Here is a 107,324-nt window from a genome sequence, read left to right as displayed (position 1 = left end):
TCCCCCGACAGGCGTACGAGCGATGGACACTAACGCATGTCCCGGTCAACCCGCGACCCGCCCCGACCCAGCCCTGCCGTAGAGTTCGCGCAGTTTCGCAGTGGGGGCGGCACGGCTGGGGCAGTGCCGAAGTGAAGTCGAGTTCGAGGGGGATTCGTGGCGATCGGCGTCAATTCGGAAGAGCGCACCGACCTGTGCAGGGTGACGATTCTCGCCGATCACGTACAGGTCGATCTGGCGTTGCCTGCGAGCGCGCCATTGGCGCTGCTGATTCCCGAGGTCGTGTCCGTCCTCGACGCGCACGGCGACCCGTCCACCGTGCGGAGTCGTACAGCGGGACCGACCGAGTGGACGCTCGGCAGACTCGGCAGGTCCGCGCTCGATCCGACGGGGTCGCTTTCCGACCACCGCGTCCGGGACGGTGAGTTGCTCCTGCTGCAGACGGCCGACCGCTCGGCTCCCGCCCCGCTGTTCGACGACCTGATGCACAACGTCGCGGCCGTCGAAGCCGACACGTTCCGTCGCTGGACACCCGCTTCCGCGCGGATCGCGGGATCGGCGACGGCGGTCGCCCTGACGCTCGTCGGGGCACTGGCGGTGCTGCTCGCGAGGCGCCAGGACTCCGGGCCCACCGGCATGATCGCCGCCCTCGTGGTCGCGGTACTGCTGGTCGCCGCGGGCACCGTCGTCGCCCGGGTCTATCACGACCGGGGTTCGGCGTTGACGCTGTGGGCCGCCGCTCTCGCCCCGGCGTTCGCGGCCGGCGCATTGGTCGTTCCCGGCGAACCGGGCGCGTCTGCACTACTGCTCGGCACCGTCACCTGCGGTGCGTTCGCGGTGCTCGCGGCCCGCATGAGTGGCGTCGGTATCGGTGTCGCAGTTGCGGTCTCGACGACGGCGGTCGTGGCCGCGGGCGCAGCAGGAATCTCCGTGCTGACGGACCTGCCGGACCAGGCGATCGGCGCGATCGTGACCGCGACGGCGCTGGTGCTGCTCGCGTGTGCACCGCGGATCGCGATGCTGCTCGCCAAGCTGCCGCTGCCACCGGTTCCGTCTCCGGGCTCACCCCTGGACAGCGAGGAGGCAGCCGAGGAGGGCGACTCGCCGCTGCCGTCGTTCGCCGGTCTCGAGGAGAAGGCCAGGCGAGCCCGCGGCCACCTGACAGGACTGGTGTGTTCCGCGGCAGTCACCACCGCCGCAGGAGCGCTGATCGCGGCCGATGCCTTCTGCGCGGTCGACTGGCCCGGGTTCGCTCTCGCCGCGGTCGCGGCCCTGGTGTTGACGTTCCGCGGCCGGACGTACGCCAGCCTGTCGCAGGCGGCACCGCTCATCGGATCCGGTTCGCTGATCCTCATTCTCCTCCTGGGCAGCGCCGCGGTCACCGAACCAGGTTGGGCGCCTGTCATTCTCGTACTCGCGACCCTTGGAGTCGGAGTGGCGCTCGCGCTCGGTGTCGTTGCTCCGCGCCACGAGTTCTCGCCGGTCCAGCGGCGCGCCTCCGAATTGATCGACTACGCCGCGATCGCTGCCGTGCTACCCCTGACCTGCTGGGTCGCGGGACTGTTCGCGGCAATGCGTGGACTGTGATGGAAGCCGGGCGGATCGCACGCGTTCTGGCGACCGGCATCCTGGCGGCCACGCTGACGACGGCGTTCCCGGCCACCGCCGTCGCCGTCGCGCCGCCCACGATCGATCCGGGCGCACTTCCCCCCGCGAACATTCCCCCACCGCCCACCGAACTTCGCGACCCGTGTAACCAGACGTCGGAAGTGGCCGATCCGCGGCCGACTCCGGCACCGCAGCGGGCACTCGACCTGGATGCCGTCTGGCCCCTGTCCACCGGCGCCGGCCAGCTCGTTGCCGTGATCGACACCGGCGTCGAACCGCACCCGCGCCTGCCCGGCCTCGAAGCCGGCGCCGACTTCGTCTCCGCCGGTGACGGCACGTCCGACTGCGACGCACACGGCACGCTCGTCGCAGGGATCATCGCCGCTCGCCGATCCGAGTCCAGCGGGTTCGCGGGCGTTGCACCCGACGCCCGGATCCTGACGATCCGGCAGTCCAGCGCCGTCTTTCGCCGGGTCGGCGCCAACCGCGACCCCGACGAACAGAACGCACGCGGCGTCGGCACCCTGACGACACTGGCATCCGCCGTCCGCTTCGCCGCCGATCGAGGTGCGCGCGTCATCAACATCTCCGAAGTCGCATGCGTGTCGCCGTCCGCAGGCGATCACCGTGCGCTCGGCGCCGCGATCGACTACGCGGCTCGCGTCAAGGACGCGGTGATCGTCGCCGCCGCAGGGAATCTCGGAGAACTCTGCAAGGAACCGAATCCGCCGCTCGACCCGGCGCGGCCGCAGTCGAACCCGTGGGACGACGTGGTCACCGTCGCGACCCCCGCGTGGTACGACGACCAGGTGCTCACGGTCGGGTCGGTCGATCTCGACGGAGCACCGAGCGCCTTCACCGTCCCGGGACCGTGGGTGGACGTGGCCGCACCCGGCGTCGCCGTGACCTCCCTGGATCCGCGACGCCTGCACGACGCCGGGCTGACCGACTCCGTCAACGGCGGCAGGATCGAGGGGACCAGTTTCGCGGCGCCCTACGTGTCGGGGACCGCCGCGCTGATCCGGGCACGTCACCCGGAACTGTCCGCGGCGCAGGTGATCGCAAGGATCGAGGAGACCGCCCATGCACCTGCCGGCGGATGGGATCCGTTCGTCGGGCACGGTGTCGTCGACCCACTCGCTGCGGTCACCGCGACCGGACCCGCGGTGCCGACCGAGCCGCAGTCGGTGGCGCTGCCGGTACCCGAGCAGGCCCCGCCGCCGGACAATCGACCCCGGGCGGTGGCCCTGGTCGGGGCGGCAGTGGTGGCCGCACTGCTGATGATCGGCCTGCTCGCCTCGGTTCCACTGCGGCACAGCCGTACGAGTACTCAGCGGCACAGCCGTACAGGAACTCAGCGGCACAGCGGTGCAAGCACTCAGCGACCCAGTCGTACAAGTACTCAGGGGGCGGGGACGTCCATCGGCTGATCGTCGGGGGCCACACCGTCGTGTGCGAGGAGTGCATCTTCCCGTCCGAGGCGCGGCCCCGGCGCCAGCAGTCCGAGGATCGGCCACGGCGCCGGGATCGACTCCTCTGGGAAGCCGAGCAACGTTGCGCTGTCTCGATTCTCGATGCCGTAGCGCACGCCGGTGTCGGCGACGAAGAAGAGTGCACCCTGGCGTTCGCTGGACGGAGTGATTCCGGTCGAGTGGACGAGGGCACCGCTTCCCGGGCCGGCGTAGAACTGATCGGCCATGCTCCCCGGACCGTCACTCTGCGCGAGTGTCACCGGCTTCGCCCCGGCAGGCAGGGGAAGGGTGTTTCCCGCGACGACGGCAATGGTCGCCCGAATGCCTCCGTCGCCTGGTACGGGCCGCCACATCAGGCAGCCGACCGGCTCGCTGTGGGCGTCGACGATTCGCGGCGGGGTCTCGGGGAACGTCCCGACCGGCAGCGCAGACGACTGCGGCGGACGGGCCACTACATCCGGCGCCACGGCGTCCATCTCCGTGACACCGTGCGAATCCGCGAACCTGATCAGGTCTGCGGTCGCCCGCCCGACACGCTGCAGGCCGTCGGAGAGGACCACGTAGTAGCGGGTCTCCTTCGCGTCCTGGACCTGCACCACCGACCCGATCGGCTTGCCGTCCATCGGATACGCCGGTTCCTGGCCCGCGTCCCGGATCGCAGGCGGAACCAGTGCCGGTGCCTCGGGGATCGCCGAGAGGAGGCCCTCGCTCATCGGCCGGGGCACGATTCCTTCCAGGTCGAATGCGAGGGATACCGCGTGGTCGCCGAGGTCGACGCGACTGCGGGTTCCGTTGTGCACCAGCCACGTTCCGTCCAGGCTCTGAACGAGGAGTGCCTCACCGGAGTCGAGCTCGTCGGCGCCGTCCCCGAGTCGGGGGCCACCGACGACGATCGTCGTGCTCACGGCACGGGCGCCGCCGGGCGCGATCGAATCGCACAGGGTCCACGCGCCCGGGTCCTGGTGCGGCAGTGCCGACGGGGCGCCGGGGATGCCGAGCAGGGCACCGCGCGGACGGGTGCCCAACTCGGATTCCTTCACGATCACGGGCCGGTCGGCACTTCCCACGATCAGCCGAGCCGATGCGAGATTGAGTACGGGGTGCAGGGTTTCGTCGACGACGACGAACATCGCGCCGGACTCCTTGCCCACCACGATTCGGGCACTGCCGATGCTGTCCTGCGGCCGAATCAGCGCCAACGCGCCACATCCCGCCACCACCAGCAGCGACAGCAGCGCACCGACGGCGAGCGCACGCGACTGGCTGCGCATGGGATCGTGCAGCATACGCACGTCCCGGCGTACCAGTGCGTGTTCCATCCGGCGCACCAGGAAGCGATATCCACTCACCTGCCACCGTGTCGTCGGCTGTGCTGCCATGTTGCCTCCCCCGCTTGGCCCGCACTACGGGGGCACAGAGTACAGTCCGCGGAATCCGGGCCGTGGGGGCGTCCGGGTCTACCAGGGGGACGAATGTGACGCGTTGGCGCAGCCACCTTGTTCCCGCGATACCTGCACTGATCACAGCGCAATTCGTTGCGCTCGCGGTCGCGGTGATCGCGACCTGCGCCGGGATGATCTGGTGGCAGGCCCTCCTCGCCGCCTCCGTCCCGGCCGTCGTGTGCCTGATACCCGTGCGCCGCCGATCGGTGCTGGACTGGATGGTGACCGCCGCCCGGTATCGCACCGGACGCGCCGCCGAGCCCGTCATCACCGACTCCGCTTCGGCCGACGGCACCGTGACCGGCATGGTGTGGGACCGCGGGACCGTCAGTTCGGTGATCGAGGTACTTCCACCACAGGGCGGAGTGACACGGCTGGGCCGCGACGAGATCGTCGACGACCATCCGCTTCCTCTGTCGGCTCTCGCGGAATCTCTTACTCAGCACGACATCTCACTGGCAGGCATCGACGTCGTCGCGCACGGACGCCGGGTCGACCGTCGTTCACCGTCCGCTCGTGTCTACAGCGAACTCGTCGGGCCCCTGCCCGCGATCGCAACCCGTTCCGTCTGGCTGGTGGTGCGATTCGACGCAGCGGAGCAGGCCCGATCGGTCGCGCTGCGCGGCGGAGGCGCCGAAGGCGCCACGCGTGCGCTGTCGGTGGCGACCCAGCGCATCACCCGCACGCTGTCGCATCTCGGCACCGCGACCCGCGTCCTGTCCGCGACCGAAATCCGTTCTGCCCGAAACCTGATCACCGCCGGCGTCGACCCGTGGTCGGCGCCCCGCGCGTGGGGGCACCTCACCCTGCCGGAGGGCGTGAACACGGGATACTCACTCGACCCACGCCTGCTGACGTCCGGTGTCCTCACCGATGTCTGGGCCGTCCGAACCGAGGCGACCACGGTCACCGTCCGCATCCGTCCCGGCGGGGCCGCGGCGGCTCGGCTCGCAGCGTCGTGTCGCTTCACCGCGACGGCACTTCCCGAACGTCCGCCGATTTCCGGTGTTGCGCCCACGACCGGGCGGGACGCCTCCGCACTGGCCTCCCACCAACCGGGGTGCGCTTCCGCCCTCGACTCGCTCACGACGTTCGCGGACGTCGAGGTCTCGGACCTGGAATCGGTGACGCTCTCGCGTGGCGGCTGCGGCCAGCTCGTCGGATCCGACGCCGACGGTCGCGGCGTGACGGTTCGCATCGTCGGACCCGACATCGGTCGGGTGGACCTGATCGGCGAACCGTACCTGGCTCAGCAGGTGCTGCTCCGGGCACTCGCCACCGGCGCCCGGATCGCCGTGCACAGCAACCGCCCGCAGGTATGGCGCGACTTCGTCGGATCGGTCGGCGACGCCGCGCGCCTGTCCCTCGTCGGTGCGGGCGATGCGCCCGGCGGGACGACCGCCCAGGTCTTCGACGGCACCCCGCCGTCCCCGATCCCGGCGGGCGTCACCGCAGTCCACGTCGGCGACACACCCATGCCCGGGAGTGCGACCGTCGCGCTGCTGCAGCCCGGTGGCCACGGCAACCGGATCGTGCTGTGGGCGGCGGGTTCCCGCCACGACCTCACGATGGTGAGCACCTCGGCCGAGTCGGCGTTCCTGGGCCGGCCACGCACGGCTCCGGTACCCGTTCCCGCCGTGTGACCGTCAGTCCCGAGCAGAGCTCGAGTACTACCCCGGGTAGGGACGGGTCGCGCGCGCACCACGCACCGCGTCCGCCCACCACGACAGCTGATCGAGCAGTCTGCCGTGACCGTCGATCGCCGCACCGTCGTCGGTCTCACCTGCCGCGTCGAAGCGCTTACGCGCCTGGTGGAAGCTGACGGTCTGCCGCACGGACACCATGTGAACCTCCGCAACAACCTGTCTGAGCTGCTCGGTGGCGCGGAGACCGCCAGACAGTCCGCCGTAGGACACGAATCCGACCGGCTTGCCACGCCACTCCTCTTTCGCGGTGTCGACGGCGTTCTTCAGCGCCGCGGGGTAGCCGTGGTTGTACTCGGGAGTCACGAACACGAACGCGTCCGCAGCGTCGACCCTGGCCCGAAAGCGTTGCACCTGTGGACTGTCGGTGTGATCGGCGGGGAGGTCGGCGTCCGCCAGGTCGAGGACAGATATCTCGAACCGCGTGTCCTGCCGTGCCCGCCGAACGAACCAGTCGGCCACGACCGGACCGAACCGGACCGCACGCACACTTCCGACGACGACCTCGAGGCGAATCCGATCTGCGGGCACGCGCCCCATCATGCCGCAGCAGGCGACACGACCAGTGGTCCCGCTCTCACGTCGCCAGCCCGGTGGTCACGAGCGCGGCGAGTTCGCGGTAGGCCTCGGCGTCTCCCAGGCCCGTCGCCTCGGTCACCTGCCTGCGCTGGATCCGCACCATCGTCGACGTGGTGACGTCGGCGACGAAGGCGGCGTGCACATCCCGGAACTCTCCGGCGTCGACGCCCTCGGTGATGAGTTCCCGGACGCGCGCCGCTGCGATCGCTGTGTTCCGCTCGTACACCGGTCGTGCGGAGTCGCTGGCCGCGAGGTCCGTCATGAACTGCAGCGACGCCGGACGCAACTGCTCCCCGACCGCCTCGAGGTACGACTGGATCCGCGCATGCGACCCCGCCGCTTCGACCACGGCCTGCTCGACCCGCTCCGTGGCAGCCCGGAAGAAGTGCACGGTGGCCGCCCGGACGAGTTGCTCCTTGCTGGCCGCGAGTGAGTAGAGCGTCGACTTCGAGCACCGCAGCCGCCCGGCGATCTCGTCGAGGGTGAGGTGCGCGAAACCCTCGGCCAGCAGGAGGTCGACGAGCTGGTCGAGGAGTTGGGCGCGCCGCGCGGCGCCACGAACCTGGGTTGCCATACCAAAAACTGTACTGGAGTATCCTTGCCAGTACCGAGTAACCGCGAAGGAGACCCCCGTGCCCGTCGAACGCCTGCTCCCGACCCAGGAAGCGCACGACCTGATCGAGTTGACCCGCGACGTCGCCGACAAGGTGCTCGCACCTCGGGCTGCCGAGTGCGAGAAGACCGAGACCTTCCCCGAAGGCGTGTTCCCCGCACTCGGCGCCGCCGGACTGCTCAGCCTGCCCTACCCCGAGGAGTTCGGCGGCGGGAACCAGCCGTACGAGGTGTACCTGCAGGTACTCGAGGAGCTCGGAGCACGGTGGGCCGCAGTCGCCGTCGCGACGAGCGTCCACAGTTTGTCCTGCTTCGCGATGGCAACACACGGCACCGACGAGCAGAAGGCCAAGTGGCTTCCGGACATGCTGGGAGGCAACATGATCGGCGCCTACAGCCTCTCCGAAGCCCAGGCCGGATCCGATGCCGCGGCATTGTCCTGCAAGGCAACCGAGACCGAGGGCGGCTACCGGATCACCGGATCGAAGGCCTGGATCACCAACGGTGGACGCGCCGACTTCTACACCCTCTTCGCACGAACCGGCGAGAGTGGTTCGCGGGGCGTCTCGTGCTTCTTCGTCGACTCCGAGACCGAGGGGCTGTCCTTCGGGAAGCCCGAGGAGAAGATGGGCCTGCGCGCCGTGCCGACCACCTCCGCGCACTACGACAACGCCTTCGTCCCCACCGAGCGCATGATCGGAAAGCCGGGACAGGGTCTGCCGATCGCCTTCAGCGCCCTCGACTCCGGCCGCCTCGGTATCGCTGCCGTCGCCGTCGGCCTGGCCCAGGGCGCCCTCGACGACGCCGTCGCCTACGCCAAGGAACGCAAGGCGTTCGGCAAGCGGATCATCGACCACCAGGGCCTGGGTTTCGTCCTCGCCGACATGGCCGCGGCCGTCGACTCGGCGCGCGCCACCTACCTCGATGCCGCCCGACGCCGCGACGCCGGCCTCGACTACTCCCGGCACGCCTCGGTCGCGAAGCTCGTCGCCACAGATGCCGCGATGAAGGTGACGACCGACGCGGTCCAGGTTTTCGGCGGGTACGGCTACACACAGGACTTCCCGGTCGAGCGCTACATGCGCGAAGCGAAGATCACGCAGATCTTCGAGGGCACCAACCAGATTCAGCGACTCGTGATCGCGCGGTCACTGGCAGGCTGATCCCGGAATTCTCGATGTGTCCGGTCTCACATTGCGCGAAGCGTTATAAAACTGTCACATAGAGGCACACTCAGGAACACGCAGGCCCAGTCGGGAGGTCGCGATGAAAACGAGTCACGCCATGTCGAGACACATCGGTCCCAGATACACCAGCGGGATCAGTGGCGCCCACTATCGCTCGCTGATCCACAATCTCGACCTACCGGTGATTCTGCACACCGACGAAGATCAGGTCGTCGACGTCAATCGCGCCTTCGCCGATTTCCTCGGCTACACGCTCCCGGAGGCCCGACTACTCGGGCCCCGGGAGTTCGTGCATCCCCATCTGCTCGACGACTACCACCGCGCCCAGGCACAACTCGCCGGCGGCGAGAAGCTCGATCTGGCAGCCGACTACGACCTCGTCCGCAAGAACGGCGACGTGGTCCGCGTACGTGTCAAGAAATCCGTCGCGCGGCACAACGCGGAAACCGTCCTCATGACGGTGATCACGGGCACCGGGCACTGACCCGGAAACCGGTCCACGACCGACTCAGCAGCAGCCACCCGGCAGCGACCGCACCACGCGAGTAGCGGCGTTGCGCGATGCCAGATCCTCGTCCGCGGGATAGTCGACGCGAACCAGACTCAGCCCGTGCGCAGGCGCAACCAGTACCGAACTCGACCGCTCCCGCTCCTGTAGCAGCGCGGCAGTCCAGTCGACCGTGCGTCGCCCCTCCCCGACCGCCAGGATCGCTCCGACGAGGCTGCGCACCATCGACCAGCAGAATGCGTCCGCACTGACGAACGCGGTGAGGATGTCGCCGTCGCCCGGCGTGGAGCCCGCGGACCGCTCGTCGGAACGCATCCAGTCGAAGCGCTGCAGGTCGCGGACCGTCGTCGCGCCCTCCCGTCGACGACAGAACGCGGCGAAATCGTGCAGGCCGAGCAGAGAATGCGACGCCGCGCGCATCGCATCCAGATCCAGCTGCTTCGGGACCGACACCGTGTCACGGGCCCGCAGCGGCTCCGCCCCGTACCTCGCCGTCGTGATCCGATACTCGTAGTGCCGCCGGATCGCCGAGAACCGGGCGTCGAACTCGGCCGGCACCTCGGTGACCGCCTTCACTCGCACGTCCGGCGGCAGGAACCGGGCGAGCCTGCGCACCAGACGGGTCGGCTCCTCGAGCGTCTCGGACAGATCCATGTGGGCGACCTGGCCGCTCGCGTGCACCCCGGCGTCGGTGCGACCGGCGACGGTCAACTGCACCGGCTGTCGCAGGATCGTCGAGATCGCCTCTTCGAGTACACCGCACACCGTGCGCAGTCCCGGTTGGCGGGCCCATCCGGAGAAGTCGGTCCCGTCGTAGGTGATGTCCAGTCGAAAGCGAACGAACCCGCCCTCCCTGACGGGAGCGACGGGTTCGTTCGCAGGTTCTGACGCGTTCAGCGTTAGTCCTTCTTGGCCTCGGCAGCGTCTGCAGCGGTGGCGGTCTCGTTCTCGACGGCCTCCACGACAGCGTCAGCGTTCTCGACCTCGGCCTCGGTGGCCTCGGCCTCGACGGCCTCCACCACGTTCTCCTCGGCCGGAGCGGCCTTCGATGCCTTCACGCGACGTGCGCGATCGGCCTCGGAGGTGACCGTCTGCTCCTTGACGAGCTCGATGATCGCCATCGGAGCGTTGTCACCCTTGCGGGGGACGGTCTTCGTGATGCGGGTGTAGCCGCCGTCACGCTCCGCGTAGAACGGACCGATCTCCGCGAACAGGGTGTGCACGACATCCTTGTTGCGGATGACCTTGAGAACCTCGCGACGGTCGGAAAGGGTGCCACCCTTTGCCTTGGTCACGAGCTTCTCGGCGTACGGACGCAGGGCCTTGGCCTTGGCCTCCGTGGTGGTGATGCGACCGTGCTCGAAGAGCGCGGTGGCCAGGTTGGCGAAGATCGCCTTCTGGTGCGAAGCCGACCCGCCGAAGCGGGCACCCTTCTTGGGCTTGGGCATGATGAATCTCCTAGTAAGGACCCAGTGAGCTGGTTACAGCTGCTCGGTCTCGGCGTAGTCCTGGTCGTTGCCATCGCCCTCGTTGAAGGCACCGGCGTCGGTGTCGCTCCAGGTCCCGGTGGCGGCGTCGTAGCCGGCAACCGTGGACGGATCGAACGACGCCGGGCTGTCCTTGAGGGACAGGCCGAGCGAGTGCAGCTTGACCTTGACCTCGTCGATGGACTTCTGACCGAAGTTGCGGATGTCGAGCAGATCGGACTCGGTGCGACCAACCAGCTCGCCGACGGTGTGCACACCCTCGCGCTTGAGGCAGTTGTAGGACCGGACCGTCAGGTCCAGGTCCTCGATCGGCAGACCGAAGGAAGCGATGTGATCGGCCTCGGCGGGCGAGGGTCCGATCTCGATGCCTTCTGCTTCGACGTTCAGCTCACGGGCCAGGCCGAAGAGCTCAACCAGGGTCTTGCCCGCCGAGGCGAGCGCGTCCCGCGCGGTGATGGAGTTCTTGGTCTCCACGTCGAGGATCAGCTTGTCGAAGTCGGTGCGCTGCTCGACACGGGTCGCCTCCACCTTGTAGGTGACCTTGAGGACCGGCGAGTAGATCGAGTCGACCGGAATACGGCCGATCTCGGCTCCGGACGCCTTGTTCTGGACGGCGGGGACGTAGCCGCGACCGCGCTCGACGACGAGCTCGATCTCCAGCTTGCCCTTGTCGTTCAGGGTGGCGATGTGCAGATCCGGGTTGTTCACCGTGACGCCGGCCGGAGGCACGATGTCGCCTGCAGTCACGGCACCGGGGCCCTGCTTGCGGACGTACATGGTGACCGGCTCGTCCTCTTCGGAGCTCACGACGAGGCCCTTGAGGTTCAGGATGATGTCGGTGACATCTTCCTTCACGCCGGGGACGGTGGTGAACTCGTGCAGGACGCCGTCGATGCGGATGCTGGTGACAGCAGCGCCGGGGATCGACGACAGCAGGGTGCGGCGAAGCGAGTTGCCGAGGGTGTACCCGAAGCCGGGCTCAAGGGGCTCGATGGTGAACTTCGAGCGGTTGTCAGCGATGACCTCTTCGGTCAGTGTGGGTCGCTGCGAAATGAGCATGTGGTTTTCCTCCTGTGCGGACGTCCGCTATTTGACGCCCAGTTGGATGGCGCCTCCGGCGCTCGTGCGCGGCCTGCGAGTCTGACGACACGCAAACCGCGCACGAGCCGAGAAGGCTTTACTTCGAGTACAGCTCGACGATCAGCTGCTCCTGCAGCGGGACGTCGATCTGCGCGCGCTCGGGCTCCTGGTGGACCAGGACACGAAGGCGGCCGGGGACGACCTGCAGCCACCCGGGAACCGGGCGATCGCCGACCGTCTCACGCGCAACCTGGAACGGCAGCGTGCTCAGCGACTTCTCCTTGACATCGATGATGTCGTACTGGGAGACGCGGTAGCTCGGGATGTCGACCTTCTTGTTGTTCACGAGAAGGTGACCGTGGGTCACGAGCTGACGAGCCTGACGACGGGTACGGGCCAGGCCGGCGCGGTACACGACGTTGTCGAGGCGGGTCTCGAGGATGCGGAGCAGGTTCTCGCCGGTCTTACCCGGGCGACGCACCGCTTCCTTGTAGTAGCGGACGAACTGCTTCTCCATGACGCCGTAGGTGAAGCGAGCCTTCTGCTTCTCCTGCAGCTGGAGCAGGTACTCGCTCTCCTTGATCCGCGCGCGGCCGTGCTGGCCCGGCGGGTAAGGACGACGCTCGAACGCCTGGTCGCCTCCAACGAGGTCGACGCGCAGACGACGCGACTTGCGGGTGATGGGTCCGGTATAACGTGCCATTTTCTAAACCTTCCTTCCCGCTAGACCCGACGCCGCTTGGGCGGCCGGCAGCCGTTGTGCGGCTGAGGAGTGACATCGGAGATGGTGCCGACCTCGAGGCCTGCAGCCTGCAGCGAACGGATCGCCGTCTCACGTCCGGAGCCGGGGCCCTTGACGAAGACGTCGACCTTCTTCACGCCGTGCTCCTGCGCCTTGCGGGCAGCGTTCTCGGCAGCTAGCTGCGCGGCGAACGGGGTGGACTTACGCGAGCCCTTGAAGCCCACGTGGCCCGAGGACGCCCACGAGATGACGTTGCCGGCCGGGTCCGTGATGGACACGATCGTGTTGTTGAAGGTGCTCTTGATGTGAGCGGCACCGTGCGGGACATTCTTCTTGTCCCTGCGACGCGCCTTCTGGGTCTTCTTCGGACCGGTGCTACGTGACTTCGGAGGCATTACTTCTTCTTCCCTGCGACGGTGCGCTTCGGGCCCTTACGGGTGCGCGCGTTGGTCTTGGTGCGCTGTCCACGCACGGGCAGACCACGACGGTGGCGCAGGCCCTGGTAGCAGCCGATCTCGATCTTGCGCCGGATGTCGGCCTGCACCTCGCGGCGCAGGTCACCCTCGACCTTGAGTTCCGAACGCTCGATGTACTCGCGCAGCGTGCTCAGGTCGTCGTCGCTCAGGTCCTTGCTGCGCAGGTCCGGGCTGACGCCGGTTGCGGAGAGGATTTCCTTCGAGCGGGTACGGCCAACGCCGTAGATGTAGGTCAGTGCGATCTCCATCCGCTTTTCGCGGGGAAGATCGACACCCATGAGTCGTGCCATGTGGCATTCCTTTTCGGTGTGCGGAGGTCTGCTCCCAGTCCGTCCCCTGTGCCATCGCAGCGTGTCGGTCACCCGACACGTGCAATACGTCTTTCAACTAACTCAGTGGGGCCCCGGCCTCCGTGCCGGGGGTGCACCGGTGTCTGCCCGTCGACCAGAAGGTCGGGTGGGCCGTGGACACCGGCTGGTGCTGGAAGGTCATCTGTGCTTGTTGCCAAGCAGATCCTCGAGAGGAGTGATCAGCCCTGACGCTGCTTGTGGCGCAGGTTCTCGCAGATCACCATGACCCGCCCGTTACGGCGGATCACCTTGCACTTCTCGCAGATCTTCTTGACGCTCGGCTGAACCTTCACGTCTGTCTAATCTCCTGATGTGTCGCCCACCGGTCGGTGGACATACTTTTCCCAGACCAGGAGTGGCCCGGGAAGTTTCTACTTGTACCGGTAGACGATGCGACCGCGCGACAGATCGTAGGGCGAGAGCTCTACGACGACCCGGTCCTCAGGCAGGATGCGGATGTAGTGCTGCCGCATCTTGCCGCTGATGTGTGCGAGGACCTTGTGGCCGTTTTCCAGCTCAATGCGAAACATTGCATTGGGCAGCGGCTCGACAACTCGTCCCTCGACCTCGATGGCCCCGTCTTTCTTAGCCATATCCTCCGCGATCCGTTGGTGGGCATCGTTCTCCGTTACGGTGGTGCAGACGCGATCGAGAACCGCCCGTGCACTGAGTCGAATTGCTCCCGAGAACGACGCGGGAAGCGGGACCGAAACAGCAGACGACCGGCACGCAGGACGCACCATTGGTCCATGCTACCGGAGTTCCTCCACCAGGCCAAACGCGGCGTGTCTCCTCCTCCGACACGAAGGGACGTGGGCCGTGCGCGCGGTCGTGCAGCGAGTGACCGAAGCCGCAGTGGAGGTGGACGGCCGGGTCGTCGCCCGCATCTCCCCCGCCACGCAGGGGCTGCTGATCCTCCTCGGCGTCGGTCACGAGGACGACGCCGCGCGCGCCGCCACCCTGGCCGCGAAGATCTGGCGAATGCGCATCCTCGACGGCGAACGCTCCGCCTCCGACATCGGGGCGCCGGTCCTGGTGGTCAGCCAGTTCACCCTGCTCGGCGACGCCCGCAAGAGCAGGCGTCCGTCCTGGTCCGCCGCCGCGCCGCGCCCGGTTGCCGAACCCCTGGTCGACGCGTTCGCCGATGCACTGCGCGACCTCGGCGCCGAGGTCGCGACCGGCCACTTCGGGGCACACATGCGAGTGTCGTCGGTCAACGACGGGCCGATCACCGTACTGATGGAGATGTGATCTCGAGACCACGTAGCGTCCCGGAACACGAGAACGGCCCCCGCACACAGCGGGGGCCGTTCTCGTCGAGTTCTCGAGTTACTCGGGGCGTACCGTCAGGATCCTCGGGCCGTCCTCCGTGACCGCGACCGTGTGCTCCCAGTGCGCAGCACGCGAGCCGTCGATGGTCACCACCGTCCAGTCGTCGGCGAGGATCTTCGTCTCCGTCGTGCCGAGCGTCAGCATCGGCTCGATCGCGAGCACCGACCCGACCACCAGCTGCGGGCCCTTGCCGGGTGCACCCTCGTTCGCGAGGAACGGATCCATGTGCATCTCACGGCCGATGCCGTGGCCGCCGTACCCGTCGACGATGCCGTACCCGCGGCCGTGCGCCTGCTCGGCAGCGAGCGTGCCCTGCTCGATCGCATACGAGACATCGGTGAGCCGGTTGCCCGGCAGCATCGCCGCGATTCCCGCGTCCATCGACAAGCGGGTGGCCTCGCTGAGATCCCGGTCCGCCGCGGAGATCTCCCCCACCCCGAACGTCCACGCCGAGTCGCCGTGCCAACCGTCGAGAATGGCGCCGCAGTCGATGGAGACGAGGTCGCCCTCGGCGAGCACGTCGCCTGCCGACGGAATCCCGTGCACGACACGATCGTTCACGGACGAGCAGATCGACCCCGGGAATCCGTGGTAGCCGAGGAACGACGGCACCGCACCGGCATCCCGGATGGTCTGCTCGGCGATCCGATCCAGATCGAGAGTGCTGACACCGGGCTTCGCCGCGGCCCGAACGGCCACCAGGGTCGCGCCGACGATCGCGCCGGCCGCTGCCATCGCGTCGAGCTCACCGGCGGTGCGGAACGGAACGACCTTCTTGCGACGAAACCCCATGACAGCCTTCTTACTTACCGAGCGCGGCCAGCGCGCGGGCGTTGACATCGTCGATCTCGCCGACGGCGTCGACGGTGACGATGCTGCCCTTGTAGTGATCGAGGAGCGGTGCGGTCTCCTCGCGGTACACCCGCATCCGGTTACGGATGACGTCCTCGGTGTCGTCCGCGCGGCCACGGGAGAGCATGCGCTCGACCACGACCTCGTCGTCCACGTCGAACGCGAGGACGCCGTCGAGCTTGGCGCCGAGCCCGGCCAGGATGCCCTCGAGCGCCTGGGCCTGGTCGACCGTGCGGGGGAATCCGTCGAGGAGGAACCCGTTCGCGGCGTCCGGCTCGGCGACACGGGCCTTCACCATGTTGTTCGTGATCTCGCTGGGGACGAGGTCGCCGGCGTCGAGGTACTTCTTGGCCTCGAGTCCGAGCGCGGTCTGCTGCCCGATGTTCGCGCGGAACAGGTCGCCCGTCGAGATGTGCGGGATGCCGAGCTTCTCGGACAGAATCGCGGCCTGGGTGCCCTTGCCGGCACCGGGAGGACCAAGGAGGACGAGTCTCACTTGAGGAACCCTTCGTAGTTGCGCTGCATGAGTTGACTCTCGATCTGCTTGACGGTGTCGAGGCCGACGCTGACGAGGATCAGCACCGCCGCACCGCCGAAGATGCTGCTTCCCGCACTCCCCTGCGCCAGGAAGAAGTTGGGCAGCACGGCGATCAAACCGAGATAGATGGCGCCCGGCAGCGTGATGCGGCTGAGCACGTACTGGAGGTAGTCCGCGGTGGGACGACCCGGGCGGATGCCCGGGATGAAGCCACCGAACTTCTTCATCTCGTCGGCGCGCTCCTCCGGATTGAAGGTGATCGCGACGTAGAAGTAGGTGAAGAAGACGATGAGCAGGAAGTAGATCAGGATGTAGACCGGGTTCGACGGGTTCACCAGGTACTCGTTGATGAACCGCTGCCACCAGCTGGGATCCGTCGCCGAGGCGGCACCGGTGAGCTGCGCGATCAGGTTCGGGAGGTACAGCAGCGACGACGCGAAGATGACCGGGATGACGCCTGCCTGGTTCACCTTCAGCGGCAGGTAGGTCGACGATCCGCCGTACATCTTCCGGCCGACCATCCGCTTGGCGTACTGCACCGGGATCCGACGCTGACCCTGCTCGACGAACACCACACCCGCGATCAGCGCCAGTGCGGCCACACAGACGGCCGCGAAGATCAGGCCGCCGCGGGAGTCGAGGATCGCCCCGCCCTCGGCCGGGAGCCGCGACGCGATGCCCGAGAAGATCAGCAGCGACATGCCGTTACCGACGCCGCGCTCGGTGATCAACTCGCCCATCCACATGACGAGGGCGGCGCCCGCGGTCATCACCAGGACGATGGTCACCATCGCGAAGACCGAGTCGTCGGCCAGGATCGGTTCCGAACATCCCTGGAGCAGCTGACCGCGAGCAGCGAGGGCCACGATGCCCGTCGACTGCAGGACCGCGAGGGCGATCGACAGGTAGCGGGTGTACTGCGTCATCTTCGCCTGGCCGGCCTGGCCCTCCTTGCGGAGTTCCTCGAACCGCGGGATGACGACGGTCAGCAGCTGCACGATGATGCTCGCCGTGATGTACGGCATGATGCCGATCGCGAACACCGACAGCTGCAGCAGTGCACCACCGGAGAACAGGTTGATCAGCGAGTAGATACCCGCCTGATCGCTACCCGAGATCTGGTCGATACAGGCCTTGACGTTGCCGTAGTCGACACCCGGAGACGGCAGCGTCGCACCGAACCGGTACAACGCGATCAATCCGAGTGCGATGAGGATCTTCCGCCTCAGGTCTGGAGTCCTGAAGGCCGAGACGAAGGCGGAAAGCAAGAATCCTCCTGGGCACGACGATGATGGGGGGCGGGCTGGGGCATTGGGCCGAAGAGCCCGATGGTCACGTTGAACTCTGAAACTCTATCAGTGGCCCCCCGGGCGGCCGCCCGGCAATCCCACAATTGCGGTCACGGACTGGGACGACCGACGGAAACGGCCGCAGCACTGCCCTTTCGAGCGGTACTGCGGCCGTCACGGTCCAGCTATCGAGCGATCACAGCTCGGTGGTGGTCCCACCGGCAGCGGCGATCTTCTCCTTGGCGGAGCCGGTGAACTTGTTCGCGGTCACCTGAACGGCAACCGTGAGTTCTCCGTCACCGAGGATCTTCACGAGCTGGTTCTTGCGAACCAGGCCCTTGGCGACGAGTTCCTCGATGCCGATCTGACCGCCCTCGGGGAAAACCCGAGCGAGATCAGCGACATTGACGACCTGGAACTCGACGCGGTTCGGGTTCGTGAAGCCCTTGAGCTTGGGCAGCCGCATGTGCAGCGGCATCTGCCCGCCCTCGAAGGCGACCGGCACGTTCTTACGTGCCTTGGTGCCCTTGGTACCGCGACCAGCGGTCTTACCCTTGGAACCTTCACCACGGCCGACGCGGGTCTTGTCGGTCTTGGCGCCCGGCGCAGGCCGGAGGTGGTGCAGCTTGATGGTCATGGTTAGACCTCCTCAACTGTGACGAGGTGGCGCACCACGTTGATCAGACCGCGGTTCTGCGCGTTGTCCTCACGGACAACGGTCTGACGGATGCCCTTGAGACCCAGCGTGCGCAGCGAGTCCTTCTGGTTCTGCTTGGTCCCGATGGTGCTCTTGACCTGGGTGACCTTCAGATCGGCCATTACTTCACGCTCCCAGCCTGTGCGCGTGCACGGAGCATGCCTGCCGGGGCGACGTCCTCGATCGGCAGACCGCGACGAGCGGCCACCTCCTCGGGACGCTGGAGGCCCTTGAGCGCGGCAACGGTCGCGTGCACGACGTTGATCGCATTGTCGCTACCGAGCGACTTGGCAAGGATGTCGTGAACGCCCGCGCACTCGAGCACGGCACGCACCGCGCCACCGGCGATGACACCGGTACCCGGGCTTGCCGGACGGAGCATGACGACGCCTGCGGCTGCCTCACCCTGAACCGGGTGGGTGATGGTGCTGCCGATGAGAGGCACGCGGAAGAAGCCCTTGCGAGCCTCCTCGACACCCTTCTGGATGGCCGCAGGAACTTCCTTGGCCTTGCCGTAGCCGACGCCAACGAGTCCGTTGCCGTCGCCCACGATCACGAGGGCGGTGAAGCTGAAGCGACGACCACCCTTCACGACCTTGGACACGCGGTTGATCGCGACCACACGCTCGATGTGGTTCGACTTCTCCGCTGCGTTGTCCCGACGGTTGTCGCGACGGTCGCGACCGCCCCGACCCTCGTTCGCAGGTCCGTTCTGTCCGGCGGGTCCGCTGCCGCCGTCACGCCTCTGACGTCCCGGCATCAGACTGTCCTTCCGTTAGAAATCTTCGTCATCAGAACTTCAACCCGCTTTCGCGAGCGGCATCCGCCAGAGCGGCGATGCGACCGTGGTAGCCGTGGCCACCGTGATCGAAGACCACGGCCTCCACACCGGCTGCCTTGGCGCGCTCGGCGATCAGCTGACCGACCTTCGCGCTCAGGGTCTTCTTGTCGCCCTCCGCGGCACGCAGATCCGCCTCGGTGGTCGACGCCGCAGCCAGGGTGTGGCCTGCGAGGTCGTCCACGAGCTGGACGTGGATGTGCCGAGACGAGCGGTTCACGACGAGGCGAGGACGCTCGGGGGTGCCGGAGATCTTCTTGCGCAGACGGAAGTGACGACGCGTCTTCGAGAGACGACGCGTGGTGGACACGTCCTTGCCGAGCGGAATCCGCTTGGCCTTCTGGTTTGCAGTCTGGCTCATATCACTTACCCGTCTTTCCGACCTTGCGGCGGACCTGTTCGCCTTCGTAGCGAATGCCCTTGCCCTTGTACGGGTCGGACTTGCGCAGGCGGCGGATGTTGGCCGCAATCTGGCCGACCTTCTGCTTGTCGATGCCAGAGACCGAGAACTTCGTCGGCGACTCGACTGCGAACGAGATGCCCTCGGGCGCCTCGATCGGAACCGGGTGGCTGTAGCCGAGCGAGAACTCGAGGTCCTGACCCTTGAGCGCGACGCGGTAACCGACGCCGTGAATCTCCATCTTGGTGGTGTAACCCTGGGTCACACCGGTGATGAGGTTCGCGACGAGGGTACGAGACAGACCGTGCAGCGCACGGCTGCGACGCTCGTCGTCGGGACGGGTGACCAGCAGGGCACCGTCCTCACCCTTGGCAACGGCGATCGGCTCGGCGAGCGTCAGCGACAACTGACCCTTGGGGCCCTTCACCGCGACGTCCTGGCCGTCGATGGTCACCTCGACACCCGAAGGCACGGTGACCGGAATCTTTCCAATACGCGACATGGTGGTCCTCCCTTACCAGACGTAGGCGAGGACTTCGCCGCCCACGCCCTGCTTGGCCGCCTGACGATCCGTGAGCAGGCCGGAAGACGTGGAGATGATCGCCACGCCGAGGCCGCCGAGAACCTTGGGCAGGTTGGTGGACTTCGCGTACACCCGGAGACCGGGCTTGGAGACACGACGGACGCCGGCGAGGCTGCGCTCACGGCTGGGTCCGTACTTGAGGTCGACGATGAGGGTCTTGCCCACCTCGGCATCCTCGGTGCGGAAATCGGAGATGTAGCCCTCGCGCTTGAGGATCTCGGCGATGTTCGCCTTGATCTTCGAGTGCGGCAGCTTCACCTCGTCGTGGTACGCCGAGTTGGCGTTGCGCAGACGCGTCAAGAAGTCTGCGATGGGATCGGTCATGGTCATGGTTCGACCTCGACACCTTTCTCGCTGCGGTTCCCATGCAACACCGGCTGACCGGTCGTGGGCCTACAACAATTCGGCTGGTCCGGGCGACAGTCGCCGACCGGAATGAGTTCGTGCACTCGGCAACGCAGGCACGCAGAGCACCGACGTTGCACAGGCAACCCCACTAGTGTAGGGAAATCCGCTACGCAGGACAAATCGTCCGGATCACATCCGAGACGAACATCACCCCACGACAGCGACAGGGCGCGCACTCCGAGTGGAGTGCGCGCCCTGTCGTGTCAGCGTCGGTGTGTCACCAAGAGCTCTTGTGAACACCCGGAAGCTCGCCCGCGTGCGCCATTTCGCGCAGGCAGACGCGGCACAGACCGAACTTGCGGTAGACCGCGTGCGGCCGGCCGCACTTCTGGCAGCGGGTGTACGCGCGAACCGCGAACTTGGGCTTCTTGTTGGCCTTGTTGACCAGTGCCTTCTTCGCCATGCTCAGTTCTCCTTGAACGGGAAGCCGAGGTGCTTGAGCAGGGCACGGCCTTCGTCGTTGTTGGTGGCGGTGGTCACGACGGTGATGTCCATACCGCGCGGGCGGTCGATCTTGTCGACGTCGATCTCGTGGAACATCGACTGCTCGTTCAGACCGAAGGTGTAGTTGCCGTTGCCGTCGAACTGCTTGCCGGACAGGCCACGGAAGTCCCTGATTCGCGGAAGGGCGATCGACACGAGACGGTCGAGGAACTCCCACATGCGGTCGCCACGCAGCGTGACGCGGGCACCGATCGGCATGCCTTCACGGAGCTTGAACTGCGCGATGGACTTGCGGGCCTTGCGGATCTCCGGCTTCTGACCGGTGATCAGCTCGAGGTCCGCGACCGCACCGTTGATCAGCTTCGCGTCGCGGGCGGCGTCACCGACACCCATGTTGACGACGACCTTGACCACGCCGGGGATCTGCATGACGTTGTCGTACTTGAACTCTGCGTTCAGCGCGTCCTTGATCTCGGCGCGGTAGCGCAGCTTCAGGCGCGGCTGGATCTTGTTCTCAGTGCTCGTCATCTCAGATGTCCTTCCCGTTCTTACGGGAGATCCGAACGCGCTTGCCGTTCTCGTCGGTGCGGTAGCCCACGCGGGTGGGGTTGCCGTCCGAGTCGATGACCGCGACGTTCGACACGTGAATCGGGGCTTCCTGCGTCACGATGCCGCCCGAGGAGGCGCCACGCTGGTTCGCGGAAACCGCGGTGTGCTTCTTGATCCGGTTCACACCTTCGACGAGGACCTTCTCGGTCGCCGGGTAGGCCTGAATGACCTTGCCCTTGGCGCCCTTGTCCTTGCCTGCGATGACCAGAACGGTGTCACCCTTGTGCACCTTCATCACAGCACCTCCGGGGCGAGCGAAACGATCTTCATGAACTTCTTGTCGCGCAGCTCGCGGCCGACGGGTCCGAAGATGCGGGTGCCACGGGGATCGTGGTCCGGCTTGATGAGGACGGCGGCGTTCTCGTCGAACTTGATGTACGAGCCGTCCGGACGGCGGCGCTCCTTGGTGGTGCGCACGACGACGGCCTTGACGACCTCGCCCTTCTTGATGTTTCCACCCGGGATGGCGTCCTTGACGGTGGCGACGATGATGTCACCGATCCCGGCGTAGCGACGAGACGAACCACCGAGAACGCGGATGCAGAGAATCTCCTTGGCACCCGTGTTGTCGGCGACACGCAGTCGCGACTCCTGCTGAATCACTGATGTCTCCTAGACCTGGATTTTCGTACGTAGCGGATACCGACCCGATACGCGCGGTCTGCCGCCGGCCTGCCGAATGCGGACATGCTTCAGGCACAGGCAACCGCTCTAGTGTAGGGAAGTCACCGAAGGAAACCAAATCGTCCCTGGTGAACGCCCTCCAACGGCGAACGGCCCGCCCCACGTGCTCGGGACGGGCCGTTCGTCGAATCTCGTACTCGGGTCGAAAGGCCTACTTGGCCTTTTCGAGCACCTCGACCAGACGCCAGCGCTTGGTCGCCGACAGCGGTCGGGTCTCCATCAGCTGGACGCGGTCGCCGATGCCGGCGACGCCGTTCTCGTCGTGCGCCTTCACCTTGCTCGTACGGCGGATGATCTTGCCGTACAGCGGGTGCTTCACACGGTCCTCGAGCTCGACGACGATCGTCTTCTCCATCTTGTCGGAGACGACGTAGCCGATGCGGACCTTTCGGGTCCCACGCTCTTCGGTCACTGCGGTGTCCTTCTCACTCATGCCGCGTCACCCGCATCCGGGCCGGCGGCGAGGCCGAGCTCACGCTCGCGCATAACGGTGTAGACGCGCGCGATCTCGTGACGGACGGTGCGCAGCCGACGGTTGTTGTCCAGCTGACCGGTAGCCATCTGGAAGCGAAGGTTGAACAGCTCTTCCTTCGACTCGCGGAGCTTGGTGACCAGCTCCTCCTCGGTGAGCTCGCGGAGTTCGGTGGCGGGGGTTCCAGTAGCCATCAGAACTGCTCCTCCCTCGTGACGATCCGGCACTTGCAGGGGAGCTTGTGCATCGCGCGGCGCAGGGCCTCACGAGCGATCTCCTCGTTGGGGTAGCTCATCTCGAACATGACCCGACCGGGCTTGATGTTCGCGACCCACCACTCCGGCGAACCCTTACCGGAACCCATGCGGGTCTCGGCAGGCTTCTTGGTGAGCGGGCGATCCGGGAAGATGTTGATCCAGATCTTGCCGCCACGCTTGATGTGGCGCGTCATGGCGATACGAGCGGACTCGATCTGACGGTTGGTGATGTAGGCCGGCTCGAGAGCCTGGATGCCGTAGTCACCGAACGTGACCTGGGTGCCACCCTTGGCCGCACCCGAACGGCTCGGGTGGTGCTGCTTGCGGTGCTTGACCCGACGTGGGATCAACATGCGTCAGCCCTCCTGATTCGATTCGGTCGAGGCGGGAGCCTCGGCGGTGGCGGCGCGACCGGCCTCGGTGCTGGTCGCGGTGGTGCCCGAGGCACCGGAACGACGCGGGCGGCTCGGACGCTCACGGCGCGGGCGATCGGCCGGAGCCGCAGCAGCGGTCAGCTCACGCTTGCCGCCGACGATGTCGCCCTTGTAGATCCAGACCTTCACGCCGATACGGCCGAAGGTGGTCTTCGCCTCGTACAGGCCGTAGTCGATGTCCGCACGCAGCGTGTGCAGCGGAACCCGACCCTCGCGGTAGAACTCCGAGCGGGACATCTCGGCGCCGCCGAGACGACCGGAGCACTGCACCCGGATGCCCTTCACGTTCGGCTGACGCATGGCCGACTGGATGGCCTTGCGCATGGCGCGACGGAAAGCGACGCGGTTGCTGAGCTGCTCGGCCACACCCTGTGCGACGAGCTGAGCCTCGGCCTCGGCGTTCTTGACCTCGAGGATGTTCAGCTGGACCTGCTTGCCGGTCAGCTTCTCGAGCTCGGCGCGGATGCGATCGGCCTCGGCGCCGCGGCGACCGATGACGATGCCCGGACGCGCGGTGTGGATGTCGACGCGAACCCGGTCACGGGTGCGCTCGATCTCGACCTTCGCGATACCGGCCCGCTCCATGCCCGTGGCGAGGAGCTTACGGATCGCGACGTCTTCCTTGACGTACTCCGCGTACTGCTTGTCTGCGTACCAGCGGGACTTCCAGTCGGTGGTGATACCCAGGCGGAAGCCGTGCGGGTTGATCTTCTGGCCCACTACTGAGCACTTCCCTTCCGGCGATTGCGGTTCGAGGTGCCGGCCTTGGGCAGGCTCTCCACGATGACCGTGATGTGGCTGGTGCGCTTGCGGATGCGGAACGCACGGCCCTGGGCACGCGGCTGGAAACGCTTGAGGGTGGCACCCTCGTCCACGTACGCGGTGGCGACGACCAGCGTGCTGGGGTCGAGGCCGAGGTTGTTCTCGGCGTTGGCCGCTGCGCTGGCAACGACCTTCGCAACCGGCTCGCTGGCTGCCTGCGGCGCGAACTTCAGGATGTTCAGGGCGTCCTCGACGGAACGTCCACGAACCAGGTCCACGACACGACGCGCCTTCATGGGCGTCACGCGCACGTGGCGCGCAACCGCCTTGGCGGTGGGGTTCTGAGTTTCAGTGCTCATCGACGCTTGCTCTTCCGGTCGTCCTTGATGTGACCCTTGAACGTGCGGGTCGGTGCGAACTCGCCGAGCTTGTGACCGACCATCGAATCGGACACGAACACCGGCACGTGCTTGCGGCCGTCGTGGACGGCGAACGTGTGACCGATGAAGTCCGGGATGATGGTCGAACGACGGGACCAGGTCTTGATGACCTGCTTGGTGCCCTTTTCGTTCTGCACGTCCACCTTCGCGAGGAGGTGGTCGTCGACGAACGGACCCTTCTTAAGACTGCGGGGCATTCTTCACTCCCTCCTAGCGCTTCTTGCCGGTACGCCGGCGGCGGACGATGAGCTTGTCGCTCGGCTTGTTGGGCTTGCGGGTACGGCCTTCCGGCTTGCCCCACGGGCTGACCGGGTGGCGACCACCGGAGGTCTTGCCCTCGCCACCACCGTGCGGGTGGTCGACCGGGTTCATCACGACACCACGGACGGTCGGGCGCTTGCCCTTCCAGCGCATACGGCCGGCCTTGCCCCAGTTGATGTTCGACTGCTCGGCGTTGCCGACCTCGCCGACCGACGCGCGGCAACGCACGTCGACGCGACGGATCTCACCCGACGGCATACGCAGGGTCGCGTACGGACCCTCCTTGCCGAGGAGCTGGATGCTGGCGCCTGCGGAGCGAGCCATCTTGGCGCCGCCGCCCGGGCGGAGTTCCACCGCGTGGATGGTGGTACCCGTCGGGATGTTGCGCAGCGGCAGGTTGTTGCCGGGCTTGATGTCGGCGCCGACGCCGGACTCGACCCGTGCACCCTGCTTGAGGTCCTTCGGCGCAATGATGTAGCGCTTCTCACCGTCGGCGTAGTGCAGCAGCGCGATGTTCGCGGTGCGGTTGGGGTCGTACTCGATGTGCGCGACCTTGGCCGGCACGCCGTCCTTGTCGTTGCGACGGAAATCGATCAGTCGGTAGGCGCGCTTGTGTCCGCCACCCTTGTGCCGGGTGGTGATGCGACCGTGTGCGTTACGACCACCACGCCCGTGCAGCGGGCGGATGAGCGACTTCTCGGGCGTCGACCGAGTGATCTCGGCGAAGTCCGAGACGCTCGAGCCGCGACGGCCCGGGGTAGTCGGCTTGTACTTACGGATTGCCATGAGTCTTCTCGTCCTCTATATCTCGTCAAGTCCCGCCCGCTTACGCGACCGGGCCTCCGAAGATCTCGATGGGCTTGCTGTCGGCCGAGATCGTCACGAGCGCGCGCTTGGTGTCCTTGCGCTTGCCGTAGCCGAACCGGGTCCGCTTGCGCTTGCCCTGACGGTTGGCGGTGTTGACGCTGGTCACAGTCACGCCGAAGACCTTCTCGACGGCAATCTTGATCTGCGTCTTGTTCGAGTCCGGGTGCACCAGGAAGGTGTAGGTGCCTTCCTCGATCAGTCCGTAGGACTTCTCGGAGATGACCGGGGCGAGCAGGATGTCGCGGGGATCGGCGATGGTGCTCACTTGCTCTCCTCCTTCTGCGCAGCCTCGGCCGGGCCGTGGATGAACGCGTTGAGCGCCTCGACGCTGAACACGACATCGTCGCTGTTGAGCACGTCGTAGGTGTTCAGCTGGTCGGGTGCGATGGGATGCACGCCTTCCAGGTTCTGCACGCTCTTCCATGCCGCGATGTCCTCGCGACCGACGACGAGCAGAAGCTTCTTGCGGTCCGAGATCTCACCGAGGAACTTCTTCGCGTTCTTGGTGGACGGGGTCTGCCCGGCAACCAGTTCGGTGATCACGTGGATGCGCTCGTTGCGCGCCCGGTCGGAGAGGGCACCACGGAGAGCGGCGGCCTTCATCTTCTTCGGGGTGCGCTGGCTGTAGTCACGCGGCTTCGGGCCGTGGACGGTGCCACCGCCGGCGAACTGCGGCGCGCGGGTCGAGCCCTGACGAGCCCGGCCGGTGCCCTTCTGGCGGTACGGCTTCTTGCCACCGCCGCGGACCTCGCCGCGGGTCTTGGTGGAGTGCGTGCCCTGACGTGCCGCGGCCAGCTGAGCAACGACGACCTGGTGCATCAGCGCGATGTTGGCCTGTGCGTCGAAGATCTCGGCGGGCAGCGCGACGGTGCCGTTGGTGCCGCCGTCAGCGTTGCGAACGTCGAGGGTGAGCTTGGTTGCGGTCTCGGTCATGCGGACGCACCACCCTTCACTGCGGTCTTGACGATCACGAGGCCGCCCTTGCGGCCGGGGATCGCACCCTTGATCAGAAGCAGACCGGCCTCGGCGTCCACCTTGTGGACGGTGAGGTTCTGCGTGGTCACACGGTCGTTACCCATGCGGCCCGACATGCGCATGCCCTTGAACACGCGGCCGGGGGTGGCGCAGCCACCGATCGAGCCGGGACGACGGTGCACAGCCTGCGCACCGTGCGATGCACCCTGGCCTGCGAAGCCGTGGCGCTTCATGGTGCCCGCGAAGCCCTTGCCCTTGGAGGTGCCGGTGACGTCGACGTAGGCGCCGTCCTCGAACACAGTCGCGGTGAGCTCCTGGCCGACCTCGTACTCGCCGGCGTCGGCGACGCGCAGCTCGACGATGTGGCGACGGGGGGTCACACCGGCCTTGGCGAACTGGCCGGAGGTCGGCTTGTTCACCTTGCGGGGGTCGATCGCGCCGTACGCGAGCTGAACGGCGCTGTAGCCGTCGCGCTCCTCGGTGCGGATCTGGGTGACGACGTTCGGTCCGGCCTTGACGACGGTGACCGGAACGACCCGGTTGTTCTCGTCGAAGACCTGGGTCATTCCGAGCTTGGTGCCCAGGATTCCCGTGATCTTGTTCTCAGTCATTGTTGTTGTCTCCGCCGCGCTCACTGGATGTTGACATCGACGCTCGCCGGCAGGTCGATGCGCATGAGCGCGTCGACCGTCTTGGGCGTCGGGTCGAGGATGTCAATGAGCCGCTTGTGGGTACGCATCTCGAAGTGCTCGCGCGAGTCCTTGTACTTGTGCGGCGAGCGGATGACGCAGTACACGTTCTTTTCGGTCGGCAACGGCACCGGTCCGACCACGCGGGCCCCGGTACGGGTCACCGTCTCGACGATCTTGCGCGCGGACGCGTCGATCGCCTCATGGTCGTAGGCCTTGAGCCTGATGCGGATCTTCTGTCCCGCCACGCTTGTGTCCTCTTCCTTGCCCGATGTGATTAGGCCTTGCGTTCCCCTCGGGGAACACTTGTCTGCTGTGGTCCCACTCGGAGACCACCCTGTGCACAGTTCCACCCACTACCGGGCGAAGAAGAACGTTGGCGATCGGCGCCAAAGGCCGAAGGACCTGGTCCGATGCCGATCGGGAAATCCGATCCGCTGCCGCTGTTCATCTGTCATGGAACTGTCCCCGGTCCACGCGGTCGGGCGTGTCGCCCTCCCGCTCATTCCCCGATTCGTGTTCACACACGAATCGGCCAGCGGAATGTGTACCGAGCCCGCGCTCCGGATGGAGCGCGAATGGATACTGCATTTCCTACCTGTCGACACTGTCGTAACTTGTCGACGCTGTCCTACTTGGCCGGACCGGGCTACTGCTCCCTCCGAGTGGGAATCCCCATCTCGGTGGGACGACGCCTGATCGTCGACCTCTTCAGCCGGACGTAGGCCGCACGCGTGCGTGTCCCCGGTCCAGGCAACCCGACCAGTATGCCGGAGTTCTGCGTGGACTTCAAATCCGAACGGGTCACACCTCGGCAGGGATCTTACTTTCGAGTAAGGTCTGGCCATGTCGACCGTTACCCCGACCTATCGCGCCTGGCAGCGCCTCCCGCACAACGCCCTGGGCTCCGCACTGTTCTCTCTCGGCATGTGCGTACGTGTCCCCTACTTCGCCACCGTCCTCCCCCGCGTGACCGAACTCGAGCCCGGTCGTTGCGAGATCCGCGCACCAAAATGGTGGGGCGTGCACAACCACATCGGCACGTTCCACGCGATCGCGGCGTGCAACCTCGCCGAAGCTGCGATGGGCATGCTCGCCGAGGCCACGGTCCCTCCCACCCATCGCTGGATCCCGAAGGCGATGCACACGCGGTACCTGACGAAGGCGACCACCGGGCTGCGCGCCGTCGCGGAACTGCCCGAGATTCCCGACTTCGCGGCGATCACCGAGGGCACCGACCTCGTCGTCCCCGTCGCGATCCGCGACAAGGCCGGCACCGAGGTGGTGCACGCGGACATCACGATCTGGGTCACCCCGACATAGCTGGCGAACTCGCCCACCGTCACCCCTACAACACCCGACGCACACGACGAATGACGCAACCATCGTCACCTTCACAGCAGGCCGTCGATGGCAGTACGGCCCACCGAACCAACTCGGTTGGGCACGCCCGCCCCACCGACCTAGGCTTCGACGGACTTCGGCCGAATGCGCGAAGCCCACCAGAAGCGCCGCGGTGCGGGTCGTCAGTGAGTCCCGCACCGCGGCCCGGACAGACGATCGAGTGCACTGGCGACCATGGACGCTTCGCTGTAGACCCGGATCAGGACAGATGACGTGGGAACGACAAGCGGGGCAGTGATCGCCTCTGCAGATTTGCGTGAGGACGTCGTTCGTTCGGAGTACTGATGTGACCTCCGCCCTCAACCCGGGCAGTGACCCTCTTCACAGAAGTGTGGTTCGGGTCACAGGCCCCTCACGCCGAGGACCATCCCCTCGAGGGCAACTGCACGGGTCGCGTTCGTGCAACGCCAGGGGTAAAGCGGGCACCTCACCGTCGATACCCCAAGCGCCAGCGCCACAAATCACCCGTGGGGTCGTCGACGCTGCCCGCTGATCGTCGGCCGAGGTCCGGCCCCGCACAATTGCCCGGACCGCTTCCGACGACGTCCGTGCATGACATACTCGCTGGCATGCCTACGCCCCACTCTGCCGTCCTGGTCGAGGGAATCCGCAAGTCCTTCGGCGACGTGCATGCGCTCAGGGGGGTCACCTTCGAGGTGCCACGCGGCACCGTCCTCGGAATCCTCGGACCCAACGGCGCCGGTAAGACAACGACGGTCAACGTGCTGTCCACCCTGCTGCGCCCGGACTCCGGGCGGGCGATGATCGCCGGGCACGACGTTGTCACCCAGGCGCCCGCCGTCCGCCGGTCGATCATGATGACCGGCCAGTACGCGGCATTGGACGAGTCGTTGACGGCCCGAGAGAATCTCGTGCTGTTCGGGCGCCTGATGGGCCTCAACCGGGAATCGGCGAAAACCCGTGCCGAAGAACTCCTCCGCCAGTTCGATCTCGAGTACGCGGCGGAGCGCAAAGTCGCGGGCTACTCCGGCGGTATGCGCCGCCGCGTCGACATCGCCTGCGGACTCGTCACCCGACCCGAAGTCGTGTTCCTGGACGAACCGACCACAGGCCTCGACCCGCGTAGTCGCCAGGGCGTGTGGTCGCTGGTCTCCACCCTGAAGGACCAGGGCATCACGGTACTGCTCACCACCCAGTACCTGGAAGAAGCCGACGTCCTCAGCGACAACATCGTCGTCATCGACAAGGGCACCGTCATCGCCGAGGGCACCGCCGACCAACTCAAGGAACGCACCGGCGGCAGCTACTGCGAGGTGGTTCCGCTGCGCCTTGCCGATCTGCAGCGCGTCCACGCCGTCCTCACCAGCCTCGTCCCGCCGGCTTACGTCACCGCCACTGGACACGACCGGCTGTCGATCCCGGCCCAGTACGGCGCGCAGACACTCGCTGAGGTGCTGCGCCGACTCGACATCTCCCGGATTCCGCTCGCCGACATCGCGCTGCGCCGGCCGTCACTCGACGATGTCTTCCTCGCACTGACGGGCCAACCGGCCGAAGAGGAGAGCGAAGCGTCATGACCGCCGTAGCTGCGCGCGCAGCACAGTCCGACGGCACGCCGCCCGAACCACGGTCGAAGGTCGTGGCCCGGGTCGGCCGTCACCGCCGACCCGAACTGTCGCCGGTCGGGCAGTGGCTCGCCCTCACCGGGCGCAACATCCGCGGTATGTGGACCAACGGTCAACTGTTCATCGCGGTCCTCGCACCCGCGATCTTCACCATCGGCTTCTACCTTCCGCTGCGCCTCGTGATGAGGTTCCAGGGCATCGACTACGCCCAGTACGTGATGGCGATCATCGTGCTACAGGCAATGGCATTCACCGCCATCTCCGCGGCGGGCAAGGCGGCCCTCGAAGCCGTCAACGGCATGGAGGCCAGATTCAAGACGATGCCGATCTTTGCGGGTGTGCCGCTCGCGTCCCGAATGTCGGCCTCCTTCGTGCACTGCACGATCTCGCTGATCGCCGCGCTGATATACGGACACATCATCGGCTTCCGCTTCGTCGGCGGCGTCACCAACGCCGCGGCGTTCATCGCGATGTCCCTCGCGTTCGCCATGACTCTCTCACTGGGTGGCGATCTGATCGGCACGCTGAGCAAGAGCCCGGTGATCACCAGCCAGGCACTGACGATCCCGCAGCTGATCCTGGGCATGTTCTCCGCGGGCTTCATCCCGGTCGAACAGTTCCCCTCGTGGTCCCAGGCGTTCGTGCGCAACCAGCCGGTATCCCAATTCGCTATCGCGATGCGAGCCATCGCGGACGGCACCGCCACGATGGAGCTGATGACACCTGCGATCCTGTGGAGTATCGGACTGTTCGTGGTGATCGCACCACTGACCGTGTGGGCGAACGTGAGGCGCAAATAATGACCGCAGCTCCGACCCACGAACGCCGGGAAGAGTCGCCGATTACCGAAATCACCTTCCACGAGACCACCGAGGCTTATCCCGAGGACTCACGGCAGGCGCTCTTCTCGCACAGCCTTCTGCAGACCCAGCGGCTACTGACCCGCTGGGTCCGCGACCCGTTCACGATGCTGCAGGCGATCGGCTACCCGGCCCTGATGCTGATCATGTTCAACGCGGTGCTGGGCATCTCGGTCACCAAGGCCACCGGCATCAACGCCGTCTACGGCTACGCACCGATGATCGCGCTCGTTGGCTCCATGTTCGGCTCCATCGCCAGCGGCATGGAGTTGAAAGAGGAGTGGCGCAAGGGCCTCCTCTCCCGCTTCTGGATCCTCCCCATCCACCGAGCGTCCGGGTTGATCAGCAGGCTGCTCTCCGAAGCGGTCCGGATCCTGCTCACCACGGTGCTGATCCTGATCGTCGGCGTCATGCTCGGATTCCGCTTCAACCAGGGCCCGCTCGCCGGGGTCGCTCTGATCCTCGTGCCGCTGTTGATGGGTATCGGCTTCGCGACGATGGTGACGGCACTGTCGGTGAGCGCCACGAAAGCTCCGCTCGTCGAGCTCCTCTCGCTCATCTGCTCCCTGCTGATGTTCTTCAACTCCGGCTTCGTCCCCACCGGTGCCTATCCCACCTGGCTGCAGGGTTTCGTCGAGAACCAGCCGATGTCCACGGCCATCGACGCCATGAAGGGTCTGAGCCTCGGTGGACCGGTCGCCGAGCCACTGATCAAGACGACCCTGTGGTCACTCGGCATGATCGTGGTGTTCGCCTGGCCCGCGATTCGCGGCTACCGCAAGGCTGCCGGCACCCCGATCTGATCCGGTCGCTCCCGTGGCATGTCGACCACGGGAGCCGACCACCGCGACGCAGCACCCGGAACAGCCCGGTACTCAGAACGACCGCAGTACCGACGAAGGCCCCCACCGCCAAATAGCGGTGGGGGCCTTCGTCTCGGTCTGGGTCAGTTCCCCTCGTGCAGGATCCCGTCGAGTACCGGACCGATCTGGGCCAGCGCCGTCGGCGTCGTCATTCCGTTGTGGTCGGAGTCGACATCGTGGGTAACGATCGACCCGACGGCGTCGGACCACTGCGCCGCACCGTCGAGGTGACCGTGATCGCCGCGACGGGCCGCGAAGAAGTCCACCCGTCCGTCGTACCGCTGCGGTCGGTACGCCTCGACGAGGTCACCGGTGCGACCGGCGCTCGCGAGGATCCGCTCGAGGTCCTCCGCCGACAACGTCGCCGGGAAGCCCGGCACCGCCCGCATCAGATCGAGCAGACGCTCAGGGGTCAACGACGTCAGGTCCGGACCGAGGTCGATGCCGAACCCGAGTCCCGCGACGACCTCACCCATGTTCTCGGAGGCCGCGACGGACCCGACCTCGACCAGGTCGCGGAAGCTGTCGAGCATGACCACGGACTCGACCCGCTCCCCCGCCGCCTGCAGCTGCACGGCCATCGCGTGCGCCACGACACCGCCGAACGACCAGCCCAGCAGGTGGTAGGGCCCGTCCGGCTGGACGTCGCGGATCTGCTCGACGTACAGGGTCGCAATCTCCTCGATTGTGTCCGGCAGCTCGCCGCCGGACAGCGCGGGCGACTGGATGCCGTACACCGGGCGGTCCGAGGACAGGTGCTGCACGAGTCCACCGTACGACCAGGACAGGCCGACGAAGGGATGCACGCAGAACAGCGGCGGCTGCGAACCGGCGCTGCGCAGCGGCAGCATCATCTGCAGCGCGGCCTCTCCTTCGACGACACCGCTGCGGGCGGCGTCGACGCGGGCCGCGATCCGGCGGGGTGTCGGATCGGTGAACATCCACTGCAGCGGCACCCGCACACCGATCCGGTCACCAACCATCGCGACCAGTCGGGTCGCGAGGAGCGAGTGGCCGCCGAGGTCGAAGAAGCCGTCGTCGACGCCGATACCCTCGGCACCCAGGACCTCCGCGAACGCCTCGACCACGATGTGCTCGCTGGGTGTGACGGGCGCGACGTACGGCGCCCGTTCCGCGAACTGCGGCTCGGGCAGCGCCCGCCGGTCGATCTTGCCCGCGCCGGTCAGCGGGATCTCGCTGATCGGAACGATCGCCGCCGGGACCATGTACGCCGGGAGCGTCTCGCCGACGAACGCGGCGAGGACCGCCGGATCGACGAGCGCGCCGTCGACCGGTAGCACGTACGCGGCGAGCGCGGTGGCGCCGCCCGGTCCGGGCACGCCGATCACGTGGGCGAACTCGACGCTCGGATGCGCGGCCAGCGCCGACTCGATCTCGCCGAGCTCGATGCGGAAACCGCGGACCTTCACCTGGAAGTCGGACCGGCCGAGGTAATCGACGATCCACTCGCCGTCCGCGCCCCGAATCCACTGCGCGACGTCGCCGGTGCGGTACATACGCTCGCCGGGCTCGCCGAACGGGTTCGCGACGAACCGCTCGGACGTCAGCCCGGTGCGGCGGTGGTAGCCACGGGCCAATGATGTCCCGAACACGTACAGCTCACCCGGGACACCGGCGGGCACCGGCCGCAGCCTGCGGTCCAGGATCACGGCCCCGACTCCGGCCAGGAGGCCACCGATCGTGACGTGTTCGCTGGGCTGCAGGCCACCGGTCGCGGTGACCCAGATCGTCGTCTCGGTCGGGCCGTAGGCGTTGACGAATTTGCGGCCCGGTGCCCACCGGGCCACCAGGTCAGCGGGGCACGCCTCGCCACCGACCACGACGACCCGCAGTTCGTCGAGTCCGTCGGGGTCGACGGACGCAAGCGAACCGGGTGTCATGAAGGTGTGCGTGACGTGCTGCTTGCGCATCAGGTCCGCGAGCTCCGCACCACCGAACACAGACGCCGGCGCCACGACCATCGTCGCGGCCGACCCGAACGCCATCAGGTATTCGAGCACGGAGGCGTCGAAGCTCGGCGAGATCACGTGCAGCACCCGGTCACCCGCGGCGATGTCGAAGCGTGTGCGCGCTTCCTCCGCGGTGGTGAAAAGGTCCCGATGGGTGACCACGACACCCTTCGGCAGGCCCGTCGATCCGGAGGTGTAGATCATGTACGCCGCCGACGCCGGATGCAGCGGGTGCGTGCGGTCGGCATCGGTGACGGGCGTCGACGGCAGCTCGGCGAGCTCCGCGGTCACGGCCGCGTCGTCGAGGAGGATCCACGGCACACCCGCACGCGGACCGTCGCCGTGCGCGGCGAGCGTCAGCCCGAGCACGGCGCCGGAGTCGGTGAGCATGTGCTCGATGCGGTCCGGCGGGTAGCTCGGGTCGATCGGCAGGAACGTGGCCCCGGTCTTCGCCGTCGCCCAGATCGCGGTGACCGACTCGATCGAGCGGGACAGCGCGATCGCAACGACGCTCTCGGTGCGGACACCGGCGGACAGCAACATCCGGGCCAACCGGTTGGACTGCTCGTCGAGGTCCCGGTAGGTCAGGCTGTCGTCGCCCTCGATGAGGGCGAGCACAGCCGGATCCACAGCGACGGCCGCCGCGAACAGATCCGGCAGGCTCCGGAAGCCGGGCCCCTGCGGTCCGCGGGCCGGCACCAGCTCGGCGCGCTGCGCCGGATCGAGCAGGTTCATCGACGCGAGTGCACCGTGCGGGGTGCGCGCGAACGCCTCTACCGCGCGGGTGACGAACCCGAGGACCTCACGGGCCCGGTCCACGGAGACCACGCCGTCGAGGAACTTCAGGCGCAGCGCCAACATGCCGTCGTACTCAGCGACGAGGGCAAGCGGGTAGTGCACGGAGTCACTGCCCGTCATGCCCGCGACGGTCATGCCGTCGATGTCGCTGCCGCCGCCTGTGCCGGAATCCGGGTAGGACTCGAACACCGCGAGGGTGTCGAACACCGTGCCCTGGCCGGCGACGGCCTGGATCTCCGGCATCCCGACGTAGTGGTGGTCGAGCAGGTCGGCCTGCTCGCCTTGGACGCGGGACAGCAGCTCGGTGACGGTTTCGGCCGCGTCGAGACGCACCCGCACCGGCAAGGTGTTGATGAACAGGCCGATCATCTCTTCGACGCCGTCGATCTGCGGCGGGCGGCCGGAGACCGTGGCGCCGAACGTGACGTCGTCGCGGCCGGTCAGGGTCCCGACGACCAGCGCCCACGCGGCCTGCACGACGGTGTTCATGGTGAACCCGTGCTCGCGACCCAACGCCACGAGCGCGTCGGACACGTCGCGGTCCAGGTGGGCTGCCAACTCGTGTGAGTCGCCGAGGTCGTCGCCGGCCTCACCGATGACGATGGTCGGTTCGTCGCTGCCCTCGAAAGCGGTCCGCCAGGCCTCCAGCGACCGACCGCGGTCCTGGCTGGACAACCAGGACAGGAAGTCCCGGTACCGACGGGCCGGCGGCAGGTGCGTGACGTCACCGTGGGTGGCGTACAGGGTGAACAGTTCCCGCAGCAGGAGCGGCGTGGACCAACCGTCGAGCAGGGCGTGATGGTTGAGCAGCATCAGCCGGTACTCGTCGTCGGCGAGCTTGACGAGGGTGAACCGGATCAACGGTGCCGCCAGCAGGTCGAAGCCCTCCGCCCGGTCCTCCTCCAGCAGTGCGGTCAGCGCAGCGTCCCGTTCGACGACCGGCACCGACGTCAGGTCCGCGGTCCGCCACGGCAGGGTGACGGTCCGCTGCACGATCTGCGCGCCGGTGCCGCCCTCGTAGCTGAACGCGACCCGCAGGTTCGGATATCGGTCCAGCAGCGCCTGCCCGGCGGCCCGGATCCGCTCCGCGTCCACCGTGCCGGTCAGGGTCAGCATCATCTGAACCTGGTAGTAGTCGGTGTCGTCGCCGGCGAGCTGCGACTGGTACAGCAGACCCTCCTGCAACGGCGACAGCGACCACACGTCCGACAGTTCCGGGTACTGCGTCTCCCAGCGGTCGATCTGCCGCTGGTCGAGCCGGACGAGGTCGAAGTCGGACGGGGTGTGCCCGCCGGCGTCGGGGCGCCCGGCGTACTCGGCGAGCGCAGTCAGCGCGGCCACCCACAGGTCGGCGAACCGCTGCACCTCGTCGCGGCTGAGCAACCCGGTCGCGTAGGACCAGGTCGCGACCAGCTTCGCGCCCGCGGTGCTGTTCACTGCGATCGCGTTGACGTCGACGACCGCGGGCACGACCATGTCGTCGTTGCGGGTTCCGGCCAGGTTGACCGGCTGCTCGTCGTCCGAAAGGGGCGCCTGCGGCTCGTCGGTCGCCGATCCGCTTCGGCCGAGGTAGTTGAACCCGATCTGCGGCGCCGCGAACCCACCCAGGGCCTCGGCGGTGTCCGGGTTGAGCCGGCTGAGCAGGCCGTAACCGATGCCGTGGTCCGGGACCGCGAGCATCTGCTCCTTGACCGCCTTGACCGTGGCGCCGAGGTCACCCTCGCCCGCGAACGCTGCGGCCAGGTCCAGACCCGCCAGGTCGAGGCGGACCGGGACCTGAGTGGTGAACCAGCCGACGGTGCGGGACAGGTCCGCGCCGGGCAGCACCTGCTCCTCGCGGCCGTGGCCCTCGAGGTTGACCAGCGCGGTCGGCTCGTCGACGCCGCGCTCGGCGCGCCATGCCACCAGCGCCATCGCGAGCGCGGTGAGCAGCCCGTCGTTGGCGGTGCCGTGGAACTTGCGGGGCAGCACGGTGAGGACCGTCTCGGCGATCTCCGCCGGAACCTCGACGTGTAGATCCGCCACAGTCGCGACGACGTCGCGCGCCGGGTCGAGCGGCCGGGACCCGAGATCCGGGTCGGGGCCGCCCAAAATGCCGCGCCAGAGGTCCAGTTCCGCGACGCGACGCTCCGACCGCGCCTCGTCGACGAGGCCGTGCGCCCAACGGCGCACCGAGGTGCCGACCGGGGCGAGGTCGACGGACTGGCCGTGCGAGAGCTGGCCCCACGCAGTGACGAGGTCGCCGCTGATGATCGGCCAGGACACCCCGTCCACGGCGAGGTGGTGCACGACCAGCATCAACCGGCCGGGCGCATCCTCGGCCTCGGGCACGAACCAGACGGCCTGCAGCATCACGGCGTCGGCCGGATCGAGGCGATCGGCGGCGGCGTCGAGTTCGACGGCCGCGACATCGACGAAGTCACCGGAGAAGGCGACCGTGTGGACGAGGTCGCCCGCGTCGATAGCACCGAACTCCACGACCTCGAGGAAGGGCACACCGTCGGTGACGGTCAACCGCGACCGGAGCATGTCGTGGTGATCGAGAACGGCCTGCACCGCACCGGTGAGGTCGGCGACGTCGACGTCCCGCGGGAGAGTCAGGATCTCGGTTTGCGAGAATCTGTCGTAGCTGCGGCCGTGCTTGATCATCCACTGTCCGATCGGCGACAGCGGCATCTCGCCGATTCCGCCGCCGGGCAGTTCCTCGAGGACCTCGAGTTCGACGCCGGCCGCGGCCGCAGCGAGCGCGGCGACGGTCCGGTGCTCGAACACCATCTTCGGGGTGAGAACGACGCCGGCCGACTTGGCCCTCGCGACCAGCTGGATCGACAGAATGCTGTCGCCGCCAAGCGCGAAGAACGAGTCGTCGACGCCGACGGAATCGAGGCCGAGCAGCTGCGCGAACAGCTCGCACAGCACCTTCTCGGTGTCGGTGCTCGGGGCCCGCGACGTCCCGACCCGGGCCGCGAAGTCCGGCGCGGGCAGGGCCTTCCGGTCCAGCTTGCCGCTGCGGTTGAGCGGGAACTCGTCGAGGGTGACGAACACCGCCGGCACCATGTACTCCGGCAGGCTGCGGCTGAGCGCGGCGGCCAGCGCCGCCTCGTCGACCACGGCACCCGGAGCAGCCACGACGTAGCCGACGAGCAGCTGCTGGCCGGGGGCGTCCTCCCGCACCACCGCCGCCGCCTGTGCGACCGAGTCCTGCTCGTGCAGAACCGCCTCGATCTCGCCGAGTTCGATCCGCAGACCACGCAGCTTGACCTGGAAGTCGGCGCGGCCGAGGTAGTCCAGTTCACCGGACGTGGTCCAGCGCGCGAGATCACCGGTCCGATACATGCGGGAACCGGTGTCGCCGAACGGGTTCGCGACGAACCGGTCCGCGGTCTGACCGAACATGGCGCCGTAGCCTCGACCGACCGCGACACCGCCGACGTACAGCTCACCGGCGACCCCGATCGGCGCGGGCCGCAGCCGGCCGTCCAGGACGTGGAGCTCCACCCCGGGGATCGGCGCACCGATCGGCACGGCGCCGCGTTCCTCCCGCGACACCTCGTGGAAGGACACGACGTCCGACGCCTCGGTCGGGCCGTAGCTGTTGAACACCCGCAGTCCGCCGTCGATCAGCGAACGCAGCGGCGTGAGCTTGACCGCCTCGCCGCCGAGGAACAACATCCGCAGCCGTGCCAGCACGCCGTCGGTGTCGGCGTCGGCGACCGCCTCGAACGCGGTCGGCGACATGTTCATCACCGCAACGGGATTCGCGGCGAGGACCCCGAGGATGGCCTCCGGGTCGAAGCCGTCCCCCGCCAGGTGCACGGTGGCACCGGAGGTCAGGGCGGCCCACACGTTCTTCTGGGTCAGGTCGAAGCTCGGCGATGACGCGACCAGGACGCCGTCACCGGCGGTCAGGCCCAGCTCGCGCCGGTACCAGTCGACGGTGTTCGCGATGCCGGCCATCGGCACCAGCGTCGGCTTCGGGCGACCCGTCGAACCGGACGTGGAGATCACGTAGCCGAGTCGCGCGCCCGAGTCGGGTTCGGTCCACGGGTCGGCCGGGCCGGCCTGGCCGGCCGCCGGGGCGGCGAAGGCCAGGACGGCAGCGCGCTCGAGACGCGCCCCGACCCCGGTGGTTCCGATCCACTCGGCGGTCGAGACCAGCGCGCGGGCGCGGGTGTCGGCGAGCAGCGCCGCGATCCGGTCCACCGGGTGCGCCGGGTCGACCGGCGCGTATGCGGCGCCGACCTTCCACGCGGCGAGCATACCGACGATCCAGTCGACGGACCGGCCCACGGCCAGCGCGACCACGTCGTCGCGGCCGACGCCGACCGAGGTCAGCTGCGCCGCAAGAGCATTCGCACGGTCATCGAGGTCGCGGTAGGACACCGCGAGTCCGCCGTCGGCGACCGCCACCGCATCCGGCGTGCCGGCCACCTGCGTGGCGACGAGGCCGAGCAAGGTGCCCTCGCCGACCGCCGACTCGGCGCCGCGGCCGAGTTCGGCGATCCGCGCGCGCTCGTCGGGCCCGAGCAGGTCCACGTCGCCCAGGCGGATCGACGGATCCGCCGACACCTGTGCGAGCACCCGCAGGAACCGGTCCGCGAAACCGCGGACGGTGGACGCGTCGAACAGGTCCGCCGCGTAGCTCAGCGACGCCGCGATGTCCGCGGGCGCCCCGTCCTCCGCGTAGGTCTCCTGCAGCCCGAGTGTCAGGTCGAACTTCGCCGGCTCCGGTCCGGAGTCGACCGCGCCGACCGCGAGGCCGGGCAGCTCGAACGTCGCCTGCTCCAGGTTCTGGAACGTGAGCATCACCTGGAACAGCGGCGAGTGCGACGTCGACCGCTGCGGGTCGAGCACCTCGACGAGCCGCTCGAACGGGATATCGGTGTTGCCGAACGCCCCGAGGTCGCTCTCCCGGACCGCGGCGAGCAGGTCGGTGAACGTGAGGTCCGGATCGACCTGGGCGCGCAGCACCAGCGTGCCGACGAACATGCCGACCAGGTCGTCGAGCGCGGCGTCGCCGCGACCGGCGGACGGGGTGCCGACGGCGATGTCCGTGGTGCCGGACAAGCCGGCGAGCAGCACCGACAGCGCGGCGTGCATGACCATGAACACGCTGGCGCCGCCTGCGCGGGCCACGTCGACCAGCGCGCGGTGCGTGACTGTGTCGATCGTGAACCCGACCGTGTCACCGGCGAGGGACTGCACCGGCGGCCGCGGACGGTCGGTGGGCAGTTCCAGCTGCGTCGGCAGGTCGGCGAGCGCCTCCTGCCAGTACGCGATCTGCCGTGCCGCGACCGACTGCGGGTCGCTCTCGTCGCCAAGCACCTCCCGCTGCCAGATCGCGAAATCGGCGTACTGCACCGGCAGCGGCGACCACTGCGGGTCGAGGCCCGCGGTGCGCGACCCGTAGGCGACCATGACGTCGCGGGCCAGGGGCGCCATCGACGAGCCGTCACCGGCGATGTGGTGCACGACGACGACGAGCACCCGCTCGGTCGGTGCCGTCTCGAACAGCGCGATCCGCAACGGCGGCGCGACGGTGACGTCGAACCCGCCGGACGCGAACGAGGTGACCGCGGCGAGGAGATTCGCCTCCGCGACGCGGCGCGGCGCGAGCACCGGCATCACGTCGTCGGCAGGCAGCACCACCTGGTGCGGCTCCCGACCGGTCGCGGGGTACACGGTCCGCAGGGTCTCGTGCCGTTCCACCACGTCCGCGACGGCGGCGGCGAGGGCATCGACGTCGAGGTTGCCGGACAGTCGCACTGCGAGCGGGATGTTGTATGCGGCGGAGTCGGTGTCGAACTGGTTGAGGAACCACATGCGACGCTGCGCGAGCGACAGCGGAATCTGCTGCGGTCGGGTGGCCGGGACCAGCGCGGGACGTGTGATGCCCTGCGCGCGAACCGAGTCCACATGGGCGGCCAGCGCGGCGACCGTCGGCGCGTCGAACACCTGACGCACACCGAGATCGATGCCGAGGACCGAGCCGACACGGGCGGTGACCCGGGTCGCCGACAGCGAGTTGCCACCGAGGTCGAAGAAGCTGTCCGTCGACCCGACCCGGGCAACGCCGAGGACCTCGGCGAACACACCGGCCACGATCTCCTCGGTCGCGGTCCGCGGCGGCACGTGTGCGCCGGTGACCGTGACGATCTCGGGTTCGGGCAGTGCGCGGGTGTCGAGCTTGCCCGCAGGGGTGGTCGGCAGTTCGTCGAGCACGACGATCGCCGACGGCACCATGTACGCGGGCAGTGTCCCGGCGACGTGCGCCGAAACCTCGGCGATCCGGACGTCGGCACCGGGAGCCGCGAGCACGTACGACACCAGGTGGGTCTCGCCGGACTCGGCGACGTGACCGGCGGTGTACGCGAAGTCGATTCCCGGATACGCCGCAAGCGCGGTGTTGATCTCGCCGAGTTCGATACGGAAGCCGCGGACCTTGACCTGGGAATCGGAGCGGCCGAGGTACTGCAGGCGCGGAGCGACACCATCCCCGGTCCAGCGAACCACGTCACCGGTGCGGTACATCCGGGCGCCCGCAGCGCCGAACGGATCGGCGACGAAGCGATCCGATGTCAGCCCCGCCCGTGCGTGGTAGCCGCGGGCGAGTTCGGGTCCGGCGACGTACAGCTCGCCGGCCACGCCGACCGGCACAGGCCGGAGCCTGGAGTCGAGCACCAGCGCCTCGACGCCGAGCGTCGGGCCGCCGATCGCGATCGGCTCGTCGGGGTCCATCGGGCCGTCGATCGCGACCGCGATCGTCGCCTCGGTGGGGCCGTACATGTTGTACATCGCGCGGCCGCGGGCCCAGCGCTGCGCCAGTTCGGGCGGGCAGGCGTCGCCGCCGGTGCCGACCATCACCAGCCGGTCGAGGCCGCGTTCGTCCACGGACGCGAGGGCCGCAGGCGTGATGAACGCGTGGGTGACCTCCGCGTCCCGCAGCAGGGCGGTGAGTTCCGCGCCGCCGAACACGGTGGGCGGGGCGATCACCAGTGTGGCGCCGGACCCGAAGGCCATCAGGAACTCGAGGATCGATGCGTCGAAGCTCGGCGTGGTCACGTGCAGCACGCGCGATGCCGGGCTCAGCGCACAGCGGGAGCGCAGATCCGCGGCCAGGTTGTGCAGGCCCCGGTGAGTGACGGTGACGCCCTTGGGCAGACCCGTCGACCCCGACGTGTAGATCAGATACGCCGCGTTGCCGACGTCGAGCGGCCCGACGCGGTCGGCGTCGCCGATCGCCTCGGCCGACTGCCGCGCCCACTCCGTGGCGAAGTCCGGGTCGTCGAGCACCAGCCAGTCGACGGCGTCGTCGAACGACCCGCGGTGTTCGCTGACCGTGAGGCCGAGGGAGGCCCCGGAGTCGGCGAGCATGTGCGCGATCCGGTCGGCCGGGTAGTTCGGGTCCACCGGCAGGAACGCGGCACCCGACTTGGCTACGGCCCACACCGCGGTGACCGATTCGATCGACCGCGAGAGCCCGAGCGCGACAAAGCTTTCCGGGCCGACGCCGTGGTCTGCCAGGATCCGGGCGAGCCGGGTGGAGCGCTCGTCGAGTTCCCGGTAGCTCACCACGTCGTCGCCGAATGTGAGCGCGGTGGCGGCCGGGTCCACTAGGGCGGCTGCGGACAGCATGTCCGGCAGTGTGCGGGCGCCCACGTCGGCGTGGCCGCGGACCGGCGCCAGCGTCGCCGTCTCCGCGGCGTCGAGGATCACGATGTCCCCGACGGGCACCGACGGTTCGGTGACGATCGCGGTGAGGATCCGCGACATCCGGGCGGCGAACCGGTGGACGGTGTCCGCGTCGAAGATGTCGGTGGCGTAACCGAAGCGGACGGTCATGCCTTCGGCGCGGCCCTGCGCGTCGAGTCGCTCGGCGTACGACAGTTCCAGGTCGAACTTCTCGACGTGGCTGTCGTCAGCGACGCCGCTGACGGTCAGGCCGGGCAACTCGAATCGTTCCTCGCCGACGTCGTCGGTCGACAGCACCACCTGGAACAGCGGCGAGTGCGACGTGGAGCGAGCCGGGTCGAGGAGGTCGACGAGCCGCTCGAACGGTAGGTCGGCGTGCGCGAACGCACCCAGGTCCACTTCCCGGGACTGTGCGAGCAGTGCCGCGAAGTCCCGCGCGGCGTCCACCTCGGTGCGCAGCACCAGGGTGTTGACGAACATGCCGACGAGGTCGTCGAGGGCGCGTTCGCCGCGGCCGGCGATCGGGGTGCCGACGGCGATGTCCGTGGTGCCGGACAGCCGGGCGAGCAGCACGGCCAGCGCGGAGTGCATCACCATGAACAGCGTGGCGCCACCGGCGGTCGCGATCTCCCGCAGCCCCGCGTGAGTCTGCGCGTCGATCGCGAACTCGACCGTCGCGCCCTGCTGGGTGCGGTCGGCCGGACGGGGCCGGTCGGTCGGCAGGGCCAGCACTTCGGGGACCCCTGCGAGGGCCTCGGTCCAGTACGTCACCTGCTCGGCGGCGAGGGACTGCGGATCGTCCTCGGCACCGAGCAGGTCCCGCTGCCACAGCGTGTAGTCCGCGTACTGCACCTCCAGCGGCGCCCAGGCGGGTGCCTCGCCGGCCGTGCGGGCCAGGTAGGCGACCATGATGTCGCGGGCCAGCGGCGCCGTCGACGAGCCGTCGCCGGAGATGTGATGCACGACGAAGGCGAGGACGTGCTCGTCCGCCGCGACCCGGTACAGGGCGACCCGGACCGGAGCCTGTGCGGTCACGTCGAACGGGGCGAGCGCGAATTCGCGGACCACCGTGGCGATCTCGTCGGCGGTGACGTCGACGGGCGCGAGGTCGGTGACGACGTCGTCGACGCCGAGGATCACCTGGTGCGGGCCGTCCGCCGAGTCCGGGAACACCGTGCGGATCGACTCGTGGCGGGCGACGACGTCACGGACCGCGGCGGCCATCGCGACCACGTCGAGGTCGCCGGTCAGCCGGACCGCGAGCGGGATGTTGTACGCGGCGGAGTCGGTGTCGAAGCGGTTGAGGAACCACATCCGCTGCTGCGCGAGGGAGAGCGGGATCCGCTCCGGGCGCGGCTTCGCCTCGAGGACCGGCCGGGTGTGGCCGGTGCCCGCGTGTTCGACCTGCTGCGCGAGACCGGCGACGGTCGGCGCGTCGAACAGGGCACGCACGGCGAGCGTGGTGCCGAGCGCGGCGTTGACGCGGGCGATCACCCGCGTCGCGACTAGCGAGTTGCCGCCGAGGTCGAAGAAGCTGTCGGTGGCCCCGACCCGGTCGAGTCCGACGACCTCCGCGAACACGGCGGCGACGATCTCCTCGACGGGTCCACGCGGCGCGACGTACTCGGCCTGTCCGACCTCGATGGTCGGGGTCGGCAACGCGCGGCGGTCCAGCTTGCCGCTCGAGTTCAGCGGCATCTCGTCGAGCACGACGAACGCAGCCGGGACCATGTAGCCCGGCAGCCGCTCCCCTAGGTACGACTTCAGTTCCGCCGCCGCTGCCGAGCCCACCAGGTACGCCACCAACTGGTCGCCGGTGTGCGGGTCGCTGTGCAGCACCACGACGGCCTGCTCGACCGCCGGGTTCGCCGACAACGCCGACTCGATCTCGCCGAGCTCGATCCGCAGACCGCGCAGCTTGACCTGGAAGTCGGTGCGGCCCAGGAACTCCAGCTGGCCCTCGGCGTTCCAGCGCACCAGGTCGCCGGTGCGGTACATCCGGGATCCGGTGTCGCCGAACGGGTTCGCGACGAACCGATCCGCGGTGAGGTCGGGGCGTCCGACGTAGCCTCGGGCCAGCTGGTCACCACCGTGGTACAGCTCGCCGGCGATGCCGACGGGCACCGGGCGCAGCCGCGCGTCGAGCACGTAGGCGGTGGTGTTCCATACGCCCCGGCCGATCGGCACGATCGTGTCCCCGGCCGCGGCCGCGTCGAACGCGGTTGTGGTGATCGCGGCCTCGGTGGGTCCGTAGGTGTTCTCGACTGCGGTACCGAGGGCCGCGACACGGCGTGCGGTCTGCGGCGTCAGCGCCTCGCCGCCGGCGAGGACGTGGCGCATCGAGTCCGGCATGCCCATGTCGGGGCTGGCGAGCAGCATCTCGAGAAGGGACGGAACGAACTCGGCGATGGTGATGCCCTCCGCGGCCATCACCGCGGCCTGGTAATCGGGATCGCGGTGCCCGTCGGGACGCAACACGATCACGCGGCCGCCGACCTGCAGCGCGGCGAAGCATTCCCACACCGACACGTCGAACGTGATCGGCGCTTTCTGCATCACCCGGTCCGCGGCGCTCATGCCGAAGTGGGCGTGCATCCACCGGGTCTGGTTCGTGATCGCGGCGTGCGTGACCGCGACGCCCTTCGGCCGACCGGTCGAGCCGGACGTGTAGATGACGTACGCGGTGTGCTCCGGGCGCAGCGGCACGATCCGCTCGGCGTCGGTCACCGGCGACCCGTCCCGACCGGCGTCGTCGAGGGTGTCGACGTACAGCACCGGACGGTCCGCGGGCAGGTCCACGCCGTCCATAGTGGTCGTCAGCACCAGCCGCGGGTCGGCGGACTCGAGCACGTACGCAGTGCGGTCCGCGGGGTGGTCCGGGTCGATCGGCACGTACGCGCCACCGGCCTTGACGATCGCGTACATGCCGACCATCAGGTGCAGCGAGCGACGCATCGCGAGACCGACGAGCGTCTCGGGTCCGACACCGGAGTCGATCAGCCTGCGCGCCAAACAGTTTGCGGCAGCGTCGAACTCGGCGTAGGTGAGCTGCCGGCCTTCGTAGGACACCGCGACCTCACCCGGGGTGCGGGCGACCTGCTCGTCGAACAGCGACACCAGGGTGGCAGGCGCCAGTTCGGTGGCGGTCTGATTCCACTCCCGGAGCACCCGCTCACGCTCGGCCGGGGCGAGGATCTCCACATCGCCCACCCGCAGCGCCGGGTCGGTGGCGACAGCGGTGAGGATCCGCACGAAACGGTCCGCGAAACCGGCGACGGTGGACTCGTCGAACAGGTCGGTCGCGTAGGTGAAGTACGCGTACATGCCGTCCGCGTCCCCGCCCTCGGTAACCGCGTCGCCGAGGGTCAGGTCCAGGTCGAACTGGGTGACCTCGGCGCCCGGGTCGAGAGCGCTGATGGTCAGGCCCGGCAGCTCGAACTCGGCCCGCTCCTGGTTCTGCAGCGACAGCGACACCTGGAACAGCGGGTGGTGTGCGGTGGAGCGGGCAGGGTTGAGCACGTCGACGAGGCGCTCGAACGGAATGTCCGTGTGGCCGAACGCGCCGAGATCGGAGTGCCGGACCCGATCGAGCAGGTCCGCGAACTTCTCGTCGCCGTCCACCTGGGCGCGCAGCACGATGGTGTTGACGAACATGCCGACGAGGTCGTCGAGCGCGGCGTCACCGCGGCCGCCGATCGGGGTGCCGATCGCGATGTCGGATTCACGGGTCAGACGCGCGAGCAGCACCGACAGCGCGGCGTGCAGCACCATGAAAGGGGTGGCGCCGTGCGCGGCCGCCAGTCGGTGCACGGCCAGGCGGATGTCCTCGCCGATCGCGAACATGTGGCGGCCGCCGCGCATCGACTGCTCCGCCGGGCGGGGCCGGTCGGTCGGCAGGTCCAGTGCGTCCGGCAGCCCGGCGAGCGTGCTGGTCCAGTAGTCGATCTGCTGGGCGGCGAGCGACTGTGCATCGTCTTCGGAGCCGAGCAGGTTCCGCTGCCAGATCGCGAAGTCGGCGTACTGCACCGGCAGCGGAAGCCACTGCGGCGCATCCCCGTTGGCGCGAGAAATGTACGCGATCATGACGTCCCGGGCGAGCGGCGCCATCGACATGCCGTCAGCGCTGATGTGGTGCACCACCATCACCAGGACGTGTTCGGTGCCTTCGGGTCGTTCCGCAGGCTCCACTCCTGCGCTTTCGGGTCGTTCCGCAGGCTCCACTCCTGCGCCACCGACGCGGAGCAGACGGGCCCGCACCGGCGGCGCCGCCGTGACATCGAATCCGGTGGACAGCAGTTCGATCACCGTGGCGGGCAGGTCGGCTTCCGGCACCGTCACCGGCGCCAGGTCGAGTGCCATGTCGGCGGCCGGGAGGACCACCTGGTGCGGTCCGTCGACGGAGTCGGGGAACACCGTCCGCAGCGACTCGTGCCGGGCGACGATGTCCCCGACGGCCGCGGCCAGCGCCGCGGTGTCGAGATCGCCGGACAGCCTGATCGCCATCGGGATGTTGTAGGCCGCCGAATCGGGATCGAACCGGCTGAGGAACCACATCCGCTGCTGCGCGAGCGACAGCGGCACCAGATCCGGGCGCGGCGCCGCAACGAGCGCGGGCCGGGCCGCACCGGCGGTGCCGGCGTGCTCGAACCGCTGCGCCAGTTCGGCGACGGTGGGGGCCTCGAACAGGTCCCGCACACCGATGCGGGACTCGAGCGCCGAGTTGACGCGGGCGATCACGCGAGTCGCGACCAGCGAGTTGCCACCGAGGTCGAAGAAGCTGTCGTGGATGCCGACCCGCTCCGCTCCGAGCACCTCGGCGTAAACCGCCGCGATCGCTTCCTCGACCGCGTCCCGCGGGGCGACGAATTCGGTTACCGCCGCGAGGAAGTCCGGTGCGGGCAGCGCCCGTCGATCCAGCTTGCCGTTCGCGGTGAGCGGGAACTCGTCGAGGACGACGAGCGCCGACGGCACCATGTACGCGGCGAGGAACTCGCCGATGAACGCGAGCACCGCGTCGGCGTCGACGGTGGCACCCGCCTCGGGCACCAGGTATCCGACCAACCGGTCGCCGGTGTGCTCGTCTGACCGCACCAGCACCGCCGACGCCGCAACGCCCTCGTACCGCAGCAGCGCCGACTCGATCTCGCCGAGCTCGATGCGGAAGCCACGCAGCTGCACCTGGAAGTCGCTGCGGCCCAGATACTCCAGCTGCCCGTCGGCGTTCCAGCGCGCCAGGTCACCGGAGCGGTACATCCGCTCCCCGGCGGCAACATTCCCCGTCGCTGCGCTCGCCCCGCCCACGAACGGGTTCGCGACGAACCGGTCCGACGTCAGGTCGGGGCGGCCCAGGTAGCCGCGCGCCAGCTGCCCGCCGTGGACGTACATCTCGCCGACCACACCGACCGGTGCCGGCTGCAGCCGTGAATCGAGCACGTACACACCCATGCCGGGCAGGCCGCGGCCGATGACGCTGGCCTTGGACTCGGCCGCGAACGCGCGGTCCAGCTCCAGGTACGACACGTGCACCGTGGTCTCGGTGATGCCGTACATGTTGACCAGACGCGGAGCGTCCTCGGCATGGCGCTCGTACCATCGCTCCAGCTGCCCGAGGTCGAGGGCCTCGCCGCCGAAGATCACGTACCGCAGGCTGAGCCGATCGGAGACAGACCTGTCCCCTGCGACGTCGCCGGAGGTTCGGTCGGCCTCCGCGAGCTGGTAGAACGCCGACGGCGTCTGGTTGAGCACCGTCACCCGCTCGCGCCGCAGCAGTTCCAGGAACTCCTCCGGCGACCGCGACGTCAGGTAGTCGACGATGACGAGCTCACCGCCGAACAGCAGCGGACCCCACAGCTCCCACACCGAGAAGTCGAACGCGTAGCTGTGGAACATCGTCCACACGTCGGTCTCGTCGAACCCGAACTTGGTCTGCGTGTTCGCCATCAGCGTCAGCACGTCCACGTGCGGCACCACGACGCCCTTGGGGCGGCCGGTGGAGCCGGACGTGTAGATCACGTACGCGGGGTGCTGCGGCGACAGCGGCGCCGTGCGGTCCGCGTCGGTGACCGGCGCGGCCGACACCCCGGCCAGCCGATCCGCGAGGTTCGGCGAATCGAGCAGCAGCTGCGGAACGTCGTTGTCCGGCAACGATTCCACATCGGCGACCGTCGACAGCAGCACCACCGGCCTCGCGTCGCCCAGCATGTACGCCAAGCGGTCCTGCGGGTAGGTGACGTCCACTGGCACGTAGCCGCCGCCCGCGGTGACCACCGCGAGGAGCGCGACGACGAGGTCGGTGGTGCGCGGCATCGCGACCGCGACCATCGACTCCGGGCCGACGCCCTCGGCGATCAGCACCCGCGCGAGGCGGTTCACGCGGTCGGCGAGCTCGCCGTAGGTGAGGCGGTCGTCGCCCGCCGCGACCGCGGTCCGGTCCGCATGCGTGAGCGCCTGCGCGGCGAACGCATCGGCGAGCGTGCCCGCCGGCGCCGCGACGCCGGGATCGACCCACCCGGTCAGCACCCGAGCCCGCTCGGACTCGTCGAGCACGTCCGCCGCGGCGACCCGCAGATCGGGCGTCTCGGCGAACGCGGTGAGCACCCGCAGCACCCGGTCCAGCAGCGCCCGCACCCGGTCGGCGTCGTAGATACCGGTCAGGTACTTCATCTGCAGGTTCAACCGGTCCGCGACGCTGGCGACCAGGGTCAGCGGGTAGTGCGTGGAGTCCATGCCGCGCAGACCGGTGACCCGCATGCCGTCGATGTCGGCGGCCTGGGCCAGGGCCTCCTGGTCGACCGGGTAGGACTCGAACACGGTCAGCGTGTCGAAGGCGGCGCCCGTGCCGACGGCCTGCTGGATCTCGGACAGACCCAGGTAGTGGTGGTCGAGGAGCGCGGCCTGCTCGGTCTGCACGCGGGTGAGCAGTTCGGTGAGCGTCTCCGCCGGATCGAGCGTCACCCGCACCGGGAGGGTGTTGATGAACAGGCCGATCATCGACTCGACACCGGGCAGGTCCGCGGGGCGACCGGAGACGGTCGATCCGAAGACGACGTCGGTGCGCGACGTCAGCGCCGACAGCACGACACCCCACGCCGCCTGCACGACGGTGTTCAGGGTGACGCCCTGCCTGCGGGCGAGGGCAGTGAGGTCCGCGGTCAGGCCCTCCGAGGCGAGCACGGACAGGTCGGCGGAGTCGACCGAACCGTCACCCTCACCGACGGCCAGCAGGGACGGTTCGTCGACGCCGGCGAAGGCGTCCTGCCATGCGGTGGTCGAGGCGTCGCGATCACGGTCGGACAGCCACACCAGGAAGTCCCGGTACTCGCCGACGGGCGGCAAGGTGGATGCGTCGCCACCGGTGGCGTACAGGTACAGCAGGTCCTTGAGCAACAGCGGCGTCGACCAGCCGTCGAGCAGGACGTGGTGGTTGGTCGAGAGCATCCGGTACCGGCCGCCACCGAGGTCGGCGAGGGTGAATCGGATCAGCGGCGGCGTCGCCATGTCGAATCCGCGGGCACGGTCGCGCCGGAGCAGATCGTCGAACGCGGCCTCCGGGTCGGCTTCTGCTCCGAGATCGACCTTCTGCCAAGGCAGTTCGACGTCCGACGGCACGATCTGCACCGGCTCACCGGACGCCGTGTCGAATGCGACGCGCAGGTTCGCGTGCCGACGCAGCAGCGCCTGACCGGCCGCTCGCAGACGGTCGGCGTCGACGGTGCCGTCGAGGTCGAGCACCGTCTGCACCATGTAGGCGTCGAGGTGTTCGCCGGCGAACTGGGCATGGAAGAGCAGGCCCTCCTGCAGCGGCGACAGCGACCAGACGTCCGCGAGATCCGGGTGCCGGGCCTCGAGCGTGTCGACACCGGCCTGGTCGAGCGCGACCAGCGGCAGGTCGGACGGGGTGAACCCGCCGGCTCCCTGGGTGTCGGCGTGGGCGACGAGCGCGGTCAGCGCGGCCACCCACAGGTCGGCGATCTCCCGTGCCTGCGCGGCGTCCAGCACACCGGTGGCGTAGGAGAAGGTGGCGCCGAGGCGGGTGCCGTCGGCGGTGTCGATGGCGGACGCGTTGATGTCGAGCACGACCGGCGCGGTCATGCCGGCGTCACGGACGCCGCCGACGGTGGCGGACTCGGAGTCCGGCACCCAGGGGGCGTCGACTCCGGACGCGGTGGCCGCGACCCGGCCCAGGTAGTTGAAGCCGATCTGCGGGGCGGGCAGGTCCCGCAGCGCGGCACCGCCGTCGGCGTCGAGGTAGCGGAGCATTCCGAAGCCGATGCCGTGGTCCGGGATCGTCAGCAGCTGTTCCTTGACCCGCTTGAGCGCGGCGCCCGCGGCGGGACCGCCGGCGAATGCGTCGTCGAGGTCGATGCCGTCGACTCCGAGCCGCACAGGGAACGCGCTGGTGAACCAGCCGACGGTGTTCGCGAGGTCGGCGCCGGGTACGGCCTGCTCCTCGCGGCCGTGGCCTTCGAGGGTGACGAGCGCTCCGGGTGCGTCCACACCCCGGTCCCGTCGCCACTTGGCGACGGCCAGTGCGAGCGCGGTGAGCAGGCCGTCGTTGGTGGTGCCGTGCACCATTGCGGGCACCCGGCCGAGCACGGCCTCGGCGACGTCGGCCTCGAGTTCGATGCGCAGGTCCTCGATCGTCGACACCGTGTCGACGGACGGGTCGAGCGCGCGGGATCCGAGCAGCGGATCCTCGCTGCCCAGGATGGACTGCCACAGTGGCAGTTCCGGCATGCGGGCCGGGGCCTCGTCGACGAGCCCGTGCGCCCAGCGCCGGAAGGAGGTGCCGACCACGGACAGCTCCGCACCCTGCCCCTGCGTGGTGCGGTACCAGGCGAGCGCGAGATCGGGGACGAGTGCGCGCCAGGAGACGCCGTCGACCACCAGGTGGTGGGCGACGACGAGGAGGCGGCCCGCGCCGCCCTGAGTGGGGTCGAGCCAGACGAACTGGATCATCGATCCCGCGTCGGGGTCGAGTCGGGTTGCCGCGCGGCGCATCTCGGCCTCGGCGAGGGACGAGAACGCGTCGGTGCCGGGCAGGTCGGTGACCGGGACGCGGGTGACGACGGCGTCGGCGGACACGTCACCGGCGGCGGACACCTCGAGGCGGCCGCCGTCGCGCACCAGGCGCGACCGCAGCATGTCGTGATGGTCGAGGACGGTCTGCACGGTGGCGTGCAGGTCGGCCTCGGCGACCTCGGCGGGCAGGGTCAGCAGCACGGCCTGCGAGAACTCGTCGAACTCGCGCAGGTGCTCGATCATCCACCGCATGATCGGGGTGAGCGGCATCTCGCCGACACCGCCGCCAGGCAGCTCCTCGAGGACGACTGCGTCCTCGCCCACCGTTGCGACCTTGGCGAGGGCCGCGACCGTCCGGTGCTCGAACACGGCACGGGGCGGGAAATGGATGCCGGCGGCCTTCGCGCGGGACACCAGCTGGATCGACATGATCGAGTCGCCGCCGAGGGCGAAGAACGAGTCGTCGACACCGACCGAGTCCAGCCCGAGCAGCTGCGCGAACAGCTCGCACAGCACCCGCTCGACCTCCGAGTCCGGGCCACGTGAGGTGCGGACCCGGGCCGCGAGATCCGGTGCGGGCAGCGCCTTCCGGTCCAGCTTGCCGCTCCGGTTGAGCGGGAACTCGTCGAGGGTGACGAACACCGCAGGCACCATGTACTCGGGCAGCCGGTGACCCAGAGCGGCGACCAGTGCCGCCTCGTCCACCGCGACACCCGGAGCGGGCACGACGTACCCGACGAGCAGCTGCTGCCCCGGAGTGTCCTCCCGCACCAGCACCGCCGCCTGCGCGACGGCATCGTGGTCGCGCAACGCGGCCTCGATCTCGCCGAGCTCGATCCGCAGACCACGCAGCTTCACTTGGAAGTCGGTGCGACCCAGGTAGTCCAGTTCGCCGGACGCCGTCCAGCGTGCGAGGTCGCCGGTCCGGTACATCCGGGACCCGGCACCACCGAACGGGTTCGCGACGAACCGGTCCGCGGTCTGCCCGGCCATGGCACCGTAGCCGCGGCCGACGCCGACGCCGCCGACGTACAGCTCGCCGGGCACGCCGGCGGGCTGCAACCGCAGACGCTCGTCCAGGACGAAAGTGTCGATCCCGGGCAGGGGAGTCCCGATCGGCACCGAGCCGCGTTCCTCGCGGCCGACCTCGTGGAACGACACGACGTCCGATGCCTCGGTGGGGCCGTAGCTGTTGAACACCCGCAGCCCACCGTCGATCAACGACCGCAGCGGCGGCAGTTTCACGGCCTCGCCACCGAGGAACAGCATCCGCAGCCGCGCCAACACACCGTCGGCGTCGGCGTCGACGACGGCCTCGAACGCGGACGGTGACATGTTCATCACCGCAACGGGATTCGCGGAGACGAGCGCCAGGATCCGATCCGGGTCGAAGCCGGGGTCGGCGAGGTGGACAGTGGCACCGGACGTCAGCGCCGCCCACACGTTCTTCTGCGTCAGGTCGAAGCTCGGCGACGACGCGATCAGCACACCGTCACCCGCCGCGAGGGCCAGCTGCCGCCGGTACCAGTCGACGGTGTTCGCGATGCCCGTCATCGGCACCAGCGTCGGCTTCGGCCGTCCCGTCGACCCGGACGTCGTGATGACGTAGCCCAGTCGGGCATCGGAATCGACGGCTCCGGCAGTGCCGCCGAAGGGGACGTCCGCACCGTCTTCGGGGACCGTCAGCACGAGCGCACCCGCGAGTGCGTCGCCCACACCGGCGCGGGCAATCCACTCCGGGGTCGACACGACGACCGGTGCCTGCGTGTCGGTCACCAGCGCGGAGATCCGGTCGAGCGGGCTGGCGGGGTCGACGGGCGCGTACGCCGCGCCGACCTTCCACGCCGCGAGCATGCCGACAATCCACTCCGCGGACCGGTCCAGCACCAGCGCGACGACGTCGTCACGGCCGATTCCGTTGTCCGCCAACAGGGTGGCCAGAGCGTCGGCGCGGCCGACGATCCGGCCGTAGGTGTGGGCCTCCCCCGCCGCGGTGACCGCAACCGTGTCCGGCGCGGCCGAGGCCGCGTCACCGACAAGGTCGATCAGAGACCGCTCCAGCACCGGTGCCGCGGCGCCACGCGAGTGCGACAGCAGCAGGTCACGCTCGGCGGCGTCGAGCAGGTCGAGATCACCGAGCGCGACGTCCGGCGCGGAGAGCAGCACCTCGAGCAGCTGCAGGAAGCGGGCCGCCAATCCGCGGACGGTCGACTCGTCGAACAGCGCCGTCGCGTAGCTCAGCGAGGACACCATGTCCGCGGGCTCACCGGACTCGCCGCGTGCGTCGCTGACCGTCAGCTGCAGGTCGAACTTCGCGACGTCGAAGTCGGAGGTCAGTCCGCTCACGGTCAGACCGGGCAGCTCGAAGTTCGCCTGCGCGTTGTTCTGCATCGTGAACATCGCCTGGAACAGCGGCGAGTACGCCGTGGACCGGGCCGGTGCGAGCACATCGACGAGCTGCTCGAACGGCATGTCCGCGTGGGTGAATGCGGACAGGTCGGTCTCGCGGGCGGCGTCGACCAGGGCCGCGAACGTGGTCTCCGGAGAGACGTCGGCGCGCAGCACCAGGGTGTTGACGAACATGCCGACCAGGTCGTCGAGCGACTGCTCGCCGCGACCGGCGACCGGGGTGCCGATCGCGATGTCGGTCTCACGACCCAGCCGTGACAGCAGCACAGCGAACGCGGAGTGCAGCACCATGAACAGGCTCGCGCCGCGGGTGCGGGCCAGCTCCAGCAGTCGGGCGTGGGTGGCGGCGTCGATGACGAACTCGACATTCGCGCCTGCCGTCGACTGCACCGCAGGACGCGGCCGATCCATCGGCAGGTCCAGCACCTCGGGCAGACCGGCCAACTGCTCACGCCAGTAGGCGCTCTGCGTGCTGACGAGCGACTCCGGGTCGTCGAGCGACCCGAGGGTCTCGTGCTGCCAGATCGCGTAATCGGCGTACTGCACCGGCAGCGGCGTCCACTGCGGCGCGGCGCCGTACGACCGGGCGCCGTAGGCGATCATTATGTCGCGGGCCAGCGGCGCCACCGAGGCACCATCCGCGGCGATGTGGTGCATCACCACGACCAGCACCCGGTCGGTGGACGAGATCTCCAGCAGCGCGAGCCGCACCGGCGGCGTCGCCGCGGTGACGTCGAAGCCGCGGGCGATCAGCTCGACGGCGCGGCCGACGACCTCCGCCTCGGTGACCCCGACCCGGTCGAGGGACACGTCGAGATCCGAGACCGGCAGGATCTGCTGGTACGGGCCGTCAGCCGAGTCCGGGTACACGGTCCGGAGCACCTCGTGCCGGGCCAGGACGTCGGCGACGGCGAGCTCGAGTGCGGCGACGTCGAGGTCGCCGGACAGGCGCACCGCCAGCGGCACGTTGTACGCGGCCGAGTCGGTGTCGAACTGGTTGAGGAACCACATCCGCCGCTGCGCGAGCGAGAGCGGGATCCGCGCCGGACGAGGACCGGCGACCAGGGCGCGTGCGGAGTCCGCCGACGAATGCTCCACCCGGGCAGCGAGTTCCGCGACCGACTGGGCGTCGAACAGTTCCCGCACCCCGATCCGCACACCGAGGGCGGCGCTGACGCGGGCGGTCACCTTGGTGGCGGACAGCGAGTTGCCGCCGAGATCGAAGAAGCTGTCCAGGACGCCGACCCGGTCTACACCGAGCACCTCGGCGTAGACCCCGGCGATCATCTCCTCGGTCAGCGACCGCGGCGCCACGTAATCGGCTCCGGGGACGACGAACTGCGGCTTCGGCAGGGCCCGCCGATCCAGCTTGCCCGCCGGGGTGAGCGGCACCTCGTCGAGCGCGATGACGTGCGACGGGACCATGTACGCGGGCAGGAACTCCGCTGCGAACGCGCGCAGCGCATTCTCGTCGACGGCGCGGCCGGCAGCCGGCAGCACGTACGCGACGAGGACGGTGCCACCGTCGGGCGCGGTGACACCCTCGGTGGTGACGAAACCGACGCTCTCGTGGCACGCCAGGGTGCCACTGATCTCGCCGAGTTCGATGCGGAAACCGCGCACCTTCACCTGGAAGTCGGTGCGGCCGACGTACTCGAGGGTGCCGTCGGCGGTCCAGCGGACCACGTCACCGGTGCGGTACATCCGCTCACCGGGACGCCCGAACGGGTTGGCCACGAAGCGTTCCGCGGTCAGCGGTCCGCGGGCGTGGTAGCCACGGGCCAGGGCCGGGCCGGACAGGTACAGCTCACCCGCGACACCGACCGGGGCGGGCCGCAGCCGGCCGTCGAGGACGGCGACGCGGATACCGCGGGTGGGGGCACCGATCGTGATCGGCTCGCCGGCCTGCAGCGGCGCCGACACCGTCGACCACACCGTGGCCTCGGTGGGGCCGTACAGGTTGAGCATCGTGCGGCCGGGTGCCCAGCGGGCCACCAACTCCGGCGGGCAGGCGTCACCCGCGACCGCGAGCACGCGCAGCGCGTCGAGGCCCGCCGGGTCCGCCGCGGCGAGCGCGGCCGGGGTGATACAGGCATGGGTCACCTGTCGGTCCCGGAGGAACTCGGACAGCTCCACACCACCGAACAGGTCGGCGGGCGCGATCACCAGCGTCGATCCGCTGCCGAACGCCATCATCATCTCGAAAACCGACGCGTCGAAGCTCGGGGATGCGAACTGCAGTGTCCGCGACCGCGGTTCGATCAGCATGTGCGACCGCTGCTCTGCGACCAGGTCCGCGAGGCCACGATGGGTGACCACGACCCCCTTCGGCAGACCCGTCGATCCGGAGGTGTAGATGACGTAGGCGGCGTCGTCCACCAGCACCGGGCGGGCCGGTTCCACGGCGCCGTCGTCGGCGGCGGCGAGGCTGTCGGCGGCCTCGTCGAGCACCAGCCAGTCCACGTGCCCGGACAGCGCGGCGCGGTGCCGCGACGTCGTGACACCCACGGCCACACCGGAATCGGTGAGCATGTGGGCGATGCGGTCGGCCGGGTAGTTCGGGTCGACGGGCAGGAACGCGGCACCGGTCTTGGCGATCGCCCACACCGCGGTGACGGTGTCGATCGACCGGGGCATCGCGACTGCGACGAAGGATCCTGCACGCACCCCCCGGTCCATCAGGACGCGGGCGAGCCGGTTGGAGCGGGCGTCGAGCTCGCGGTAGCCGATCCGGGTGTCGCCTGCGTCGACGGCGTCCAGGGCCGGGTCGGCCAGGGCCGCGTCGGCGAGGATCTGCGGCAGGGTGCGGTGCGGGAGGCCCTCGGGCCCCGCCACACCGGAGAGCCGGTCCTCCTCGCTGGGGTCGAGGATCGGCACGTCACCGACCGGGATGGTCGGATCGACGACGACGGTGGACAGGATCCGCACCAGCCGGTCCGCGAAGGTGCGGACGGTTGCGGCGTCGAACAGGTCGGTCGCGTAGTCGAACGAGGCCCGCATGCCGTCCGGGCGGCCGTCCGCATTCACCTGCTCCACGAGAGAGAGCTGCAGGTCGAATTTCGCGACGTCGGCGGTGATCTGCTCCGGCGTGATCGCCAGTCCGGGCAGGTCCAGTCGCACGTCGTTCGCGTCCTGGAAGTCGATCGCCACCTGGAACAGCGGGTGGTGCGACTGGGACCGGGACGGACTGATGGCGTCGACGAGCCGCTCGAACGGCAGCTCGGTGTGCGCGAACGCGCCCAGGTCGACACTGCGGGTGTGCTCGAGCAGGGTCGCGAAGTTGGTCTCCGGCTCGACCCGGGTGCGCAGCACCATGGTGTTGACGAACATGCCGACCAGCGCGTCGAGCTCCGGCTCGCCGCGGCCGGCGATGGCGGTGCCGATCGCGATGTCGGTGGTGGTGCTCAGGCGCGCCAGCAGCACCGCGAGGGTGGCGTGCATGACCATGAACACGGTGGCGCCCTGCGCGCGGGCGATCTCGCCGACCGCGCGGTGCACCTCGGCGTCGATGGTGAACTCGACGCGGCCGCCGCGCATCGACGCACGGGCGGGCCGCGGCCGATCGGTCGGCAGGTCCAGCTGGTCCGGCAGCCCGGCCAGCGCCGACGTCCAGTAGCCGAGCTGGGCCGCGGCCCGGGACTGCGGATCCTCGGTGTCGCCGAGCAGGTCACGCTGCCAGATCGCGTAGTCGGCGTACTGCACCGGCAGCGACGTCCACTGCGGCGCCTCCCCGCCGATGCGGGCCGCGTAGGCGGTCATCAGGTCCGTCACCAACGGTGTGAGCGAGACGCCGTCCGCGGCGATGTGGTGCATGACGAGCACGAAAACGTGTTCGGTGGGCGACAATTCGAGCAGTGCGGCCCGCACCGGCACCTCGGCGGTGACGTCGAAACCTTCGGTCGCGAGGGCGGTGATCCGCTCGACCACGCGGTCGGCGGCAACCGTCTCCACTGCAAGGTCGAGTTCGACAGCGCCCAGGGCGTGCACCAGCTGGTGGCCACCGTCGCCGGTGTCGGGGTACGAGGTGCGCAACGCCTCCTGCCTGCCGACCACGTCGCGCAGCGCGGCACGCAGCGCCGCGCCGTCGAGGTCGCCCGACAGCCGCACAGCCAGCGGAATGTTGTACGCCGCGGAGTCGGGATCCATCCGGTTGAGGAACCACATCCGCTGCTGTGCGAGCGAGAGCGGCAGCTGCCCGTCGCGGGGCTGCGGCACCAGCGCGGGTCGGGTGCTGTCGCCACCGCGGACCACCCGAGCGGCGAGCTCGGCGACGGTGCGCGCCTCGAACAGGTCCCGGACACCGATCCCGGTGCCGAACACCTGATTGATCTGTGCGACAACGCGGGTCGCGATCAGTGAGTTGCCGCCGAGGTCGAAGAAGTCGTCGGTCGCGCCGACCCGCTCCGCGTTCAGGATCCTGCCGAAGACCTCGGCGACGCCGATCTCGACGTCCCCGGCGGGCGCGACGTACACCGCGGCACCGGCGAACTCGGGCGCCGGCAGCGCCGCGCGGTCCACCTTGCCGAGGGCGGTCAGCGGCACCTCGTCGAGCACCACGATCACCGACGGCACCATGTACGGCGGCAGCGTCGCCGCGACGGACGCCGCAAGCGCATCGGTGTCCAGGCGCGCCCCGGCCACGGGCTGCACGTAGGCGACCAGCGCCAGGTCACCGGCCGGTCCCGGCCGGCCGACGGTGACGGCGAACGCCACCGACCCGTGCGCGGACAGGGCGGCGTCGATCTCGCCGAGCTCGACACGGAATCCGCGGACCTGCAACTGGAAGTCGGAGCGGCCGACGTACACCAGATCGTTAGAGTCGCTCCAGCGAACCACGTCACCGGTGCGGTACATCCGCTCCCCCGATGCGCCGTACGGGTTGGCGACGAACCGCTCCGCGGTCAGGCCACGGCGCGCGTGGTAGCCGCGGGCCAGGCCCGCGTTGGTGATGTACAGCTCGCCGGGGGTGCCGACGGGCACCGGACGCATCCGGGCGTCGAGCACCAGCGCGTGCACGCCGCGCATCGGCGCGCCGATGGTGATCGGTACACCCGGCGCGAGGGGTTCGGTGATCGTGACGATGACCGTCGTCTCGGTGGGGCCGTAGGCATTGCGCAGCCGGCCACCCCAACGGGCGGCGAGCTCCGGCGGGCACACGTCGCCACCGACGACGACCCGCTCGACGAGGTCGAGACCGGTGGCGTCGATCGTCTGCACCGCCGTCGGCGTGCTGACGACCAGGGTGATCCGCTGCTCGCGGATGAAGCCGGCGAGCTCCGTGCCGCCGTACAGGTCGGTCGGGGCGATCACCATGGTGGCGCCGGCCGCGAACGCGGCGAGCATCTCGCCGACCGCCGCGTCGAAGCTGATCGCCGCGAACTGCAGCACCCGCGACGCCGACGAGGTGCCGTAGTACTCGACGAGGTCGAAGGCCAACGATTCCAGGCCGCGGTGTGGCACCGCGACACCCTTGGGCAGACCGGTGGTGCCGGACGTGTAGATCAGGTAGGCGACGTGGTCCACCGACAGCGCCGCGGTGCGGTCGGCGTCCGTCAGCGGCGTAGCGGACTCGTCCGCCACCGCCGTGGCGAGATCCGCCGAGTCCAGCGCCAGCCAGCCCGCGGCCGGGCGGGCCGTATCCGGAAGCTCCGAACCCAGTGCCGTGGTGGTCAATCCGACCACCGCACCGGAGTCGGTCACCATGTGGGTGATCCGATCCGCGGGCAGCTTCGGGTCGATCGGCACGTACGCGCCGCCTGCGGCAGCGACGGCCCAGATCGCGACCATCGCGTCGATCGACCGCGGCATGGTCAGCGCCACCACCGTGTCCGGTCCGACGCCGAGGCGGATCAGGTGCCGTGCCAACCGGTTCGAGCGGGCGGCCAGCTCCGCGTAAGTGACATGCTCGCCGTCGGACTCGATCGCAATCCGGTCCGCGTTCCGAGCGGCCGAGTCGTCGAAGATCGCGGCCAGTGTCCGCGGCGCCGCCGCGTCGGCGCCGCGTCGGGCGACGAGCGACGCCGTCTCCGCCGCGTCCAGCACGGCGAGATCCCCGACCGGGGTGGTCGGCGCGGCGAGGGCCTCGGTGAGCAGGCGACGCAGCCGCTCCCCGATCCGCGCCACGCTCGACTCGTCGAACAGATCGGTGGCGTAGGTGAACACCAGGTCGGCACCGGCTGCGACACCGTCGCTGCTCAGGCTCCGCTCGTCGGCGGTCTCCAGCACGGTGAGCATCAAGTCGTACTTGGCTGAACTCGTCGGCACGTCGAGCGCGTCGACGTCCAGGCCGGCGAGCTCGAACCGGGACGGCGCCGCCGACTGGAACGCCAGCGCCACCTGGAACAGCGGCGAGTACGCCGTCGACCGCGGCACGTCGAGGACCTCGACGAGCTGCTCGAACGGGATCTCGGCGTGCTCGAAGGCGGCGAGGTCCGCGGTCCGGGTGCGGGCGACGAGGTCGTCGAAGGTCTCGGTCCGGTCCACGACGGTGCGCAGCACGAGGGTGTTGACGAACATGCCGACCAGGTCGTCGAGGGCGCGTTCACCGCGGCCACCGACCGGGGTGCCGACGGCGATGTCGTCGCTGCCGGCCAGCTGCGCGAGCAGCGTCGTGTACGCGGCGTGCATCACCATGAACGGCGTCACCGAGTGGCGGCGCGCGTAGGCGGTGACCTGCGCATAGAGCTCCGCCCCGAGAGCGAGCCGGAGGTCGGCGCCGCGGGTGGACTGCGCGTGCGGGCGCGGGCGGTCGGTCGGCAGGTCGAGGCGGTCCGGCAGCCCGGCGAGCGTCTGCCGCCAGTACCCGACCTGCGCGGCCGCGAGCGACTGCGGGTCGGCGGCATCGCCGAGCACGGCGCGCTGCCAGATGGCGTAGTCCGCGTACTGCACGTCGAGCGGTGCCCAGGTGGGCACCTCACCCGCGGTGCGGGCGCCGTAGGCGATCATCACGTCCCGCGCGAGCGGGCCCATCGACAGTGCGTCACCCGAGATGTGGTGCAGGACGAGGACGAGCACGTGCTCGCCGCGGGCGTCACCGTCGGCCACGCGCAGCAGCCGCGCGTGCAGCGGCACCTCGACGGTGACGTCGAATCCGCGGGTCGCGGTCTCCGCGACGACGGCGGGGAGATCCGCCGACGTCACGTCCAGCGCGGTGAGGTCCGGAACCACGCCGGCCGCGGGCACGACCACCTGGTGCGGGCCGGACTCCGAGTCCGGGAACATCGTCCGCAGCGACTCGTGCCGCTCGATCACGTCGGCGACCGCGGCCTGCATCGCGGCGACGTCGAGGCCCCCGACCAGGCGAACCGGCAGCGGCAGGTTGTAGGCGGGCGAGGACGGGTCGTAGCGGTTGAGGAACCACATCCGCTGCTGCGCGAGCGACAGCGGCACCGTGGCGCCACGATCCTGCCGCGCCAGGGCCGGCCGATCCCGGCGGTCGGACTGGGCCACCCGGGCCGCGAGCTGCGCGACGGACGGCGCCTCGAACAGATCCCGGACCCCGACCCGGACACCGAGGGCGGCACTCACCTGCGAGACGACGCGGGTCGCGACGAGCGAGTTGCCGCCGGCGTCGAAGAAGCTCTCCAGGGCGCTGATCCGCGGCACGCCGAGCACGTCGGCAAACACCCCGGCCACGACCTCCTCGACCGGGTCGCGGGGAGCGACGTACTCGGCCGCCGTCAGGTCGAACACCGGCTCCGGCAACGCCTTCCGGTCCAGCTTGCCGCTGCCGTTGAGCGGGAACTCGCCGAGGACCATCACCACGGCGGGCACCATGTACGACGGCAGCGACTGCGCGGCGTGCGCGGCCACCTCGTCGCCGGCTGGCGCGGCGTCGCCACTGGGGACGACATAGCCGACGAGCTGGTCTCCGGTGTGCGCGTCGGTGCGGACCACGACGACGGACTGGCTGACGCCGGGCGCGGACAGCAGCGCCGCCTCGATCTCGCCGAGCTCGATCCGGTTGCCGCGCACCTTGACCTGGAAGTCGGTGCGGCCGATGTACTCCAGGACGCCATCGGCTCGATGACGCACCAGATCGCCCGTGCGGTACATGCGCTCACCGGCACCGCCGAACGGGTCGGCGACGAAGCGGTCGGAGGTGAGGTCGACGCGCCCCTGGTAGCCGCGCGCCAGCTGGACGCCTGACAGGTAGAGCTCACCCGCAACACCCACCGGAACGGGCTGCAGGCGCGAGTCGAGCACGTACAGACGGGTGTTCCACATGGGGACACCGATCGGGACGGTGCCGCGGTCGTCGGCGGTGTGTCGCCAATAGGTGACGGCCAGCGACGCCTCCGCGGGGCCGTACAGGTTATCCAGCGGCGCGGACGAGAGCGCCCGGAACCGCTCAGCGGTCTCGATCGGGAGGGCCTCACCGATGGCGATCACCGCACGCACCGAATCCGCAATGCGCGCAGACGAATTCGAGACGAACATCGCAAGCATCGACGGCACGAACTGCACGACCGTGACTCGCTCGTCGACCATCAGCTGCGACAGGTACTCGGGATCGCGGTGGCCGTCGGCGCGGGCGATGACGAGCCGCGCGCCGGTCTGCAGGGTCCAGAAGAACTCCCACACCGACACGTCGAACGTCATCGGGGTCTTGAGCATGACTGCGTCGTCGGTGGTCAGCCGATACTCGCCCTGCATCCAGCGCAGCTGGTTGACCAGACCGGCGTGGGGCACCGAAATGCCCTTGGGCCGGCCGGTGGAGCCCGACGTGTAGATCAGGTTTGCCGGATGTTCCGGACGCAGCGGCGTGATCCGCTCCGCGTCGGTGACCGGGACGGAGGCCAGGGTGGCCGTGTCGATCTCGTCGATCCGGAGTGCGGGCGCGCCCACGGGCAGAGCGTCGGCGTCGCGCGAGGTGGTCAACACACAGACCGGTGCCGCGGAGTCGAGGACGTAGCCGTTGCGCTCGGCGGGGTGGTCCGGGTCCAGCGGCACGTACGCGCCACCGGCCTTGAGGATGGCGTACATGCCGACGAGCAGGTCGACGCTGCGGCGGATCGCCAGGCCCACCACCGACTCCGGGCCGACGCCCAGACCGATGAGGTGCCGCGCGAGGCGGTTGGCCCGCGCGTCGAACTCCGTGTACGTCAGCTGCTCGCCCTCGAACACGAGAGCCACCGCATCCGGGGTGCGCGCGACCTGCGCGTCGAACAGCGCCGCAAGCGTGTCGGCGCCCTCCGCGACCTCCGGCACCACGTACGAGGTGTCGTTCCAGGTGTCGAGCACCAGGATGCGCTCGTCCTCCGAGACGAGGGCGATGTCGCCGACCGCCACGGACGGGTCGGCAGCGACCGCGGTGAGCACGGCGGTCAGCCGCGCCGCGAACCCCTCCGCCGTGGACCGGTCGAACAGGTCGCTCGCGTAGGTGAGGACGACGTCGATGTCACCGGGCACACCCTGCGCATCGGTGGTGTCGGTGACGGTCAGCTGCAGGTCGAACCGCGACTGGCCGGTCTCGAACTCTGTGGGCGCGACGGTCAGACCCGGGAGCTCGAGGGCGGCTCGGGTGACGTTCTGGAACCACAGCGACACCTGGAACAGCGGATGGTAGGCCGCGGACCGGGTCGGGTTGAGCGCCTCGACGAGCCGCTCGAACGGAATGTCGGTGTGGGTGAACGCCGCCAGGTCCCGTTCGCGGACACGACCGAGCAGGTCGGCGAAGGAGGCGTTCTCGTCGACCTCGGTGCGCAGCACGAGGGTGCCGACGAACATACCGACGATGTCGTCGAGCGCGGCCTCCCCACGGCCGGCGATCGGCGTGCCGACGGCGATGTCCTCGCTGCCGGACAGCCTCGCAAGCAGCACGGACAGGGCCGCGTGCACGACCATGAACAGCGTCGAATTCGTCTGCCGCGCAACACCGAGCAGGCGGGCGTGCAGGTCGGCGTCGAGAGTGAAGGCCACGTCCCCGCCGCGGTACGACTGCTGCGCGGGCCGCGGCCGGTCGGTCGGCAGCTCCAGCAGGTCGGGCAGGTCCGCGAGCACGGTGCGCCAGTGGTCGAGCTGCCGGGCGGCGAGGGACTGCGGGTCCTGCTCGTCACCGAGCAGTTCCCGCTGCCAGATTGCGAAGTCGCCGTACTGCACGGGCAGTGGCGCCCACGCCGGCGCCTCGCCGGTGGTGCGGGCGGTGTAGGCGACCATCAGGTCACGGGCCAGCGGCGCCGACGACCAGCCGTCGAAGGCGATGTGGTGCAGGACGAAGACCAGGACGAACTGTCCCTCGGCGACCTGCAGCAACCTCACCCGCAGCGGCGGGGCGGCCGTCACGTCGAACGGAGCGGTCGCCAACGCGACCACTTCCCGTTCGAGGTCCTGCTCGGCGACAGCGGTGACCTCGAGGTCCGCGGCCGCCGCCACCCGCTCGGCGGGCAGTACCACCTGGTGGGGGCCGGACTCGGAGTCCGGGTACACGGTGCGCAGCGTCTCGTGCCGCTCCAGCACGTCACGCATCGCCGCGCGCAGTGACTGCACGTCGAGAACACCGGTGAGCCGGATCGCAAACGGCATGTTGTAGGCGGCCGATTCCTGGTCGAACCGGTTCAGGAACCACATCCGCTGCTGGGCCAGCGACAGCGGAACCTCGCGGTTGCCGGCGCGGGCAACGAGCGCGGGACGCGTCGCTGCGTCGTCGCCGGCCTCGGCACGCAGTGCGAGCTCCGCAACGGTCGGCGTATCGAAGATCGCACGCACACCGAGGCTGATCCCCATCGCGGCGTTGATCCGGGAGATCACCTGCGTGGCGATCAGAGAGTTGCCGCCCAACTCGAAGAAGTTGTCGGTGGCACCCACCCGGGCCGCGCCGACGACGTCGGCGAACACGCCGGCGACGATCTCCTCGACCGGTGTCCGTGGCGCGACGTAATCGACGCCCTCGAACTCGATCTGGGGTTCGGGCAACGCGCGCCGGTCCAGCTTGCCGGACGCATTGAGCGGCATCGCATCGAGCACGACGATCGCACTCGGCACCATGTACGTGGGCAGCGTCCGGCCCACGAAGGCGGTCACGTCCGTGACGTCGGCGACGGCGCCCTCATGAGCGACCACATAGGCCACCAACTGGTCACCGGTGTGCGGATCACGGTGCAGGACGACGACCGACTGGGTGACGCTCGGATGCGCCACCAGCGCGGCCTCGATCTCGCCGAGCTCGATGCGCTGACCGCGCAGCTTCACCTGGAAGTCGGTGCGGCCCAGGTATTCGATCTGACCGTCGACGTTCCATCGCACCAGATCACCAGTGCGGTACATGCGCGACCCGTCGCCTGCGGACGAGTCCGCCACGAACCGGTCGGCGGTCAGGTCGGCGCGGCCGTGGTAACCACGGGCCAGCTGGATGCCCGACAGGTACAGCTCACCCGCGACACCGACCGGGACCTCCCGCAGGCGGGCGTCGAGAACTCGGGCCGCTGTGTTCCACACCGGCCGTCCGATCGGCACCATCGACACCGACTCGGCCTGCTGCGTGTCCCACGCGGTCGCGTGCACCGCGGCCTCGGTCGGACCGTAGAGGTTGTGCAGCTCGGCGGTGCCGACCGCACGGAACCGCTCGACCACGTCGACCGGCAGCGCCTCGCCCGCGGCGAAGACGACCCGCAACGAGTCGACCCGCGCCGCCCGGATGGAATCGACGAAGATCGCCAGCATGGACGGCACGAACGACGTCGCCGTCACACCGTGGGCGGCGATCGTGTGCGCCAGGTACTCGGGATCCCGGTGGCCGTCGGCGGTGGCGACGATCATCCGACCGCCCGAGACCGTCGGGACCCACAGCTCCCAGAGCGAGACGTCGAAGGTCGGCGGCGTCTTGTACAGCACCACGTCGGCGGCATCGAACCGGTAGGTCTCGGCCAGCCACCGCACCTGGTTCACGATCGCGCGATGGCTGACCGCAACACCCTTGGGACGGCCGGTGGAGCCGGACGTGTAGACCACGTACGCGACGTGATCCGGGTGCAGCGGCTGCAGTCGCTCCGCATCGGTGATCGGCCCCGCCGAGTACCCGTCGAGACGGAGCTCGTCGACGGCCACCGTCCGATAGCCGGCGGGCACCGGACCGTCGGCGGCGGTCGTCAGCACACAGATCGGGTCCGCGGACTCGAGGACGTACTCGGTGCGGTCGATCGGGTGGTCCGGATCGACCGGGACGTACGCCGCGCCGGCCGCCGCAATCGCCTGGAATGCCAGCACCGCGTCGACCGAGCGCCGCATGAACACGGCGACCCGGGACTCGGGGCCGACACCCTCGTCGATCAGTTTGCGCGCGAGCCGGTGGACACGTTCGCCGGCCGCACGGTAGGTCAGTTCCTCGTTCTCCGACACCAGGGCAACGGCATCCGGGGACCGGTCGAACCGCTCGGCCGCGAGGGACGCGAGGGTGCCGTCACCGTCCAGGTCGACGACCGTGTCGTTCCACCGGGCGAGCGCGCTCCGCTGCTCATCGTCCGCGAGCTCGACGTCACCGACCGGCATGTCCGGGTCGGTGACGACACCACCGAGTACCGCGGTGAACCACCGCGCGAACCGCTGCACGGTCGGCTCGTCGAACAGGTCCGTCGCGTACAGGAAGGTGACGTCGTATCCCCCGCCGGCCTGCTCGCCGACAGTGACCTCGAGGTCGAACTTCGACACCGCGGTCTCGATGCCCTCCGCGGCAACGGTCAGGCCAGGCAGGTCGATGCGCGGGTCGGTGAAGTTCTCCAGCGCGAACTGCACCTGGAAAAGCGGCGAATGCGCGGTCGAGCGAACGGGATTGAGCACCTCGACGAGCCGCTCGAAGGGCACGTCCGCACGCTCGAAAGCGGCCAGGTCACGGGCGCGGACCTGCGCGAGCAGATCCGTGAACGACGCCGAACCGTCGACCGTGGTGCGCAGCACCAGCGTGTTGACGAACATGCCGACCAGGTCGTCGAGCGCCTTCTCGCCGCGGCCGGCGACGGGCGTACCGACGGCGATGTCGGACTCGCCGGAGATGCGGGACAGCAGCACCGCGAGCACCGACTGCAGCACCATGAACGGCGTGGAGCGGTGCGCGTGCGCGAGCTCGTCGATCGCCCGCCGCGTCTGTGCGTCCAGCGAGAACCGCACGCGCGCACCGACACCGGACTGCTCCGCCGGACGCGGACGGTCCGACGGCAGGTCCAGGACGTCGGGCAGCCCGGCCAGTTCGCCGGTCCAGAAGTCGATCTGCCGCGCCGACAGCGACTCCGGGTCCCGCTCGTCGCCGAGCAAGTCGCGCTGCCAGATCGCGAAGTCCGGGTACTGCACCGGCAGTGGCGCCCACACCGGCGGCACCGACTGCGTGCGCGAGGTGTAGGCCAGCACCAGATCCCGCGCCAGCGGCGCCAAGGACCAGCCATCGGTCGCGATGTGGTGCATCACCAGGGTGAGCACGTGCTGATCGGGTCCCAGCGCGAACAGGAAACCCCGGACCGGGATCTCCCGGGTCACGTCGAACCCAGCGGATCCGAGTTCGATTGCGCGGGAATGTAGTTCGGCCTCCGTCACGACAATGGGGGCGAGGTCGAGGTGCACCTCCGACAGCGGCAGCACCACCTGCTCCGGACCGTCCACCGTCTCCGGGAACACCGTGCGCAGCGCCTCGTGCCGATCCAGGACGTCGCGCAGCGCCTCCGCCATTGCGGCGGCGTCGAGGTGCCCGGACAGCCGGATCGCCAACGGCACGTTGTAGGTGCCCGCCGCGGGATCGAGACGGTTCAGGAACCACATGCGCTGCTGCGCGAGCGACAGCGGGATCCGCGCCGGACGGGTCGACGCGACCAGCGGCAGCCGGTCCGTGGAGCCCGTCGCGGCCTGCTCGACGCGCACCGCGAGCGCACCAACCGTCGAGGCCTCGAACAGATCCCGGACGCCGATCGTGGTGCCGAGCGCGGCGTTCACCCGCGCGGTGACCTTCGTGGCGATCAGCGAGTTGCCGCCGAGGTCGAAGAAGTCGTCGGTCAGGCCGGCGCGATCGACGCCGAGCACCTCGGCGAAGACCTTCGCGACCAGTTCCTCGACCGGCGTCACCGGCGCGACGTAATCACTTGCGGCAGAAGCGAACACCGGCGCAGGAAGGGCGCGGCGGTCCAGCTTGCCGACCGGGGTCAGCGGCACCTCGTCGAGGACGACGACCGCCGACGGAACCATGTAGGCGGTCAGCGACTCGGCGACGAACGCCGTCAACGCGGCCACGTCGACGACGGCACCCGGGACGGGGCGGACGTACGCGACGAGCTGCGTCTGGCCGTGCTCGTTGTCGACGCCGATGGTCGCGGCGAAGTCCACGGCGGGATGCGCGGTCAGTGCCGCGTCGATCTCGCCGAGCTCGATGCGGAAGCCACGCACCTTGACCTGGAAGTCGGACCGGCCGATGTACTCGATCGTCAGCGCGGCATCGTTCCCCGTCGCTGCGCTCGCCCCGGTGCCATCCCCCGTCGCTGCGCTCGCCCCGGTGCCATCCCCCGTCGCTGCGCTCGCCCCGTAGGTCCACCGGACCAGGTCGCCGGTGCGGTACATGCGGGTACCCGGATCGGCCGGGTTCGCGACGAATCGTTCCGCGTTGAGTGCGGCGCGGTCGTGGTAGCCGCGGGCCAGGCCGACGCCTGCGATGTAGAGCTCACCGGTCGCACCGACCGGCACCACGCGCAGGCGCTCGTCGAGGACAAGTGCCGACACCCCGCGGATCGGGCCGCCGATGGTGATCGGGGCACCCGGCGCCATCGGGTCGCTGATGGCGGCCATGATGGTCGTCTCGGTAGGTCCGTACCCGTTGTACAGCCTCCGACCGGGCGCCCATCGGGTGACGATCTCGGCGGGGACCGCCTCGCCGCCGGCGACCAGGTGCTGCAGGCTGTCGAGCCCCGCAGGGTCGACGGACGCGAGTGCGGACGGCGTGACGAAGGCGTGCGTGACCTGCTCGGCGACGATCAGGTCGTGCAACTCGGCGCCACCGAACACCGTCGGCGGCGACACCACCAGCGTCGCGCCGGTTCCGAACGCCATCGTGAATTCGAGGATGGACGCGTCGAAGCTCGGGGACGCGACGTGCAGCACCCGCGAGTCGGGAGTGACGTCGTAGCGCTCACGCTGCTCGACGGCGAAGTTCGCGAGGCCCGTACGGGTCACGACGACGCCCTTCGGCAGACCCGTCGACCCCGACGTGTAGATCATGTACGCGGACTGGTCGATTCGGCCGACGCCGCGCTCCGCTTCGGACAGCGGAGCCGCGGAACGCTCCGCGACCAGCGCTTCGAACTCGGCGGTGTCGAGGACCAGCCAGTCGGTGTCGCCGCCGGGCAGCAGTGCCCGCTCGGCCGTCACGGTCAATCCGATACGGGCACCCGAATCGGTGAGCATGTGCTCGATGCGGTCCAGCGGATAGTTCGGGTCGACGGGCACGAAGGCGCCGCCGGCCTTGAGCACCGACCACATCGCCACAACCGAGTGCAGCGATCGCGTCATGCCCAGTGCCACAAAGGTTTCCGGGCCGATTCCGCGGTCGGTCAGCACGCGTGCCAACCGGTTCGACCACTCGTCGAGTTCGCGGTACGTCAGCTCGCGGCCGGCAAAGGAGACAGCTGTCCCCTCGGAGTTCTCGGCACACGCTCGCGCGAAGAGCTCGAACCCGCCCGCGTCGGGCGTCGCCGGAATCCCACGAACCGGGGCGAGGCGGGCACGTTCGGCCTCGTCGAGGATCTCCACGCCACCGATCGGCGCGGTCGGATCGGCGACGACGGCCGCCAGGATCCGGGTGAAACGGTCCATCAGCCGCAGCGCCTCGTCGCGGGTGAACGCGGTGGGCAGGAACTTCACGGCGAAGCGAAGCGCCGGATCCTGCAGCGCGACGAGCGTCAGCGGGTAGTGGGTGGCGTCGTTGACGCCGATGTCGAGCACCCGCATGCCCGCGATGTCGGTCGCCGCGGACAGCGCGTCCCGGTCGACCGGGTACGACTCGAACACCGTCAGGGTGTCGAACAGGGCACCGAGTCCGGCAGCCCGCTGGATGTCCGTCAGACCGGTGTGGTGGTGGTCGAGCAGGTCCGCCTGCTCGCCCTGGATCCGGCGAACCAGATCGGCGATCGCCTCGTCCTCGTCGAAACGGACCCGCACCGGCAGGGTGTTGATGAACAGGCCGACCATCGTCTCGATGCCGGGCAGCTGCGGCGGACGACCGGACACCGTCGCGCCGAACACGACGTCGGTGCGACCGGTCAGGCGAGCGAGCAGCACACCCCACGCGGTCTGCACGATCGTGTTGGCGGTGACGCCGAGGTCGCGGGCGAGCGCCACGACACCGGCCTCGACGTCCGCGTCGAGCGCGACGTCGATCTGCTCCGGCACGGGGAGCGCCGCGCCGGGACTGCCGGCCGCGATCAGCGTCGGCTCCTCCAGACCGGACAGGGCCCGCGCCCACGCGTCGCCGGACTCCTGCGGATCCTGCCTGCCGAGCCACTCCAGGAAATCCCGGTAGGAGCGGCCGCGGGTGAGGACGGACCGGTCCCCCGCCTGTGCGTACAGCGCGAGCAGGTCCTGCAGGATCAGCGGCAGGGACCAGCCGTCGAGCAGCAGGTGATGATTGGTGATCGCCAGCCGGTAGGTGTCCGTGCTGCTTCGCACGAGCAGCATGCGCACCAGCGGCGGCGCGGCGACGTCGAAACGCGCGACGCGGTCCGCGTCGATCAGCCGGGTGGCTTCGGCGTCGGCGTCGGCGGGCTCGCGGTCCGTCAGGTCGACGAGGGTGAACGGCACCACGGCCTCGTCGACGACGATCTGCGCCGGCTCACCGGCCTCGTCGTAGACGAACGCGGCCCGCAGGCTCGGATGCTGGTCGACAAGCGCCTGCCCCGCGGCCCGCATCCGGTCCGCGTCGACGATTCCTCCGAGGTCGAGCACGATCTGCGCGGTGTACACGTCGACGGACTGTTCGGTCAGCGTCGCGTGGAACAGCAGGCCGGACTGCAGCGGGGACAGCGACCACACGTCGCTCAGCGACGGGTACCGCTGCTCCCACGCCTCGATCTGGTTCTGCGTGACGGTCACCAGCGGCAGATCGGACGGGGTGTACCCGCCCGCCGCGCCGGACGCCGCGAGCACCGCGAACGCGTCGAGCGCGCGGTGCCACAGCGACGCCAGCTCACCGACCGCCTCCGCGCCCAGCACCTCGGACGCGTAGGCGAACGTCGCGGTCAGCCTGGTGCCGTCGGCGGAATCCGCGGCAATGGCGTCGATCGCCAGCGCCGCGGACAGTGCCATGCCGGGGTCACGGTGTGCGCCGGTCCCGAGCGAGTCGCCGTCCGGCATCCAGCCGACGGCCTGCAGCTCGGCGGGAATGTCACCGGCCGACAGTCGGCCCAGGTAGTTGAAGGCGATCTGCGGACGCGCCCAGTCGCGCATCAGCTCCGCGGTGTCGCGGCGCAGGTGGCGCAGCATCCCGTAGCCGATGCCGTGATCCGGCACCGCACGCAGCTGCTCCTTGATCCGCTTGATCGCGACCGCGGCGGCCGGGCCGCCCGCGAGCGCGTCGTCGAGATCGACGTCGCCGAGGTCGAGACGCATCGGGAACACACTGGTGAACCAGCCGACCGTGCGCGAGAGGTCCGCACCCGGAACGACCGCTTCCTCGCGGCCGTGGCCCTCGAGGTCGATCAGGGTGGACGCCTCCGTGAGCCCGCGTCCGCGACGCCAGGCGGCCACCGCGACCGCGAGGGCAGCGAGCAGCGCATCGGACACCCCGGCCCGGAACTGCGCCGGCAGCGCGGTCAGGAGTACGTCGGTCGTCGCGGCGGACAGTTCCACCTCGAGCCTGCCCTCGGTCGCGGCCACGTCGACCGCACCGTCGAGGGCGCGCGACCCCAGCAGCGGATCGCTGCCGTCGACCACGGTGCGCCAGAAGTCGAGTTCTGCTCCGCGCTGCGGCGACTGCGCCGCGTCGACCAGTCCGTGCGCCCAACGGCGCATCGACGTGCCGATCTCGGGCAGAACCGGCACCTGGCCCGCGGACACCTGCATCCACGCCATCGCGAAATCGGGAACGAGCACACGCCAGGACACACCGTCGACGGCGAGGTGGTGCACGACTGCGAGGATGCGGTCGTCGGTGCCGTCGGCGGAGACCAGCCGGACGAACTGCGCCAGGACACCGGTGGCCGGGTCGAGTCGCCCCGCGGCCAGGGAGGTTTCCCCCTCGATCTGCGCCGCGAACGCGTCGGTGCCGGGTGCGGCGGCCGCGTCGACGTCGACGATGAGGTCGGTTGCCTGCACCGCTCCGGCCGCGCGGGTCACGAACCGCAGGTCCGCGCCTGCGCCGGTGAGCTGCCCGCGCAGCAGGTCGTGGCGGTCCAGGACGGCCTGCACCGTGGCAGCCACCCAGTCGCGGTCTGCGCCCTCCGGCAACGTGAGCACGAGGGCCTGCGCGAAGCCCGAGTGGTCACCCAGCTCGAGCATGGTGTGCACGATCGGTGTCAGCGGGAGCTCGCCGACCCCGCCGCCGGGCAGTTCCGCGAGCCGGACGACATAGTCGGCGGCGTCGACGAACCGGGCGACCTCGGCGAGCCCTGCCACGGTGCGACGTTCGAAGACGTCACGCGCGGTGAACGACAGTCCCGCGGCCTTCGCACGCGACACCAGCTGCATCGAGACGATGCTGTCGCCGCCGAGTTCGAAGAAGCTGGCATCGACACTGACCCGGTCGAGTCCGAGAACCTGCGCGAACACGCCCGCGATGCGGTGCTCGAGCGCGTTGCTCGGATCGCGGTGCTCCGTCGACGCGGCACCCTGCTGCGGGTCCGGCAGCGCGGCCCGGTCGAGCTTGCCGTTGACCGTCAGCGGAATCTCGTCCAGCACGACGACCGCGGCCGGAACCATGTAGTCGGGGAGCTGTCGGCCCGCGAACGCGAGCACATCGACCACGTCGACAGTCGAACCCGGTTCCGCGGGCAGCACGTACGCCACGAGCCGGTTCTGACCGGCCGCGCCCACCCGGACCTGGGTGGTCGCGAACTCCACCGCGGGATGCCCGCTCAGGACGTCGTCGATCTCGCCCAGTTCGATGCGGAAGCCGCGGACCTTGACCTGGAAGTCGGCGCGGCCGACGTAGTCGAGTTCACCATCCGCCGTCCAGCGAACGACGTCACCGGTGCGGTACATGCGTTCGCCTGCGGCACCGAAGGGGTTGGCGACGAAGCGTTCGGAGCTGAGCCCCGCGCGCCCGTGGTAGCCGCGGGCGAGGCCCGGGTTGGCGATGTAGAGCTCGCCCGAGACGCCGATCGGGGCCGGCCGTAGCCGGGAGTCGAGGACGAGTGCGTGCACGCCCCGCATCGGCGCGCCGATCGTGACCGGCACCTCCGGCGCCAGGGGCTCGGTGATCGTGACGATGACGGTCGTCTCGGTCGGTCCGTACGCGTTGCGAAGTCGGCCGTTCCAGCGTGCCGCCAGCTCCGCGGGCAACACGTCTCCACCCGTGATGACCCGGACGATCGAGTCGAGACCCTCCGGATCGAGTGTCTGCGCCGCGGGCGGCGTCGAGACGAGAGTGGTGACCTGTTCGCGGGAGATGAGCTGCGCGAGATCGTCGCCGCCCAGAACGGTCGGCGGTGCGACGACGAGGGTGGCGCCGTGCGCGAACGCGGCGAGCATCTCGCCGAACGCGGCGTCGAAGCTCGGAGACGCGAACTGCGCGACCCGGGCATCCGGGGTCACGGAGTAGGTGACGCGCAGGTCGGCCGCCAGCGTCGACAGGCCGAGATGCGGGACGACGACGCCCTTGGGCTTGCCGGTCGAACCGGAGGTGTAGATGACGTACGCGGGGTTGCCCGCGCGGACCGGCGCGACACGGTCGGCGTCGACCACCGGGGACGCCGATTCCGCGGCGCACAGGTCGGCGAACTCAGCGGAGTCGAGAACCAGCCAGTCGACGGACTCGGGCAGGTCACCGCGATGTGCGGCCAGCGTCACGCCCTGCCGGACCTGCGAGTCCGTGACCATGTGGACGATGCGCTCGATCGGGTAGTTCGGGTCGATCGGCAGGTAGGCGCCGCCCGCCTTCGCGATCGCCCACACGGCGAGAACCGATTCGAGCGACCGCGGCGCGGCCAGCGCGACGAAGCTCTCCGGTCCGACGCCCTTCGACACCAGCACCCGAGCCAACCGGTTCGCCCGCTCGTCGAGCTCGCGGTACGTCCAGTCGGTGCCCTCGAACGTCACGGCGACCCGGTCCGGGTGGCGTGCCGCGGTGTCGCTGAAGATGTCACCGAGCACGGTCGGTGCCGCGGCCGCCTCGCCGCGACGATCCGCGAGCCACACGACCTCGGCCTCGCCGACGTAGTCGAGGTCCGAGACCGGTGTGTTCGGGTCGGCGGCGACGAACCGGGCGAGGAAGTCGAAGAACCGCTCGTGGTGCCGCTCGACCTCGTCATCGGAGTACCTGGCGGGATTGCCGATGAAGTCGACGTGCGTGGAGCCGGTGCCCGTCTCGTACAGGTTCAGCATCAGGTCGTCGACCGGGCCCGACGAGAGCACGTGCAGGTGCGACTCGATCTCACCGAGACGCAGATCGCCCAGGCCCATCATGATGTTGACGACGGGACCGAAGTACGACCGCTCCGCGCCCTGGACGCCGAGGTCGCGTCGAATGTCCTCGGCGCGGTAGCGCTGATGGCGCAGCGCGCCGACCAGCTGCACCTGAACCGACTCGAGCAGCTCACGAATCGGGGTGTCCTCGCGAACGGTGACACGCAGCGGCACCACGTTGGAGACCATGCCGCCTGCGCGGCGCATCGCCGCGGTCGTGCGTGCGGACACCGGCAGGGACAGCAGGACGTCCTCCGTGCCCGTCATCCGGCCGAAGTAGGCAGCGAACGCGGCGATGGTCGCCGGCGCGAACGACGGGCCCGCTTCGGTCATCTGCGCGACGGTGTCCACCGACAGCGGCGCGCTCGCGACCCGGCTCAACGCCTGCGGGGGCGCCTGGCGGGGTGCGAAGCTCACCGGCTCCGGCAACCCCGTCGCGATCTCGCGCCAGTAGTCGCGGTCCGTGGAGAAGCGTCCGGAGCTGCGGTACTTCTCCTCCGCCTGGTAGAGCGCGAACAGCTCGTCGTTACGGGGCTCGGGCAGGTCGACGCCTTCCAGCGCCTGCGTGTACAGCTCGGCCGTCCGCGTCATCAGGGTGATGGCACCGAGGCCGTCGAGCGCGACATGGTGGCACCGCGCGTACCAGTAGTGGTGGCCGGGGGCAACGGTGAGAACCGCGCACAGGATCAGTGGCGCGGACAGCAGGTCGAGCGGCGCCGTGTACTCGGCGCGCATCCACTCGTGCGCTGCCGCGACCGGATCGGCCTCCGCGGAGAAGTCGATGCGGACGACGGACTGGTCGATGTCACGGTCGATGATCTGGAAGGGACGTCCGTCGACGTCGATGAGGCGGAGGTAGCCGGATCCGAGTTCCTTGCCGACGACGATGCTCGCACGCTCGAGCAGGTCCAGGTCGAGATCGCCGCGGAGCTCGACGTACTGCGCCATGTTGATCGGCACATCGGGATTCAGCTGCTGCGAGAGCCACAGTCCGAACTGGGCGGCCGAGAGAGGAAACGCTCCTGAGGGAACACCCCCATCTTCCCCCGGCCCAATTCCCTGGTTCGTCGCCTCGTCCACTCGTGTCCTCCTCGTCGCCGCCGCCACGGCGTGGTGCACGAAGGACCTGAGTCACCGCCGAGGACCCGACGTCCCCCGACTCTGCAGGCCCTTCTTCACTCACAACTCTCATGCCCCCGCCACCGACTTGTCGAATCGCCTGGTCGATCAATCGAACACATGTTCGATTCCAGGCAAATTCCACAAGCAAACGGCAGTGAGGGCCTTCTTCAGTATCTCAATCAGGCGCATGACCGTTACGGCGACCCCACCGTGGCGCCGGTCACCAGCGAACCCGAGACAGGGGCCCTGTCCTGGGGAAACGCGTGAACTCTCGGTCACACACACAGTACGGTGTCGGTTGAACTGCCGTCGTTCGCACACCTGTCAGTCACGGGACGGACACAGCCCTGGGGGACCAGCCGTCACGCTCGGGATCGCCGTCGAATCGCCCTCCTTGCCGGCAACCCCCAATGGCGTCGCACACGAGTCTCACCCCACCCACTGCCTTGTCGACCGCGTCCGATTAACAGCGGACACGGACTGGCCGACACGACATGCCCCGGCAAATGGCCGGAACGTGCATTCGTATCAGACGTCACAGCGGTGCCGCAAACACCCCGTGGTCGCGTCGCGTGGCGAAGCGCTCCAGAGACACCGCCCAGCAGACCATCGCCTGCTGGGCGGCGCGGCGACGGTCCTACTTGGTGTCGACGTTGTCGACGACCCAGCGGTCGCCGTCCCGGGTCAGGCTGACGACCATCCGGTACTTCTGCGTGTTCCCCTCCGGGGAGACGACGTTGGTCGCCTGCTGGTCGACGAAGACGAGAACAACGGCATGGTCGTCGTCGATCGACTGCACACCGATGTGCTCGACCGTCGCGGTGGCCTTCCCCTTGCCGTCCGTGACTATCTGACGCAGCGCATCCACCATCTCGCTGTACTTGCCCGCGAACTCCGGCGTGGACTGCGACACGATCGCGACCCGGTTCGCGTCCAGGTTCTCGAAGTCGAATGACGACAGTGCCACCGAGTAGTCACGGGCGGTGTCGATCGCCTCGGTGCGCAGTGCATCCGTGTTGCGGGCGTCCAGGACCTGTATCAACAGGGACACCGATGCCGCGATCAGCGCCACGACGAGCAGGCCCGCCACGACGACCACCCATCGCGGGGTGCCGCGACGCGACGCGACATCGGCGGTCTCCTCCCCCGTTTCCACGTCGTCGGGTGCGACGGTCTGCGTGCTGTCGTCATTGACCATTGCCGAGGTCCTCCAGGAGCGAATTCCAGTACTGCAGTGCTTCCGTCCCCGTGGGAATCAGCACCGGATCGGAAACGGGCGGGTACCCGATCGGGGTGCCCGGGGTCGTTGCGTTCTGCAGCCCGAGGTCGTTCGGGCGGGGCGCGTTGCGCGAGCCACGCTGGGCGAGGTTGTCCGCAGGAGGACAGTAGTACGTCAGATTCGGCGTGGTGGGGCTCTCGTCCCCGACTGCCCGGCGGACCGTGTCGTAGGTGCACACCTGCCCCAGCGTTCCGACGAGGACGAAGTTGGCTCGGTCCCCGGTGACGATCGACTCCAGCTTGCCCAGGCCCCGTGGGATGTCGTTCAGGCCCGACGCGAGCGAGGCCTGCCGATCGGAGATGATCGGCGCCACCGTCACCAGGTTCGCCAGCAGCGACCCGAAGGTGTCGTGGTAGCGGTCGAACAGTGTCGTGGCCTGGTCGAGTGCGGCGGGCGAGGTGTCTGCGAGGTACACCAGCACCGGAGCGTTGGTGTCGAGTTGCTCCGTGAAATCACGGGCCGCCCCCATGCCCCGCACGAACGAGTCCGACTCACCCGCCATCGTGGTGACCAGGCTCGCGGTCCGTTCGAGCAGACCCGTGAGCATCGGCGCCTGCTCGCTCATCTGAGCGGTGAGCGCGTCACCATGGTCGATCATGCTGGCAAGGGACGGTCCCAGCCCGTCGAACGCCGCCCCGAGCTCCGTACCGATGTCACTGACGGCCTGCGGGTCGACTCCCTCGATCAGCTCCCAGGCGTCGGTCATCAGCTCACCCATCTGCACCGGCTGCTGATCGGCGGGCGCGGGGAGGAGGTCGCCGTCCTCGAGATACGGGCCCTCACCGGTGTTCGGGAAGATGTCGACGTTCTGGATGCCCGCAGCGGTACCCATCCCCACCTTGGCGATGCTGTCGACGGGAATCTCGACGCCCGGGTCCAGGTCGTAGTCGATGCGGGCGCCCTCATCCGGATCGAGCCGGACCGAGGCCACCGACCCCACCGAGACGCCGCGGTACGTCACGGCCGTTCCCGCGGTCAGACCACGGGCATCGGTCATGACCGAGTACACCCGGATCGGAGTGCCGAACGCCTGCGGACCGATCACGTAGTTGATCCCGAAGGGAATCACGATCACCGACACGAGCGCGAACAGCACCAGCTGCACCACGACCAGACGTCTCATCGTCGACCTCCCTGGAGCAGATCGGTCAGGTCGCTCGCGGTCGCCGACACCGCACCACCGGGTACCTGCCCGCCGGTGAGCAACGTGTCGATGGTTCCGGGGATGTCGAGCGCACCGTCGAAGTTCAGGTAGTCCCCGTGCACGGCACTTCCGAAGTTGTCGAGGAAGCTGTTCATGTTGTCGAGCGTCGCCCCGATCTCGGAGTTGAAGGCCGCCAGCGCCCCGATCACCGTCGACGCGTCCGAAACCATCGCACCGAGCCCGCCAGGGTCGCCGGAGACGACGACGTTCGCGGCGTCGGTCAGCTGCCTCGTCGAGTCGAGCAGTGCGGCGATACTGTCGCGCTGCTCGGTCAGCGCACGCACCGCACCCGGCATCGCGTCGAGATAGGCGTCGACCGTGGCCTGCTGCCCCGCCAGCTGCCCGGAAATCCGTGCGGCGGTGTCGATCGCGACCTCGAAGTCGTCCTGGTTCGCGTTCGCGGAGGCCAGCAGTGTCGTCATGGTGTCGGTGAGACCGCGGATCTCGCCGGAACGCCCGGAGAACGCGGTGTCGAGTTCGCTCACGACCGTCTGCAACTGCGCCAGTCCGCTACCGGTCACGATCGTCCCCAGGGTCGCGAGCATGCTCTCGACCTGAGGCCCGATGGTGGTGCTCGTCTCGACGATCACGTCACCGTCCTGCAAGGGACGCTCCGACGGGTCGGCGGGCGGGGTCAGCCGAATGAACGGGCTGCCCAGCGCCGACGGCAGTTCCACCGAGGCGAGGACGTTGTCGGGCAGCTCGGTGGACTCCTCGAGGCTGAGCCCGACCTTCGCACCGATCGTGTCGGTGTCGAGGCTCTGGATCCGCCCGATCACCTTCTGCCCCGTACGCACGTCGGCACCGAACAGCAGACCCTCCGCGGTCGCGAGCTGCAACGTCACCGTGTACGCGGGCCCGTCCGCACTGCGGCCGAGCGGAAGATCCTGCATGCCGATGCCACAGCCCGCTGTGAGCAGGACTCCGGCCGTCGCCGCGACGACGCGAATCGTCCTGGTGCGCATCAGTTCCCCCCTGCTACTGCGCCGGCGATGTTGAGCGGATCGGACTGGCTGACCGGGAACGGGATCGGGTTGGTGAATCCGGCACCCGTGCACAGCGGCAACGGATGCTCCTCGCACAGCGGTTGCGCGACGGCGAACTGGGTCAGTGCCGTCGAGATGTTCAGCCGGATCCGACCCTTGTTGGTGTCGTCGATGCCCCGGGCGAGGTTCTGCATCAGCAGCGGTACCAGGTCCATGAACTCCGCCAGCCCGGCCTGGTTCGCGGTGAGGACGTCGCCGAGCGCGTCGACGTTCTCCGCCGCCGCACCCACGTCGTCGCCGTGCTGGTCCATGAAGGCGCCGACCTGGTCGAGGACGACCTGCAGATCCTGCAGTGGCGCCGCGAGATCGACGTCGGTCGACGCCCACTGGTCCCCGACCGCACCGAGATCGCGAACCAATTCGTCCAGGCTGACCTGCCGCGCGTCGAGCGCGGCCATCAGACCCGACAGGTTCGACACCAGGACGCCGATGTCCTCGGCGCGGGCGCCGACGACACCCGTCGCGGAGCTGAGATTGCGCATTGCCTCGTTGAACTCGTCGCCCTGTCCGCGCCAGCCGTCGGCGGCCTTGCTCAGAAGGTCTGCGGGAGAACCGTTCTCGACCTTCACGGCCTCGGTCAGCGTACTGATGCTGCCCATCAGTGAGTCGAAGTCGATCGGCGCGTGGCTACGCTCCGGCGGGATCTCCGCGCCGTCCTCGAGCGTCGGTCCACTGCTGTAGGTGGGGCCGAGTTCCACGTGCCGGTCACTGATCACCGAGGGGCTCAGCACGAACGCGCTCGCATCGGCGGGTAGCGGTACGTCGGCGGGCATCGACATGGTCACCCGCACCGTCGTGCCCTGGGGCACGACCTCGGTGACGGTCCCGACCGGCACACCGAGCACCGTCACCTTGCTGCCGACGTAGATCCCGTTGACGTAGGCGAAGTTCGCGTGGAAGGTGTTCGACCGGTCGGTACGTGCGAACACGAACCAGCCGGCAACCGCGACGGCGACGACTAGCAGCAGTGCGGTCACGACGACCGGAAGGCGGCGCTTCTTCGCGGGGCCGTCGCCTTCCCAGGCGGAGACGGACTGGACGCTCATCTATTTGCACCCCTGCATCACTCCGATGGCGCACAGCAGGTTGTCCGGGATGACCGCAGAGGGTGCGGACACGTCCGTCCAGGCGCCGTTGCCCGTGGCATCGGTGGCTCCGCGTAGCGCGGGCGGCACCTTCACCATGATCTGGTCGATGTTGGCCGCGTTGTCCTTCAAGGTGGCGGTCACCGCGGCCAGGTTCTCCATCAGTCCCCCGAACTCGGATTCCTTCGCACTCATGGTGTTCGCCAGCGAGTCGAGGACCAGGGTGAGGTTGTCCACGAGATCGGTCAACGCCTGCCTGCGCGCCGCGAGGATCTGCATCACCGTCTGCGCGTTGCGTGCGGTTGTGGTCACGGAGTCGGTCTGGCGAACCATCAGGTCCGACAGCGAACGCGACATCGTCAGCAACTCGTCGATCTGTTCGCCGTTGCGGGCGAATGCCGCCGACGCACCGCTCAGCCCGGTCAACGCCCTGCCCAACTCCTCGGAGTCGGCGGGGAGCACCTGCTCGAGCGTGGTCATCATCGCCTGCAGCGAGTCGACGTCGATGTCGGCCGCCGCTTTCGTCGCGTCCCGGCTCACGTCGTCGAGTCCGTACGGAACGGTGGTGCGGGACATGGGGATGACAGTCCGCCCCTCGTCGACACCTGCGGGCACGACCTCGAGGTAACGCTTGCCGAGGACGGTCTTGAGCCGGACGGTCGCGGTCGTCTGGTTACCCAGCGGCTGGTCCTTGTCGAGCCGGAAGTCGACCACGACGTGGTCGCCCGCCAGGTCGATGCCCTCCACCCGTCCAGCGGGTACCCCCGCGACGTAGACGGGATCGCCGCCTGCGAGTCCACTGGCGTTCGCGAGTTCCGCCGAGTACGCCTGTGTCCGGACCTGGTACCACACGCGGGGCGCGCCGACCGCGGCGAGCAGCCCGATGACGAGCACCGCGATCCCCAGTAGACCGAGCGCCATCGGCGTCGAGTTGCTGCGCCGCTCCCCTTTGAAGAGAAACAGGAAGATTCCAACGAAGACGTCGATCAGTTTGACGAGAAACATCATTGGCACACCTGCGAGTGGGTGGTCCCGAAGATGTTCGCCTGCATGTCCCCCGCCTCCAGCGTGAAGTTGCACAGGTAGAGATTCACGAAGCCGCCGTAGCTGCCGATCCGGTTGAGGTCGGAGCCGAACTCGGGCATCTTCGCCAGGAACTCGTTGAACTGGTCCGTCGATCCGATCCATGCGTCGGTGACCGACTTCAGATCGGTGATCGACTTGCCGAACGCTCCGTTCGACACCGCCATCGCCCGCGCGAGGTCCGCGATCGCCGTGCTCCCGCCGTCGAGCAGCGCGACGAGCTGGTCGTTGCTGCCGACCACGGTCGACGAGAGGGCCCCGAGGCCGACGAGCAGCTCCTCGAGTTCCGGTGAGCGGGCGTCGACGGAGGCGAGGAGGGACGACATGTTCCCGACCAGTTGTTCGAGCACGGGCTGACGCTCGGCGAGCCCACTGCTCAGATCGCCGATCTGGGTGAGCAGCGTCGCGACGGACTGGCCCTGCCCCGAGAAGGTCTCGACGAAGCCGCGGGTGAGGCTGTTGACCTGATCCGGCGCGAGGGCGTCGAACAGCGGCCGGAAGCCGTTCATCATCGCGGTCAGGTCGACGGGCGGCGTCGTGCGGTCGATCGGGATCGTCGATCCCGGCGGCAGCACCTCCGACCCCTCCGAATCCGTTGCGCCGACCGGCTGTTCGCCGGTCGCGGACACCGGCCGTCCGTCGGGTCCGGACAGCGCGATGTAGCGCGCGCCGAGCATGTCCCCGTATCGGACCGCGGCGGTCACATCGGTGGTCAGCGGCTGGTCCGCCTCTACCTCGATCCCGACGACCGCCTTGCTGGTGCCACCGCCTGCATCGGCGAACTCGATGCTCTCGACCCGGCCGACACGGATGCCTGCCATCGTCACCGGATTACCCGGTGTCAGACCCTCGACGTCGACGAACTCCACCGAATAGCGTTCGGTGTCGCCGCGAACCGGGACGAGCAGGGTGTTGGACACCAGCAGTCCGCACGCCACGCCTGCGGCGCAGAAGCCGACGAGTTTGGCGACGGGAACCCATCCGAGCTTCATCGGACGGTCACCTCGTTTCCACGGACGAGCGGACCGAGCATCATCACGGTCGCGGGGTTGGGGTCGACTCCGGGCAGTGCGGGCAGTCCGCGTAGGTGCGACTCCAGCAGCCCGAGGGCATCGGTTTCCTTGGCCGTGTCGACCACCGGTGCCGCGACGGGGTTCGTGTTCGTCGTGGCCGCGGTGTGCGCGGGCGACGGTCCGCCACTGCAGTGGTCGCCCGTCTCGGTGCCGTAGGTGGGGCAGTCCTCCCCGGTGTAGGGGAACGGGTCCGCGAAGGACGGCACCGCGGTGATGTTGAACTTGCCCGTCGAGAACACCCGGCCGCCCGCTGCACCGAACGACTGCGCGCCGGCAAGGGTGCCGGTGAGCCCCTCGGGGTTCGCCGCGGTGGTGGCGAGAATGATGCCCACCGAGTCGACGACAGTGGTGATCTGCTCCTGCCGTTCCCGAGTGAAGCCGGCGGCCGTCGAGGCGAACCCGGATGCCGAGGCGAGCATGCGGCCGATCGAGTCGCTGTGGTCGGAGATGGTGCGCGACACCGATGCGGCGGATGCGAGCGTCGCCAGGACGTCGGGCGTCGCGGTGTCGAGCGCGGCCATCACCTCACGGAACTCCGGTGTGGCGTCGAGGAACTGCTGCATCGCGGGGGTCAGCGCGGGGCTGACCGAGGCGAGCCGGTCGACGACACGGCCGATGGTCTCGCCGCGGCCGTCGAGGGCCTGACCGAGAGCGGTCAGTGCCGTCTGGAGCTTCTGCGGCTGCATGCGGTCGAGGACGTCGACGAGCTTGGTGTAGATGCTGTAGAGCGCGACGGCGTCCGGGCCCTCGTCGACCGTGATGGTGTCGCCCTCGGCGAGCGGTTGGGCCGCGGCATCCGCGGTCGACTCGTCGTCGACGAGCTGAATGTAGATGTCGCCGAAGAAGGTTCGTGGAACCACTCGCGCGAGGACCGTGCTGGGGATCAGATCGATCGAGTCGCCGTCGATCTGCAGCGTCACCACGGACGATTCGACACCGGAGTCGATGCCGGAGATGTGCCCGACGTTGACACCCGAGTAGCGGACCGGAGCCTCCCCTGTGATGAGCCCGGCGGACGCCGGAATGGCGACGGTGACCTCGGGATTGCGCTCCAGCGATCCCGAGCCGCGCAGTACGAGCGCCACGGCGACGACGAGCCCGACGGCGATGGCGACCACTCCGCGCAACGCGTAGCCGACCTTGGTTCGACCCGACAGTTGTTCCATGTCAGATCCCCAATCCGGGGATCTGCGGCACGAGACCCCACAGCGCGAACGTCATCAGCACGTCGAGAATCCCGATGGCGAGGATCGCGGTCCGCAGGGCCCGTCCGGCCGCCTGCCCGACGCCGGACGGTCCGCCGGACGCGTAGTACCCGTAGGCGCAGTGCACGAGTGACACCACCGCCGCGAAGACGACGGCCTTGAGCGCGGAGTAGACCAGGTCCTGCGGGGACAGTGCCAGGTGGAAGAAGTAGTCGTAGGTTCCCGCGGAGGCACCACCCCAGACCACGATGACCAGGCGTGTCGAGAGGTAGCTCGCCAGCAGACCGACCATGTAGATGGGGATGACGCAGACCATCGCCGCGAGCACGCGGGTGCTGGCGAGGAACGGGATCGATCGGATGGCCATGGCGTCGAGGGCGTCGATCTCGTCGGAGATCCGCATGGCTCCGACCTGAGCGGTGAATCCGGTGCCGACCTTCGCGGCGAGTGCGATGGCAACGACGACGGGTGCGAGTTCGCGGGTGTTCGCGATGGCCGAGAGCATCCCGGACATGGTCGTCATGCCGACCAGTTCGAGACCGCGCTGGGTCTCCACGCCGAGCATCATCGCTGCGGCGAGCGACATCGCGAACACGATGCCGATGGTGCCGCCGCCGGAGAGCACGGAGTTGGTGCCGAAGCTGACCTCGCTGATCTGGGCGAGAACGTGCTTGCGGTAGTGGATCAACGCGAACGGCATCGACGCGATCGTCTTGCAGTAGAAGGTGACGTGCCTGCCGATGGAGGCGAGCCCGTCGACCACCCGATGAGCGGGAGCCGTGGCACGGCGGAGCCGGTAGCGGACGTCGATGTCGACCATCAGTACGCCCCGACCGCAGGCACGATCACCGTGTACAGCGCGGACAACGCGGTGTTCACGATGAACACCAGCGCGAACGCGATGACGACGGCCTCGTTGACGGCGTCGGCGACTCCGCGAGGACCACCCTTGGTGTGCAGACCCTTGAACGTGGCGACGAGGGTCGACGTGAGACCGAAGACCGCGGCCTTCACCAACGCCATCACGAAGTCGGACATGCGGCCGTACTGACTGAAGGTGGACATGAACGTTCCGGCAGGCAGGTGCTGCACGTAGATGTGGTACAGGTAGCAGGCGATCACGCCGCCGAACGTGACCATCGCGCACAGTGCGAGTGAGACGACGACCGCGGCGACCAGGCGGGGTGCGACGAGGCGCTCGATCACGTCGAGGCCCATGACCTCCATCGCGTCGATCTCCTCGCGAATCTTCCGCGAGCCGAGGTCCGTACAGATCGCGGAGCCGGCGACGCCTGCCATCATCAGGGCGCAGACGAGCGCTGCGGCCTGTCCGACGATGATGAACGCGACGACGGCGCCCGAGTAACCACCCGCGCCGATCCGACCTGCGAGTTCACCGACGGAGACGGCGATGAACACGCCGATGGGGATCATCAGCAACAGCGAGGGGCCGGTGCTCACTCGTCCGATGAACAGGGTCTGGGTGACGGTTTCGCTGATCGAGAGCCGCCGGGCGAACACGGCCCTGATCAGCGCCACGAACGACATGACCGCGAAGCCGATCAGATAGCCACCCTGATTCGCGACATCGCGAAGCGGTCCCTTGGCCGCGGGCAACTCGTACGTCACCTGCGCTCCCCCCTGTTTCGGTCGAAGTACGTTCGACTCTCATATATGTGAATCAGGATTCGCATAACACTATGTGGACGGGGTGAGGCCGACAAGGGGTTCGCCACCGCGCACACCTGCAAGTTCGCCCCGCACCCCCGAGGAAAACCCGCACCGCCGGTGGCGCCACGGTCGCGAAACCACGGCACCACCGGTCGAACAGCGTCAGCCGACGCGGACACCCTCGGTGCCGTGGGACTTGCGGAGGTCACCCTTGACGACCTTGCCGCTGGCGTTGCGCGGCAGCGCGTCGACGATCACGAGCTCCTTCGGATGCTTGTATCGCGACAGGACACCGTCGAGGTAGGCGGCGAGCTCCTCGAGGGTGAGGCCCTCGGTCACCGACTCCTTGAGTGCGACCACCGCGACGGGAACCTCGCCCCACTTCGGGTCGGTGCGCCCGATCACCGCGGCCTCGAGAACCTTCGGGTGGCCGAACAGTGCGTTCTCGACCTCGGCGCAGTAGATGTTCTCGCCGCCGGAGATGATCATGTCCTTCTTGCGGTCGACCACCCAGACGAAGCCCTCCTCGTCCTGCTGAACCAGGTCGCCCGAATGGAACCAGCCACCGGCGAAGGCGTCCGCCGTGGCGGCCTCCTTGTTCCAGTAGTGGCTCATCATGGTCGGTCCGCGATACACGATCTCGCCGACCGAGCCGACGGGGACGTCGTTCATCTCGTCGTCGACGACGCGGGCCTGGATGGTCGGGATGACCTTGCCGACGGAACCGAGCTTGCGCAGCGCGTCCTCACCGTCGAGCACACAGGTGATGGGCGACATCTCGGTCTGGCCGAAGACGGCCACGTTGACCGCATTCGGGAAGGTGTCGGCCATCGCGCGCAGCACCGTGTCCGAAGCCGGGGCGGCGCCCCAGCTGATCACGCGCAGCGCGAGGTCACGGTCCTTGACACCGGGAATCGAGCACATGGCCTGCCACTGGACGGGCACGAGGAACGCGGTGGTGACCCGCTCCGACTCCCACACGTCGAGCAGTTCGACCGGGTTGAACGCGCCGAGCGGGTGGATGACGGTCGGCACACCGAGCTGCAGGCTCGGCGCCATGCTGCCGAGTGCGGCGATGTGGAACATCGGCGAGGCGCAGAATCCGACGTCGCCGTTCGAGCGGATGCCGAGCGCGCGGATGCACGTCTGGGCCTGGGCCTGCATGTTGGCGTGCGAGAGCACTGCGCCCTTCGGGCTGCCGGTGGTGCCCGAGGTGTACATGATCAGCGCCGGAATGTCCTCTGGCAGATCGACGGCCGGACGGGGGTCACCGGACTCGGCGACGAGATCCTCGTAGCCCAGGGCGCCGTCGGCGGTCTCGCCGCCTGCGACGATGGTGACGGCGAGCTCCGGAACCTGCTGGCGCACCGCGGCGACGAGCGGGGCAAGCTGACCGTCGGTGACGACGACCTTCGAACCACTGTCGGTGACGATGTAGGCCATCTCGGGCGGGGTGAGGCGAAAGTTCACCGGAACGGCGATCGCGCCGAGCGCGTTGATCGCGAGCACGGCCTCCATGTATTCGGTGCGGTTGAGCATCACGATCAGCACGCGGTCGCCGAAGCCGACACCGCGGCGGTGCAGGGCGTCCGCGAGGGCTTCGCTGCGGCCGTGCAGATCGGCCCAGGTGGTGGTCGCGCCGAGGAAACGCAACGCGGTCTCGTCGGGACGCATCAGAGCGTGGGTCGCGACCTGATTGTTCCAGTGATTCCTGCGGGACTGGAGGGGCTGTGTGAGGAGATCGGGTGACATCGTCGTGGCCTTCCCTGTCACGGAGCTGAACGGCGCGGTGGGGGCGCCTCTCCGGCTGTGGTCGATTATGGCAACGAAGCGGCCGGTATGGGCCGTTTTGTTAACAAGTATTCGCAAACTCGGACACTACTGTCCCGGCATGTGTTCCGGGGGTGCTACGTGACGTTCAGGAGCCGAAGCTGGGCTTGCGCCTTCCGAGCATCGCGGCGGCACCCTCGGCGAAATCGGCCGATCCGAGGAGTTCGATCTGACCCTCGGTCTCGATCTCGAACGCGGCCTCGACGCGAGCGAGAGTTGCTGCGGTGATCGATCGCTTCGTCAGTTCGAGCGCTCGCCTCGGTCCCGCCGCCAACTTCGCGGCGACCGCGTCGACGTGCGCGCCCAGGTCCTCGACAGGGAGCACCCGGGTGATCAGACCCGCGGCGTGGGCGTCCTCCGCCCCGAGACGCTCACCGAGCAAGGCCATCTCGGCGGCGCGGGCCCTGCCGATCGACGCGGGCACGAGCATGCTCGAACCGCCGTCGGGCATGAGACCGATGTTGACGAATGCCAGCAGGAAGTACGCCTTCGGTGAGGCGTAGGTGAGGTCCGCGGCGAGCGCGATCGACGCGCCGACACCGGCTGCGGCGCCGTCAACCTGCGCGACGACCGGAACCGGCGCCGTCAGGATCGCTCGGACGACCCTGTTCGCGGTGTCCATGACCACGCGAGGGTCGGTCGCGGGCCCGGTCGCGGCGGCCATCAGGTCGGCGCCGGTACTGAAGGGTCCACCTTCGCCCGCGAGCACGATGACACGGACGTCGCGGTCCGCGGCGCGGGTCTCGACGAGATCCCCGAGGGTGCGCATCGTGTCCAGGTCGATCGCGTTCATCCGCTCCGGGCGGGCGATGGTGATGCGCAGGACGCCTGCGTCGTGGGAGACGACCAGCCCCCCGATCCGCTCGACGGTTGCCCCGCTCGGCGCGACGTCGTGCTCGGCTTCACTCGGCACAACGGCACCGCTCGCCTCGGTCATCGGGTCGCCCCGGCGATCCCGGCGAGCCGGCCCGCGATGATGCTTTCGGCCTCTGCGACCATGCGGGACACCAGCTCTCCGACCGTGGGGACGTCGTCGATCAGACCCTGACACTGGCCTGCGGTCCAGATACCGGCGTCGAGATCGCCGTCCTCGAAGACCTTCCGGCCACGGGCGCCTGCGACCAGCTCGCGAATGTCCTCGAAGGTGGCGCCCCCGCGGGATTCGATGTCGACGACCTCACTGCTGACAGCGTTGGATGCGACGCGCGCGGTGTTGCGCAGGGTGCGGAAGATCAGCTTGGTGTCGAGTTCACTGTTGGCGACGATCTGGCGCTTGACCTCGTCCGCGACCGGCGACTCCTGGGTGCACATGAAGCGGGTGCCCATGTTGACGCCCTCCGCGCCGAGCGCGAGCGCCGCGACCAGGCCGCGCGCATCGGCGATGCCACCCGAGGCGATGACCGGAATGCGGACCTGAGCGGTCGCGGCCGGGATCAGCACGAGGCCGGGGACGTCGTCCTCACCGGGATGGCCTGCGCACTCGAATCCGTCGATGCTGACCGCGTCGACGCCGACCCGCTCGGCCTTGATGGCGTGCCGGACGCTGGTGCACTTGTGGATCACCTTGACGCCCGCGTCCTTGAAGTGCGGGAGGTGGTCCACCGGGTTGGAGCCGGCCGTCTCGACGACCTTGATGCCGGACTCGACGATCGCCTGCCGGTACTCCGCGTACGGCGGCGGGGTGATCGACGGCAGGATCGTGAGGTTGACACCGAACGGCTTGTCCGTGAGGTCGCGGCAGCGTGCGATCTCCTTGACGAGATCCTCCGGAGTCGGCTGCGTCAGAGCCGTGATGAACCCGAGTGCACCCGAGTTGGCCACCGCGGCAACCAGTTCCGCGCGGCCAACCCACATCATTCCACCCTGGACGATGGGGTGCTCGACTCCGAACACCTCCGTGAAGCGAGTTCTCAACACGTTGATCCACCTCCCCGCCTGCAGCCGCCGGACCCGTGTCCGGCGCTGCGGCGATTCATGCTTGCGGTCATCTGCTTTCGATCACTCCTGGAATGCGGCGCCCCGCCCTCACATTCGTCGGGGACGAAACGGGCGAAGCGGACGCAACGGGGGTGAGATCCGTCACGAACAAGTGCGAATTCGCGTTAACTTTCGTCGACGGTCCGCGTACTGTCAAGAGTGAATCAGTCAGTGAAACGGGAAATCCGAAGCCGCGCCCCCACCGGAACCGAGATCGGCGCCGGAGAAGGACGGCTCGCACTCGTCGGAGGCCGATCATGCGCTCCGCTACCATTCCCCCGGAGAATTCAGGAGGCCCGATGACGCAATCGACCCGCAGTCGGTCGGTTCCGGACCCGTCGGCACCTCGCAAGCGTCCGAAGAACCGCAAGGCACAGATCGCGCTCGTCGCGGCGGAGGCCTTCAGCGAACGCGGCTACCACGCGGTCGGCGTCGACGACATCGCCGCGCGACTCGGCATCTCGGGCCCGGCGCTCTATCGGCACTTCCCCAACAAGTACGCGCTGTTCGTCCAGGCCGCACTCGGCACGGTGGGATCCCTGCGCGAGAAGGCGGAGGGCGCAGTCGAGGCCAACCCGGACGCAGGCCCGGAGCAGCGCCTCGACGCCGTGGTGAACGCACTGCTGTCCACCACGATCGAGAACCGCACCACGGGTGGGCTCTACCGCTGGGAAGGCCGGTACCTCCAACCCGACGACCGGGCTCTCATGCGGGCCGACTTCGCGGCGCTCAACGAGATGCTGACGGTGCCGCTGCGGGAAATGCGCCCCGAACTGACCGAGGGCGATGCCGCGGCGATCGCGGCGTCCACCCTCAGCGTCATCGGCAGCATCACCGCGCACCGAGCACCACTCGCCAACCGGCGCACCGAGAAACTGCTCCGCAGCGCGGCATGGGCTGTCCTGCGCTGCGACCTCGCGGCGGCGACTCCGGCGCGGACGACGATCGACGACCCGGCCGCGGGCGGACTGTCCGTGACGTCGAAGCGCGAACTGCTTCTGACCGAGGCCATGAAGATCTTCGATCGACGCGGGTACCACGAGTCCAGCATCGAGGAGATCGGTGCGGCGGCGGGAATCAACGCGTCGAGCGTCTACCGGCACTTCCCCAGCAAGGCAGACCTTCTCGCGGCCGCGTTCTACCGTGCCGCGGACCGGCTCGCGGTCGCGACCCAGTCCGCACTCGGCAGCACCTCGGACCCCGCCGAAGCGCTCGAGCGCCTCACTGGCGCGTACATCGACCTCGCGTTCGCCCAGCCCGACGTGATCGCGGTGTACTTCGCCGAGATCGGCAACCTGCCTGCGAGTGAACGCACCAGCCTCCGCAACGTCCAGCGCCTCCACATCGAGGAATGGGTCAATCTGCTCACCGCAGTGCATCCGGAACGTCAGCAGGCGGAGGCACGGTTCCTCGTCCACGCCGCGCTCGGGCAGACCCTCGACGTCGGCAGGCAGATGCGGTTCGACACCGGTGCGATCGCCCGTGGCCGCATGCAGACCCTCATGCTGACCGTGCTGCACAGCTGAGGCGGCTCGCTCTCACGCTGTCGAGAACGCCGCGTCCCTCAGCTCGGTGTACGACTTCCGGATGAGCTCCGCGTAGCGCCGGGAGTCCGTCAGCAGTGCGGGATCTGCGGTGATGTTGAGGGCCAGCACGTCACCGGTGGAGCGGACCGAATGCGAGGTGCCGGTTCCGTCGAGGTTGGTCGTGCCGAAGCCCGCCACCGCGGTCATGTCGACCAGACGCAGTGGTGTCGCGCGGCGCGGCACGCTGGTGACGAAGGTGTTGAACGGCCGCCCACCCTCGCTGTCCCCGTCGGACGGTGTTCCGCAGCGTTGCTCCAGCGCTCGCGCGACCCGGAACATCCAGCCCGGCAGCACGAAATCGACGGCGAGAACGGCGGCCTCGGCAGGGACGGACATGCGGTTGCGTTCGCCGAGGACCGCGGCGCGCACGGCGCGGGCTCGGGCGACCGGATCCGCGATGTCGGAGTTCAGGCCGACCACCGTCATCACGAACTGGTTGTTCGAATCCGACGTCGGTTGCGTGCCACGAACCGTCATCGGCACCGACGCCGCCAATGAACCGCCCGGCACCTCCCCCTGTTCGACGAGGTACGCCCGCAATGCACCGCCCACGATCGTGAGGATCAGGTCGTTGACGGTGACCTCGCCGATCCGGGCCTTGATCTCCTGCATCTCGGCCAGCGAGAAGACCTCCACCTCGTGGACTCGGGCGGAGCCGACCGGCCCGTCCAGCGAGGTCGGCGTGCGGCGTTGCGGCGGAAGCGGATACGACGCGGTCTCGCGCTCGGACAGCTGCGCCCGACGCTTCTCCTTCGCCGTCCTGGCCGCAGCGACGAGCTGCGCGATTCCGCGGGGAATGCCCGCGACCGCGCGGGCGACCAACTCCAGGTCCGACGGGACCCGACCACGCCGGGTGTCGGTGGGCTCGACGTCCGCGACGTCGCCACCGAAGAGCGCGGTGATGGCCTGCGCGCCCGCTACCCCGTCCGCGGCGCAGTGGTGGATCTTGATCGCGACGACGGTGACGGGACCGGACGTTCCGGGCACCTCGTCCACGCGGTCCACGACATGGAGTTCCCAGAGCGGGCGACCGTCGTCCATCGGTGTGCTCGCCAGTGCCGCCAGGAACCCGCGCAGCCCGTCCCACGACAACGGGCCGTAGAAGCTCACCTGGTTGGCGACGTCGAAGTCCGGGTCCTGCACCCAGTACGGGCGGCCGAGGTCGAGTGGTGTGCGCACGAGACGCCGGCGGAGGTCGGGCAGGGTCGCGTGGTCCTCGACCCACCGCGCGATCTCATCACGGGTCGGCGGCCGGGAAGTCCCGTCGACCGGCGCGAAGGCGTACGCCGACACGTACGCCTGCCGGAACCTGGCGCTGTCCGAGTAGAGGAACCATGCGTCCTGGGGCGACAACTGCTGCACGTTCCGGCCTCTCCTGGAGAGCACCCTCGCGAATCTCAGGTGCCGGCGTTCATGTCGGGTGTTGCCAGGGCTCAGCTGTCCACGCTCTGCCGCGCCGCATCGCGAAGCTCGGCGTACGACTGGCGGAGGAGCTCCGAGTACCGCCGGGAGTCCGTCAGCAGTTCCGGATCGGCCGCGGTGTTCAGGCCGAGCCGCTCTCCGATCGCCCCGACCGCGTGCCCGACACCCGTCCCGTCCAGCGGTCCGATACCGAACGAATGGACACAGGTGGTGCCGGCGACCCGCACCTCCGCGATGTCGCGGGGCACGCTGCTGACAAAGGTGTTGAAGGGCCTGCGAACGCCGGCATCGGTCCCCCGCCACGTCCGGATTCGGCGGACGGCCCGGAACACCCAGCCCGGGAACATGTATTCCACGTACGCAACGGCCGCCTCGGCGGGCACACCGAGACGAGTGCGCTCACCGATCACCGCGTCGTGAACCGCGCGGGCCCGGGCCACCGGGTCCGCGATGTCGGTTCGCAGATCGACGATCATCATCACGAACCTGTTGTTCGAGTCGGCACCTGCACCGGTCGCACGAATCGACATCGGCGCGGACGCGGACAGCGAGCCGGACGGCGGGTGCCCCTGCTCGACCAGGTACGCGTGCATCGCACCACCGACGACCGTGAGCATCAGGTCGTTCACGGTGACGCCGCCGATCCGCGCCTTGACCTCCTGCACTTCCGGCAACGAGAAGTGCTCCGCCTCCAGCACCCGTCGCGGACCGACCGGCCCGTCCAGAGGCGTAGCCGTAAGGCCTTGCGGGGGAAGCGGATACGTCGCGTTCGCGCGGGACACCTCGAGTGCACTCCAGTTCGCGCGCGCCCTCCTGACAGCGGCGACGGTGTCGACGACCGTGCGAGGCACGCGAGCGAGCGCACGCACGACCAGTTCGGCCGAACCCGGCACCCGGTCGCGACGCGTCGGCCCACCGACGTCCGAAGGCAGCGCATCCCCGAACAATGTCGTCGTCACCGCGCTGCTGCCGACGCCGTCGATCATGGCGTGGTGCATCTTCATCACGACCAGCATGGCCGGGCCCTCGGTGTCCGGCACCCCGTGCACGCGATCGATCACGTGCATCTCCCACAGCGGGATCCGTTCGTCCATCGGCTCGGTGGAGATGTCCGCGACCATCGTCCTGGACTCGTCCCAGCCTCGCTCGCCGTGGAAGTGGAGGTGTCGGCCGACGTCGTAGTCGGGGTCGTCGACCCAGTACGGATGATCGAGATCGAGGGGTACCCGCACGAGCCGCTGACGGAGGACGGGAAGGACCGCACGCTCCTCGAACCAGCGAGTGATCTCGCCCCGATCCGGCAGTCGCCCGGCGGCGGCGTCGGGCACGAGGACGTACGCGGACATGTACGCCTGACGGGAACGCGGCGTGTCGACGTACACGAACCAGGCATCCTTGGCCTTCAGCTGGCGCACGGGTGCCTCCTGTTCGAGTCGTGTACCCGGGGTGGGCAGAGATCGACCGGAACGAAGCGTATAGCGCAAAAGCCGTCTGCGCCGGGTGGACATTCACCCAGCGCAGACGGCTGTTCGATGCTGCGGACTCAGCCCTTGCCGTGCAGTGTCTTCAGCATCCAGGCGGCGATCTTCATGTCACGAGCCTTGCGCTCCATCGTGAGCAGGTTCAGCGGGGCCTTGAACTTCTGCCGGGTGACGGCCTTCGGACGCGTGAACTCGCGCAGCCCGTCGGCACCGTGGATGCGACCGAATCCGGATTCTCCGACGCCACCGAACGGCAGCGCCGCGACTCCCGCGAATCCGAGAACCGAGTTGATCGACACCATGCCGGTGCGCAGGTTCTCGGCGGCCTTGACCGCTCGGGCCTTGTCCTTCGTGAAGATCGACGCGCCGAGCCCGTAGTTCGCCCGGTTGGCCTTCTCGACGCCGTCTTCGAGGTCGCGCATCCGGTTGACCGCGAGGAGTGGACCGAAGGTCTCCTCGGTCATGGCGGAGCTGTCCTCGGGGACGTCGCCCAGGATGACGGGGTCGATGTACGGCTCGCGCAGCGACTCGCGTCCACCGAGCAGCGCGTGGGCACCCTTGTCCAGTGCGTCCTCGACCTGTCCGCGCACGATGGCGTTCTGCCGGTCGAGCGTCATCGGACCGTACGAGGAGTCCTTGTCGCCGCCAACGCGCAGTCGCGACGCCTTGTCGGTGAGCTTGCGGACGAAGGCGTCGTAGACCTCGTCGGCGACGTAGATCCGCTCGACACCGGCACAGGTCTGCCCGGCGTTGCCCATGCCGCCGAACACGGCGAAGCTCGCCGCGACGTCGAGGTCCGCGTCGGCTGCGACGAGCATCGCGTCCTTGCCGCCGCCCTCGGCGACGAGCGGGGTGAGAGTCTTGGCGCAGGCGGCCATCACCTTCTTGGCCGTGGGACCGGAGCCCGTGAAGGCGACCTTGTCGACGCCCGCTTCGACGAGCGCACCGCCGGTCGCGCCGTAGCCCGTGACGACCTGGAACACGGGCTGATTGGGGACGAGCGCCTTCCACTTGTCCTCGAGCCACACGGCGACACCCGGCGTCAGCTCGCTCGGCTTGAAGACGATGGTGTTGCCTGCCGCGAGCGCGTAGGAGATGGAGCCCATCGGCGTGAACACCGGGTAGTTCCAGGGGCCGATGACACCGACGACGCCGAGTGGCTGGTAGTAGAGCGTGGATTCCTGGTTCGCGCTGACCAGCCCCGACGGAACCTTCCTGCGGCCCAGCACCTTCCCGGCGTTCTTGGACGCCCAGTCGAGGTGCTCGACGGCGAGCATGATCTCGAGGATCGCGTCGTCGACGGGCTTGCCGGTCTCGGCGGCCATGACGCCGGCCAGGGACTGTGCGTCGCGAGCGATCGCGGCCTTCCACTTCTGGAGCCACTTCTTGCGGCCGTCGAAGCCGAGCGCCGACCACCACACCGAGGCCTCACGGGCGCGTGCCACGGCGGCGGCCACATCGTCGGCGTCGTGGATCGGGTACTCCGCGAGCACACTGCCCGTCCGCGGGTCGAGGGAGGCGAAGGTGGTTGCGGCGTCGGGCGCCTCGGCGGTGCTCGGCTTGTTGTCGGTCCCCTGGGACATGGGGGTTTTCCTCCGTCGGTGTGGCGATCGAGTCGGGTCCGGCCTGGTACCTGTCGATCCTCGCGGATTCACGCACTTCCGGCCCGAAATCACATCACATATATTTGATTTGTCTTACTGTTGTGGCCGTCACACTAGGCCGTGCCCGAGCGACAGGCAAGATCTCACCGCGCCGAGTTCGCCGACGTGCCAGGTGCACGACCACCACCCTTGACCACGGGAGAGACGATGAGCGTCGACTTCACCACCGAACAGCGAGCCTTCGCGCAGGCCGTCGCGGACTTCTGCAAACGGGAAGCGGGGACGCGGGAAAAGCGCGACAAACTCACCGGCAACGGCGCGCACAACCACAACCAGGGCGTCTACTCCAAGATGGCCGACCTGGGATGGCTGGGCCTGACGGTCCCCGAGGCGTACGGCGGCTCCGACGCGACCATGGTCGACATGTGCATCCTGCTCGAGGAGACCGCTCGCGGGATGGCACCGATCGGAGCGATCGGCCCGACCCTGATCACCGGCGGCGCGTACGCGAAGTTCGGCACCGAGGCGCAGAAGGAGTCGGTCCTGCGGGGCATCGTCGGCGGCGTGTCCCAGTCGATCTCGATGTCCGAGCCGGAAGCAGGATCCGACGTCGGCAACCTGAGTACGAAAGCGGAGAAGACCGCCGACGGTTGGGTCGTCAACGGCCAGAAGACGTGGTGTTCGAACGCGCACATCTCCGAGAACATCCTGCTCGTCGCCCGCACCAGCCGTGGCGAGAACAAGCACGAGGGACTGACGATGTTCCACGTGCCCGCGAACACACCAGGGCTGAAGATCAGCCCGATCGAGCTGATGGGCGGCCAGAAGGAGACCAACGACCTCTACTTCACCGACTGCGTCCTGCCCGAGGACGCGGTGGTCGGCGAAGTCGGCGGTGGCTGGCGACAGCTGATGACCGGTTTGAACTTCGAACGGCTCATTCTGTCCGCCATGGCGCTCGGCGCCGCCGAGCGCGCGTTCGAGGACGTGCTCGGCTTCGTCTCGCAGCGCAAGCAGTTCGGTCGGCCCATCGGCACCTTCCAGGCCCTGCGACACCGCATCGCCGACCTCGCCACCGAGATCGAGTGCACGAAGCTGCTCGTCTACAGCGTGGCGCGTCAGGCCGACGCGAATCCCGACATGATGCTCCCGCGCGAGGCATCGATGGCAAAGCTCAAGGCCACCGAGACCGCGCGGCGGGTCGCACTCGACGGAATGCAGATGATGGGCGGCTACGGCTACGCCGCCGAGTTCGACATGGAGAAGCACGTCCGCTCGGCACTGGTGTCCACGATCTTCGGAGGCACCAGCGAGATCCAGCGCGACATCATCGGCAAGACCTACGGCCTCTGAACGACCGCGGAGGCCACGCCTCCCACCGCCTATGCTGAACCGCCGGAAGGAGGCGCCAAGTGACCACGACAGGCAAGGACCGCGGTGCTACGGCGGGGCGAGCGCTGCATCGACGGCCGCAACTCTCGGACGACGTCGCGGCGCACGTGCGCGGGCTCATCATGTCCGGCGTGGTCCGACCGGGCGACTACATCCGGCTCGACGAGACCGCGGCAGACCTCGGTGTGAGCGTCACCCCTGTTCGGGAGGCGTTGCTGACCCTCCGCGGGGAGGGCCTGGTCGAGCTGGTCCCGCATCGCGGTTACGTGGTGGCCCCGCTGACCCGGGCGGACGTGCACGATCTGTTCTGGCTGCAAGGGCAGATCGCCGAGCAGCTCGCGATCCGCGCAACGCCTGCGGTGACCCCTCAGGTGCTGGGCGAGATGCGCGACGCGAAGGACCGCCTGGCGAAGGCGGTGGCTAACGGCGACGCCGCCCAGGTCGAGGACCTCGAATTCGGGTTCCACCGGCTGCTCAACCGGCTCGCGGCGGCGAACAAGCTGTCCTGGTTCCTGCTGGGCGCCCTGCGGTACACCCCGGCGCATCTGTACTCGTCGGATGCGCAGTGGGGTGCGACCGCCGTCGCCAGTCACGAGAAGCTGATCGCGGCACTCGAGGCCGGGGACGCCGCGGAGGCGGGACGGATCACTCGGGCCCATTTCGCCGACGGCGCGGAACGGCTGCTCGCGCACCTGGAGAAAGCCGGCATCTGGGAGTGAACCGCCCGATAACGACGGAGGCCGCGCCCGGGTACACGCGGGCGCGGCCTCTCTCGCTGCGTACCGGGTTACCAGACGACCGCGATGACAACGTTCACGACGGCGAGGATGCCGATCACATGGGCGAGCGTCGCGGTGGAGTTGACCGTCACGGCCGCGGCACCACCGGCCGCAGCAGGCTCCTCCTTCGCCTTGCGCAGGCCGAGCACCGCTGCGACGAGGATCACGATCGCGATGACGAGCTTGATGCCCACCTTCATGTGGTTCAGGTCGGCGTCGTTCGCCTCGTTCAGGCCGACCAGGGCGAGACCGGAGACCACCTGCAGGATCGCGCCGTGCAGCATGCCCGGGATCACCCGCGGCGCCTTGAGCACGGTCATGTAGCTGCCGATGATCGCGGCGAGGCCGATGAAATGCAGGATCAGGAAGATGTCGATGGCTGCGGTCATGCCTGCATCGAACAGGTCCCGAGAGGACCTGTAAAGGAAGGATTGCCTTTGCCGGGCAACCAGGAAACCACGCCTGACGAGCACTGGACAGCTGTCCAGGCAATGTTGTCTAAACCGGACCGGCGGGACCCTACTTCCGAGTACTGTCACTGAACCGAACGGGGCGGCGAGCGCACAGCCTCGGCCCGCACAACAGCCGACGACTCGCCACTCCGAACCCTCACACCATCGTCCCGCGACACCCGCCGTGGCAAGGAGTCAATTTCCGTGTGTTCGATCTTCGGCATCTTCGGACTACACCCCGACGAAGACCTTGCTGCGCTGAGGGTCCGAGCCGTCGAGGCGTCCCGACGGCAACGCCACCGTGGACCCGACTGGAGCGGAGTGTTCGCCGATGACGGCGCGGTGCTTGTCCACGAACGCCTCGCCATCGTCGACCTCACGAGCGGCGCGCAGCCGCTGCGGTCCCGCGACGGACACCTGGCGCTGGCCGTCAACGGTGAGATCTACAACCACCGGGAGCTGCGCGCGGGCCTGGACTACGACTTCACCACCGAATCGGACAGCGAGGTGATCAACGCCCTGTACCGCACCGGCGACGACGACTTCGTCAGCCGACTCAACGGGATCTTCGCGTTCGCGTTGTGGGACGCCGACCGCCGGCGGTTCCTCATCGCGCGGGACCCGGTCGGGGTGTGCCCGCTGTACTGGGGCCACGACGCCGACGGGCACCTGCTCGTCGCCTCGGAGATGAAGGCGCTCGCCGACCTCTGCGCCGACGTCGCGCAGTTCCCGCCGGGGCACGTGTACGACGGCGCGACCGGCGAACTGCGCCGCTACTACGACAAGCCGTGGCGCGAGTACGCCGCCACGAACGGAACCCGTGTCGACGCGACCGAGCTACGCGAGTCTTTCGAGCAGGCCGTACGGCGCCAGCTGATGACCGACGTCCCGTACGGCGTGCTGCTGTCCGGCGGGCTCGACTCGTCCCTGGTCGCGGCGTGCGCCGCCAAGTTCGCCCGCGAACGCATCGAGGACGACTCGCGAACCGAGGCGTGGTGGCCGAACCTGCACTCGTTCGCGATCGGCCTGGCCGGATCCCCCGACCTGGCCGCAGCGCAGCTCGCCGCGGACATGCTCGGCACGCAGCACCACGGGTTTGTCTACACCTTCGAGGAGGGCCTCGACGCCCTGCCGGAGGTGATCCGGCACATCGAGACCTACGACGTCACCACCATCCGGGCGTCGACGCCGATGTTCCTGCTGGCCCGGCGAATCAAGGCGATGGGTGTGAAGATGGTGCTCTCCGGCGAGGGAGCCGACGAGATCTTCGGCGGCTATCTGTACTTCCACAAGGCCCCGTCCGCGGAGGCGTTCCACGAGGAGACGGTCCGCAAGATCGACGCGCTGCACAACTACGACTGCCTCCGGGCGAACAAGGCGATGATGGCGTGGGGAGTGGAGGCCCGAGTCCCGTTCCTCGACCTCGAGTTCCTCGACACGGCAATGGGAATGGACGCGCAGTACAAGATGGCCGGCGAGGGAAGGATCGAGAAGGCCGTCATCCGCGAGGCATTCGACGGCGCACTGCCCGACCGGATCCTGTGGCGGCAGAAGGAGCAGTTCTCCGACGGCGTCGGCTACGGGTGGATCGACGGCCTCAAGGATCACGCCGAGATCGTCGTCAGTGACACTGAGTTCGCCACCGCGGCCGAGCGGTTCCCACACAACACGCCTGCCACCAAGGAGGCATTCCTGTACCGCTCGATCTTCGAACTCCACTTCCCCGGCGATGCATGCGCGGCCTCCGTGCCGGGCGGCAAGTCGATCGCCTGCTCGACTCCCGCTGCACTGGAATGGGATCCGGAGTTCGCGGCGATGGCCGATCCGTCCGGGCGCGCCGTCCGGGGCGTGCACGACCAGGCCCTCGCCGGATAGCACCACGCCGCGACGACCGACCGAGGAAACGGGAAGGGGCTCCAGCCATTCGGCTGGAGCCCCTTCCCGTTGTGTGCGGTCAGCTGTCGAGCGCAGCTCTCTCGCCATCGGCCGCCATCGCAGCGATCAGGCTCTTCGGACGCATGTCCGTCCAGTTCGCCTCGACATACTCAACACACGACTGCCGCGACGCCTCACCGTGCACCGTGGTCCAGCCTGCCGGCACGTCGGCGAACGTCGGCCACAGCGAATGCTGACCCTCGTCGTTCACCAACACCAGGAACTGGCCACTCTCGTCGTCGAAGGGGTTGCTCATGGAATTACCTCTCTCATACTGATCTTGTCTTGCGCTCGTGCCTGTCTCGTCAGAACTGGCTGTCGTCGGCAGTGTCGACGGCGCCCTCCTCGACCACCCAGAAGGACTCGAGAACCTCGCCGATGCGGGCCAGGGAGTCGGGCGACGCCATTTCCCAGTGCGTCGACTCGACCGGATGGTTGTCGATCTGCCCCTCTATTGCGTTGTCCCAGCTCATCGCTCCCGACGCACCGGTCGGATCGTCACTCATCGCGGTGAAGTACACGAGGTCACCCTTGAACACCCGCGGCTGGTGCTGCGCAATCAGCGAAGTGGAGTGTTCCGCGGATTCCAGTGCCTTGGCGATCTGTTCCGGGCCGAATGCGTTGAACGGCTCCGGAAGACCCGCCACCAATTCGGCCACCGCATCCACGGACAGTGCCGCGTCCACGTCGACACCCTCGAGTTCCGCGGTGGGCAGCAGCAGCCCGAGCAGATCACGCGTGTTCATCTGACGGGCGGTCGCAGCTCTCCCGTGATCGACGTTGACGAAGCTGTCCATCATCGACAGCAGCGCAACTTCCTCGCCCTCGGACTGCAGTTGAACCGCCATCGCGTGGGCGATGACGCCGCCGAGCGACCAGCCGAGGAGGTGGTACGGCCCCTCGGGCTGGACCGAGCGGATCTCCCGCACGTAGCGGTCGGCCCACGCCTCGATCGACTCGGGCAACGGGCCCGCCTCGCTGAGCGCGGGCGCCTGCAGACCGTAGATTCCGCGCGACCCGTCGAGATGCTGCGTCAGCCCCGCGAACGCCCATGACAGGCCGACGACGGGATGGACGCAGAACAGCGGTTGAGCAGTCGATCCCTCGCGGATCGGCAACAGGACGTCGAAGGCGCTCGCGCTGCCGCCGTCGCCCCCTGCCCGAACCCCGTCGATCCGGGCCGCGAACGAGCCGACCGTCGGTTCGGCGAAGAGCCACATCAGCGAGACCTGGATGTCCAGCGCGGCGCTCAGCCTGGACACCACCCGAGTGGCGATCAGCGAGTTGCCGCCGAGGTCGAAGAAGTTGTCGTCCATCCCGACCCGCTCGACACCGACCACCTCGCCCATCACCTCGGCGACAGTCTGTTCCACCGGAGTCGACGGGGCACGGTACTCGGCGGCCACGAACTCCGGCACCGGCAACGCCTTCCGGTCCACCTTGCCGTTGGCACTCAACGGCAAGCGCTCGAGCACCATCACCACAGACGGAACCATGTACGCAGGCAAACGCATCGTCAGCGACGACCTGAGATCGACGACGTCGACGGTCTTTCCCGAGTCCGCCACCACGTACCCCACCAACCGGTCACCGGTGTGCGGATCGGAGTGCATGACCACGACGGACTGCCCGACCGCATCGTGCTCGAGCAACACCGCTTCGATCTCGCCGAGTTCGAGCCGCTGACCCCGCAGCTTCACCTGGAAGTCCGACCGCCCGATGTACTCCAGGTTGCCGTCCACATTCCAGCGCACCAGGTCACCCGTGCGGTACATCCGTTCGCCGGGCCCGGCGAACGGGTTCGCGACGAACCGGTCCGCGGTCAGGTCGAACCGACCACCGTAGCCACGACCCACACCGGCGCCGCCGACGTACAGCTCGCCCTCCACACCGGCGGGGACCAGCTGCATCCGACGGTCCAACACGAACAGGTCGATGTTCGGGATCGGATGCCCGATCGGCACCCCGGTGACGTCCGAAACCGACGCATCCTGGAACGACACCACGTCCGACGCCTCCGTCGGGCCGTAGCTGTTGACCACTCGCAGACCGGAGTTCATCAGCGCGGCGAGCTTGCCGACCTTGATCGGCTCACCACCGAGGAACACGACCTCGAGCGCGGACAGCACCCCGTCGACATCGCTGTCGACGACGGACTCGAACGCACTCGGGGACATGTTCGCCACCGCCACGCCCCCGCCGCCGACGATCCGCAGGACGTCCCACGGGTCGAAGCCGTCGGCCGCGAGGTGAATCGTGCAGCCCGAGGTCAACGCCGCCCAGACGTTCTTCTGGGTCAGGTCGAAGCTCGGCGACGACGCGATCAGCAGTCCGCCACCGGCCGGCAGTTCGCGGCGGTACCACGCGAGTGTGTTCTCGATGCCGGCCATCGGCACCAGCGTCGGCTTCGGCTTGCCCGTCGAACCCGACGTGGAGATGACATAGCCCAACCGACGACCCGCACCGGCCTCACGCCACCGATCGACCGGACGCACCGAAGGCGCTGCGGCCCCGACGAACTCGTCCAACGCGACAACGGCGACCGAGAGCTCACGAGCCGCTTCGCTCACCACGCAGCGAGCGCCGGTGTCCTCGAGGATCGACTCGATCCGGTCCACCGGATAGGTCGGGTCGACAGGCGCGTACGCTGCCCCGGCCTTCCAGACCGCGAGCATCGCCACAACCCATGCCACCGCACGCGGCAGCACCAACGCCACGACGTCATCGGTACCCACGCCCAACCGGATGAGCTCGAGGGCCAGGACCGTCGAACGCTCGTCGAGTTCCGCATAGGTCAGCGACTCGTCACCCGACACCACTGCCGTCACGTCCGGGCACACGTCCGCCCGGCCGGCGAACAACGACACCGCCGACTGCTCGTCAGCGTGTGTCCGGCGCCCGCGCGACCACCCGAGCACCTGTTCGCGCTCGGGCGCGCCGAGCATCTCGACGTCGCCGAGCGGAACGGACAGGTCCGCCGTCATGGCCACCAGGATCCGCGAAAACCGGTCCGCGAACGAGGCGACGGTCGCCTCGTCGAACAGATCCGTCGCATAGGTGAACTGGGCCGTCAGGCCCGCCGCCTCACCCTGTGCACCGACGTTCTCCGAGATTGTCAGCTGCAGGTCGACCTTCGCGACGGCCGCATCGAACTCCACCGCGGACAGGGTGAGTCCGGGCAGTTCGAACGAGTTCTGCGCGAGGTTCTGGAAGACCAACATCACCTGGAACAGCGGATGACGGGCCTGCGACCGGGTCGGATTCAGTACCTCGACGAGCCGCTCGAACGGCACGTCCGCGTGACCGAACGCCTGCAGGTCCGACTCGCGCACCTGCGACAGCAGCTCCTCGAAGGACGCACTCGGGTCGATCTCGGTCCGCAGGACCAGCGTGTTGACGAACATGCCCACGACGTCGTCGAATGCCCGCTCGCCGCGACCCGCGACGGGGGAACCGATCGCAATGTCGCCGGTCCCCGACAACCGAGCCAGCATCACTGCCAGCGCCGCGTGCACGACCATGAACAGCGTGCCGTGGTTCTCCCGAGCAACGCGGTTGAGACCCTCCTGGACCCCCGCGTCGACCGAGAACGTGTAGGTCGCGCCACGGTTCGAGGCGACGGCCGGACGCGGCCGGTCCATCGGCAGGTCCAATTGGTCGGGCAGGCCGTCGAGCGCCTCCTGCCAGTGTCCGAGCTGCCGGGAGATGGGCGACTGCGGATCGTCCTCGCTTCCGAGCACCTGACGCTGCCAGAGCGTGTAGTCCGCGTACTGAACCTCGAGCGGCGTCCAGGCCGGCGACGTCCCGGCACTGCGTGCCAGGTACGCCATCACCAGGTCCCGGGTCACCGGTGCCATCGATGCGCCGTCCGCGGCGATGTGGTGAACGACCAGTACCAGCACGTGCTCCTGGACCTCGCCGGCGCCCTCGATCCGGAACAGCTCGGCACGCACCGGCACCTCGGCGGCGACGTCGAAGCCGTTGCCGACCACGTCGAGCACCCGCGCCAGCACCTCGTCCGCACCGATCGACACGGGTGTCAGCGGCAGCGACACCTCCGACGCGGGCAGGATCTCCTGGTAACCGACCCCGTCGAACTCGGGGTAGACGGTGCGCAGGCCCTCATGTCGCTCCAGGACGTCACCGACCGCGGCCTGCATCGCTTCAACATCCAACTCGCCCACCAACCGCACCGCGAACGGAATGTTGTTCACTGCGGAATTCGTGTCGAACCGGTTGAGGAACCACATCCGCTGCTGGGCCAGCGACAGCGGGATCCGCCCGTCACGCAGCCCCGCGATCGGTGCGATCCGCCCACCCGTGCCGGCAGCCTCGTGCACGCTGACGGCCAGGGCCTCCACGGTCGAGACGTCGAACACCATCCGGACCGGAATCCGTGCATCGATCGCGGCACCCAGCCGTGCCGCAACCTGCGCGGCAACCAGCGAGTTTCCGCCCAGCTCGAAGAAGTCGTCGTCCAACCCGACCCGTTCGATCCCGAGCACGTCGGCGAACACCTCCGCCACCAGGTGCTCGGTGGCGGTGGACGGCGCACGGAACTCCCGCGCCTCGAACACCGGCGCCGGCAGCGCCTTCCGATCCAACTTGCCGGACGAGTTCAGGGGGAACTCGGCGAGCACCGTCACCGACGCGGGCACCATGTAGCTGGGCAGCGAGTTGGCAGCGAAGGACTTGATCTCGGCTACCTCCAGGCTCGCCCCCGGCGTCGGCACCAGGTAGGCCACCAACTGGTCACCGGTCGCGGTGGCCACCACCAGCACCGCCGCCTGCAGCACCGACTCGTGTGCCAGTAGCGCCGTCTCGATCTCACCGAGCTCGATCCGCTGACCGCGGAACTTCACCTGGAAGTCGGTGCGCCCGATGTAGCCGAGCTCGCCGTCCTTGCCCCAGGTGACCAGGTCACCGGTCCGGTACATCCGCTCACCCGTCGCGGAGAACGGGTTCGCGACGAAGCGATCGGAGGTCAGGTCCACCCGGCCGAAGTAGCCGCGCGCCAGTTGGGTGCCGGCCAGGTACAGCTCACCGGGCACCCCGACCGGAACCGGCCGAAGACGCGCGTCCAACACGTAGACCTGCGAGTTCCACTGCGGCCAGCCGATCGACACCGCACCCTGGTCGCCGCCGGTGACCTCGCGGTAGGTGATCGACACGGCGGCCTCGGTCGGGCCGTACAGGTTGTGGACCGCCGCGGACGAGACCCGTGCGAACTCGCGCACCGTCTCGACCGGCAGCGCCTCACCGATCACGAACACCTGGCGCAGTGAGGCGAGATCGTCCGCAGACACCGACGCCGAGAAGACGGTCAGCATCGACGGCACGAAGTCCGTCACCGTCACACCGTGCTCGGCGATCCTGGCCGCAACGTAGCCGGGATCGCGGTGCCCGTCCGGCGTCGCGACCACGAGCTGCGAACCCACCCGCAGGGGCATGAAGAAGCCCCAGAGCGACACGTCGAATGTGGTCGCCGTCTTCTGCAGGTACACATCCGAGGCGTCCAGCCGGTACTCCGACTGCATCCACTCCATCTGGTTCACGATCGCGGCATGCGAGACCGCGACGCCCTTGGGCTTGCCCGTCGAACCCGACGTGAAGATCACGTACGCCGGATGGTCGGGCCGCAGCGTCGTCACCCGCTCCCCCGCCTCGACCGGCGCCTCGGAGAAGCCGGACAGCTCCAACTCGTCGATCCGGAGCACCGACCGGTTCCCGGCGCCGGCGAAACCGTCCCGCGCCGTGGTCAGCACGCACACCGGATCCGCCGTGTCGAGGATGTGTCCGATCCTGTCGATCGGGTGATCCGGATCGACCGGCACGTACGCGCCACCCGCCTCGAGCACCGCATAGATTCCGATCACCAAGTCCAGTGACCGGCGGACAGCCAAGGCAACCAAGGACTCTGGGCCGACGCCCTCGGCGATCAGCCGGCGCGCGAGCCGGTTGACCCGTGCCGAGAACTCTCCGTAGGACAGCGACTGTCCCTCGAAGACCAGCGCGGTCGCATCGGGCGAGAGCTGCACCTGACGCCGGAAGCCGTCCAGCAAGAGCTGGCCGGCGGGCAGGTCGTGCCCCGTCTCGTTCCACTTCTCCAGCAGCACACCACGTTCGGCGGGCTCGAGCAGTTCGACATCGCCGACCACTGTGGTCGGATCGGTAACCATCGCCTCGAGGATCCGGACGAACCGGTCCGCAAACGTCTGCACCGTCGACGGATCGAACAGCGCCGTCGCATAGGTGATCCCGCCCGACAGACCTGCCGGAGCGCCGTCCTCGTCGTACCGGTCGGCCACGATCAGGTTCAGGTCGAACTGCGAGACCTCACCCTCGAAGTCCACCGCCGCAAGGGACAGCCCCGGCAGCTCGAACTTCGTCGCGGCGATGTTCTGGAACGAGAAACCCACCTGTGTCAAGGGATGCCGCGCGGTGGACCGCGTCGGGTTCAGCACCTCGACCAACCGCTCGAACGGGACATCCGCGTTCCCGAACGCGCCCAGGTCCGTTTCCCGCACCCGAGCAAGCAGTTCCGCGAAGGTCTCCGCCCCGTCAACCTCGGTCCGGAAGACGAGCGTGTTGACGAACATGCCGATCATGTCGTCCAGCGCCGCCTCGCCACGCCCGCCGAACGGCGTGCCGACGGCGATGTCGCCGGTGCCCGAGGACCGAGCCAGCAACACCGCGTATGCGGCATGCACGACCATGAACAGGGTCATGTTGTGTTCGCGCGCCAGCTCGCCGAGTCGTCGATGCAGGTCGCTGTCCACATCGAATCCGACCTGGCCGCCGTCATACGACTGGACTGCCGGCCGCGGCCGGTCCGTCGGCAGGTCGAGCTGGTCCGGCAGGCCGGCCAGTGCCGACTTCCAGTAGCCCAGCTGCCTGGCGATCAGCGACTCCGGATCCGACTCGGAGCCGAGCACCTCCCGCTGCCACAACGTGAAGTCCGCGTACTGCACCGGCAACGGCGCCCAGTCCGGGACCACCCCGGCGGAGCGGGCCGCGTACGCCACCATCAGGTCCCGGGTGAACGGTCGCATCGAGGCCCCGTCCGCCGAGATGTGGTGCACCACCACAGCCAGGACATGCTCGACCACGCCGCCCGGCACGGTCTCCGCGCCGTCGACGCGCAACAGCAGTGCGCGCACCGGCACCTGCTCGGTAACGTCGAAACCGGCCTGCAGGAACTCCCCGACCACCGTGGTCACCTCGGACTCGGCGACCACGACGGGCGACAGGTCCGGCACCGCACCGTCGGCAGGAAGGATCACCTGAACCGGGCCGTCCGCCGTTGCCGGGTACACCGTGCGCAGCACCTCGTGCCGGGCAACGACATCGGCAACCGCAGCCTGCAACGCATCGACGTCGAGAGCACCCGACAACCGGATCGCCACCGGAATGTTGTACGCCGCCGACTCCGAGTCGAACCGGTTCAGGAACCACATCCGAGACTGCGCCAACGACAGCGGCAACCGCTCCGGACGTTCCCCTGCGACCAGTGCCTTGCGACTTCCCTGACCGCCGAGCTCCGCGACCCGTGCTGCCAGTCCGGCAACCGTGGAGTCCTCGAAGATCTCGCGCACCGGCACCGTGGTGTCCAGTGCGGCGCCGAGACGAGCAGCCACCTGCATCGCCACCAACGAATTGCCACCCAACGCGAAGAAATCGTCGTCGAGACCAACCCGCTCCGACCCGAGCACCTCACCGAATACCGCCGCCACAACCTGCTCGGCCTCGGTAACCGGCGCCCGGAACTCCGCCGCCTCGAACACCGGAACAGGCAACGCCTTCCGATCCAACTTGCCCGACGAGTTCACCGGGAA

General features: G+C 68.9%; 68 protein-coding genes. 14 read left to right on the top strand and 54 right to left on the bottom strand.

Annotated elements, in window-relative coordinates:
- The first annotated feature begins 156 nt into the window (after positions 1 to 156).
- Positions 157 to 1,587, top strand: a complete 1,431-nt coding sequence (eccD, locus tag FFS72_RS16820) for a type VII secretion integral membrane protein EccD (RefSeq protein WP_137874998.1) — start codon at positions 157 to 159, stop codon at positions 1,585 to 1,587.
- Positions 1,587 to 3,038 (top strand): type VII secretion-associated serine protease mycosin, encoded by a 1,452-nt coding sequence (gene mycP, locus FFS72_RS16815; protein WP_137874997.1) that lies wholly within the window; start codon positions 1,587 to 1,589, stop codon positions 3,036 to 3,038. The genes eccD and mycP overlap by 1 nt, the downstream gene beginning before the upstream one ends.
- On the opposite strand, the gene eccB is transcribed toward mycP, so the two are convergent.
- Positions 3,011 to 4,459, bottom strand: a complete 1,449-nt coding sequence (eccB, locus tag FFS72_RS16810) for a type VII secretion protein EccB (RefSeq protein WP_137874996.1) — start codon at positions 4,457 to 4,459, stop codon at positions 3,011 to 3,013. The genes mycP and eccB overlap by 28 nt on opposite strands.
- A gap of 95 nt (positions 4,460 to 4,554) precedes the next feature.
- Between eccB and eccE the strand changes: the two genes are divergently transcribed.
- Positions 4,555 to 6,165 carry a type VII secretion protein EccE gene (gene eccE, locus FFS72_RS16805; RefSeq protein WP_171018718.1) on the top strand — a complete coding sequence of 537 codons (1,611 nt, stop codon included), beginning with the start codon at positions 4,555 to 4,557 and terminating at the stop codon, positions 6,163 to 6,165.
- Between the two features lie 27 nt (positions 6,166 to 6,192).
- Here the strand turns inward: eccE and FFS72_RS16800 are convergent, their stop codons facing one another.
- Positions 6,193 to 6,765, bottom strand: a complete 573-nt coding sequence (locus FFS72_RS16800) for an NADPH-dependent FMN reductase (RefSeq protein WP_249353372.1) — start codon at positions 6,763 to 6,765, stop codon at positions 6,193 to 6,195.
- A gap of 37 nt (positions 6,766 to 6,802) precedes the next feature.
- Complete coding sequence (locus FFS72_RS16795; protein ID WP_137874993.1) at positions 6,803 to 7,378, bottom strand: TetR/AcrR family transcriptional regulator; 576 nt, start codon at positions 7,376 to 7,378, stop codon at positions 6,803 to 6,805.
- Positions 7,379 to 7,436: 58 nt separating this feature from the next.
- Between FFS72_RS16795 and FFS72_RS16790 the strand changes: the two genes are divergently transcribed.
- The gene (locus FFS72_RS16790; RefSeq protein ID WP_137874992.1) at positions 7,437 to 8,579 is read left to right on the top strand and encodes an acyl-CoA dehydrogenase family protein; all 1,143 of its coding nucleotides are present in this window, start codon (positions 7,437 to 7,439) and stop codon (positions 8,577 to 8,579) included.
- A 121-nt stretch (positions 8,580 to 8,700) separates the two neighbouring features.
- Positions 8,701 to 9,087 (top strand): PAS domain S-box protein, encoded by a 387-nt coding sequence (locus tag FFS72_RS16785; RefSeq protein WP_050063861.1) that lies wholly within the window; start codon positions 8,701 to 8,703, stop codon positions 9,085 to 9,087.
- A 24-nt stretch (positions 9,088 to 9,111) separates the two neighbouring features.
- On the opposite strand, the gene truA is transcribed toward FFS72_RS16785, so the two are convergent.
- From truA to infA, 8 genes are all read right to left on the bottom strand, one after another.
- Positions 9,112 to 10,008 carry a tRNA pseudouridine(38-40) synthase TruA gene (gene truA, locus FFS72_RS16780; protein WP_137874991.1) on the bottom strand — a complete coding sequence of 299 codons (897 nt, stop codon included), beginning with the start codon at positions 10,006 to 10,008 and terminating at the stop codon, positions 9,112 to 9,114.
- A gap of 2 nt (positions 10,009 to 10,010) precedes the next feature.
- Entirely contained in the window at positions 10,011 to 10,559 is a 549-nt protein-coding gene (rplQ, locus tag FFS72_RS16775; RefSeq protein ID WP_050063863.1) for a 50S ribosomal protein L17, read from the bottom strand.
- Positions 10,560 to 10,592: 33 nt separating this feature from the next.
- Positions 10,593 to 11,657, bottom strand: a complete 1,065-nt coding sequence (locus FFS72_RS16770) for a DNA-directed RNA polymerase subunit alpha (RefSeq protein ID WP_050063864.1) — start codon at positions 11,655 to 11,657, stop codon at positions 10,593 to 10,595.
- A gap of 118 nt (positions 11,658 to 11,775) precedes the next feature.
- Entirely contained in the window at positions 11,776 to 12,381 is a 606-nt protein-coding gene (gene rpsD / locus FFS72_RS16765) for a 30S ribosomal protein S4 (protein WP_050063865.1), read from the bottom strand.
- 20 nt (positions 12,382 to 12,401) lie between these two features.
- Positions 12,402 to 12,815, bottom strand: coding sequence for a 30S ribosomal protein S11 (gene rpsK, locus FFS72_RS16760; protein ID WP_005239680.1), 414 nt, complete (start codon positions 12,813 to 12,815; stop codon positions 12,402 to 12,404).
- Positions 12,815 to 13,186, bottom strand: coding sequence for a 30S ribosomal protein S13 (gene rpsM / locus FFS72_RS16755; protein ID WP_137874990.1), 372 nt, complete (start codon positions 13,184 to 13,186; stop codon positions 12,815 to 12,817). Before rpsM ends, rpsK begins: the two co-directional genes overlap by 1 nt.
- 239 nt (positions 13,187 to 13,425) lie before the next feature.
- Positions 13,426 to 13,539 carry a 50S ribosomal protein L36 gene (gene rpmJ, locus FFS72_RS16750; protein ID WP_003938068.1) on the bottom strand — a complete coding sequence of 38 codons (114 nt, stop codon included), beginning with the start codon at positions 13,537 to 13,539 and terminating at the stop codon, positions 13,426 to 13,428.
- A 78-nt stretch (positions 13,540 to 13,617) separates the two neighbouring features.
- On the bottom strand, positions 13,618 to 13,839 hold the full coding sequence (infA, locus tag FFS72_RS16745; RefSeq protein WP_003418601.1) for a translation initiation factor IF-1: 222 nt from the start codon (positions 13,837 to 13,839) through the stop codon (positions 13,618 to 13,620).
- Positions 13,840 to 14,065: 226 nt separating this feature from the next.
- Between infA and dtd the strand changes: the two genes are divergently transcribed.
- Positions 14,066 to 14,497 carry a D-aminoacyl-tRNA deacylase gene (dtd, locus tag FFS72_RS16740; RefSeq protein WP_137874989.1) on the top strand — a complete coding sequence of 144 codons (432 nt, stop codon included), beginning with the start codon at positions 14,066 to 14,068 and terminating at the stop codon, positions 14,495 to 14,497.
- 78 nt (positions 14,498 to 14,575) lie between these two features.
- Here dtd and map read toward each other — a convergent pair whose 3' ends face one another.
- From map to rpsJ, 24 genes are all read right to left on the bottom strand, one after another.
- Positions 14,576 to 15,370: a type I methionyl aminopeptidase gene (gene map / locus FFS72_RS16735; RefSeq protein ID WP_137874988.1), complete on the bottom strand. Its 795-nt coding sequence runs from the start codon at positions 15,368 to 15,370 to the stop codon at positions 14,576 to 14,578.
- Between the two features lie 10 nt (positions 15,371 to 15,380).
- Complete coding sequence (locus FFS72_RS16730; protein WP_050063869.1) at positions 15,381 to 15,926, bottom strand: adenylate kinase; 546 nt, start codon at positions 15,924 to 15,926, stop codon at positions 15,381 to 15,383.
- On the bottom strand, positions 15,923 to 17,236 hold the full coding sequence (secY, locus tag FFS72_RS16725; protein WP_137874987.1) for a preprotein translocase subunit SecY: 1,314 nt from the start codon (positions 17,234 to 17,236) through the stop codon (positions 15,923 to 15,925). The genes FFS72_RS16730 and secY overlap by 4 nt, the downstream gene beginning before the upstream one ends.
- Positions 17,237 to 17,453: 217 nt before the next feature.
- Complete coding sequence (rplO, locus tag FFS72_RS16720; RefSeq protein WP_137874986.1) at positions 17,454 to 17,894, bottom strand: 50S ribosomal protein L15; 441 nt, start codon at positions 17,892 to 17,894, stop codon at positions 17,454 to 17,456.
- Between the two features lie 2 nt (positions 17,895 to 17,896).
- The gene (rpmD, locus tag FFS72_RS16715; RefSeq protein WP_050063872.1) at positions 17,897 to 18,076 is read right to left on the bottom strand and encodes a 50S ribosomal protein L30; all 180 of its coding nucleotides are present in this window, start codon (positions 18,074 to 18,076) and stop codon (positions 17,897 to 17,899) included.
- Positions 18,076 to 18,714 (bottom strand): 30S ribosomal protein S5, encoded by a 639-nt coding sequence (rpsE, locus tag FFS72_RS16710; protein WP_050063873.1) that lies wholly within the window; start codon positions 18,712 to 18,714, stop codon positions 18,076 to 18,078. Before rpsE ends, rpmD begins: the two co-directional genes overlap by 1 nt.
- 31 nt (positions 18,715 to 18,745) lie before the next feature.
- Positions 18,746 to 19,153: a 50S ribosomal protein L18 gene (rplR, locus tag FFS72_RS16705; RefSeq protein WP_137874985.1), complete on the bottom strand. Its 408-nt coding sequence runs from the start codon at positions 19,151 to 19,153 to the stop codon at positions 18,746 to 18,748.
- Position 19,154: 1 nt separating this feature from the next.
- Positions 19,155 to 19,694 (bottom strand): 50S ribosomal protein L6, encoded by a 540-nt coding sequence (gene rplF, locus FFS72_RS16700; RefSeq protein ID WP_050063875.1) that lies wholly within the window; start codon positions 19,692 to 19,694, stop codon positions 19,155 to 19,157.
- A 12-nt stretch (positions 19,695 to 19,706) separates the two neighbouring features.
- Positions 19,707 to 20,105 carry a 30S ribosomal protein S8 gene (gene rpsH, locus FFS72_RS16695; protein WP_050063876.1) on the bottom strand — a complete coding sequence of 133 codons (399 nt, stop codon included), beginning with the start codon at positions 20,103 to 20,105 and terminating at the stop codon, positions 19,707 to 19,709.
- 295 nt (positions 20,106 to 20,400) lie between these two features.
- On the bottom strand, positions 20,401 to 20,586 hold the full coding sequence (locus FFS72_RS16690; RefSeq protein ID WP_050063877.1) for a type Z 30S ribosomal protein S14: 186 nt from the start codon (positions 20,584 to 20,586) through the stop codon (positions 20,401 to 20,403).
- Between the two features lie 2 nt (positions 20,587 to 20,588).
- Positions 20,589 to 21,155 carry a 50S ribosomal protein L5 gene (gene rplE, locus FFS72_RS16685; RefSeq protein WP_050063878.1) on the bottom strand — a complete coding sequence of 189 codons (567 nt, stop codon included), beginning with the start codon at positions 21,153 to 21,155 and terminating at the stop codon, positions 20,589 to 20,591.
- Between the two features lies 1 nt (position 21,156).
- Positions 21,157 to 21,471, bottom strand: coding sequence for a 50S ribosomal protein L24 (gene rplX, locus FFS72_RS16680; RefSeq protein WP_050063879.1), 315 nt, complete (start codon positions 21,469 to 21,471; stop codon positions 21,157 to 21,159).
- The gene (gene rplN, locus FFS72_RS16675) at positions 21,471 to 21,839 is read right to left on the bottom strand and encodes a 50S ribosomal protein L14 (RefSeq protein ID WP_007531925.1); all 369 of its coding nucleotides are present in this window, start codon (positions 21,837 to 21,839) and stop codon (positions 21,471 to 21,473) included. Before rplN ends, rplX begins: the two co-directional genes overlap by 1 nt.
- A 232-nt stretch (positions 21,840 to 22,071) precedes the next feature.
- Complete coding sequence (gene rpsQ, locus FFS72_RS16670; RefSeq protein ID WP_050063880.1) at positions 22,072 to 22,353, bottom strand: 30S ribosomal protein S17; 282 nt, start codon at positions 22,351 to 22,353, stop codon at positions 22,072 to 22,074.
- Entirely contained in the window at positions 22,350 to 22,586 is a 237-nt protein-coding gene (rpmC, locus tag FFS72_RS16665; protein WP_050063881.1) for a 50S ribosomal protein L29, read from the bottom strand. The genes rpsQ and rpmC overlap by 4 nt, the downstream gene beginning before the upstream one ends.
- Positions 22,586 to 23,002, bottom strand: coding sequence for a 50S ribosomal protein L16 (gene rplP, locus FFS72_RS16660; RefSeq protein ID WP_003938085.1), 417 nt, complete (start codon positions 23,000 to 23,002; stop codon positions 22,586 to 22,588). Before rplP ends, rpmC begins: the two co-directional genes overlap by 1 nt.
- 3 nt (positions 23,003 to 23,005) lie before the next feature.
- Positions 23,006 to 23,803: a 30S ribosomal protein S3 gene (rpsC, locus tag FFS72_RS16655; protein WP_050063882.1), complete on the bottom strand. Its 798-nt coding sequence runs from the start codon at positions 23,801 to 23,803 to the stop codon at positions 23,006 to 23,008.
- A complete protein-coding gene (gene rplV, locus FFS72_RS16650) occupies positions 23,803 to 24,204 on the bottom strand; it encodes a 50S ribosomal protein L22 (RefSeq protein WP_050063883.1) in 402 nt (133 codons plus the stop codon). Before rplV ends, rpsC begins: the two co-directional genes overlap by 1 nt.
- Entirely contained in the window at positions 24,201 to 24,482 is a 282-nt protein-coding gene (rpsS, locus tag FFS72_RS16645) for a 30S ribosomal protein S19 (protein ID WP_005518370.1), read from the bottom strand. Before rpsS ends, rplV begins: the two co-directional genes overlap by 4 nt.
- Positions 24,483 to 24,495: 13 nt before the next feature.
- A complete protein-coding gene (gene rplB, locus FFS72_RS16640) occupies positions 24,496 to 25,332 on the bottom strand; it encodes a 50S ribosomal protein L2 (RefSeq protein ID WP_050063884.1) in 837 nt (278 codons plus the stop codon).
- Positions 25,333 to 25,372: 40 nt separating this feature from the next.
- On the bottom strand, positions 25,373 to 25,678 hold the full coding sequence (rplW, locus tag FFS72_RS16635) for a 50S ribosomal protein L23 (RefSeq protein WP_007531907.1): 306 nt from the start codon (positions 25,676 to 25,678) through the stop codon (positions 25,373 to 25,375).
- Positions 25,675 to 26,346: a 50S ribosomal protein L4 gene (rplD, locus tag FFS72_RS16630; protein WP_050063885.1), complete on the bottom strand. Its 672-nt coding sequence runs from the start codon at positions 26,344 to 26,346 to the stop codon at positions 25,675 to 25,677. Before rplD ends, rplW begins: the two co-directional genes overlap by 4 nt.
- Complete coding sequence (rplC, locus tag FFS72_RS16625; RefSeq protein ID WP_137874984.1) at positions 26,343 to 26,999, bottom strand: 50S ribosomal protein L3; 657 nt, start codon at positions 26,997 to 26,999, stop codon at positions 26,343 to 26,345. The genes rplD and rplC overlap by 4 nt, the downstream gene beginning before the upstream one ends.
- Positions 27,000 to 27,019: 20 nt before the next feature.
- A complete protein-coding gene (rpsJ, locus tag FFS72_RS16620) occupies positions 27,020 to 27,325 on the bottom strand; it encodes a 30S ribosomal protein S10 (RefSeq protein ID WP_003938093.1) in 306 nt (101 codons plus the stop codon).
- 598 nt (positions 27,326 to 27,923) lie between these two features.
- On the opposite strand from rpsJ, the gene FFS72_RS16615 reads away from it, so the two are divergent.
- The 4 genes from FFS72_RS16615 (at position 27,924) to FFS72_RS16600 (ending at position 31,730) form a co-directional block, all read left to right on the top strand.
- Entirely contained in the window at positions 27,924 to 28,400 is a 477-nt protein-coding gene (locus FFS72_RS16615; RefSeq protein WP_137874983.1) for a hotdog fold domain-containing protein, read from the top strand.
- Positions 28,401 to 29,050: 650 nt separating this feature from the next.
- Positions 29,051 to 30,019 (top strand): ATP-binding cassette domain-containing protein, encoded by a 969-nt coding sequence (locus FFS72_RS16610; RefSeq protein WP_137874982.1) that lies wholly within the window; start codon positions 29,051 to 29,053, stop codon positions 30,017 to 30,019.
- Positions 30,016 to 30,867, top strand: coding sequence for an ABC transporter permease (locus FFS72_RS16605; RefSeq protein WP_137874981.1), 852 nt, complete (start codon positions 30,016 to 30,018; stop codon positions 30,865 to 30,867). The genes FFS72_RS16610 and FFS72_RS16605 overlap by 4 nt, the downstream gene beginning before the upstream one ends.
- Positions 30,867 to 31,730: an ABC transporter permease gene (locus FFS72_RS16600; RefSeq protein ID WP_137874980.1), complete on the top strand. Its 864-nt coding sequence runs from the start codon at positions 30,867 to 30,869 to the stop codon at positions 31,728 to 31,730. Before FFS72_RS16605 ends, FFS72_RS16600 begins: the two co-directional genes overlap by 1 nt.
- A gap of 143 nt (positions 31,731 to 31,873) precedes the next feature.
- Here FFS72_RS16600 and FFS72_RS16595 read toward each other — a convergent pair whose 3' ends face one another.
- The 13 genes from FFS72_RS16595 to FFS72_RS16535 form a co-directional block, all read right to left on the bottom strand.
- Positions 31,874 to 75,343 (bottom strand): non-ribosomal peptide synthase/polyketide synthase, encoded by a 43,470-nt coding sequence (locus tag FFS72_RS16595; RefSeq protein ID WP_137874979.1) that lies wholly within the window; start codon positions 75,341 to 75,343, stop codon positions 31,874 to 31,876.
- Between the two features lie 679 nt (positions 75,344 to 76,022).
- The gene (locus FFS72_RS16590) at positions 76,023 to 76,583 is read right to left on the bottom strand and encodes an Rv1363c family protein (protein WP_137874978.1); all 561 of its coding nucleotides are present in this window, start codon (positions 76,581 to 76,583) and stop codon (positions 76,023 to 76,025) included.
- The gene (locus tag FFS72_RS16585) at positions 76,573 to 77,787 is read right to left on the bottom strand and encodes an MCE family protein (protein WP_137874977.1); all 1,215 of its coding nucleotides are present in this window, start codon (positions 77,785 to 77,787) and stop codon (positions 76,573 to 76,575) included. The genes FFS72_RS16590 and FFS72_RS16585 overlap by 11 nt, the downstream gene beginning before the upstream one ends.
- The gene (locus FFS72_RS16580; protein WP_137874976.1) at positions 77,784 to 78,833 is read right to left on the bottom strand and encodes an MCE family protein; all 1,050 of its coding nucleotides are present in this window, start codon (positions 78,831 to 78,833) and stop codon (positions 77,784 to 77,786) included. The genes FFS72_RS16585 and FFS72_RS16580 overlap by 4 nt, the downstream gene beginning before the upstream one ends.
- Positions 78,833 to 79,960, bottom strand: coding sequence for an MCE family protein (locus tag FFS72_RS16575; protein ID WP_137874975.1), 1,128 nt, complete (start codon positions 79,958 to 79,960; stop codon positions 78,833 to 78,835). The genes FFS72_RS16580 and FFS72_RS16575 overlap by 1 nt, the downstream gene beginning before the upstream one ends.
- Positions 79,961 to 81,004 (bottom strand): MCE family protein, encoded by a 1,044-nt coding sequence (locus FFS72_RS16570; RefSeq protein WP_137875001.1) that lies wholly within the window; start codon positions 81,002 to 81,004, stop codon positions 79,961 to 79,963.
- Positions 81,004 to 82,074: an MCE family protein gene (locus FFS72_RS16565; protein WP_137874974.1), complete on the bottom strand. Its 1,071-nt coding sequence runs from the start codon at positions 82,072 to 82,074 to the stop codon at positions 81,004 to 81,006. Before FFS72_RS16565 ends, FFS72_RS16570 begins: the two co-directional genes overlap by 1 nt.
- Positions 82,071 to 83,321 carry an MCE family protein gene (locus FFS72_RS16560; RefSeq protein WP_137874973.1) on the bottom strand — a complete coding sequence of 417 codons (1,251 nt, stop codon included), beginning with the start codon at positions 83,319 to 83,321 and terminating at the stop codon, positions 82,071 to 82,073. The genes FFS72_RS16565 and FFS72_RS16560 overlap by 4 nt, the downstream gene beginning before the upstream one ends.
- Position 83,322: 1 nt before the next feature.
- Positions 83,323 to 84,180, bottom strand: a complete 858-nt coding sequence (locus FFS72_RS16555; RefSeq protein ID WP_137874972.1) for an MlaE family ABC transporter permease — start codon at positions 84,178 to 84,180, stop codon at positions 83,323 to 83,325.
- The gene (locus FFS72_RS16550) at positions 84,180 to 84,989 is read right to left on the bottom strand and encodes an MlaE family ABC transporter permease (protein ID WP_050063898.1); all 810 of its coding nucleotides are present in this window, start codon (positions 84,987 to 84,989) and stop codon (positions 84,180 to 84,182) included. Before FFS72_RS16550 ends, FFS72_RS16555 begins: the two co-directional genes overlap by 1 nt.
- A gap of 204 nt (positions 84,990 to 85,193) precedes the next feature.
- Entirely contained in the window at positions 85,194 to 86,783 is a 1,590-nt protein-coding gene (fadD5, locus tag FFS72_RS16545) for a fatty-acid--CoA ligase FadD5 (RefSeq protein WP_137874971.1), read from the bottom strand.
- Between the two features lie 166 nt (positions 86,784 to 86,949).
- Positions 86,950 to 87,798, bottom strand: coding sequence for an enoyl-CoA hydratase (locus tag FFS72_RS16540; protein ID WP_249353369.1), 849 nt, complete (start codon positions 87,796 to 87,798; stop codon positions 86,950 to 86,952).
- On the bottom strand, positions 87,795 to 88,775 hold the full coding sequence (locus FFS72_RS16535; RefSeq protein WP_171018719.1) for an NAD(P)H-dependent flavin oxidoreductase: 981 nt from the start codon (positions 88,773 to 88,775) through the stop codon (positions 87,795 to 87,797). Before FFS72_RS16535 ends, FFS72_RS16540 begins: the two co-directional genes overlap by 4 nt.
- A 362-nt stretch (positions 88,776 to 89,137) precedes the next feature.
- Between FFS72_RS16535 and FFS72_RS16530 the strand changes: the two genes are divergently transcribed.
- Positions 89,138 to 90,364 (top strand): TetR/AcrR family transcriptional regulator, encoded by a 1,227-nt coding sequence (locus FFS72_RS16530; RefSeq protein ID WP_137874969.1) that lies wholly within the window; start codon positions 89,138 to 89,140, stop codon positions 90,362 to 90,364.
- A gap of 12 nt (positions 90,365 to 90,376) precedes the next feature.
- Here FFS72_RS16530 and FFS72_RS16525 read toward each other — a convergent pair whose 3' ends face one another.
- The 3 genes from FFS72_RS16525 to FFS72_RS16515 form a co-directional block, all read right to left on the bottom strand.
- Positions 90,377 to 91,786: a wax ester/triacylglycerol synthase domain-containing protein gene (locus FFS72_RS16525; protein ID WP_249353368.1), complete on the bottom strand. Its 1,410-nt coding sequence runs from the start codon at positions 91,784 to 91,786 to the stop codon at positions 90,377 to 90,379.
- A gap of 71 nt (positions 91,787 to 91,857) precedes the next feature.
- Positions 91,858 to 93,261 carry a wax ester/triacylglycerol synthase domain-containing protein gene (locus FFS72_RS16520; RefSeq protein WP_137874968.1) on the bottom strand — a complete coding sequence of 468 codons (1,404 nt, stop codon included), beginning with the start codon at positions 93,259 to 93,261 and terminating at the stop codon, positions 91,858 to 91,860.
- A gap of 128 nt (positions 93,262 to 93,389) precedes the next feature.
- Positions 93,390 to 94,910 (bottom strand): aldehyde dehydrogenase family protein, encoded by a 1,521-nt coding sequence (locus tag FFS72_RS16515; protein WP_137874967.1) that lies wholly within the window; start codon positions 94,908 to 94,910, stop codon positions 93,390 to 93,392.
- A gap of 228 nt (positions 94,911 to 95,138) precedes the next feature.
- On the opposite strand from FFS72_RS16515, the gene FFS72_RS16510 reads away from it, so the two are divergent.
- Positions 95,139 to 96,284, top strand: a complete 1,146-nt coding sequence (locus tag FFS72_RS16510; RefSeq protein WP_137874966.1) for an acyl-CoA dehydrogenase family protein — start codon at positions 95,139 to 95,141, stop codon at positions 96,282 to 96,284.
- Positions 96,285 to 96,343: 59 nt separating this feature from the next.
- Positions 96,344 to 97,042, top strand: a complete 699-nt coding sequence (locus tag FFS72_RS16505) for a GntR family transcriptional regulator (RefSeq protein WP_137874965.1) — start codon at positions 96,344 to 96,346, stop codon at positions 97,040 to 97,042.
- Positions 97,043 to 97,110: 68 nt separating this feature from the next.
- On the opposite strand, the gene FFS72_RS16500 is transcribed toward FFS72_RS16505, so the two are convergent.
- Positions 97,111 to 97,491 carry a hypothetical protein gene (locus tag FFS72_RS16500; protein ID WP_137874964.1) on the bottom strand — a complete coding sequence of 127 codons (381 nt, stop codon included), beginning with the start codon at positions 97,489 to 97,491 and terminating at the stop codon, positions 97,111 to 97,113.
- A gap of 267 nt (positions 97,492 to 97,758) precedes the next feature.
- Here FFS72_RS16500 and asnB point away from each other — a divergent pair, with 267 nt between their 5' ends.
- Positions 97,759 to 99,429, top strand: coding sequence for an asparagine synthase B (gene asnB, locus FFS72_RS16495; RefSeq protein ID WP_137874963.1), 1,671 nt, complete (start codon positions 97,759 to 97,761; stop codon positions 99,427 to 99,429).
- A gap of 79 nt (positions 99,430 to 99,508) precedes the next feature.
- Here asnB and FFS72_RS16490 read toward each other — a convergent pair whose 3' ends face one another.
- Positions 99,509 to 99,745, bottom strand: a complete 237-nt coding sequence (locus FFS72_RS16490) for an MbtH family protein (RefSeq protein WP_137874962.1) — start codon at positions 99,743 to 99,745, stop codon at positions 99,509 to 99,511.
- 49 nt (positions 99,746 to 99,794) lie between these two features.
- A partial coding sequence (locus FFS72_RS16485; protein ID WP_137874961.1) for a non-ribosomal peptide synthetase occupies positions 99,795 to 107,324 on the bottom strand: 7,530 nt, incomplete at its 5' end.

Origin of the sequence: Rhodococcus sp. Q (assembly GCF_005503035.1) — a bacterium.
Lineage (GTDB): Bacteria > Actinomycetota > Actinomycetes > Mycobacteriales > Mycobacteriaceae > Rhodococcus_G.
Note: the sequence above shows the minus strand (reverse complement) of the source record. Positions and strands in the feature narration are given on the sequence as shown.

What these genes read in the sequence shown, in the direction of transcription:
- mycP (WP_137874997.1), top strand. Translation starts at nt 1,587, where the DNA reads ATGGAAGCCGGGCGGATCGCACGCGTTCTGGCGACCGGCATCCTGGCG.
- eccB (WP_137874996.1), bottom strand. Translation starts at nt 4,459, where the DNA reads ATGGCAGCACAGCCGACGACACGGTGGCAGGTGAGTGGATATCGCTTC.
- FFS72_RS16800 (WP_249353372.1), bottom strand. Translation starts at nt 6,765, where the DNA reads ATGGGGCGCGTGCCCGCAGATCGGATTCGCCTCGAGGTCGTCGTCGGA.
- FFS72_RS16795 (WP_137874993.1), bottom strand. Translation starts at nt 7,378, where the DNA reads ATGGCAACCCAGGTTCGTGGCGCCGCGCGGCGCGCCCAACTCCTCGAC.
- FFS72_RS16785 (WP_050063861.1), top strand. Translation starts at nt 8,701, where the DNA reads ATGTCGAGACACATCGGTCCCAGATACACCAGCGGGATCAGTGGCGCC.
- rplQ (WP_050063863.1), bottom strand. Translation starts at nt 10,559, where the DNA reads ATGCCCAAGCCCAAGAAGGGTGCCCGCTTCGGCGGGTCGGCTTCGCAC.
- FFS72_RS16770 (WP_050063864.1), bottom strand. Translation starts at nt 11,657, where the DNA reads ATGCTCATTTCGCAGCGACCCACACTGACCGAAGAGGTCATCGCTGAC.
- rpsD (WP_050063865.1), bottom strand. Translation starts at nt 12,381, where the DNA reads ATGGCACGTTATACCGGACCCATCACCCGCAAGTCGCGTCGTCTGCGC.
- rpsK (WP_005239680.1), bottom strand. Translation starts at nt 12,815, where the DNA reads ATGCCTCCGAAGTCACGTAGCACCGGTCCGAAGAAGACCCAGAAGGCG.
- rpsM (WP_137874990.1), bottom strand. Translation starts at nt 13,186, where the DNA reads ATGGCACGACTCATGGGTGTCGATCTTCCCCGCGAAAAGCGGATGGAG.
- infA (WP_003418601.1), bottom strand. Translation starts at nt 13,839, where the DNA reads ATGGCTAAGAAAGACGGGGCCATCGAGGTCGAGGGACGAGTTGTCGAG.
- map (WP_137874988.1), bottom strand. Translation starts at nt 15,370, where the DNA reads ATGGGGTTTCGTCGCAAGAAGGTCGTTCCGTTCCGCACCGCCGGTGAG.
- rplO (WP_137874986.1), bottom strand. Translation starts at nt 17,894, where the DNA reads ATGACCATCAAGCTGCACCACCTCCGGCCTGCGCCGGGCGCCAAGACC.
- rpmD (WP_050063872.1), bottom strand. Translation starts at nt 18,076, where the DNA reads ATGGCCGATCTGAAGGTCACCCAGGTCAAGAGCACCATCGGGACCAAG.
- rpsE (WP_050063873.1), bottom strand. Translation starts at nt 18,714, where the DNA reads ATGCCGGGACGTCAGAGGCGTGACGGCGGCAGCGGACCCGCCGGACAG.
- rplR (WP_137874985.1), bottom strand. Translation starts at nt 19,153, where the DNA reads ATGAGCCAGACTGCAAACCAGAAGGCCAAGCGGATTCCGCTCGGCAAG.
- rplF (WP_050063875.1), bottom strand. Translation starts at nt 19,694, where the DNA reads ATGTCGCGTATTGGAAAGATTCCGGTCACCGTGCCTTCGGGTGTCGAG.
- rpsH (WP_050063876.1), bottom strand. Translation starts at nt 20,105, where the DNA reads ATGACCATGACCGATCCCATCGCAGACTTCTTGACGCGTCTGCGCAAC.
- FFS72_RS16690 (WP_050063877.1), bottom strand. Translation starts at nt 20,586, where the DNA reads ATGGCGAAGAAGGCACTGGTCAACAAGGCCAACAAGAAGCCCAAGTTC.
- rplE (WP_050063878.1), bottom strand. Translation starts at nt 21,155, where the DNA reads ATGACGAGCACTGAGAACAAGATCCAGCCGCGCCTGAAGCTGCGCTAC.
- rplX (WP_050063879.1), bottom strand. Translation starts at nt 21,471, where the DNA reads ATGAAGGTGCACAAGGGTGACACCGTTCTGGTCATCGCAGGCAAGGAC.
- rpsQ (WP_050063880.1), bottom strand. Translation starts at nt 22,353, where the DNA reads ATGAGTGAGAAGGACACCGCAGTGACCGAAGAGCGTGGGACCCGAAAG.
- rpmC (WP_050063881.1), bottom strand. Translation starts at nt 22,586, where the DNA reads ATGGCTACTGGAACCCCCGCCACCGAACTCCGCGAGCTCACCGAGGAG.
- rplP (WP_003938085.1), bottom strand. Translation starts at nt 23,002, where the DNA reads ATGTTGATCCCACGTCGGGTCAAGCACCGCAAGCAGCACCACCCGAGC.
- rplV (WP_050063883.1), bottom strand. Translation starts at nt 24,204, where the DNA reads ATGAGCACTGAAACTCAGAACCCCACCGCCAAGGCGGTTGCGCGCCAC.
- rpsS (WP_005518370.1), bottom strand. Translation starts at nt 24,482, where the DNA reads ATGCCCCGCAGTCTTAAGAAGGGTCCGTTCGTCGACGACCACCTCCTC.
- rplB (WP_050063884.1), bottom strand. Translation starts at nt 25,332, where the DNA reads ATGGCAATCCGTAAGTACAAGCCGACTACCCCGGGCCGTCGCGGCTCG.
- rplD (WP_050063885.1), bottom strand. Translation starts at nt 26,346, where the DNA reads ATGACCGAGACCGCAACCAAGCTCACCCTCGACGTTCGCAACGCTGAC.
- rplC (WP_137874984.1), bottom strand. Translation starts at nt 26,999, where the DNA reads ATGACTGAGAACAAGATCACGGGAATCCTGGGCACCAAGCTCGGAATG.
- FFS72_RS16615 (WP_137874983.1), top strand. Translation starts at nt 27,924, where the DNA reads ATGTCGACCGTTACCCCGACCTATCGCGCCTGGCAGCGCCTCCCGCAC.
- FFS72_RS16610 (WP_137874982.1), top strand. Translation starts at nt 29,051, where the DNA reads ATGCCTACGCCCCACTCTGCCGTCCTGGTCGAGGGAATCCGCAAGTCC.
- FFS72_RS16605 (WP_137874981.1), top strand. Translation starts at nt 30,016, where the DNA reads ATGACCGCCGTAGCTGCGCGCGCAGCACAGTCCGACGGCACGCCGCCC.
- FFS72_RS16600 (WP_137874980.1), top strand. Translation starts at nt 30,867, where the DNA reads ATGACCGCAGCTCCGACCCACGAACGCCGGGAAGAGTCGCCGATTACC.
- FFS72_RS16590 (WP_137874978.1), bottom strand. Translation starts at nt 76,583, where the DNA reads ATGGTCAATGACGACAGCACGCAGACCGTCGCACCCGACGACGTGGAA.
- FFS72_RS16585 (WP_137874977.1), bottom strand. Translation starts at nt 77,787, where the DNA reads ATGAGACGTCTGGTCGTGGTGCAGCTGGTGCTGTTCGCGCTCGTGTCG.
- FFS72_RS16580 (WP_137874976.1), bottom strand. Translation starts at nt 78,833, where the DNA reads ATGCGCACCAGGACGATTCGCGTCGTCGCGGCGACGGCCGGAGTCCTG.
- FFS72_RS16575 (WP_137874975.1), bottom strand. Translation starts at nt 79,960, where the DNA reads ATGAGCGTCCAGTCCGTCTCCGCCTGGGAAGGCGACGGCCCCGCGAAG.
- FFS72_RS16570 (WP_137875001.1), bottom strand. Translation starts at nt 81,004, where the DNA reads ATGTTTCTCGTCAAACTGATCGACGTCTTCGTTGGAATCTTCCTGTTT.
- FFS72_RS16565 (WP_137874974.1), bottom strand. Translation starts at nt 82,074, where the DNA reads ATGAAGCTCGGATGGGTTCCCGTCGCCAAACTCGTCGGCTTCTGCGCC.
- FFS72_RS16560 (WP_137874973.1), bottom strand. Translation starts at nt 83,321, where the DNA reads ATGGAACAACTGTCGGGTCGAACCAAGGTCGGCTACGCGTTGCGCGGA.
- FFS72_RS16555 (WP_137874972.1), bottom strand. Translation starts at nt 84,180, where the DNA reads ATGGTCGACATCGACGTCCGCTACCGGCTCCGCCGTGCCACGGCTCCC.
- fadD5 (WP_137874971.1), bottom strand. Translation starts at nt 86,783, where the DNA reads ATGTCACCCGATCTCCTCACACAGCCCCTCCAGTCCCGCAGGAATCAC.
- FFS72_RS16540 (WP_249353369.1), bottom strand. Translation starts at nt 87,798, where the DNA reads ATGACCGAGGCGAGCGGTGCCGTTGTGCCGAGTGAAGCCGAGCACGAC.
- FFS72_RS16530 (WP_137874969.1), top strand. Translation starts at nt 89,138, where the DNA reads ATGACGCAATCGACCCGCAGTCGGTCGGTTCCGGACCCGTCGGCACCT.
- FFS72_RS16515 (WP_137874967.1), bottom strand. Translation starts at nt 94,910, where the DNA reads ATGTCCCAGGGGACCGACAACAAGCCGAGCACCGCCGAGGCGCCCGAC.
- FFS72_RS16510 (WP_137874966.1), top strand. Translation starts at nt 95,139, where the DNA reads ATGAGCGTCGACTTCACCACCGAACAGCGAGCCTTCGCGCAGGCCGTC.
- FFS72_RS16500 (WP_137874964.1), bottom strand. Translation starts at nt 97,491, where the DNA reads ATGACCGCAGCCATCGACATCTTCCTGATCCTGCATTTCATCGGCCTC.
- FFS72_RS16490 (WP_137874962.1), bottom strand. Translation starts at nt 99,745, where the DNA reads ATGAGCAACCCCTTCGACGACGAGAGTGGCCAGTTCCTGGTGTTGGTG.